Below are 113,793 nucleotides of genomic sequence, written 5' to 3'. Positions count from 1 at the left end.
GCCGGTGACCTGCTCGACCGGGTCGGGCTCGCCGACCGGGCGCACCACTACCCGGCGCAGCTCTCCGGCGGACAGCAGCAGCGGGTGGCCATCGCGCGGTCCCTGGCGATGTCTCCGAAGCTGATGCTCTTCGACGAGCCGACCTCGGCGCTCGATCCCGAACTGGTCGGCGAGGTGCTCGAGGTGATGAAGGACCTCGCGGCCAGCGGCATGACGATGATCGTGGTGACCCACGAGATGGGGTTCGCCCGCGAGGTCGGCGACCACCTGGTCTTCATGGACGACGGCCTGATCATCGAGGAGGGCCCGCCCCGGGAGGTTCTCGCCGCGCCGGCGCACGAACGGACCCGCGCGTTCCTGTCCAAGGTGCTGTGATGGAGCTGGACCTGCTGGTCACCGGCGGGGAGATCATCGACGGCAGCGGCTCGCCCGCCCGCAGCGCCGACGTGGGCGTGCGGGACGGCCGGTTGCTGCTGCTGCCACCGGGCAGCCGCAGCGCCGCCGCCACGGTCGTCGACGCGGGCGGCCTGGTCGTCACCCCCGGCTTCATCGACGTGCACACCCACTCCGACCTGCTCGCCGGCGACGACGAGCAGCGAGAGGCGCTGCGCCTCGCGCCGCTGCGCCAGGGCGTCACCACCGAGATCTGCGGCAACTGCGGGATCAGTCCCTTCCCGGTCCCGACGGGACGCGCGGAGGCGGTGCGGGACCTGGTCGCCGCGACGTTCGGCCCGCCCGCGGCGACGTACGCGTCCTTCGCGGAGTTCGCCACCGCGCAGGGCGCGGCCCGGCGCAACCACCTCGCCGCCCTGGTGGGCCACGGCACGCTCCGCGCCGCGGTCCTCGGCTTCGCCCAGCGGCGGGCCACCGCCGACGAGCTCCGGCGCATGTGCCGGCTGCTCGACGACTCGCTCACCGCCGGCGCGGCCGGCCTCTCCACCGGGCTGATCTACTCGCCCGGGGTCAACGCGGGCACCGACGAGGTCATCGCGCTCGCCCGGGTCGCCGCCGCGCACGGCAAGCCGTACGTGACGCACCTGCGCGACGAGATGTCGCAGGTCGAGTCGGCGCTGGAGGAGGCGATCGAGATCGCCACCGCAGCCGGGGCGGCACTGCAGGTCTCGCACCACAAGACGGCCGGGCGACGCTCCTGGGGCGCCACGGTCCGCACCCTGGCCCGACTCGAACGCGCGCGGGCCGAAGGGCTGGACGTCCTCTGCGACGTCTACCCGTACACCGCGGGCAGCACCGCCCTGCACGCCCTGCTCCCGCCCTGGGTCATCGCCGACGGCGTGCCGGCGATGCTCACCGCCGTCCGGGAGGCGGCGGTCCGGGACCGCATCCGCGCCGACCTGGCCTCCGGGCTGCCCGGCTGGGAGAACACCGTCGGCAACGGCGGCTGGGACCTGATCAGGGTTGCGTCCGCCCCGACCAGCCCGGACGTCGAGGGGCGCACCATCGCGGACCTCGCCGCCGCCCGCGGCGTCGACCCCGTCGACCGCGTCAGCGATCTGCTCGCGGCCGAGGCCGGCAACGTGACCATCCTCAGCCACTCGATGCGGGAGGACGACGTGCGGCGCGTACTCGCCAGCCCGCTGGCGATGGTCTGCTCCGACGGCGTGCCCAAGCCCGGGCGTCCCCACCCGCGCTGGGCGGGCAGCTTCGCCCGGGTGCTCGGCCACTACGTCCGTGACGTGGGCCTGCTGAGCCTGACCGAGGCCGTGCACAAGATGACCGGGATGCCCGCCCGCCGCTTCGGCCTGGCCGGGCGGGGTCTGCTCGCCGACGGGCACGCGGCGGACCTGGTCGTCCTCGACCCCGCACAGGCAGCCGACGGCGCGACCTACGACAACCCGCTCACGCCACCACGGGGCGTCCACCACGTCGTGGTCGACGGCCGGGTCGTCGTGGACGGCGACCGGGCCACCGACGCCCGACCGGGTCGGGTGCTGGCCGTACCGGATCGCGCGCTCGCCACGCCGGGGCGGACGTGACCGCCGACGACCCGGCCGCCCCCACGCGCGTCGGTGGGATGGTGCGACGGCTGGACGACCGGCGGACGCTCTCGCGCGACCCGGACCGGGTCCTGCCGCTCGCCAGCGTCGGCAAGCTGCTGCTGCTCGGCGAGGTGGCCCGCCGCCTCGCCGACGGCACCCTCGCCCCCGACCAGCCGGTCGACCTGCTCGACGACGACCGGGCGCTCGGCGGAACCGGCCTGCTCGGCCTGCTCTCCCCGCAACGGTGGACCGTCGCCGACCTCACCACCGCGGTCGCCGCGGTGAGCGACAACGCGGCCACGAACGCCCTGCTGCGGCTGGTGACGCTCGACGCCGTTCAGGAGCTGGCCCGCCGTAGCGGACTTCGGGACACCACGGTGCACGACCGGATCCGGGCCGCCCGCGGCCCCGACGTACCACCGACGTTCGCGACCGGCACCGCCCACGACCTCTGCGCCTTCCTCGCGGACGTGGCGACCGGGACCTGGCAGGGCCGGCGGGCGTCCGGACTGCTGCGCGGGTGGCTCGCCCGGAACACCGACCGCACGCTCGTCGCCGACACCATCCGCCACGACCCCTGGTCGGTCGCCGGCGTCCAGGTGATGAACAAGACCGGAACCGACACCGGCGTACGCGCCGACGCCGGCATCGTCGTCGGCCGGCACACCGTCGTCTACGCCGTGGTCGCGGCGTTCCCGTCCGGCGCGGAGCGAGCCGCGGTGGGGGAGCTGCGGCGGTGGGGCACGGCCGTCGACCGGCTCGCCGGCACCCCGGGCCACCGCTCCACCAGCTCCTGACTGAGCCCCGCCGCGGCGTCGGTCAGCCGGTCCACGAAGCTGCCGACCACCGGGTTCGGGTTGCCGGGGCGCAGCGCCACCCCGATCTCCCGGTGCAGGTTGGCGTGGGCGAGCGGCTGGACCGCCACCTCGCTGGGGTCGCGCAGACCCAGCGACGGCACCAACGCGACGCCGACACCGGCCCGGACCAGGCCCAGCACCACCTCGTAGTGGTCGCTGCGGCAGCGGATCCGGGGCTGGAATCCCTCGGCGCGCGCCGCCAACTCCAGCACGGAGACCTCGCCCTGCACACCGAGCGTGGTGATCCACGGCTCCTCGGCCAGGTCGGTGAGCCGCAGCCGCCGTCCGGCCAGGGGGTGGCCGGCCGGGAGCACCACCAGTTGTGGATCAACCATCAGCCAGGAGACCGTCGCGGAGGAAATCTCCGGGGTGGGACTCAGCGGATGGTCGAACACCACCACGAGGTCAAGCTCGCCCTGGTTGAGGCGGGGGAGCAGGTCGGACGGTTGCCCCAGGATCAACGCCAACTCGACCTGAGGGTGGTTGGCGGTGAAGCTGGACAGGGCGCGCGGCAGCAGCTCCGTGCCGGCGGTGGCGAAGAAGCCGATCCGCAGCAGACCCCGCCGGCCCTCCCCGTGGGCGGACAGCTCGTCGCGTGCGGCCGACATCAGATCCATGATCTGCTGCGCGTAGTCGGCCAGGCGCTGGCCCGCCACGGTGAGCCGCAGGCTGCGCGGCCCCCGGTCCACCAGCGCCACGCCAGCCTCCTGCTCCAGCGTGGCGAGCTGGTGGGAGACGGCGGACGGGCTGAGCCGGAGCTGCTCGGCGGCGGCGACGATGGTCCCGTGCCGGGCGATCTCCAGCACCACCTGCAGGCGCGCCGTGTTGAACATCCGTGGACCGCCTTCCCCTGCTCCCAGGGGCGCGCACGGCCCCGCCGCTGCCGGGCCACCCCGTCGCACCTGCCGGATCGGAGGCGGCCTGGTCGTCGTCCCGGCGGCCTGTTGAGAATACGCACGATCACCGGAGCCGGGACGGCTGCCATCCGCCGCACCCGTACGGGAGAGGTGGAGCCCACGCCACGCAGCACGCGCCGACGACTGCGCTGCTGCACGTGGTGGATCGGCCGCTGGACGGCACGTACCCGTGACCCGGTGGTGTTGAATGTGGACACCGAACGTGAAGGGGTGACGATGCCGGAACTGGTGTTGGTGGTCGAACCGGAGCAACCGATCGGCGGCGAGCGACTCGACGCCCTCACGCAGGGGCTCGGTGACGACCTGCGGACGATGGCCCGGCTACAGGTCACGTCCGTCGCCGCCGCGGACCCGGGGCACGGGAGCAAGTCCGTGCAGGCGTGGGAGCTCGGCATGCTGGCGGTGGGCGGCCTCTTCTCGGCCACCACGATGCGGGCCATCGCCCAGATCGCCATCGCGTACGCCGAGCGGACCAGGACGCGGTCGATCCGCATCCGCCGCGGCGACACCGAGCTGGTCATCACCGGCAGCACCCGGATCGACGATCCCACGCTCGTCGCCGGGTTGGCGCGCCTGATCGAGACGTCCGTCCCGTCCGGGTCGGCCCTCCCGTCGTCCTCCGGGGAGCAGGCTGCCCCGCCTCCGGCTCCCCGGCCCCGCTCGGGCGGCACGGGAGCGTGAGCCGTGGGACAGCGACTGGCCCTGCTCATCGCCAACGACCGCTACATCGACCAGTCGCTGGCTGACCTCTATGCCCCGCGCGAGGAGGCCCGGGATCTGCAGAGCCTGCTCGCCGACGCGGACATCGGGGCGTTCGACCGGACGATCCTGCTGGAGAACGAGTCGAAGAGCTCGGTCGAGCGCAACATCGAGATGATGCTGCGCGGCGCCGGCCCGGAAGACCTCATCCTGCTCTACTTCTCCGGCCACGGGATCCGCCGCGGCCCCAAGGGCCGGTTCTACCTGGCGGTCGCCAACACCGAGGCCAAGTACCTGTCGTCGACGGCGATCTCGGCGTCGTTCGTCCACGAGCTGCTCGACGAGTCACCGGCGGCCAGCTCGATCATCCTGCTCGACTGCTGCTACAGCGGCGCGTTCGAGCAGTCCAAGTCGCCGGCCGAGCTCAACCTGGACGGGGAGCTGAAGGCAGGCGACGGCCGGTACGTCATCACCGCAACGAACTCGGTGGAGCGGGCCGGCGACGGCCAGCCGGCCACCGCGGCCACGCCGCGGCAGCGGTCCGCGTTCACGGAGACGGTCATCCAGGGCCTGAGCACCGGGGCGGCCGACCTGACCGGCCGGGGCCGGATCACCCCGGAGGACCTGTGGCGGTACGTGCAGCTGGAGTTGCCGAAGCGCACCACCGAGCAGTCGCCCTGCCAGTTCGGCCGGGCGAGCAGTGAGGTGCACGTCGCGTTGTCCCGGGACGGGCACCACCGGCCGCGTGGGCAGCGGGACCAGCGGGATCCGCGGCTCGGTGACCTGCTCGGCCCACTGAAGGCCGTCGACGACCTGAAGCTGTGCGCGGTCGAGTGGCGGCAGCGGGGACTGCTCAAGGTGCCGGTCGGCCGCAGCGAGCGTGTCGATCAGCGCTCCGGTGAGCCGGTGTCGCTGGACCTGGCGTCCTCGGAGGGGCATCTGCTCATCGTGGGACGGGCCGGGATGGGCAAGACGACCTTGTTGCGCACGATAATCGGGGGTCTTGCGCTCACCCACTCCGCCGACGAGGTGGTGTTCCACTGCCTGGAGTCGGGTGGCAACTGGTTGGGACCGATGCGGCGACTGCCGCACGTACAGACGGTGTTGGGCGACGACGAGGTCGAAGAGCTGGGCAAGCTGCTGACCCGGCTCGAGGACGACGTGCTGCGGCGCAAGCGGCTCTTTCGGGACCACGAGCTGGAGTCACCCGCGAGCCTGCGCGCGCGGCGACACCAGCTGCAGGGCGGGCCGTACCCGGACGTGTTCCTGGTGGTGGACCGCTGGCAGGACTTCGCCATGCTGCTGGACGGCTTCACCAGCCGGGTCGTCGAGTTGGCGAACCGGGGCCTGGGGTACGGGTTCCACCTCGCCGTGCTCGACCGGAGCTGGCGGACGATCCCCGAGGAGCTGACCGAGCTGCCGCAGCTGCGGATCGAGACCCGGCTGTCGCAGCCCGCGGACTCCATGGTCGATCCGGACCATGCCGCTCGGCTGCCACTGTCCATGCCCGGCTGGGCCATCCAGGGCCGGCGGACGTTCCGGATCGCTCTGCCGGAGCTGACGGTGACCGACGTCGACCCGGATCTCGAGTCGGAGTTCGACGAGGTGGTGCCCGACGGGGCGACCGCGATGATCTCGATGATCGCGGAGGCGTGGGGCCTGCCGGCACCCCCGAGGGCCGGTGCGGGGGACCTGGCCGGCGCGACCAGGGACGAGGCGTTGGAGGTGCTCGGCTTCGCCGACCACCAGGCGCTCATGACCTTCGACGGGGCCGTGACGCCGCTGGGCGCCACGCACCTGCGGGTGCCCATCGGCTTCGAGTTGGGCGGTCAACCCGTCCTGCTCGACCTCAAGGAGTCGGCCCAGGGTGGCATGGGCCCGCACGGCCTCGTCATCGGCGCCACCGGGTCGGGCAAGAGCGAGCTGCTGCGTACCGTGGTCGCCGCGCTGGCGGCACGGCACTCGTCGGAGGAGTTGAACTTCGTCCTGGTGGACTTCAAGGGCGGGGCGACGTTCGCGTCGTTGGACGCGTTGCCACACACCAGTGCGGTGATCACGAATCTGGCGGACGAGTTGCCGCTGGTGGACCGGATGCGCGACGCGCTGGCCGGTGAGCTGAACCGGCGGCAGGAAATGCTGCGGGCGGCGGGGAACTACGTGTCGCGCTACGACTACGAGAAGGCGCGGGCGGCGGGTCAGCCGCTGGAGCCGATGCCGAGCCTCATGATCATCTGTGATGAGTTCTCGGAGTTGTTGGCGGCGAAGCCCGACTTCATCGACCTGTTCGTGATGATCGGCCGGGTGGGCCGGTCGCTGGGGGTGCACCTGTTGCTGGCCTCGCAGCGGCTGGAGGAGGGCAGGCTGCGTGGGCTGGACACGCACCTGTCGTACCGGGTCGGTCTGCGGACCTTTTCGGCCGTGGAGAGCCGGATCGTGCTCGGCGTGCCGTACGCGTACGAGCTGCCCAACGCGCCAGGGCACGGTTACCTGAAGGTCGGCAACTCGACGATGACCCGGTTCCGGGCCGCTCACGTGTCCCGCCTGCCCGTTCAGGACGACGCCGGGTCCGACACCCCCCAGGGAGACGCCTGGGTCGGCGGTACGGTCCTGGACGTCCTGGTGGACCGGCTACGTGGCCGCGGCCGGCCGGCGCACCAGGTGTGGCTACCGCCGCTGGCCGACCCGCCACCCCTGGACGATTTGCTGGGGCCGTTGGCGGTGCATCCGGAGTTCGGTTTGTGCAGTGCGAGCGGACCGGACCGGGGTCGGTTGACGGTGCCGGTGGGTGTGGTGGACCGGCCGTACGAGCAGCGCCGTGACCCGATGATGGTCGAGCTGGGCGGTGCGGGCGGCAACGTGGTGATCGTGGGTACGGCGCTGAGCGGCAAGAGCACCATGCTGCGGTCGTTGATCGCGTCGCTGGCCCTGACCCACACCCCGCGGGAGGTGCAGTTCTTCTGCCTGGACTTCGGTGGTGGCTCGCTGCGCAGCCTGGAGGGGCTGCCGCACGTGTCGGGCGTGGCGGGGCGGCGCGACGCCGAGGCGGTGCGCCGGACAGTGGCCGAGGTGGTGGCGGTTCTGGACGACCGGGAGGCCCGCTTCGCCCAGCACGGCATCGACTCGGTGGTCGGCTACCGCCGTCGCCGGGCCGCTGGTGAGTTCGCCGACGACCCGTTCGGTGACGTCTTCCTCGTGGTGGACGGCTGGACCACCGTGCGCCAGGAGTACGAGGAGCTGGAGCAGACAATCACCATGTTGGCCAACCGGGGCCTCGGCTTCGGCGTGCACGTGGTGCTCACCGCGGTCCGCTGGGCGGAGGTGCGGATGACCATGCGGGATGTGCTCGGCACCAAGCTGGAGCTGCGCCTCGGCGACCCGGGCGAATCGGAGATTGACCGCCGCTCGGCCGTGAACGTGCCGGAGAAGTCACCCGGTCGCGGCCTGACCCGCGACAAGCTGCACTTCCTGACCGCCATCTCGCGGATCGACGGCCGCCGGGACATCGATGACCTGAATGAGGCGTCGGTCGCGCTGGCCGGGCAGGTAGCGGAGAACTGGCCCGGCCCTCCGGCGCCGAAGGTGCGGCTGCTGCCGCGCCAGCTCTCCGTCGCGGAACTCGACCGGGTGGCGGACCGTGACGCGCCAGGTCTGCCGATCGGGGTCAACGAGACGGCACTGGCTCCGGTCTACCTGGATCTGGCCGCGGATCCGCATCTGACGGTGTTCGGAGACGCGGAGTGCGGCAAGACCAACGTGCTGCGGATGATCGCCCGCCAGATCGTGGCCAGGCACACCCCGGCGCAGGCCCGGCTGGTCATCGCGGACTACCGGCGGAGCCTGCTGGGCGCGGTGGAGGGGGAGCACCTGCTCGACTACGCCTCGTCGAACGGGGCGTTCAGCCAGGGGCTGATGTCGATCCGGACCGCCATGCAGAATCGGCTGCCCGGGCCGGAGGTCACTGCCGCTCAGCTGCGGGATCGCAGCTGGTGGAAGGGCCCCGAGCTGTATATCTTGGTCGACGACTACGACCTGGTCGCCTCCGGTGGCAACAACCCGCTCAGCGCGCTGCACGAGCTGCTGCCGCAGGCCCGTGACATCGGCCTGCACCTGATCGTCACCCGCCGCGTCGGCGGCATCGCCCGTGCCCTGTACGAGCCGATCCTGCAACGGCTACGCGAACTCGAGACGCCCGTCCTGCTGATGTCCGGCAACCGGGAGGAGGGCGCCATCGCCGGAAATCTGCGGCCGAGCCCACAGCCGCCCGGTCGGGGAGTGCTGGTGCGCCGCCGCGACGGCCAACAGGTCATCCAGACCGCCTGGGTCGAGCCCGAGTGACCCGCCCGGATCGACTCTCACCACAGGTTGGGTGGCGGTAGGGCGGCCACCTCCGCGGCCGCTCTCCGCTGCGCCGCCGCCGCGCGCGCCAACGCCTCCGCCACGCGGGCCGTCAGCCGGTGCGCGACGGCCCGCACCGCCATCGGCGCCGAGCCGGACGGCGACACGACCTCGCCCTCCGGCGTGACCACGAGCCCCACGAGGCGCGCCTCGTGGGTCACCTGGAGGACCAGCTCACGTGCGTGGGCAAGCTCATGGCCGCGGTCGGCCAGTGTTGCGGCGATCGCCGCGTAGGCGTCCTGCGCCTCATCGAGCCGGCGGGTCAGCCGACGCAGCAGCTCCCCGACCTGTTCCCGGTCGCGTCCGGCGCGCCAGTGCCCGTCGAGAAGCCGGTGCAGCCGGCCCAACTCGGCAACGCTGTCCCGGGCCGTGCTGGCCGCCTGCGCCCACCGCTCGCCGTCGTCCGGCCCGGACCCGGGCGCGTCGGCCACCAGCCGGGCGTACGACACCGGTCTCTCCGTCATGCGTCACCGTGCTGGGCGAGCCGCGTCGCCAGCTCGTCGTCGGTCGCCGTGACCGAGCGGGTGACCTCCCGGAGGAGTTCCTCGATCTGGCGAAGCTCCGCGCCGATACGAGGCAACTCGTCGGCCCAGGACACCAGGCTCTCCTCTCCGCTGCCGACAAGGGGCTCAACCGAGAGCAGCAGGTCCACGAGGTCGCCGATGCCGCGCGCGACCTGGAGGAGGCCATCCGGGTCCAGGTCCAGCGAGCCATCGTCCACGGACTGATCCACCCTCCGGCAACGCCGGCCGCGCCACCCGGCCGCCGTAGCGCATTCTCGCAGCCGTGGCGCGACGCCAGCTACCCACCGCTCCGGGTGGAGCGCGCCGATCCCCGCCGCCTGCCGCCGGCCCAATGGCAGGGTGGTATCCATGGACAGGAAGCACGTCGACGATTGGCTCGCCGCCTACGAGCAGGCTTGGCGGACGCCGGGCACCGCCGGGCTGGTCACGCTCTTCACCGAGGATGCGAGCTACCAGCAGGGGCCGTACTGGACGCCCGTCGTCGGCCTGCCGGCCATCGCCCGGATGTGGGAGGCGCAGCGCAGAGGCCCCGACGAGGTGTTTCAGATGACCAGGGAGATCGTCGCGGTCGACGGCGACACCGCGGTGTCGCGCCAGGAGGTCCGCTACGGCGACCCGGTCGACCAGGAGTACCGCGACCTGTGGGTGATGCGGTTCGCCGACGACGGACGTTGCCGGTCGTTCGAGGAGTGGCCGTTCTGGCCGGAACAGCAGCCGGCCAACCCGGACGTGGACGGAGATGCGTCTCCTAGCTGATCGGGGTGTGGCCCAGCGGCCAGCCCGCGCCCGTTCTCATGTCAACGGGAGGGCGCCCGGGGGCCGTTGCCCGTAACGTCCACCAGCTCCGCGAGATGGGCGCGGTAGTTCGGGCAGGTCGCGATGTCCTCATGCGAGCAGTCCAGCCCGGCCTCCAGCAGATCGAGCGCCGACCGCAGCGCGGCCATCCTGTCCTGCAACGCGCGGTGGTTGCGGCGCAGCACGTCCTTGCGGGCGGCCGGGTCGCGCGCGGCGAGGAACGCCCGGATGTCCGGCAGTGGCAGGCCGGCCTGCTTCGCGCGCACGATCGACGCCACTCGGAACAGGTCGTCGCGGGTGTAGCGGCGGCGGTCGCCCTGGACTCGGGCGGGGGAGAGCAGGCCCACCGACTCCCAGTGCCGCAGCACGTGTGCCGGCAGGCCGAAATGGTCGGCCACCTCGCCGATCGTCATCGGTCTTGACTTCATGTCGACATTAAGTCCGACCATGGCGGGCATGTCCAGTCTTCTTGCTGTCCTCGACGCCGTGGAGAGAGAGTCCGCGGCCGTCGAGCTGCGCGCACGTTCCTACGAGTTGCTCGGCGACCTCACCGGCCAAACCGTGGTCGACGCCGGCTGCGGCAGTGGCCGCGCGGTCGCCGAGCTGGCGGAGCGCGGGGCCCACGCGGTCGGTGTCGACCACGACCCCGAGGTGATCGCCGTGGCCCGGGAGCGCTGGCCGGCCGGCGAGTTTCATGTCGGCGACGCCTGCGAGCTGCCCCTCGAGACCGGCTCGGTCACCTACTACCGGGCGGACAAGGTGTTGCACATGCTCGACGACCCGGCGCGAGCCGTGGCCGAGGCCCGCCGGGTGCTCGCGCCGGGCGGCCGGGCCGTGCTGCTCGGCCAGGACTGGGACATGATCGCCATCGACTCGGACGAGCCGGAAGCCACCCGCCGGCTGGTCCACGCCAAGGCGGATTCGCTCCCGTCGCCGCGCGTTGCCCGTAGGTATCGCAACCTGCTGCTCGACGCCGGGTTCACCGACCCGGTCGTCGAGGTACACACCGCGGTGTTCACCGACGACACCGCGCTCGCCCTGCTGCGACGGATCACCGACGAGGAGAGCTGGCTCGCCGAGCAGGCCGAGCGCGCCCGCGCGAACCGGATCTTCGTCGTCGTGCCGATGTTCCTCGTCGCCGCTCAGGGATAGCGCCGAACTCGAGGCGTGTGGTGGGGCGGCTTCTGTTCAGCGTCGCGAGCCCGTCCTTCTGGTGCCGAACGACGCTGACGACGGGATCTGGCAGCAGTGGCAGGATCGGGCACCTTCACCACGCGATCGGGGAGATCCGACACGGTCGGCGCCGTAGTCCTTCGATGCGTCGGTGCGGGCACCCAATGGGTTGGCACCACACCGCCTGACCGCATTACCGTGCCAGCCGTGCGCATCCACGATGACGAGGTCCGCGCCACCGCCGGGCAGGTGCGCCGCCTGGTGGCGGCCCAGTGCCCGCAGTGGGCCGACCTTCCCGTGACGCCCCTACCTGACGAGTGGGAGGGCACCGACCACGTACTCTTTCGGATCGGCAACGAACTCGTCGCCCGTATGCCCAAGATCGCCTCGGCGGTCGACCAGGCCGATTCTGATGCGCGGTGGCTGCCCCTGCTGGCGCCCCACCTGCCTGTGCGGATTCCCGTTCCGCTTCACCTGGGTGGGCCGGGCGCGGGGTACCCGTGGCGGTGGACCGTGGTGCCGTGGGTCGTGGGAAACACGCCTCCCCGGCTTGGCTGCGACGACGTACTCCTGGCCCGCGATGTGGCAGCCTTCGTTCGCGCTCTGCACAGGGTGGATCCGGCCAGCGGTCCGCTCAAGCCACCGGGTTCCCGCGGATCCGCCCTGCTCCACGCCGATGAGAGCGTCCGCCGTGTGCTGCCCCGGCTCGCGGAGCATGACGACGGCTTCGATGTGACCGCGGCCGAGGCGGCCTGGGACGGCTGCCTGGCTGCTCCTGAATGGGACCGGGACCCCGTATGGATCCACGGTGATCTGCAGCCGGGCAACCTGATCACCGACAGCGGCCGACTGGCCGCGGTCATCGATTTCGGCGCGCTCGGTGTCGGCGATCCGGCGCCGGACGTGGCTCCGGCGCTGTGGACCTTCACCGGCGCGGCCCGGAAGGCCTACCGGGAGGCGATCGAGTACGACGACGCCACCTGGCGCCGCGCCTGCGGCTGGGCCCTCGCACCGTCGCTGACCGGCATCGACTACTACCGGCACACCTTTCCGCGCATGGCCGAGCACGGCCGCCGAATGGTCCGGGCAGTGATCGCCGAACTGGCGTGAGTGCCACTGCCAGCCAAGTGGCTACGCGCGCACGGCGGACCCGCGCACGCGCTGGGAGACCCGGGAGGTTGGGCACCCGACTGAACGTCCTGCGCCAGCCGTGATGTGCTCCCCGGCCTCGTACAGCGCAACGTGGGGAACTTCGGTCGTTGCCCATGGGCGACGGTCTGGAATGCTTCGCCCATGCCTTCCTACCCGCCTACCTTCGCCGACCAGGTGGTCGCGCAGCCAGCCCATGCCCAGTTCGAGGCGTTCCTCGACGAGCATCGCAGCGCGCTCAATGGCTGCTTGGACGGGCTGACAGAGGAACAGGTGCGCCGATCGTTGGTGGCCTCCCGGACCACGCTGCTGGGTCTGGTGAAGCACGCGACTTTCGTCGAGAAGGTCTGGTTCGACGAAGCCGTCACGTGCCGGTCGCGAGCTGAGATCGGCATTCCTGCGTCGTCAGAAGAGTCGTTCATCCTCGATGACGACGACACGATCGCCACCGTCCAGCAGGCACACCGTGAAGCCTGCGAAGCATCACGCCGTGCGACGTCCTCCCTGGGTCTGGACGACATCCTTCACGGGCACCGGCGGGGCCCGCTTCCACTGCGGTGGGTGTATCTCCACGTGCTGCGCGAGCTCGCCCAGCACTGTGGGCACGCGGACATTCTTCGAGAGCAGCTCATCAACGAGTAGTGCGCGGACGTCCACTCAGGCCACCGACCGCGCTACGGGGCGTGGCCGAGTACCCGGTGTCACAGCCGGGCCATCGATGGGCTGTATCCCTGGCCCACCGCTGATGTCTGACGGGGCTACCCGCCGGTGCCGGCCGCCGGGCGGGAGAGGTTCCCTCTGCACCCGCGCAGGATGGCAGAGACCGTCGAAAGGTCGCGGCCGGCACTGAGGACGGCGCCGTCCGGGCGGACGACTGCCGCGTGGGCGCGCCCGTTTCTCAGCCATCGGTGCAGTGCGCTTCCGGGTCGCGCAGTGATGAACACTGCTCCGCACCGTTCGATGTCTGCCCTTGGGGCGGGGGGCGGCTCGGTGGACGTCACGACCGCGAAACGCCCCGCGGATACGTCGTCGAGGCGGCGCTCGCCGTCGAGGATGGCGTTCGGGCACAGTCGACCGGCGAGGGCGCGGCGCAGACGTGGCCGCAGCACCAGAGGAGATCGGCGCAGCGCGGGTGTCTCACTGTCCGTGGCCAGGGCCGTGAGGCCAGGCACAAGATGCAGGCGTGGCGCCACCACGCGGCGGATGATGTCGCCCACTCTGCCGCCGGCCGTCATCGCGGTGCCGATCACCGTCGCCAGCCTGATCATGGCGCGGGTGTGGTGCTTGCGTTCGATCTGGTAGGTGCCGAGCACGGTCTCGGGCAGGGACCCGTCGAGCACGCCGGCGAGTTTCCAGGCGACGTTCATCGCGTCGCGCAGCCCGGCACCCAATCCCTGACCGATGAACGGCGGGGTGAGGTGGGCGGCGTCGCCGAGCAGGAACACCCGGCGGTCGCGCCACCGGTCGGCGACCTGCGCGCGAAAGGTGTATTCGGCCGCACGGACCACCTTCAGCTCCCCGGCGGGGACGGTCCCCGTCCATGGCGAGATCAACGGATGCAGCTGGGTCATGTCGCGGAAGTCGTCGGCGGTCTCACCGGGCGCCAGCCGGAACTCCCAGCGGTAGCGGGTCTTCCCGATCCGCATGTACGTGCCGGCGCGCACCGGGTCGGAGAGCTGGTGCACACCCTCCCACTGGCCGAGTTCGGCCGTGGTGACCACATCGACCACGAGCCAGCGTTGCGTGAACCCCAGGTCCTGCATGCTGGCGCCGATCGCGGCCCTCGTCAGGCTGTTGGCGCCGTCGCAACCCAGCACGTACGCCGCGCGGACGACCTGGTGCTCGCCGGTGGCCGTGTCGGTGACGTCGAGCCGTACGCCGTCGGCGTCCTGCGTCAGCGTGGTTACCTCGGTGCTGCCGCGCAGGGTGGCGTTGCGGTACTTCGTGAGATTCCGACGGAGGATCTCCTCCAGCTCCGGCTGGTCGAACATGCTCCCCTGGGGGTAGCCGTGCCGGCCCGGCGCCACGTCGCGCTGAAACTCGGCCAGCACCCGCATCCTGCGGTCGACGAGTCGAAGGCCCCGGTGTGGCCTGGCGATGGCGGCGAACTCGTCCCGGAGCCCGAGGCGCGCCAGGATGCGGTGGACCTCGTCGTCGAGGGCGACGGCGCGGGGCAGGGGATAGGCCGACTCCCACCGGTCGAGGATCAGGCACTCCACGCCGTGCTGGGCGAGCAGCGTCGCGGCGGTGAGCCCGGTGGGGCCCGCGCCGACGATCACTACCGGAACGACGCTCATTGTGTGGCCACGACCCGAAGAACGAGGTAGGTGGCGACCAGTATCCCGCAGATGACTGGCGAGCGCTGGGGCCGCCGGTCGACGTCCTACCGCGGCGCCCCGCCGCGTGGCTCCCTCTGCCAGGATGGCGGCCATGTTCGACGGGGAGTTGGTGATCCACGGATACGAGCCGCCGGACGGCGGGCGGCTTGTCGACGGCAATGTGCTGCTTGAGCGGCCTGGTTTCTGGCCGGTGTACCTCGCCTACATGGGCGGAGCGGTGTACGACACGTCGGCGGCGTTCGAGGTGCCCGAGTCCGCACGTCTCGACATGGAGCGAACGCTGCTGGACGGCGCGCAGTGGCCGGTGTTGTCGGTGCGGCTGACACCGGCGCGTGGGAAGTGGTGGCGGTGGCTACGCATCGTCAATCGCAACATGGCCGACGATGGCGGGCTCGACGTGCTGGTCACTTCGGATCTCGGCGGGTCGGCTGTCCGGATCGCCGGGTTGGGCGAGTTCTACGGGCCAGGGCTGTGCTGGGAAGAACTGCGGGCGCTGGCGGACATGCCCGATCCCGCGCTGAGCCGCGAGCAGCGCCTGTTGCTGGCGTTGCCGTTCATGGGCGACGGAGTGGTGCCAGCCGATGCCCGCACGGTGGTTGCGGCGGCATTGCGGACGGTGGGTGCGACGGGCGACGTCGACACGCTCGTCAGTGATCTCGTGGATCCGGCGGAGGGTTGGGGCGATGGGATGTGGGTGATCCGGCACGGCGTACGGATGTGTCTGGCCCGGCACGCGTTGCGGCACATGCAGGACACGTCGCTGAACGAGCTGCGGGAGGTCGACCTGGCGTTCGGTGCCCGGGTCGCTCGAAGTCCATCGGGTAGCCGGGAGTATCGACCGCGCGCAGCGGGCCGAACGGTGCCGCGATGGCGGTTCGAGGTGGTCGAGGCCCGGGTGGACGGTGTGGGTCTGCGGCTACTGGGCCGCCTCGATGGTGAGATCCGTGACGGGGAACCGGCGCGGCTGGTGGACGCTGCCGCCGAGGTGCCGATCGCTGCGGTTCGGGTGGGGGAGGACCCGGCGACCCGGAGCCTTTTTCTGACGATCGACGCGGACGTGCCCCCGCCGGCGCCAGGGGCGCAGCTGGTTCCCGCGGATGGATAACGCGCCGGGTCCATAGGGCCGCCGCGACCCTGAGGTCGCCGGGGCGCACGACGATACGGGAACGACTCGTGACGTTCTTCCCCGACGGCGTACGCCTCGCCTCCCGGACGTCACCCCACGCGTGTCGGTGGTGGGGCCATGAGCACGCGGATCACGAGTGCTGCCCTCCTTCTTCGTCCACGACCTGAATGATCGTCTTGCCGGCCGTCCGGGGGCGACGGGCGAACGCGGAGGCCGTTTCGGCAAGCGGTCGCACGGCGCCGACGATGGGGTTGAGCCGTCCGGTCCGGAGGCGCTGGGCGAGGTCGGTCAGCCGCGCGCGATCAGGTTCGACGACGAAAAAGATGGCTCGCCCGTCCTTGGGCCGCACGGTAGGTGGCATCGCGATGGTGACGAGGGTGCCGCCCGGGCGTACCAGTTCGGCCGATCGCTCGAGGACGTCGCCGCCGATGACGTCGAACACCACGTCCACCTCGCCGGCCTGCTGCAGATCGTCGGCGTCCAGGTCGAGGAAGGTCTGCGCGCCGAGGCTGAGCGCGACGTCACGGTCGTCGGCTCGGCCGGTGCCGATAACGCGGGCGCCCACCTCACACGCGAGTTGAACGGCGATCGAGCCGACACCGCCCGCGGCGCCGTGAACGAGGACGGTCTGGCCGGTCGTGAGGTGAGCGTGGTCGAACAGTCCCTGCCATGCGGTCAGTCCGGAAATGGGCAGCGCGGCGGCCACGGCGTGCTCGATGTCGACCGCGAGGGGGGCGAGGTTGCGAGCCTCCACCGCGGTGTATTCGGCCAGGGATCCGTTGCGGGCCCAGTCGGTCAGGCCGAACACCCGCTGGCCCACGGTGAGGCCGGTGGTCCCGTACCCCAGCTCGACGACAACTCCGGACAGCTCGTGCCCGGGGATGCTGGGTGCCCGGTCGCGACCGGCGCGATCGGACCACGTTGCCGGCCAGTCGAGCTCTCCGGGGGTGAAGCCTGCGGCGTGCACGCGCACGATGACGTCGTTTTCCGCGGCGTGGGGGTACGGCATGTCGGTCAGGGTGAGTCCGCTGACACCCGCGTCACGGTCTCGCACGGTGATCGCTCGCATGCTCAGATCCTTTCCAGGAACGTCCGTCGGCGTGGCTCGGGAACTGTCCGATCAGCTCGGCCAGGGCGAGCCGACGATGCGCTGGACGGTCGTCACGCGCTGGAAGCCGGGGATGAAGTGTTCGAGTATGTCGGAGTTCACGGTGCCGTTCGTGGTGTCGGGGCGGTTCCTGAGTCCCTCGACGGAGGCTCGAAGGAACTCGTTTTTGAAGTCGCCTCGGGGGTGGGCGGCGAGGATTTCGTCGAGCTGGTCGTGTTCCAGTCCGTCGAGGCCCAGGCCGAGTACGTCGGTCAGGACGCCGAGGTAGGTGGTCGCGATTTCGGGGGCCATTCGGTCGGGGATGCCGGGTGTGGTGTGCAGCGCGATCGCCGTCCAGACGGTCTGGGCGGCGGCCGTCGGGAAACCCCGGTCGAGGAGGAACGTGCGGGCGTGGTCGGCGCCGTCGACTTCGAAGCGCTGCTCGACGTCGGAAAAGGGGGTCAGGAGGCCGCTGTCGTGGAACATGGCCGCGATGTAGAGCAGCTCCGGGTCGGGTTTCACGCCGAGCTTCTGGGCGTGGATGAGGCTGAAGAAGAAGACCCTTCGGGAGTGGTGGTAGATGGGAGGGCTGGTTGTCTCCTGGATGCGCCTGGTCGCTTCGGCGACCGCCGCCGTCTCAGGAATCTCCAACCCCGCAATGACCTCTGGCACGATCTCCGACCTTCCGGGAAGTGTGTGCGGACCGTTTATCTGACCTCCATGTTGCCCACCAATCGTCGTACCCCGCCGCCTTCGTCCGGCCAGGAACCACTGATATCGGGACAGGCCGAAATCACGGTCACGTGCTCCACCACCTCCCGCAGCCGTTTACTGGCAGCCACAACGGGGCTGTGGATCACTTGGCATCCTGTCGTACTAGTCTTCCCCGCATGGCCTTGCGACCGGACGAGTTCTATGACCGCGTAGTCGCCGTCTCGGACAGCGAGCGAAGACTCCCGTTGGCTCGCATGACGGGATGGGAGATCAGTCCCTTCGAGCCGGACGGACTGCGCGTAGCGCCGTTGCGCCCGCCGGTGCTCCCGGAGCCCGCGCGGCACGGCGAGGATCCGTCGGACTGCAACGCCTGCCGCGACCGGGACGAAGGGATCTGGTTCAACGATCACTGGCGGCTGACCCGGATTCAGGGAGTGGGCGTCCCGCTGGTGCTCATGCTGCACCCGCGCGACCACTACGACATGGCGGACCTACCTGACGAACTCGCCGCCGAGCTTGGGCTGTTGAGCACTCGCATCGTTCGCCACGTGCAGGCGCTGCCGCACATCTCGCGGGCGCACGTCTACCGCATCGGAGATGGCGGCGCCCACCTGCACGTCTGGTTCTTCGCTCGGCCCGAGGGGCAGGCCCAACTGTTCGGATCGTGGCTGGTCGTCTGGGACGACCTGCTGCCGGAGTACCCAGCGGACGTCGCAGAAGCTGACGCGGACATCGTGGCGGACGCGTTGGTCGCGTCCCACGGAGGCCGCCGGTCGCCCACCAGGGAACCGGCCGCCTGACCGGCTGCGCCGTTGGTAGTCGCCATGCACTCCGGTCAGGCCCTTGTGCATGGCGACCTCCCCGACGGACCCGGCTCAGCGTTGCGTGGCCGGAGCTACTGAAGGCCCTCTCCGCGCCTGGTCGGTCACGGCAGGATCTCGACGTATCCGTCGGCGCCGTGCACGCGGATCCGCTGCCCGTCCCGGATCAGCCTGGTCGCGTGCTCCACACCGACGACGGCGGGCAAGCCGTACTCCCGGGCGATCACCGCCCCGTGGGTCATGAGGCCGCCCACCTCCGTCACCAGCCCCTCAATCGCGACGAACAGGGGTGACCAGCTCGGGTCGGTGAAGGCGGTGACCAGGATGTCGCCTGGTTCGAGATCGGCCTCGGCCATGTCCAGGATGACGCGAGCCCGCCCCTCGACGGTCCCAACGGAAACCGGGAGGCCGACCAGCGCGCCGGTCGGCACGTCGTCACGTCGGTACGCCCCGGCGATGCCCTCACCTTCCGACGTGAGCACCCTGGGCGGGCTGAGCATCTGGTACGACCTGAACGCCTCCCTCCGCCGGTGGATGAGCTGATCATCCGCATGGTTCGTGCGCGCGACGTCGTGCAGCTCCTGGAACGTGAGGTAGAAGATGTCGTCCGTCTCACGAAGCACGGCGGCCTGCACGAGGCGCTCGGCCTCCTTCAGCAGGGCCTGCTTGTAGACGAAGTAGCGGCCGACGATGGCGTACTTCGGGTACTCCCGGTAGCCGATGAAGGTCCGGACCCGGTCGATCATCCGCTTGGTCTCGTCGGCTTTCTGCTGCCCGTCCGGCAGGGCCCGCAGGCGTTCCAGCAGGTCTTCTTGCTTCTTCTGCGCCTGCTGTCGCCCCTGCTCGAAGCGCCGCTCGGCGGCGCCCGGCTCGAAGAGCTTGATGTTGTCGAGGATCAGGGGCACGAGTGTGCTGGGGCGTTCGCTCCAGCGCGGCCTCGTGATGTCGATCTCGCCGACGCAGCGCAGGCCGTATCGGTCGAGGTAGGCCTCGATGGCGTCGCGCGCGTCGGTCCCACCCGCGAGCTTCGGCAGCTCGTCAAGGAAGCCGTCGTCCTCGACGCCCTGCAGGAATGCCACCACCTCGGGGTGCGGGCGGATCACGTCGGCGACGTCGAGCAGCGCCAGTCCCATCTCCGACGTGACGTTGCCGGGGGCGGACAGCGTGAGGGTGTCGGCCGCGTTCTTCTCGCCCAGCCATTCCTGCAGCTGGTCGTTGAGCCACCAGGTGGCCTCCATCCCCGCCATGATCGCCTGCATGCTCAAGGGATCACCGAGGAGTCGCTTGTGCTCCTGGAAGGCCTCCAGCAGGAAGTCGAACAGCGCAGGCCCGGTCAACGTCGCGATGTCGCGCCGCAGGGCGGCGATGGAGGCCTGGCTCCGCTCGACCAGCTCGGTGACGATGGCCGGATCGGTCTCGATCGGGGCGGACGCGCCGCTGGCCGGCGGCCCGGCGGGACCAGCCTCCGGGAGCGACGGGACGAAGTCGCCGCGGTCGAGGACGCTCTCCAGCGCGTCCCTGATCAACGGATCGCCCCTTCCCACCACCTCCAGGAGGCCGGCGCGGCTCGCGGGCGAGGCCAGGCGCCGGGTGACGTCGACGAACAGCCTCCCGCCGGCCTCGTGCATCGGCGCCATGGCCGTCAGCTGCCACATGGAGACGCCCAGTGGCTTCATGGCGTCGGTCATCATCTGCTGGTGACCGACGGAGACGTAGACGTGGTTGTCTCCGTCGCCGGTCTCGGGGATGGGGAACAGCGTGGTGATTGGCCGGCTCTGGACGATCTGGAAGTCATCGTCGACGAGGCACCATTCGATGTCCTGCGGGTGGCCGAAGTGGGCTTCGATCCGCCGTCCCAGCTGCACCAGCCGTATGACCTGTGGATCCGTCAGCGCCGGCTGCTCCTGCCGCCGCGGGTCGATCGTCTGTTCCCGCGTCCCGCCGGCCGGCAGGGCGTGGATGGCACGCTGTTTGGCGGCGATCGCTCTATCGATGATCTGATCGCCCCGCACCCGGTAGGCGTCCGGATTCACCAGTCCGGAGACCAGAGCCTCGCCGAGGCCGAAACTGGCGTCCACGGTGGCGACCGTCCGGTTGCCCGTGACGGGATCGGCGGTGAACAGGATGCCGGCCGCGTCCGGGAAGACCATCTGCTGCACGACCACGGCCATGTGGACCGTACGGTGGTCGATGCCGTTGCGCTGACGGTAGGTCACGGCCCGCTCGGTGAAGAGCGAGGCCCAGCACCGGCTGACGTGCTGGAGGATCGCCGTCGGCCCCACGACGTTCAGGTACGTGTCCTGCTGGCCGGCGAAGGACGCCGTCGGCAGGTCCTCCGCCGTCGCGCTGGATCGGACGGCGTAGGCAGCTCGTTCACCGAGCGGGATGAGAGCCCGGGTGATCGCCGCCGCCACGTCGTCGGGGAGGACGGTCCCTTCGATGGTCCGGCGGATCTCCGCACTGAGCGTGCGGACCGCCTCCCGGTCGTCCGGGTTCAGGCGCGACAGCTGATCGAGCCGATCCTCGATCGACGGCGCCTCGGCCATGATCCGCCGGAAGGCGTCCGTCGTCACGCAGAAGCCAGCCGGCACGCGAATGCCGTCGATTCGCGACAACGCCCCCAGGTGCGCGCCCTTGCCGCCGACGATCGCGACCTGCACATCGTCGACCTCTTGGAGACTCAACACGTACTGCTCGATCATCGCGACACCTCCGAGACGGCCGTCCTCCGCTGCACTGCACCAGCCCGGTGGATCACCGGCGTCTCCAGCTCGGTCGAACCTCCTGGGGGCGTCCCCATCCGTCCGTGCCTTTCCCTCCGACTGGCGGCCGGCCGCTCCGCCCGGATGGGCGGCGTGAACGCCCGCATCTCCGCGCCGGTGGGCCACAATCGCACCCCCGACGTCACCAGCGGCTCGACGTCGGCGGGCCTCTGACAGGTCGACAACAACATCTGCACGTAGTGTCCCAATTCTTCGTCCGTTCCTGGCTCCGGCCGACGATTCTGCGGCAACTCCCGGGTCTTGCGGCAAGCCCCCCGGTGCGATATACGTTAAAGTGGGAAGGTTTCCCGTTGCTGTTTTCCCGCTGCGGATTGAGGTTCTTCTCTTCGATCAGGCACGGTCAGCCAGCGTCGTGGCTGGCACGTCGCTCGCGTGTGGGAAAGTGGTTCATGCCTCTGAGCGCTCATCACCTCAGGACTTCGATCGCGGTGTCCGACATACGAACGGCGGTCGAGTTCTACGAGGGCAAACTGGGCCTACAGGTGCTGCGGTCCGGCCCCAGCGCCACCATCGCCGACGGCAGCCGCGTCTATGGTTCTGGTGGCGGACCGGCGCTGAACGTGTACCAGTCGGTCACCGCCGGGAAGACCCCGGCGACACTGGCGACGTGGTACGTCGATGACATCGACCAGATCGTTGACGAGCTCGTCTCGGCTGGCGTCGAGATGGTCCGCTACGACCAGATCGAACACGACGCGAAGGGGATCACTGCGCGGGCCGGCGGTGGACGTATCGCATGGTTCCACGACCCGGACGGCAATACCTTCGCCCTCGAAGCCGACGTCTGAATTACTTTCGAGAACGGGTCGGCTGGTGGTTTCGACCATTGAGAATGGGCCGGCCAGGCCGGTGGATCGAGGGCCGGGGGGGCCTGGGTAGTTTTCCTGTCATGAGTGACGACACTTTCCGCTCGGTGGAGATCGAGCGCACCAGCGTGGGGAACTATCGCGCACGGAATGTCCGCGGCGGATCGCTGTCGATGGGCACGGGCGAGGACACCAGCTTCACTCCGGTGGAGCTGCTTCTGGCTGCCATCGGCGGCTGCACGGCGGTAGACGTTGACCACATCACCAGCCGCCGCGCCGAGCCGACCCAGTTCTCCGTCAACGTCACTGGCGACAAGATCCGGGACGAGGCCGAAGGGAACCGGATGCAGAACCTCAGGGTCGAGTTCACCGTGACGTTCCCGGTGGGCGCGGACGGCGACAGGGCGCGCGAGGCGCTGCCCCGGTCGCTGCGGCAGTCGCACGAACGACTCTGCACCGTCTCCCGTACCGTCGAACTCGGCACTGCCGTCTCAATTGTCGAAGCCGCAGAGGCCACCGAGGCCTGAGACCCCGGGGCGTCCTGAGACCTGTCACGGCTCGTGATCAGGATCGAGTGGGGTTGGCGGGGCGGGCTCGGTGCGGCCGAGCCCGCCCCGGGGTCGCGCGGAGGGCGTACGGTGCCAAGACTCGTTCAGCAGGGGATCGTCACAGCAGGTGACTCCCACCGGCGGTCGGGCGCTGTCAGCCCAGGTACTTCTCCCACGGGCCGGTGATGGCCAGGGTGAGGCCGGGATCCTGCATGTTGACGAAGAGCACCGTGCCGTCGGCGGTGAAGGTCGGCCCGCAGAACTCCGAGTCGTTGAGCTGGTTGCGGGCGATCGCGTACGTTGGGCCGCCCGGGATCGCGCTGAGTACGTGGGAAGCGCCCGCGCCGTCCTCGGCGAGCACCAGGCTTCCCCACGGGGTGACGGTCACGTTGTCGGGGCCGTCGAAGGTGAGGTCGTTGTACTTGACCGGCGTCCCCTCCTCGGAGGCGGTCTGGTGCGGGAAGTACGTCACCAGCTGGATGGTCTGGGTCTTGTAGTTGTAGAACCAGACCATGCCATCGTGCGGAGCCGCGTCCGCCGGCAGGTCACCGTCGTCCCAGGCGTAGGAGTTGACCACGTACACACCCTCGTCCGTGCCCCACACGCCCTCGAACTTGCGTCCGCGGGTGACCTGGCCATCGGCGAACTGCTCGCGCACGGGCTTGTTGCGCGCGTCGCGGTCAGGCACCTCGATCCACCGTACGGGGAAGGGGCGGCCCAGCTGTGCGGAGGTCAGGTAGGCGACGTCCGGCAGCACCGAGCCGTCGTCCATGATGATCTGCATCGCGGCGAGGACGCCGGCGTTCGGCGCGAGGCCGGTGAGCACGCCGGGACCCAGCTTGACGCCGCGTGGCGCCGTCCAGCGGTAGAAGAGGCCGTTGGGCCCGTCGGCGTCCTCGGAGAGGTAGATCCTGGTGCGGTCCTTGTCGACCGCCAGGGCCTCGTGCGAGTAGCGGCCCAGGCACTTGATCGGCCTCGGGTCGGCGCTGCCGTCAGCCCAGGCCTCGAAGACGTAGCCGTGATCCTTCTGGAAGACGCCGGTCCGGCCGTCCTCTTCCCACGCGTCGCCGGCCCGGTCCTCGGTCTCCTCGCAGGTGAGCCAGGTCCCCCAGGGGGTCGGCCCGCCGGCGCAGTTGGCGACGGTGCCGGAGAGGGCGACGAACTCACCCAGGTTCCGGCCCGCACGGTCAGTCTTGATCACGGTGCAACCGCCGGCGTCGACGGCGCCCGAGTCGTAGACCGTTCCCTTGATGTGCGGTACGCCGAACTCGGCGCCCGGGTCGATCTCGTGGTTCTGGATCAGGTGGTACCGGCCGTGGCCGGCGTCGTAGACGGCCATGCCGTCGTGGTCGGCCGGGGTCACGCCCTGGCCGCGGTCGAGCCGGGTGACGCCGGTCCGGGTGACCACGGTGTAGCGGAAGCCCTCGGGCAGGGCCAGGATGCCGTCGGGGTCATCCACGAGCGGCGGGAAGGGCACGTTGCCGGCCTTGACCGGCGGGTGAGGCCGGCCGGGGCTGGCCTGAGCCAGGGACGGCAAGCCGCCGGCGACGGCGAGGCCTACGCCGGCGGCGGCGCCGCCCGCGAGGAAGGTGCGACGAGAGGAAGGCACGTGGAATCAGCTCCTGGTCAGGACAAGTGCGACGACTGACAGCCAACTCCCGCGGACGGACACCGACACGTCACCCATGGGGTCGCGGGGTGACATCGGAGTGAAGAATCAGGGCCATTCACGCATCGCCTGGTCGGCGGCGTGCCACCTGCGGAACCGCGGAGCTCAGCCCACCTGCCCGCCGATCGATCAACACCCACCGGGCGTCGGTCAGGTGAACAGGTCCTCAGGACGCTTCGCGGACGCGCAGGTCGGCCAGCCACACCTCGGCCAGGTCGCTGAGTGCGACGCCGAGGACCTCGCTGAGGCAGACCACGGTGCCGAACGCGGGTGCCGGGAGCCGGCCCACCTCGATCTTGCGCAGCGTCTCCGGCGAGATGCCGGCCGCCAGGGCCACCTCGACGATGCTGCGACCGCCTCGCGCGACCCGAAGCGCCGCCCCGAGACGTTGCCCCGCGGCGATCTGTTCAGGTGTGAGCGGTGGGCGAACCATGTCAGCAGGATAGTCCGCCTTCTCGGACCGGCAGCGCAACCCGGCCGGCGCGCCGATCAGCGTGGTATAAATATACCGCACCGGAGAGGGAAGGTTGATCGTGATCGAACTGAAGTCCGCCGAGGAGATTGACCGGATGGCCGTGGCCGGCCAGTTCGTCGGCGAGCTGCTGACGGAGCTGCGTGAGGTCGCCGCCGTCGGGGTCAACCTGATGGACCTCGAGCACCACGCGCGTCGCCGGATCAAGGAGCGTGGCGCCGAGTCCTGCTACTGGGACTACACGCCGTCGTTCGGCCGCGGCCCGTTCCGCAACGTCCTGTGCCTCTCGGTCAACGACGCGGTGCTGCACGGCCTGCCGCACCACTACGCCCTGCGCGACGGTGACCTGCTGAGCATCGACATGGCGGTCGGGATCGACGGCTGGGTCGCCGACTCGGCGCTGTCCGTCATCATCGGCACCCCCACCCCGGATGACCTGAAGCTGATCGAGGCCACCGAGGTCGCGCTGGAGGCCGGGATCGACGCGGCGCGGCCGGGCAATCAGCTCGGCGACATCTCCGCCGCCATCGGCGGGGTCGCCCGCCGCTACGGCTACCGGGTCAACGGCGAATTCGGCGGGCACGGCATCGGCCGCACCATGCATGAGGCCCCCCACGTGCCCAACGACGGCCGCGCCGGCCGGGGCATGAAGCTCAAGCCCGGCCTGACGGTCGCGATCGAGCCGTGGTTCTGCCGCAGCACCGACAAGATCAAATTTGATGACGACGGATGGACGATCCGGTCCGCGGACGGCTCGCGCACGGCCCACTCCGAGCACACCGTCGCGATCACCGACGCCGGCCCCCGGGTGCTGACCTCCCGCCCCGGGCACGGCACCAGGCCGGGCAACCGCAGCGGACAGGCGGCCGCGAGGTCCTGAACGGGCGCCGCCTCGCGACGTGCGCATGGTCGGACGGAGCAACCGTTTGGTCCCGATCATGGGAGGTTGAACCGCCCCGAGTCCGGGGGAGTCCCCAGACGGTGATGTCACGCCGTCTACACCAGACCGGCTCGCTCTCGCCGTGACGGTCGCTGCCGCGAATCGTGTCGTGTGCCTGCCCTGTGGCGGCCGGTGGAGGAGCCGGCCGTCGGTAAGACCGCTGCTGCTCCGGGCCGCCCTGGCCGCCGCCGGCTGCCGAGACGTCTGCCGGGCTGAGGTGTTGACCGACCGGGCCGCGGGCAGCCGAGGTGCGTCCGCACAGAAAATCTTTGTGCGAAGCGCTAGATATCCTCGCCGCCGTCGGCTAACGTTCCTGGGGTCGAGAACGAAGTTAGCAAGAACGCTGACGTCACCGCCCCGCACGAGGGCGACGGGGTGGAGCCAGGAAGCTGCTGGCCCTGCTCGGTTCGGCGGCAGAGGTTTGCCGCAGCCAGGTAGTACGCACGAATAGTTGTCAGTGGTAACCGGACGTGATGCGCGACCGGGTGTGACAGCGGGTGGGGCCGATGCTGGTTCAGGGCTGCACCCGAGGTAAGGAGGGTTCGTCGTACGCGTCAGGGCCATGAAGTCGCGTGGGGCTCGGACGCCGACGGACAGCACGGACACGACAGAGGAAGTCAGAGGCAAGGGAGGGCATTACACCGTTGGATCGCCCGCTGCCGGCCGCATTCGTGCGCTGGGCGCGGACACCGCAGTTTCCATCGAACGAGAGGTGGTCTCCGGTCACGCTTATGCGATCCTCGCACCCGAAGCCTTCACTGAGGGCTGGTGCGGATACGACAAGCCGACGTTCTGTCGGTAGATGGTGTTCCTGACCCACAACCCTGGGCCCCGGTGCTTTCGAGCACCGGGGCCCTCGTGATGGAGGTTTCATGGCTCAACCCAGCGACATGCTCGACGACGAGGACTACCCCGCCTACACGATGGGCCGCGCCGCCGAGATCGTCGGCTGCTCGCAGGAGTTCCTGCGCCGGCTCGGCGAGGCGAAACTGATCGACCCGCAGCGCTCGAGTGGAGGGCACCGCCGCTACTCCCGCTACCAACTTCGCCTGGCCGCACGAGCCCGGGAGATGTGCGATCAGGGCACCGACTTGGCGTCGGCCTGCCGGATCATCATTCTTGAGGACCAACTCGAAGAGGCCCTTCGACACAATGGGCGCCGCCAGCAGGGCTGAGCGCAACTCGGGGCGGTATCCCCCCGAGGTCGACGCGAGCGCCACGGTCCCTCCCGTCAGGGCAGGGCCGTTTGTCGTTCGTGGGGCGCACGGTGCCGGCACGGCGTGTGCGCGCGATGGAAGATGCGCGATGCGTGGTACGAAGCGTCGGACGGGGTAGTGCCGCCGGCGAGACCCGCCTGGCTGAGCCGGACACCCGCGAGAGCGCCGTTACGGCAGAGGGCCGGTCAGGGCCGGCTGGGTGGGGCGCCGATGGCCATGACAGCGGTGTCGTCGGTGAGCCCGGCGCCGAAGGTGCCGAGCAGATCGGTGATGGCGGCGACGGCGTCGGCGGCGTTGGTAGGTGCCAGATGGGTGGCGAATCGGGCGAGGGCCGCCGTCCCGAAACGGCCATCGGCGGTCTCGCTGCTGGCAGGACGAGCCTCGGTGAGTCCGTCGCTGTAGAGGAGCAACGTGTCGCCGGGGTCCGCTATGACGGTCGTGTTGGTGTATTGGGAGGTCGGGAAGGCCCCCACGATGCGGCCCTTCGTGGACAGGTAGTGGACGGAACCATCGGCCCGCAGCAGCAGTGGCTCGGGGTGCCCGCCGCTGGCGATGACCGCGGTGAACCCGCCGCCAGCCGGTGTGGGTGTGAGGATGCCGAACACGACAGTGCAGTAGCGCGCGTCCTCGCGGTATTCCTGCCAGAGGACGGTGTTGAGGTTGTGCAGCGCGGCGGCAGGGTCCGGGTTGTAGACGGCTGCGGCGCGCAGCGTGTAGCGGGCCAGGGCCGTGACGGCTGCCGCTTCGACGCCCTTGCCGCTGACATCGCCGAGAAAGAATCCCCAGCGGCCGTCGTCGAGGGGGAACAGGTCGTAGAAGTCGCCGCCGACCTCGTCCGTGGAGGCCATCCGGTAGTACGCGGCGCTTTCCAGTCCGGGCGGGGTTTGCAGCACGGCGGGAAGCAGACTGCGTTGCAGTTTGCTGACGAGTTGCCGTAGTCGCTCGTCCTCGCGTTCCGCGGCTCTGCGGGCGTTGAGGAGCTCCCGTTCGTAGGCGCGGCGCATTCTGGCGTCGAAGATGGCCGTACGGATGAGTTGGGGTTGACCTTCGCTGCCTGCCTTGACGACAGAGGTGACGAGGACCGGCATACGGGAGCCGTCCTTGGTGCGAAGCTCGAGGGAGACACCGCCGACCTCGCCCAGCATGGCCAGTATCGGTGCGAAGTGAGTCTCGTGGTAAATCCGGCCCCCGCCGGTCAGAAGGTCGCTGAAGCGGCGCCGGCCGACGAGCTCCTCGCGGCGGTAGCCGAGCCATGCCAGCAGGGTGCCGTTGATCTTCGCGATGGTGCCGTCCAGGAGGGTGGACAGGTGCCCGCAGGGCACGTTCTCGTACAGGTCTTCGAGGTTGTCTTCCAGCAAGGCAGGGAACCCCACTTCGCCCGGCCGGGCGCTCCCGTCATCGCTCGGACCCGGAGCGTATGAATCACGCCCGGCAGTGGCGGTCATCGGTGGACGGCCGTGATGAACGACGTGATCGCCGCGGCCGTGGCCTCCGGCGCGCTCAACTGCGGGCAGTGCCCGGTCGCGTCCAGGGTGACCAGCCGACTTCCGGCGATCTGCGCGTGCACGAACGCGCCGACTTCAGGCGGCGCGATGGCGTCCCGGGCACATTGCAGGATCAGGGTTGGCACGCTCACCGCGGCGAGGTCGGCACGGTTGTCGGACAGGAACGTGGCGCGGGCGAACACCTGCGCCATCGCGGGATCCGTTCGGCAGAAGCTTGCTGTCAGCTCCTCACCCAGCTCCGGCCGCTCCGGATTGCCCATGATCACGGGTGCCATGCTCGACGACCAGCCGAGGTAGTTGCTGTCGAGTGACTCGAGCAACTCGTCGATGTCATCGCGAGTGAAACCGCCTCGGTAGCTACCGTCATCGATGTAGCACGGTGACGGGGTGACCAGGACAAGCGCGGAGAAGCGATCCGGCTCGCGGTTCGCCGCCAGCACTCCGATGCTCGAACTGACCGAGTGCCCGACGAAGATCGGCTGCTGGAGGTCCAGGTCCGCGCAGATGCTCAGCACATCGTCGGCGTACCCGTCCAGGGAGGCGTACCGGTCGGCGTCCCAGGCCGTCGGATCAGCCTTGCCTGATCCGACGTGGTCGAACAACACCACTTGGGCCCATTGTCCGATTTCTGCAGCGACGTGGCGCCACATGTGCTGATCGCAGCCGAACCCGTGTGCGAGCACAACGGTGGGACCGCCCTCACGACCGGCCACCACCACGTTGTTACGAGCCCGCACACGCATTCACCTATCCTCCACCACCCGCACCTCCGGACCAACTGCCCGCTCACCTGGGCGCACCTGCACCCTGCCGAACTTCGGCGTTGACGCAACCTGACGGTCCTCCGGACCCGTCGAGCTTGCGGAGAAGGGAGTCCCCATTGGTGGATGCCGAGCGTGAGTTCGTGGAGTACGTCTCCGCGAGACTGCCGAGCCTGCATCGGACCGCGTTCCTGATGTGCGGCGACGCCCACCTGGCCGACGACGTGGTGCAGCAGACGATCACGGCGCTGTACGTGAACTGGCGCCGGGTCAGTCGGGCCGACAACGTCGACGCGTACGTGCACCGGATGCTGGTGCACAAGCTCGTCGACGAGAAGCGGTTGAGCTGGGCGAAGGTCCGGCTGCTGGGGGCGATGCCGGAGCCGGAGCGCTCGCCCGTCACGCCGCACGACGGGCTGGCCGAGCGGGACAGCCTGCTCGCCGCGCTCGCCCACCTTCCCCGCGGCCAGCGCACCGTACTGGTCCTGCGGTTCCTGTGCGATCTGTCGCTGGCCGACACGGCCGCCGCGATGGGCTGCTCCGAAGGCAACGTGAAGTCGCAGACGGCTCGGGCACTGGTGGCGGTCCGCCAGGTGCTCGACATTACCGAGACGTCCGGGAGGAATCCGAGATGACCACGTTGGATGACCAGCGAATCGCCGCACTGCTGCAATCGGCGCCGGTTCCCGAGCCGCGGGTCGACGTGGGCCGCGCGATCCGCGACGGTCGGCGTCGCCGCCAGCGCCGCCGCGTTGGGGGCATCGCTGCGGTGACGGCGCTGGCCGGGATCGGCGTCGTGGGCGCCGTCCAGCTCGGTGGGGCCGCCGGCCGGCCGGCTCCGCCCACGCCGGCCCTCGCGACGTCACCGGCCGGGACCGTGTCGACCGCGCCGGGCCCGCCGGTCACCTGCGAAGCGTCGTGGTTGCCGCAGCCGGTCGACGGTCCGGTCGCGGTGGCGAACAGCGTCGACCCCACCGGGCGGTACATCGTCGGCGACGTCGGCACCGGGCAGGAGGACGGGCGGGTCGTGCTGTGGACCAACGGCCGGGCAGGCCTCCTGCCGGCCAGCGCGCGGCACGCGGCCGCGGTCAACGCTGGCGGCGACGTGGTCGGCACCAACGGCGACGGCACCGGCTGGGTCTACCGGGATGGGAGACTGCGTTTCCTGGCCACCCCGCCCGGCTACGACGCGGTCATCGTGCACGCGGTCAACGGCCGGGGCGACATCGCCGGCACCGCCACCGGAGCGGGCGACTCGCACCATGCCGTGCTGTGGTCGGCGGACCGCCCGCAGGAGTACCGGCTGGTCGGCCAGCCGGGATCCGCCGCGACCGGGATCACCGAGGACGGCACGGTCGTCGGCGCGATGGGCCAACTGCCCTACCGGTGGACGCCGCAGGGCAGCGGGGCGGCGCTGGCGGTGCCCGACGGCTACCCGCGCGCCTCGGTCGACTCGGCGCACGGCGAATGGGCGATCGGCATGGTCCCCGGCGCCCAGCAGGGCGGTGCCGTGCAGATGCTGCCGGTACGGTGGAATCTCACGACCGGGGCGGTGAGCGTGCTGCCGTTCCCGGGGGCGACCGGGATCGCCAGCAACGGCGACCTGCTGGTCGGCGACGGTGCCCCGCTGGTCGTCGCCCCGGACGGCACGTCCCGCCGGTTGCCGGGCCGGCCCGAGGTCCGCGCGACCGAGGCGGGCACATACACGGCCAACGGGATCAGCGACGACGGTCTGACCGTTGTCGGCGCCGTCTACGAGAACGAGGTGTACCGGCCGCTGGTGTGGCGCTGCCGCCGCTGAGGGTCGCGCGCCCGGTCCCTGTCGCTGGCGCCGGGCACCTGTCCGCTGGCGGCGGCCGGGAATCGAGCACGTCTGGTACCGCCTGTGGCAGCATCGGGACGTGTGACACGGCCAGACCCTTCCGTCCAACAAGGGGAGATGTATGGCACTGGGGCGAGTGCTGGTGATCGGTCTCGATCCCGTCCGGATCCCTGGCTGGGACCCTGAGCCGGTCGTAGCGGCGATCGCACGCGGTCAGGCTCGTTTCGGTGATCATGGCATCGAGGCGGACATGTGCCTGGTGGTACCCGACGAGAACGCCGAGGGGACGATTGTCGAGGCGTTGACCGGGAGGGACTACGCCTGCGTGGTGGTGGGGGGTGGTATCCGCAAGCATGAGCCGCTGCTCGAGTTCTTCGAGAAGGTGGTCAACCTTGTTCGGCAGCATGCTCCCCGGGCCGCCATCGCCTTCAACAGCAGCCCTGAGGACACTGCCGAAGCCGCACTGCGCTGGCTGCGGTAGGCCAGCCAGGTCACAGCGCCACGCGGCCATCTCCCGCGCCGTCGCCGCATTCCGGGCTGGTTGCGATTGCCGCGATGGCGGCCAGCGGCCGATGAGTGCCGTCGCTGGGCCGTTGCAGGCGCTCGACCTCGGTGAAGCCCGCGCGCGTCAGTCGCTCGGAGATCTCGTCGACGGGCCAGCGATAGGCGGTCGTGACCTTGTGGTCGAAGGCCGCGACCTCGTCGCCGTCGAAGAAGCCCAGCACCAACGTTCCGGACGGGGCCATGGCCAGCCGGAACTCGGTGAGCACCCCGTCGAGGTTCTGCGGCGGTAGGTGGATCAGCGAGTACCAGGCCAGAATGCCGGCGACGGAGTGGTTGGCGACAACGAGGCTTTCCATCGACCCGAGGTGGAACTCAACGTCTGGGTGGGCCGCCTGCGCATGGGCGATGAACTCGGGGACCATGTCGATCCCCGCTGCGTCGACGCCCAACGAGCGAAGGTGACCGGTGATGTGGCCGGGCCCGCAGCCCAGATCGAGGACCCTGCCGGATCGGCCCGCCAGATGCCGCCCGATGAACGCGAGGTCGTCGGCATGTACCTGCTGGCTCGTGCCGAACAGCTTGATGTAGAGATCCGCGACGGACGTGTACGCCTGCCGGACCTGGTCCAGGTTCACCGCGTGACTATATGCGCGACCTCTGCCGCCGACGAGGCGCGGCGACTCCTGTCACTTGCCGCCCGTGGGGAGCGAGGATGTGACGACGCCGCCAAGGCGTCGCTCGGGCTCTCGTCCCGGACGTACGCGACCTTGACGCGCTCGCGTCGGCGCCGACCCGCGGACGTCCGTTGCACGACCTCGGGCCCGGGGCGCAGCGCGACGACCGGCGCGGGTCTACGGGCGCCGGTCAGGTCCACATGGGTCGGTGACGATCAGCCTTGAAAAGCGGGCCCGGGCCGGCTCCGGCGCTCCGTCGTGGTGCGACGGCAGGGGACAAAGCCGACCCGGTGCTCACCGGCGCTACACCCTCCGCTGCGGCCGCGGATCAGTGCCGAACATGCGAGCGGCGATCTCGCCAGCGGCGAACCCGCCGATGCCGGCGCTCGCGACGGCCTCCGTGAGAGTGGCGCCCTGCAGGTAGATCACCGCGCCGAACGCGGTGACGGCGAATGCCACGACGATCGTGGGCAGCGGACCGGCGTCGGCGACGATGCGCCGCGCGACCTGGCCGCCGATGAGGGCGAGACCGCCCGCACCGATCAGCGATTCCTGCAGGGTGTGACCGGTCAGCAGGAGCCCGGCAGCACCGCCGAGCACCAGAACGACAGTGGCAACCGCGGCCCAGGTGCCGCTGCTGCGCTGGACCGGCGTGTTCCGACCCGACACCGAGTCGCGAGGCGACAGGTCTTCTGTGCCGGCAGGTGGTTCCGCCATACTGGCCATGTGGGTCCCCCTCGGGGTTCCAGGAGGGGCGTCTACCTCGATCGTGAGCGCGAAGCGGTAGACGCCCCTGAACCTTGCCGACGTGATTGCGTCAGCGTAAAAATGGCACCATGTCGAGTGGATCTCCAGTAGACGTGCAAGTTCGTGGATGCGGACTTCCCGGCGCCCGGAGCCCAGGTCGGAAGTTCCCCGCAGTGGGATGATCGAGAATTTCGCCTCGGTCTCGTCGTTGACCTGTCAGAACCTCGTTGTCGGCGATCCCACCCACCTGATCATGACGGCCGTATTCCCCGTGCCCGGAATTCTGAGAAGGACTCACTTCTCTCTGTCGGGAAGTGCTGCTTGTCGTCCAGCTGGTCAGCGCCTCGTCGGCGTCAACTTCCCCAGAGGATGGATGTTGTCCCTTATGCGCTGATCGATGCGCACACACACTTCCTTGTAGCCGGAAGTTGACTGCCTTCATCCGGATCGCCCCTGTAGACATACGGTCGTGAACACCCTGAGGCGGTCCGCCAATCCCTTGAGCAAGGCGCTCCGCGAGCTCATGGAGAGTCGCCATGGCAAGGGGTACGGCTCGATGCGGCGCCTGGCGGACAAGGTTCAGGAAGCTACCAAGAGATCAGATCCGTACAAGACGATCAGTCGCCAGCTCGACGGCACGCCCAAATGGCAGCTCGTTGAATGGGTTCTCGATCACTGCGCGCCGGATGACGCCGAGGAGGGCTGGCGCGACCACCAGGTCGAACGCCTTGCCGGCATCTACTACTCGGTGCACGAGGAACGACCGCCTCGCTATACCGGAAAGCTGATCGTCGATGGGGCGACGGTGGAGGACGCGATCTCCTCACCGGAAGAGGCTCGTGACCCCACCACTCAGGTCATGCTGCTGCAGCAGGAGATCGCCCGGCTTCAGGAGAGCTTCGAACGCGGTGAGGCGCTCTCCGCCCGGCTTCGTGATCAAGTTGCCGTCCTCCAGGGCCAACTCGATTCGATCCAGAGGGACTACACCACCCTTCAGTCGGCTCACGACCTCATCCGTCAGACGAAGCAGGAACTCGACGGGCTGGTCTCCACGCTTCAGGAGCGCGTCCGCATCGCCGAGGAGACTGCTGAGTCGCTTGAGCGACGCGTACGCAACGCCCACGAAGAGGCGAACTTCAGCCAAGCGGCTCTTGAGCAGAAGAAGCGCGAGCACGAGGAGCTCGAGCAGCGCGAGTTGCAGACACGTGTGGATCTCGCCGAAGCGCGCGACGTCGCTGACAGGCGCTACCACGAACTCGATCGCTACCGGCAGGAGTCCGACGAGGCTCAGCGACGACTCCGCAACCAGATCATCGGCCTGCAGCGGGACATGATCGAAATCCGTGAGCGGTTTCAGGGGCTCGACTCCCGAGCGTCGAACCCACCGTCGCCCTCGTCCCGACCTCCGGTAGCCGATACTCCGGCCTCGTCCCGGCCCCCGGTAGCCGATTCCCAGGAACCTCGGCAGCCGGGTCACGGTGGCAAACGGGGACCTGAGTACAACTGGATGCTCGACGACGACCAGAACCTCTTCAGCTGACGACCGGACGGCGCCGGGCGCCGGCATTCGTCGCGGACGCGGCTGGTGAACGACTCGACGTAGCCGTCGCGCCAGGGCTTGCCGAGTGGGATGACGTGCGCCCACGTTCGTCTGGCCAGGGCGTCGCGGCCCGGCAGCGGCTCTTGCCGAGATCCATTCACGAGCGTAGGAAGAACAGCACCGCCCACCCACCACCGGCGGCCCCTGCGTCGATTCACCGTCCAGCGTCGAAGGAGATGCGTGTGACCACCTCCAGACGGCTCCGTCTCGCCGTGTCCGTGCTGGTGACCGCGGGCGCCGTCCTGCTCGGCCCGGCGGCCGCCGCGGCACCGCCCGCGGCTTCCGCACCGGCCGGGCACCGGGCCTGCGACCCGATCGACCCGACGGCCTGCCTGCTGCCGTTCCCGAACGACTACTTCACCGTGCCGGACCGGACCAGCCCGACCGGCAAGCGGGTGCGCTTCGCGGCCTCCGCGATGCCCGCCAACGTGCAGGGGACCCCGATCGACCCGACGGAATGGAACCGGCAGGACGGGTTCAGTCCCGGTTCGCCGATCCTGGTGCGCGTGCCCGGCCTCGACGCCAAGGCGACCGGGATCGCGCCGGTCACCGACATCGGCCGCTCCCTGGCGCCGGACGCGCCGGTCGTGCTGCTCAACGCCCGGACCGGCAAGCGCACGCCGTACTGGGCCGAGTTGGACGCGCACGCCGCCGACCAGCCCGACCGGCAGCTGTTGATCATCCGGCCCGCGGTGGCGCTGACCGAAGGAACACGGTACGTCGTCGGCCTGCGCGGCCTGCGCGACCGCAACGGGAAGCTGATCCCGGCGCCGAAGGCGTTCACGGCGTACGTGACCGGTGCCGGCCTCGGCCATCGGGACAGTCGCGTGCCGCAAATGAAGCGGATCATCGCCGACCTGACCAGGGCCGGCGTCAAGCGACACAGCCTCTACCTGGCCTGGGACTTCACCGTGGCCAGCCGACAGGGTCTGACCGGGCGGATGCTGGCCATCCGCGACGGCGCGTTCGCCGCCCTCCGGCGGGCCGCACCGTCGTTCACCGTCACCCAGGTGACCGACTACCCACCGGAGCAGGAGCCGCTGATCGCCCGGCAGGTCACCGGCACCATCGGCGTGCCGTCCTATCTGACCGGCGACGGCGGGCCCGGCTCCCGGCTGCACTACGGGCCGCCCGGCGGCGGCACCCCACCGACGCCGAACGCCCTGCCCACGCCGTCCGGCGCGACGGTGGCGGCGGACTTCGTCTGCAACATCCCGCGCAGTGCCTCCGCCGCGAAACCGGCGCACCTCTCGCTCTACGGCCACGGCCTGCTCGGCAGGCCGACCGAGATCAACGCTGGCAACGTCAAGACGATGTCGAACACGTACGACTTCACCTTCTGCGCGACCAGCTGGATCGGCATGGCCGCCGCCGACGTCCCCTACGTGGCCGGCTCCTTCACCGACCTCAGTTCCTTCCCCGCCGTGGTGGACCGGTTGCAGCAGAGCTACCTGAACTTCCTGTTCCTCGGCCGCGCGATGATCCACCCGGGCGGCTTCGCCGCCCACCCGGCGTTCCGGGACGCCACCGCACGGCCCCTGATCAACGTGGCCGGCGGGCTGCACTACGACGGCAACAGCCAGGGCGGCATCAACGGCGGCGCGCTCACCGCCATCGCCCAGGACTGGACCCGGTCGGTGCTCGGCGTGCCCGCGATGAACTACTCCACGCTGCTGCAACGCAGCGTGGACTTCGCCCCGTTCCAGACGATCATGGACGGCTACTACCCCGACAAGGCCGACCAGCAGCTCATCCTCGCGCTGCTGCAGATGTTGTGGGACCGGTCCGAGGCCAACGGGTACGCCCAGCACATGACCGACCGGCCGTTGCCGGGCACCCCGGCACACCAGGTGCTGATGCACGTGGCCTTCGGCGACCAGCAGGTCTCGCCCGCCGCGGCGGAGGTCCAGGCGCGCACCATCGGCGCACGCCTGCACACCCCCGCGCTCGCCGACGGCTGGTCCCTGGACGTGCGGCCGTACTGGGGCATCGCGCCGATCCGCAGCTACCCGTACACCGGCTCGGCGATCGTGATCTGGAACAGCGGCGCCGCGTACGCGCCACCGCCGACCAACCTCGCCCCCGCCGGGCCGGAGTACGGCGACGATCCGCACGAGTTCCCGCGCGCCCAGGCCGGGGCCCAGAAACAGAAGGCGGTGTTCCTGCTCACCGGCAAGGTCATCGACGTCTGCGCGCGGACGCCCTGCCCGTGACGCGGTAACCGGTCGCGCCGGAGGGGCCCGCCGGGATCACCATCCCGGCGGGCCCGCGCGCTCTGGCGCGGTACGGACCGTCCCCGACGTTGACGCTCACCGTCAGCCGGTCGCGGGGGATCGGACACCGGGTGCCGGATGGTCGCGTATCTCCAGACGCGGCCAGTCGGCGAGGTCCCGCAGCAGTTGCCGGTCGTGCGTGGCGACGACGACGGCCGCGCTCGTGTCGCGGATCGCGTCGGTCAGCTCGTCGACCAGCGCCGGCGACAGGTGATTGGTCGGCTCGTCGAGCAGGATCAGCCCGGGCAGCCCGGCCAGCGCCAACGCCAGGTCGAGGCGCCGCTGCTGCCCCTGCGACATGCGCCCGACCGGCATGCGCATCGCGTCGGGGTCCAGGAGCCCGAGCGCCCCGAGCGGAACGGCGTCGGCGTCATGCAGCGCCCCGCGGGCAACGAGTCGTCCCACGTGGCGGGCGTGCGCCTCCCGGGCGGTTAGCCCCGGGTCCTGCTCGGCGGTCTCCTGGGTGATCCAGGCGACCCGCGTCCCCTTCGCCCTCCACAGGTGCCCGTGCGTGGGCTCGAGCGCCCCGGCCAGCACCGCGAGCAGCGTGGACTTCCCGGCACCGTTCGGTCCGGTGACGAGCAGCCGGTCGCCCCCGTCGAGAGTGAGGTCGACGGGACCGGCCAGCCGCCCGCCGACGGTGAGGCCGTGCGCCCGCAACTGCGGCGTACCCGGCCGGACACCCAGGTCCGGCCACCGCAGGGCCGGCGGCGGCTCCGGCACGTCGATCCGGTGCGCGTCCAGGGCCTCTTGCTGCCGTCGGAAAGCCTGTACGACGCCCGGCGCGCGGGACTGGCGCTGGTGCCTGCCAGTTCCCTTGTCCGGCCGCCAGCCGGTGGAGAGCCGGTCGCGGGCCTTCGACACCGCGTCCTGCAGCCGCCGGTGCTCGGCCTGCTGCTTCTCGTAGTCCTGCTCCCAGCGCTCACGCTCGCGACGCCGGGCGTCCTGCCACGCGTCGTACCCGCCGGCGTACGGCCGTGGCTTCCCGTCACGGGTCGGGTCGAGGTCGAGGAACCGGTCCGCGACGTCGTGCAGCAGTGCGCGGTCGTGGCTGACGACGGCCAGGCCGCCGTTGTGCTCGCCCAGGCTGCGGGTGAGAAAGTCCAGCCCACCGGCGTCGAGGTGGTTGGTCGGCTCGTCGAGCAGCAGAATGTCATGTCGCGCGCCCAGCAGACACGCCAGCCGTACCCGGTACCGCTGCCCGACGGACAGCATCGACAGTGAGCGGCTCCGGTCCGTACAAGCGCCAAGGGCTTCGAGCGCGACGTCGACCCGGCGTTCGGCGTCCCAGGCGTCGAGGCGGGTGGCGGCGTCGAGCGCGGCGGCGTAGCGATCACTGGCAGTGGGGTCGCCCTCGGTCACGGCGAGGGTCGCCTCCTCCAGCGCGGCGAGGACCGCGACCGACTCAGCCAACGCCGCGGATGTCAGGGTGCCGACGGTCTCACCATCCCGGGCGGACAACTCCTGTCGGGCCAGGCCGATCGTGCCCGCCCGGTGCACGGTGCTCTCGTCGGGCGCAATCAGCCCGGCGAGGACGTGTAGCAGCGTCGTCTTGCCCCGGCCGTTCTCGCCGACGACGGCGATCCGTGACCGGGCGGAGACGGTGACCGAGACGTCGTTCAGGACACGCCGGGACCCGCGGGTGACGGTGACGCTCTCGACGCGGACATGTGCGCTACCGCCCGCCTCGACGGGCAGGGACATGGTTTCGAGGATCGGGTTGAGGTTCAACGGTGCTCCGCAGCTCGCAGTGGAGCCGGGCAGCAGCAGGCGGCCGCCCGGCGGGAACCGGGACGGCGAGCGCGAACTCAGCAGAAGGAAGGCGCCGCCGTCAGCGGGCGGAGCGGACCTTCTGCGACCAGATACCTCGTGCCATGACGGCCACGGTAGCAGCGCCGACGGCCGTGCTCATCCGCATTTGATCCCGCTCCGGACGGCGACGAGTTGTGGGGCTTCCTACCTGTCGTGCTGTCGGCGCACCATCTCGCTGATCCAGATGGGCGCGAACGGAGACGTGCAGCCCGGGGAGGTCGGGTAGTCCCTGAGCACTCCCAAGCGCTGGCCGATGTCGATCGCGCGGGCGCGGTGCTCGGCGTGCTCGATCCCGATCTGAGCGAGGCAGTGGTTCATCGCCCACTGCAGCCGGTCCGGGGCGTCCTTCATCTCCGCCTCGATGACGTCGAGCAGCCCGGGCAGGTCGAGGCCCTCGGGCTTCTTCGCCACGCGTTCGGTGGTCAGCGCCCAGCCGGCACTCGCGACCACCGGGTCCGGGTCGGCGAACCAGGTCAGGCGCAGCCCTTCGGAGTGCGGGTTCTTCTTCACCACGTAGTTCACGAGCCAGTCGTGCACCTTGGGTGTGTGCGCCTCGCGCACCATGACGTCCAACTCGTCACGCTCGAACGCCTTCGGGCGGCAGATCAGAATCGCCAGGAGTCTCGCCGCGGTGTCATCCGTCTGCCAGAGCTGGCAGGCGAGCTCCTGCTGCGTCTTCAACCGCTTCGCGAGCGCGCGCAGCTTGCCGAGGTGCACACCGTGATCGTCACCGTGTTTCTCGTTCACCTCGCGTGTCTTCGGGTCCTCCAGGTCGGCCAGCTCGGCCATCACCTGGGCCACCGATGTCTCGCTCAGCGTCGTCTCGGCCATTTCAGCCTCCCGTCCATCACGTTCGAGACGCAGCCTACGACGGAAGGTGGCCACGACCGAGTTCCCGTACATCGACGCGACGCCGGCCGTCTAGTACGTTACCGGCGAGTAGGACTAGCGATCGTGACGGCGGGGAGGCCGCGTGGCCGGGAAACACCGTTCGTGGTGGGGCTGGGGGCACGTCGAGGACGCGGTGACCGGCGCGGAGGCCACGGCGTTGACGGACCGGGTGCGTACTCTGCTTCCCGGCAGCGACCTGACCGAGCACGTCGCGCCGCCGGTGGCCGAGCTCGGCTTGCGCCCACCCCGGGTCGATCCGCCAACGTCGCTCGCCCGGCTGTGCTCGACGGACCTGGCGGACCGGGCGGCGCACACCCACGGCAAGGCGTTCCGGGACGTCGTCCGCAATCTGCACGGGGATGTCCACGACCCGCCGGACCTGGTGGTCCGGCCGGTGACCGAGCGGGACGTCGTCGACGTGCTGGACTGGTGCGCGGAACGGGACATCGCGGTCATCCCCTATGGCGGCGGCTCGTCGGTGGTCGGCGGCGTGGAGCCGCGCCTGGGTGACGCGTACCCCGCGGCGGTCAGTCTCGACCTCGGGCGCCTCGACCTGGTGCTGGAGGTGGACCGGACCAGCCGGGCGGCCCGCATCCAGGCCGGCGTGTTCGGCCCGGCGCTGGAGGACCAGCTCCGGAGGTACGACCTCACACTGCGGCACTTCCCGCAGTCGTTCGAGTTCTCCACCCTGGGCGGCTGGTTGGCCACCCGCGCCGGCGGTCACTACGCCACCCTCCTCACCCACATCGACGACCTGGTGGAGTCGATGCGGGTCGTCACCCCGGCGGGCACCAGCCAGTCGCGCCGGCTGCCCGGCTCCGGCGCCGGGCCGTCCCCGGACCGCCTGTTCCTCGGCTCGGAGGGCGTGCTCGGCGTCATCACCGAGGCGTGGATGAGGCTGCAGGACCGGCCCCGCTGGCGGGCGGGCGCCACGGTGCACTTCACCGACTACGACGAGGCGGTCACCGCCACCCGGGCCATCGCCCAGTCCGGTCTGCACCCGAGCAACTGCCGGCTGCTCGACCCGGCGGAGGCGCTCCTCAACGCCGGCGCCGCCACCACCGGCGGCGTGCTCGTCCTGGGATTCGAGTCCGCCGACCATCCGGTCACACCGTGGCTGGACCGCGCCGTCGAGCTGTGCCGCGACCACGGGGGCACCCTGCCGGAGCCATCCCGCAGCGACGACTCCGCCGGCCCACGGCAGCGGACCGCCGCCGCCGACGCCTGGCGGTCAGCGTTTATGCGGATGCCGTACCAGCGTGACGCGCTCGCCGCCCGGTCGATGATCGTGGAGACGTTCGAGACCGCCTGCACGTGGGACCGATTCCCCGCCATGCGTACCGCCGTGCTCGACGCGGCCGGCGACGCGCTCCGGGCCGTCGCCGCGACCGGCGTGGTGACCTGCCGCTTCACGCATGTCTACCCGGACGGCCCGGCCCCCTACTTCGGCGTGTACGCCACCGGCCGCTGGGGCGCCACTCTCGCCCAGTGGGACCAGATCAAGCATGCCGTCTCCGACGCTCTGCTCGCCGCCGGCGGTACCATCACCCACCACCACGCCGTCGGCCGCGACCACCGACCGTGGTACGACCGGCAGCGTCCGGACCCGGTCGCCCTCGCGCTGCGGGCCGCCAAGAACGCGCTCGACCCGTCCTGGATCCTCAACCCCGGCGTCCTCGTCGACCCCGCCGGCTGACGTTTGGGTCGGTAGAACGTTCTGGTCAAGCGTCATGGCTTGCGGCTGACGTTTCGCGGCGGCCGGGTGACGATGTCCAGCCCTGCTGTTGCAGTCGTTCGATGCCGTTCAGAAGCAGGTCCATCGCGAACTCGAACTCGAACTGGTCGTCACAGCCCTGTCCCAGGACGGACGTGTCGTCGTGGGACGCCGCCATGGCGATCTCCGCCACGTGCGGGAACCTGGCCGCGATCTCCGGCGGCAGGGCCGTCGGTGGGTCCGGGTTGGTCGTGCCGGACCGGCCGGCGCGCCGGGAGGCGTCGAACAGTTCCTGGCTGAAGCCCAGGATCCGGCTGCCCATCGCGTGCATCACGTGGTGCGCGAGGTCGACGGAGAATCCGCCGGCGCGAAACGTCCCGATCATCGAGTCGAGGTAGGACAGGATCGCCGGCGTCGCCATGTTCCGCGACTCGATCGCCAGCGGTGCCCAGGGGTGGCGCTGGAGCACCTGCCGCGCCGAGAGGATGCGTTGGCGGACCCCGTGCTTCCAGTCGGTGTCCGGCGTGGGCGGATCGATCTCACCGACGACCAAGTCGATCATGCCTTCGAGCAGTTCGTCCTTGTTCGCCACGTGCTTGTAGAGGGCCATCGGCACGACGCCGAGATCCTGAGCGAGGTTGCGCATGCTGAGGGACTCGATCCCGGCCCCGTCGGCGAGCGCCACGGCGGCGCGCAGGATCCGGTCCCTGCTCAGCGGCGTCCGGCGCAGCGTCTCAGCCTGCTCAGCCATCTCACTCCTCGTCCTCCGGCGGTGGGTGAACCATAATCCTCTTGACAGGTGTACGGCGTACACCTATATTCCCTCATGAGGTGTACGGCGTACACCAATGAGGGGAGAGCAGATGAAGGCGATCGTCCAAGACCGATACGGCCCCCCGGACACCCTCAAGATCGCAGACGTCGAGGTGCCGGTGCCCGCCGCCGACGAGGTGCTCGTGCGGGTCGAGGCCGCCGCGCTCAACGCGTACGACTGGCATGTCATGCGTGGCGACCCCCGGATGGCGCGGTTGACCATGGGCCGGTCGAGGCCCCGGGCGCGCATTCGCGGCCGCGACTTCGCCGGCCGGGTCGAGGCCGTCGGCACCCACGTTCGACAGGTGCGCCCGGGCGACGCCGTCTTCGGCGACCTCGGCGACGCCAACGGCGCGTTCGCCGAGTACGTGTGCGTGCCCGACGCTCTGGTCGCGCCGATGCCGGCGAACCTGACGCCGCAGCAGGCGGCGGCCCTACCCCTGGCCGGTATCACCGCGCTCATGGGACTGTGCGACGTCGGGCGGGTCGAGTCGGGCCACCACGTCCTCGTCAACGGCGCCTCCGGCGGCGTCGGAACTCTGGCCGTCCAGCTGGCCAAGGTGATCGGCGCGACCGTGACCGGGGTGTGCAGCACCCGCAACGTCGACCTGGTCCGCTCCCTCGGCGCCGACCACGTCGTGGACTACACCCGCGACGACTTCGCCCACGACACCCGCCGCTTCGACGTCGTGTTCGACCTGGTCGGCAACCGCTCACTCACCGCGCTCCGGCGGGTGCTGACCCCGAGCGGAACGCTGGTGCTCTCCGGCGGCGGCGTCTACCGCGGCGGCAGCCTCATCGGACCGGTCGGGCTCATCGCGCGCGGTCGGTTGCTGGCACCCTTCGTCCGACACCGCATCGTCATCCTCACGACGGCACCCGGCCGGCAGCACCTCGACACGCTCCGTGCCCACGCCGAAGCCGGCCGCCTCACCCCGGTCATCGACCGGACCTACCCGCTCCACGAGGTGCCCCGAGCCATGCGGTACCTCGAAGGTGAGCACGCGCGGGCGAAGGTCGTCATCACCGTCTGAGCTGGTCGCACCCGGCGTCACGGGTCGACGGGTGCGTCCCGGATGGCGAGTGCGGCCTGGACGAGCGCCGCGTGGGTGAGCGTCTGGGGGTAGTTGCCGAACTGGGCGCCGGTCGCGGGGTCGAGCTCTTCCGCGTAGAGGCCGAGTGGGCTGGCGTGGCTGAGCATGGTCTGGAACATCTCGATCGCCTCGACGCGGCGCCCGGTGCGGGCGAGGGCCTGAACCAGCCAGAACGAGCAGGGCAGAAACGCGCCTTCGGTGCCGGGGAGACCGTCACGTCCCGGCGGATAGCGATAGAGCAGCGGACCGCCGGCGGACAGCCCGTCCCGGACGGCGTCGATGGTGCCGTGCACCCGGGGCGACTCGGCGCTGTCCATCTCCAGCAGCGGCAGGATGAGCAGGGCCGCGTCCAGGTCCGCCGAGCCGTAGGCGCGGACGTAGCTGCCCGTTGCCGGGTTGAAGCCCGATGCCCGGACCTCGGCGGCGATGGCATCTCGTGCTTCCCGCCAGAGTCGGCGTTGGCGGTTCGGCAGGGGATGAGTGTCGGCGATGCGCAGGGCCCGGTCCAGAGCGAGCCAGCCCATGAGCTTCGAATGGACGTGTTGGGCAGTTTGGCGGACCTCCCAGATGCCGGCGTCGGGCTCCTGCCAGCAACGGGCGACCACATCGGCGAAGCCGCGCACCGCCCGCCACGCTTCGGTGTAGAGGCGCTGCCCAGCCTGCACGAACGTCCAGGCGGCGTCGATCAGCCAGCCGTAGCCGTCGAGCTGGTGCTGGGCGGCGGCATCGTTGCCGATCCGTACCGGCACGCTGCCGAGATACCCGGGCCAGCCGGGAAGTTCCCGCTCTGCGGGTACGTCACGGCCGTGGAGGGTGAGCAGCGCCGGCAGGCGTGGCCGCTGGAGCCGGGTGGCGTGCAGCAGCCACGCGAGGAAACCGCGGGCCTCGTCGAGTTTGCCGACGCTGAGGAACGCGCTGACGCCGATGCTGGCGTCACGAGGCCAGACGTAGCGGTAGTCCCAGTTCCGTGCCCCGCCCGGATCTTCGGGCAGCGACGTCGTGGGTGCGGCCACCGGCGCTCGCGACGGCGAGTAGGTCAGCAGCCGCAGGGTCAGCAGGCTTCGTACGACGTGGTCCCGGAAAGGCAGCGAGCCGTCGATCTCGGCGCTCCAGGCCCGCCAGCGGTCCTCGTCCTCGGTGAGCAGTTCCCAGGCCCATGCCGGCTCGACGTGGATCAGCGGTTCGCGGTAGGCCACGGCCAGCACCAGGGTGACGGGCCGGCCCGGCGTGACCGTGATTAGGGCGGGCCGACCTGGTTCGATGGTGAGGTTGGGCGCGCAGCCCAGAGAGACCGCGAGCGACCCCCACTGACACATCACGGCGGGGTGCCGGTGGTGGACCCGGGGCCGGCGGTGCCGCACGCCGAGGCGGGGATCGAACTCGACGACGGCGTCGACCGCCGATTCCTCGGTCGACAGCCGCCGCACGATCAGTGTCGTGGGCAGCAGGCGTCCGCTGACCTCGGCCACCATGGCCTCGGTGAGGGTGAGCCGGCTGCCGCCTACCGCCCATGTCGTCTCCAGGGTGGCGGTGTGCTGCCGGTAGCGCCGCTCGACGACCGTGGCCGGTCCGGCCGGGCCCACCCGGAACGTTCCCGCGTCCGGGCCCCCGATCAGCCGGCCGAACAGGGGCTCGCCGTCGAAGCGGGGCACGCAGAACCAGTCGATCCCGCCGTCTCCGGCGACCAGGGCGGCGGTACGTGTGTCACTCAACAGCCCGTAGTCGCTGATCGGCGCTGACGGCCGGGGACACCTCGTGTCGGATCCGCTGGTCATGGAGATCGCTTCCTGACGAGTCGTCGGACGAGGGTCAAGCTGCCTGAAGCAGCAGCCCGAGGACCACCCCGTAGATGACGTGGACAACAGCCGCGACCACGGGAGTCTGGATGCCGTAGTTGACGCCGAACAGGCCGGGCGGCTCCAGCACGGCCGTGCTGGCCGGGCCCGCCCGCTGGGAGGCCATGCGCGGGTGGACACCCGGCAGCAGCGGCAGGAGCACCGTCAGCGCGATCCCGACGTGGACGGTCCCGAGCAGTGCCCCGATCCACCAGGTGGCACGGTTGAGCAGGGCGAACGTGGCCGCGTAGCCGAGGGCGAAACCCTGACCGGCGCAGAGGTGGATGAAGAACCCGAAGACGCGGGCCCGGTCGGGATCCTCGGTGACGAGGGTCCCGAGCACCAGGGGAAAGTCGAGGCGGGTGAGGCCGGCCAGTTGAGCAGTGATCTGCGCCGCGGTGAGCGCCGCGGTGGCGACCAACCCGAACAACGCCCATCCGGCCCAGTCCATCAGTGGTGGACGCGGCGCGCGCCGACCACCGGAAAGGCGCCTGTTCCGGCGTCAGCTGTCGTACGGCGGTGTCGGGCCACCGGTACGTGGCGCCGCGATGTTCCCTCGGTCATCGGTCCGTCCTTCGCCTCGACAACGTGAAGGTCGACGGCCCTGATCGGGGACGCCCGCGTCGCACCTCGGACGACGGTGGCCGCGCCGGTTTTTCACCATAAGTCACCGGACTGTGCGGTGCGGCGTGCTCGCCGAGATACCACCGCCGGTAGGACGGTGCCCACGAGGCGGATGATCGCCGACCGGATGGGGGAGGGAGCCCGACGATGGGCAGCTTCTGTCCCGACGCCCGGAGGACCCGGGTCAGCGGGGTGCGCCGGCGTACCAGTTGCTCACGGGCGGCGGGTGCCGCCGTGGCGTCCCACGTCGGCGCGAAGTGCCTCGCGGAGATTCTCGGCGGCGTCGGCCGGTTGGAGGTAGCCGGCGGCGACATTGCGGACGTCGGCGGTCACCACGCGGGCCACGTAGCCGGCGTGGGTCCGGTAGAGCTGGTCCAGGGTGGCCTCGTCGAACGGCTGATAGGTGCCGAACAGCACGCAGAACGACTCGCCGGCGTTGTCGCCGGTGTTCAGCGCGGTCGGCACGGCGACCTGCGACAGCCGGATCCCGCCGCGGGCCAGGCCGTGGGCGTCACGGGCCTTCGTGCCATCCGGGTTGAACACCAGCGGCGGCGCGGTCGGCGGCGGAGTACCCCGCTCCACCCAGCGCACCAGGTGGGCGTACGCGGCGGCGGTCACGTGCTGCATCGGCACGCGGCTGAACGGCGGCCGGGCGCAGGTGTAGACCGGGGCGGCGCCCAGGTCGCGCTCCTGGATCGGCGCCCGGTAGACCTGGCCGTTCTGGCCGCTGTGTGCCGCGCCGGCCACCTCCCACCGGCGGAACCGGTCGGTGTCGGCCGGGCGGACCGGCGTGCGCACGTCGGTCTCCGACAGCACCTGGAACACCGGCTCGTCGCCGACCCGGGTGGGCGCGGAGCCCACGATGAAGCCGTACCCGTCGAACACCGGCTGCACCTGGGGCAGGACCCGGTCGTAGTAGACCGTCATCCGGCCGGCCGACTGCGAGGCGCCGATGGCCAGCACGGTGCGGGCGCGCAGCCGGCCCAGCGGCGAGACCCCCCGCGGGTCGGCGACGGCCCTGCCGGCCTGGGCGAAGATGTCGTACGAGAGCTGGTCGCCGACGTACCGTCCCCCGCCGGTGACGTCGAGCCCGCCGTACCGGGTCGGGCTCCAGCCCCGGAGCTGGTCGACACCGACCCGCTGGGCGGAGACACCGATCCAGGCGTCGCCGGCGCGGATCGTCGACTCGGCGTTCCAGAGCGCGTCCAGGTCGTACCCCGCCGTGACGTTCTGCCACTCCACCAGGGCGACGCCGTTGAACCGGCGCGGGTCGGCAGGCCGGCGCACGACCAGCCGGGTCTGGTACGCCACGTCGGTGGCGACCTGGTTGCCGGCGGTGTCCCAGCCGTCGGCGACACCGGAGAGATAGAACTCCTCCTCGACGTAGCCCTTGGCGGCCAGATCGGACGGCGTCGAGAAGAAGGGGTAGGTGTCGGCCAGCCGCTCAGCGAGCGGGTCGCCCGGCACCGTGCCCGGGATCGGACCGCGAACCGCGGCGCGGGCGATCGGCTCCCGCTCACCGGGTGCGGCAGCGCCCGCCGGTGTCGAGGCGAGCAGCGTGGCGACCAGGGTGGTGACCAGAGCGGCGGCGAGGGCGGCGGTACGCGGTGGACGTGTCATGGCGAGAACTCCTTCACGACGACTTCCTGGCCGTACCATAAACGGTCTTCAATGGCGTCGGAACCGGGCGGCGGAGAGCTGAGACGGCTGTCGCAGCCGCCGCTCAGCACGCTTCGAGCACCGCCCGGGCGGCACGTTCCGCGGTGGCGGGATCGGCCCGCCGCCCATGGATCAGCTCCGCGTACAGCATGGACTCGACGATTCGCACGTACAGGAACGCGGCGCCGTCGAGATCGGCCGGCGACCAGGTGGGGTCGCCGGCCGCGGCGACCAGAATGCCCTTCTGCGCATCGACGACCCGGGCGTGCACGCCGCCGGCCGGCGTGAACAGCACCCGCGCGGCCGTCGCCGGCTCGGCGCGCAGGAAGGCCCGGAACGGCCGAGCCTGGCGGACCCCGACGGCGAACCGACGGGTCGTCTCGAGCACCCCCTCGACGCCGGTGGCGGCGGTCTCGGCACAGGCTCGGGTGAGGAGCCGCTCCGCGAGGCGCCAGAGCACGTCACCGAGCAGCCGGTCGCGGCTGTGCACCACCCGGTAGAGCGTGGCTCGGCTGACCGAAAGGCTGTCGGCGAGCGCGTTCATGTCGAGAGTGGCGTTACGGAGGAAGAACACACACCCGCCCTGGACGACACGCTCCGCGCTGACCACCCGTCGCGACGGCACCGGCATTCCCCGACGATAGCGCCGCCCGATACACCTGGTGGAAGCCGTTGTGACGAGGGCCGGCGTACTAGAGGGGTGATTCGCCCAACCGGGACAGGGCCTGGGTGACCACCGTCAGATCCTCGGAGCCGAGCCCTTGATCCACCACCCACTGCCACTCCGCGGCCAGAGCTTCGGCGGCGGGGAGCTGACCGGCTCCGACTTCGCGCAGTGCCAGGTTGACGTCCTTGAGAGCCAGCGCGAGGGGATACTGCGCGGTGTAGTCGTCGCGGCCGATCCGCTCCAGCTTCTCGGCGGCCCAGGGCGAGACGAGCGGGCTTCCCTTCAGGGCTGCCAGGGTCGCCGCGCGATCCAGGCCCAGGGTTTCGCCGAGCGCGACGGCGTCGGCGAGCCCTTCGGCGACGAAGGCGAGCAGCAGGTTGTTGACCAGCTTCAGCCGGGAACCGGCGCCGGCCGGCCCGACCCAGACGGTACGGTGTCCGACCGCGTCGAAGACCGGTGCGACCTGGTCCCGGACCTGCTCCGGTCCGGAGGCGAGGACGACGAGCTGGCCCTGCTCGGCCGGGCCACGGCTGCCCGCGACCGGGGCGTCCACCATGACCACGTCGGGACGTTTCGAGGCGACCAGCCGGGCGAGGCGCTCGGTCTCGGTGACGCCGATGGTGCTCATCTGGGCCCACACCGCGCCCTGCGCCATCGCGGCCAGCATGCCCTGGTCCGTGGCGATGGACCGGACCGCGTCCGCGTCGGTCACCATCGTCACCACCACGTCGGCTCGGCGCACCGCGTCGGCCGGGCTTCCGGCCACGTCCGCGCCCTGCTCACCGAGTCGGCGGGCGGGCTCCGGGCGCCGGTTCCAGACGACCGTCGGCAGACCTGCCCGAAGGATGTTCGCGGCCATCGGCGCGCCCATGCCGCCGAGCCCGAGTACCGCCACCTGCCGTACCTGATTCATCACGTCCCCGCTCCTCGTACCCGGGGCAGCGTAGGCCGCGGTGGCACCCCGGTGGACCGATCCCGCCGAAGCCGCCGCCGCGCATGTGCCGAGTGGCAGGATCGACGAACGACGAGTGCGCCGGGCGCCGGGTCCGGGCCACCCCTGGTGCCGGCGTGCTTGAGATCGGCGAGTACGGGGTACCGGAAGTTTCATGCCGAGTGTGGGGCAACTCGTCGGAGACCGTTACCGTCTGGCCGAAAGCATCGCCAGTGGCGGTATGGGCGATGTGTGGCGGGCGGTCGACGAAACGCTGGACCGCTGCGTGGCCGTCAAGATGCTGCACCCCCGACTGGTCACCGACGCGGGCTTCGGCGAACGGTTCCGCCGCGAGGCACGCGCGATGGCGGCACTGCGCCACCCGGGTGTCGCCCAGGTCTACGACTACGGCGAGATGTCCCGGCACGGAGCGCCGGTCCTCGCCTACATCGTGATGGAATGCGTGCAGGGCCAGCCCCTGTCGGAGCGGATCGCCGAGGTCGGCCAACTGGACGTCGCCGAGACGCTGTCGATCGCCGCGCAGACCGCCCGCGCCCTGCAGGCCGCGCACGACGCCGGCGTGGTGCACCGTGACGTCAAGCCCAACAATCTGATCATCGAGCCCGACGGGCACGTCGTACTCGTTGACTTCGGTGTTGCCGTCACCCAGGAGGCGGCGAGCCTGACCGGAACGAACCAGGTCGTCGGCACGGCCCTGTACATGGCACCCGAGCAGGTGTCCAGGAACGAGACCACCTCGGCGATCGACATCTACGCGCTGGGTGCCGTCATCTACCACTGCCTCGCCGGTCGACCCCCGTACCAGGGTGACAACGCCGTCGCCGTGGCGCTGCAGCACCTCGAAGAGAACCCGCCGCCGCTGCCCGAAGGCGTCCCGGCGGAGGTGCGGCAGTTGGTGGCCACCGCGATGGCCAAGGAGCCCGCTGACCGGTTCCCGACGGCGGCGGCCATGGCCGCCGCGGCGCAGGCCCTCGCGGACTCGTCCGACGGGCAGGTGAAGGCCGCTACCGGGGCGACCTCCGCCGGGGCGCGAACCGCGCTCCTGGCGACCCGGCGGTCGACCGTCGGCGGTGCGCGGAGCCGGGCCGTCAGTCGTCACCGTACGACGCTCGCGGTGCTTCTCGGATCGTTGGCCGCCGCCGGTGCCGTCCTGGTGCTCGCTGATCCCACCGGGATGATGCCCGGCCCGACCGGGCGACCGTCGGTGCCCCCCGCGGTCCCCCCTGCCGTGTCGCCATCTCAGGACGGACCTGGACCTGGCCCTGGACCTGGACCCGGCCCTGGCGGCGGTGGCGGCGAGCCGGAAACCCGCGGTTCTGCCAGTGTGCCGGTGCGGGCGCCCGGATCTCCTGCCCCGACGGCCACCCGGTCGGCAGGGGAGAGGACGACAGCCCGGCCCACGCCGTCCGGCGGGAGCAGTGTGGGCGCACCCGGTCCCACCACGTCGGAGAGCGCCTCCCCGGAACCGACGGTAGCGCCGACGGACGATACGACGGTGGCACCGACCGTGGAGCCGACCGAGGAGCCGACGGAGGAGCCGACGGAGGGCCCGACGGCGGAGCCAACGGTCGAGGAATCGGCAGCCGGAGGGACCGCAACGCCCCGGGGCTAGTCGACGCTGGCGCAGGCCACGTCGCGGACAGCGGCGCCTGCCTCGGCGCGTGCCCCGGGCGGATCCGGCCTGAGGATCGCCGGCCCGCCGGCCGGGGATGGTGCCGGGCTTGTGCGGACCCGGTGTGGCGCGGCGGCCGAGGCCGCCGCGCCACAGGTGCGGTGTCAGGAATTGGTCGGGGTCAGCCGGTCCGGCAGGTGACCGTCGGCCAGGTCCAGTTGCCGTTGGCCATGATCGTCAGCCCGAAGTTGTTGCCGCTGCCGTTGGGTCTGGCGGTGACGGTTCCGCTCGTGCCGCTGACGGAGGCGCTCCAGCTGTTCTGCACGCTCTGGCCGCCGCCCAGGCCGAGTGTGACGACCCAGTTGCTGGCGCCGCTGACCGCGACGTTGAGGTTGAACCGGTCGCTCCACTGCTGGCCGGCGGACAGCGTCGCGGTGCAGTTGCCGGTTCCTGGCGGGTTGCCGGTGGTGGGCCCGGGACCGGGGTTGCCGCCACCACCCTCCCGGACGGTGATGTCGGAGCTCCCGCTGCTCTGGTAGCCCTCGGTGGCGATGATCTGGTAGCTGTGGTTGGTGCCGAGGTTCAAGCCGGCGCGGGCCCAGGCGTCGAAGTGGTTGGCGGTGGTGATGGTGCCACCCGTGCGCTTCTGCTGGCGGACGCTCCAGTACTGGTAGAACGTGGCGATGCCGTCGATGGACGGCTGGTTGACCCGCTGGGTGCGGTAGAGGTCGTAGGTGCCACCGTCGCTGGTGACGGAGCCCACCCGGGTGGCGCCGGTGCTCGGGTTGTAGGTGCCGAAGTTCTCCACGACGTAGTACTCGATGAGCGGGTTCCGCGTCCATCCGTACAGGGCCAGGTAGCTGTTGCCGTTCGGGCTGTAGGTGCCCGAGTAGCTGATCGTCCTTCGGCTGCCGGTGGCCCAACCCTTGCCGCCGACCCAGTTGTTGGTGCCGCTGCCCCACTGGCTGGAGTACCGGCCGTCCGCGCGCAACGTCATGCTGGCGTTGCCGCTGTCCTTCCAGAACGAGAAGAAAAACCCGTTGTGCGTGCCGGTGGTGTTCGAGCTGACGGTCCGGTCGGCTTCGGCGTACGCGTTGGTGGCCACCATCGTGCTGCCGATGGCCATCACCGCGGCACAGGCGGCGCCGAGGAGCAGCCGTGTCCGGCCGCGTCTTCTCGCTCTGGTGGGGGTGTGGTTGTTGTCGCTCATGTGCTCGCTTCCTCCTCGGGACGGCTGGCGGGAGGCCAGCAGCGCGGTACGACCCGGGGGGCTGTCGGTGGCCAGGTGACGGCCGCCGGCAGTCGGCGTCGTAGCACGCGGTGGTGGTTGGCCGGTCGTCCTGCACGAACGACCGGAGGAGTGGGTCGCTGTGGATGGCAGTGACGGCGATTGAGCTCCGTCGATGGCGACCGTATTGAGCCGCCCGTCGCCTTGTCAACAATTTTCGGAAACGTTCTGGCAACCTCGCCTGGACGGCCGGTTCGCGGCAGGAAGGCGTTCATCCTGGCCAGAAGACTTAACCTGGTCGATCGGGATCGGGGGTGATCAGATCGGACCGTCCATCGACGGATCAGGATCCGGGTGGGTGTCGCCGAAATTTCCGGAGCATTTCCGGACCACGGTCAGGCGACCAGGCGGCCGGCGTGCCCACCGCCGGCCCCGATCTGGCGGACGTACTCGTTGCGCCTGGTCCCGCCGCGGTGCCTTCAGGCCAGGAGACGCTCGCGCATCGTCGCGCCCAGGTTGATCCCACCCACCGCCTGAGGGCCGGTCGGCGCGTGCACGGCGAGGGTGTTGTTGCGACGCATCAGCTCACGGACGGCAGGGGGCAGCCGGGGCGGGTCGTCCATGGCCGCGAGGACCTGAGCGGCGCTCGAGATCAGTCGATCGACCAGGGCGGCGCCGTCGGTGTCCACCCGCACCCGGCCGTACTCCCAGCCGGCGACGGTGAGGTCCAGCACCTCGAAAACGCGGGTCAGGAGCGGGTTCGGGTCGGTCACCCGGTCAAGCCGGGACGCCTGGTTCCCGACCACCGCGACGGCGGCGGCCACCTGCGCGTACGGGTGGAAGCCGCACGGCAGCGCGAACAGTGGCCACCGCAGGGCCGGGCCGGCCTCCTTCCACAGCGGCCGGTAGTTCCGGCGGTGCACCAGGAGCCGCCGGCCCGTCCGTTGGTGTATCGCGTGGGCCTGGGCCTGCAGGTCCGCGTGGGCCTCGTCGGCGACCTGGCTCACGATCCGGGCCGCCACCACCAGACCGTCGTCGCCGTTGAGGACCCCGGTGACCGCCTCGACCTGCTCCGAGAAGGGGATCGACGCTCGGGGGCCGTACCGGTACTGGACGTCCTGTAGCAGCGCCTGCTGCCGCCCCTCATCGAGCTGGACACGTCCGCCGCCCAGCAACCGCCGGAGCCACCGCATTTCGCCTCGTTTCAGCAGAGCCGTCCCGGACCGCGGCAATGCTAGTGCGCGGACCTCCCTCGTACGGCGATGGGGTGGCTGACCGATCTCCGACCTCGATGGCGGTGCACCGGACGGCGCGGCGACGCGCCCACGACCGAGATTCTCGAACTGGCCGACAGAATTCCCACGGCGATGTCGAGAACCGGTGACCGGCTCCGTCCCCGAGGTGAAACGTGACCAGAATGGGTCGCACCAGCACCGAGGAGAACACCGATGGCGAAGTACCTGCTGCTCAAGCACTACCGCGGCGCTCCGACCGCGGTCAACGACGTCCCCATGGACCAGTGGACGCCGGAGGAGATCTCGGCGCACATGCAGTACATGCGCGACTTCGCGGCCCGGCTGGAGGAGACCGGCGAGTTCGTCGACAGCCAGGCGCTCGCCCCCGAGGGGACGTTCGTCCAGTACGACGGCGAGGGGCGCCCACCGGTCACCGACGGCCCGTTCGCCGAGACCAAGGATCTCATCGCCGGCTGGATGGTGATCGACGTCGACAGCTACCAGCGCGCCGTCGAGCTGGCCGGCGAACTGTCGGCCGCCCCCGGAGCGGGCGGGAAGCCGATCCACGAGTGGCTCGAGCTGCGCCCCTTCCTGACCGAGCCGCCCACCATCACGGAGTGACCTCTCCGGTGAACGAAGCCCTGCTCCGGAGCCTCACGCCGAGCGTGCTCGGGATCCTCGTCCGCCGCGGAGCCGACTTCGCGGCGGCCGAGGACGCCGTGCAGGACGCGCTGGTCGAGGCGGTCCGCGTCTGGCCGGCCGACCAGCCGCGGGACGCGAAGGGCTGGCTGGTCACCGTGGCCTGGCGCCGGTTCCTCGACGCGACCCGGGCCGACGCCGCCCGGCGCCGGCGTGAGGACCTCGTCGACGAGGAGCCGGCGCCCGGGCCCACGCCCGCGGTGGACGACACGCTCCAGCTCTACTTCCTGTGCGCCCACCCGTCGCTGACGCCGTCGTCCGCGGTCGCGCTCACGCTGCGCGCCGTCGGCGGGCTGACTACCCGCCAGATAGCCCAGGCCTACCTCGTGCCCGAGGCGACCATGGCGCAGCGCATCAGCCGGGCCAAGCGCACCGTCTCCGGCGTGCGGTTCAACCAGCCCGGCGACGTCGCGACCGTCCTGCGCGTCCTCTACCTGGTCTTCAACGAGGGCTAATCCGGCGATGTCGACCTCGCGGCCGAGGCCATCCGGCTCACCCGGCAGCTCGCGGCCGCGATCGACCACCCCGAGGTGGCGGGACTGCTCGCCCTCATGCTGCTCCACCACGCCCGGCGCGCCACCCGGACCGCGCCCGACGGAAGCCTGGTGCCGCTCGCCCAGCAGGACCGCGGTCGATGGGACACCACGTCGATCGCCGAGGGCGTCGAGATCCTGCAGGCGGCCCTCGCCCGCGACCGCCTGGGCGAGTTTCAGGCCCAGGCCGCCATCGCGGCACTCCACGCCGACGCGCCCACCGCCGAGGAGACCGACTGGGTGCAGATCGTCGAGTGGTACGACGAGCTGGCGCGCCTCACCGACAGCCCGGTCGTCCGGCTCAACCGCGCGGTGGCCGTCGGCGAGGCCGACGGACCGCGTGCGGGCCTGGCGGCGCTCGCGGCGCTGGACGGCGCACTGCCCCGCCACACGGCGGTGGCCGCGTACCTCCATGAGCGCGACGGCGACCTGGCGACGGCGGCACGGCTGTACGCCGAGGCGGCCCGGAAGGCGCCCAACCTCGCCGAACGCGACCACCTGACGCGCCAGGCCGCCCGTCTCAACACCCGCCGGAGTCGCTGACCGGTGGCCCGGGAGTCTTCGCGGGTGCACGAGAGTGTGCGTGTGATCCGGCGCCCCGCAGCGGGACAGTGGCGCGCTGGTGCCGACGGTCGATGAGGCTGACTGCGGCGGTAACGAGGATCATGGCCGCGCCGATGACCAGCAGAACTCGCGGGCCCGGTCCCAGCAGGGCTCCCGCCGCAGCCGTGCCGGCCGAAGCCGCCCCCACTTTGATCGCGGCCATGGACACGAACACCTGGGCCCGCGCCTCCGGCGGCGAGTACTGCGCCCGGGACGCCAGCGTGGCCGTGAAGAACGGCGCGTTCAGGGCCCCGACCAGCGCGAAGGCAGCCAGCGCCAGACTGAAGCTGGGCGCCAGCGCGCACAGCGCCAGCGCGATCCCCACCAGTCCGGCCGTGCCGGTGACCAGCTTCTCCGGCTCGCCGAGCAGTGGTCGAGCGGTCACCGCCAGCGAGCCGACCAGGTTGCCGAGACCGAACCCGGCGACGAGTAGCCCGGCCGTACCCGCGTCGACGTGCAGTTCGTGGCCGAGCGCGACGGCGAGGACGGCGACAGCCCCACCGGGGATGGCAACGACGACCGTCGTGTACATGACCCTGCGCAACGGTCCGGTAGCCACGATCAACCGCAATGCCTCGCGTACGGAGAGCACCCGCTCCGGCGCCACGGAGTCCCCGCTGGCCGGCAGCGTACGGACGAGCATCCCGGCGACGATCGCCGCGGCCGCGAGAACCAGCATCGACGTACGCGCGCCCGTCAACGCGGCCAGCAACGCCACCGCGGCCGGGCCGGCGGTGCCGCCGACGCCGTAGCTGAGCGAGTCCAACCCTTGCGCGCGACGCTGGGCGCGTTCGTCCGAGCGCACCAGGCCCGCGAGCCGGCTGCTCAATCCGCCGGTCAGCAGGGGCCCGCACACACCGGCAGCAGCCGCCAGCACGGCAACCGCCACAACCGGCAGCCGTCCTAAGCCGAGCGCCGCCGCTGCGACCAACAGGCCGTACGAAACACAGATCGCGGCGATCAGTCGCCGGCCGTCCCGGGACCGGTCGAGGCGCCGGGCCAGGACGGGCCCGAGCAGGTGGGGCGCGGTCAGGCAGGTGACCAGTAGCGCCCCGACCAGCGACGGACGCGGCACATCCGGTGTGACGGCGGCCAGCAGGACGAACCCGACCGCGGCTCCCGCATCCGCCCCGCGTGCCAGGATCGCGGCAGCCACATAGCGCACCACGGTCATCTGCACGATCCCGTGGTACCCGCCCACTGTGTCGAAACACGTGCGACTGGTCCACTCGCTCTTGCGCCGCCCCGGACGCAGAGTGGACGCACGTGCGGGTGGGCGTACACCACGCTCAGTGCCGCCACCTGCGTTCGGGTCCTATTTCGATTCACCGCAACGACCTCGAAACGCCCGATCCTCCATCGCGACGGACCTGTGGCTGGCCGATGAGTTTGGGATGATGCGCCGGTCTACCTGTCGACAGCACCTGACTCGAAGGGATCACCCTGATGGCAAAGGTCATCTCCACGTTGTTCATCTCGGCCGACGGTGTGGCCGAGATCGATCCGGACTGGCACTTCCCGTACTTCGACGAGAACATGGGTCGAGCCGTCACCGAGGACTATGACACCGCTGACGTGCTGCTCATTGGCCGTGAGACCTACGACAGCTTCGCCGGCGCATGGCCCGAGCGTGAGGCGGCGGGTGGGGAGGACGCGCCGTTCGCCAAGCAACTCGGCGACATTCGCAAGGTGGTCGTCTCGCGCCAGCCGCTGGAGTTCTCCTGGCGCAACTCCGAGCTGATCGAGGGCGATCTCCTCGATGCCGTCACCGCTCTCAAGGCCGATGCCGGCGTCAGAGGCGTCCTCATCCCCGGGTCGATCTCCGTGGTGCAGCAGTTGCTCGCCGCGGGGCTGGTCGACGAGCTGCGCCTGCTGGTGCATCCGGTCGCGGCGCGTAAGGGCCGCAGGTTGTTCGACGAGGGCGACGCGCCGTACCACCTGAAGATGACGGCGACGGAGGCGTACCCGACGGGCGTGATCCGCGTGATCTACTCGCCGACCGCGGCACCTGCCACGGTCGGCTACGACGAGGTCAAGGAGTACGTGCCCGAAGGTCAGTAGGGGCCGCGCTGGCCGATCCCGTTCCGGCGCGGCGGCCGGAGCCGACCCGGCCGGCAGCCACGCGGGGCCGCTCGCGAAACCGGTTCAGTGTGCTCGGAGGTGGTCGTGCAGGGCGCGGGCGACCTCGCCCATCGCCGCCTCGGCTGCCGGCTGGACCGCGGCCGGCACGACGGACTCGGTCAGCGCGGCGACGGCGAACACTCCGCCGTCGTCGTGCTCGACCACACCGACCTCGTGTCGCAGATTGAGCAGGGTGCCCGTCTTCGCGGACCATCTCGACGCGTCCGAGCTGAAGTCGGGCGTGAGGCGGTGCCGTACGACGTTGTCGCCCATGAGCGACCGCATCCGGGCGGCGACACCGGCAGCGATCCGCGACGGGACCCACAGCGCTTCGAGGAGATCGACGAAGGCCCGGGCGGTGCCGACGTTGGCGCGGCTCACGTCCAGCTGCGGCACGGCGTGTCCACGCCCGGAGGTCCCCGAGCCGATCGCCAGGGAGTGCGCGAGGTGTACGTCGCGGGGCTCGAAACGTTCGGCGGGTGTCTCGATGAGGTCGCGCAGCAGGTGCCGGACGGCGATGCCGGAGATCCCCGCGTCACGCACGGCGCGGTTGACCTCGGCGGGCGGGACCAGGGCGAACAGCGCGTCGGCGGCAACGTTGTCGCTGATCGCGGTGCTGAGGTACAGCAGGTCGTCCACGGCGATCCGGGCAGGATGACGGAACTTGGTCAGCCCCGTCGGACCGGCTGTCTCGACCCGACCCGGTTCGACGTCTATCATCCTGGCGCCGTCGATGTGTCCGTCCTCGACGCGGGCGAGCACGGCGGTGGCGAGTGGCACCTTGACCAGCGAGGCGATCGGGTAGACGAGATCGGGCGCGATGCCGATCTCGGCCCCGCTGGCCAGGTCCCGCACGAGGAACGAGCCGGACAGGCCGGCGCCGGTCAGCCGTCGGCGCAGGGCCTGGACGAGCCGTTCAGCGGTGGTCATCGCGGCTCACCGGAGCCTGCGGAAGCGGCCAGGCAGCGTCCGACCTGGGCGCCGAGCCCGCCGCGGAGCTGATCGGCGTCGCCACCGGCCACGGCGGAGACCCCGTAGCCGCGCGCGACGGGGTCGCCGGCCACCGGACGCCAGTACAGCTCCAGCTCGTCTGCCTGGGCGGCCGGGCACAGCAGCAGGTTGTTCGTCCGGACCACGTCGGACACCGCGGCGGTGAGCGTCGCGGCGACCGCTATCTGCGCGGGGGCCAGCGCGGCGCGATGGCCGATCTGGACCAGCCGGTCCCGGACGTGCGCGACGTCGTCCTCGGGCTGGATCCAGATCCGCCGGGACGAGCGTTGCGCCCGGCCCGGCCTCAGCGTCTCGATGTGCAGGGGTTCCGCGCCGTCGTCGCGGGCCGAGGCCAGGCCGAGCGGCGCCACCCAGGTCGCCTCGTCCGGCGGGAGCGCGACGAGCGCCACCCGCACCTCGCCGGACCTGAGCAGGTCGGCGCGAGCCGACGGGCCGGCGTGTCGGAAGTCAAGGATCGTGCCCACCTCGCGTGCGGCCGCATCCAGCAACGCCAACTGCCGGACCGGGCAGGTCTCGGGCACGGCGACGGCGAGTGGTCGGAGCTTCGCCTTCTCGACGTCGTCCTCCAATGCGTCCGCGAGTTGCACCAGCCGTTTCGCCGGCGCCACCATGTCGCGCCCGAACGCGGTCAGGACCGCACGCCGGGCGGCCCGGTCGAACAGCCTCTCACCGAACCGCTTCTCGAGGGCGGCGATACGCCGGCTCGCCACGGGCTGCGGCACCCGGGCGGCCGCGGCGCCGAGCGTGAAGCTTCCTCGTTCGCCGACGTGCACGAACACCCGGCAGGCTTCGATCAAGTCCACGACCTCATGTTATGCCGGAACAGCATGGAAACCCCTGTTGGCGTCTTTGACCGCATGAGTCCAGGCCCGCAAGCTCGAAGCCATGATTCCTGCTATCCGGCGTCCTGCCGTCCTGGCCCTCCCACTCGTCCTCGCCGCCGCGTTGCTGAGCGGGTGCGGCGCGGACGTCGCCAACCCTCCGCCGGCCCCGTCAGGTCCCGCGTCCCCGTCGGCCGTTGCGGTGTCGGCCTCCGCGGACCGCCAGTTCGGCGAGCTCGAACGCCGGTTCGGCGCCCGCCTGGGCGTCTACGCGATCGACACGGGAACCGGTCGCACGGTCACCCACCGCGCGGACGAGCGCTTCGCGCACGCGTCGACGTTCAAGGCCCTGCTGGCTGCGGTGCTGCTCCGCCGCCTGTCCGACGAAGACCTGCGGCGCGTCGTGACGTACACCGAAGCCGACCTGCTGGAACACGCGCCGATCACGTCCCAGCACGTGGCCACGGGAATGCCGGTCGAGGACCTCATCGCCGCCGCGGTGCGGTACAGCGACAACACTGCCGCCAACCTCCTGCTGAACGAGATCGGTGGTCCGAAGGGACTGCAAGGTGAACTACGGAAGATCGAGGACCGGACCACGAACATCAACCGGAACGAACCAACGCTCAACGAAGCCGTCCCGGGCGACGACCGGGACACCAGCACCCCGCGGGCGCTCGGCACCGATCTGCGCACGTTCGCCCTCGGTGATGTCCTGCCGAAGGCCAGGCGGCTGAAGCTGACCGACCTGCTGATCGGCAACACGACCGGCGGCCCGTACATCCGGGCCGGTGTCCCCTCCGACTGGAAGGTCGGCGACAAGACCGGCAGCGGCGGATACGGCACCCGCAACGACATCGCCGTCGTCTGGCCCCCCACCGGCAGCCCCCTCATCATCGCCATCCAGTCGGATCGCGGCGTACCGGACGCGTCCTCCGCCGATCCGCTGATCGCCGAGGCGACCAAGGTCGTCGTCGCGACGGTGCGCTGACCGGGTCGGCGTTCCTCCCCGGTCAGCGCCGCTGGCGGGTCAGCTGTCCGTCGGGGGCGGCGACAGCTCGGCGTGCCGCACGACGTAGTCGCCGTCGGTGACCGGGGCGAAGGGCGCCGGCGCCATGCAGGTGCCGACTGTGCCCTCGCGCCACTGGCCATCGGGTCCCTGGTCGGCGTTGACCACCGCCCACGAGAAGCCGACCCGGTCGCCGCCCGGTCCGTCGTACACGCTGAAGCCGAGCCGGCGACCGACCAGGCCCGCCGCCGGCGCGTCGGCCTCGGTGACCACGGCGGTGAGCGTCGCGGTCCGCGCGGCCGTGACCAGGCAGTCGACGCGGGCCGCGAAGCGGACGGTGACGCCGTCCGCCGCGACCCGGTGGGCGACCCGGACCGTGCCGGTCGCGTCGGTGGGCAGGCCGTGGGGCGCGCCGGGCATCGGTCGGGTGTACGGGGTGGCGCGCGCGTCGAAGGTGAAGCTGCGCACGTCGCGGTCGGGCGCGAACGTCAACCGGACCTCACCGGCCCCTCCGACGCTGGCCGTTTTCGGCGCGTGCGGGGTGGCGCTGGCGCCCGGCACGGCGACCAGCGTCGCCGTGACCACGACCGCCGCCGTACCCAGTCCCCGGAATGTCTTCCTCATCGGTCCTCCCTCGTGGCGACCGGTGTCGCCGTCGGGTTCCACGCTGCCGGTACGCGACACCGGTCACCTCCCTCGGTGGCGGGAGCCGACTCCGTTCCGGGAGGGAGCTGACGCAGCCGTGGTCGCGCCGGCGCCGGGGGACGGGCGTCGCTGGCGTACGCCGACGGGCGGCGTACGCCGACGGGGTGTCGGTGTACGCCGCCCTCGGCCGGGCGGTGGCGGTGGGCCCCGCCGGCCATGCCCCTCAGCGACCCGTACGGTCGAGGGCGGCGACCTCGCGTACCGCCTCGGCGACGGCCGCGAAGTCCTTCTTCAGGATCGCACCGTGGTTGCTGGCGACCTTCGCGCTGATCCTGATGTTCGGGTTGCGGGCGGTCACCGCGTCGAGGCCGGCGCGGATCCGCTCCTGCTCATCACCCTTGCTTCCAAAGGACGTCCCCGAAGCGACCACATACCGCGCCGGGACGGTGATTCTGTCCAGCACGGGGCCCAGCTCGCGCTCCCGGGAGATCCTGCCGACCTCGATGTTGCTGTCCGCCTGCTGTTGGGCGGTCATCCGCGGGGTCAGGCCCGTCGGGCGCAGCAGCGGCATGAACCAGCCCATCCGCCGGAACATCTTCCGGATCCGCTGCTCCATGGCCTCGTCGAGCCAGTCGTACGGGAACGCGCCGTCGACCAGGACCGCGCCCAGGGTGCGGTCGGGATTCCGGCTGGCCCAGTGCGCCCCGACGAACGCCCCGTAGGACCAGCCCACCAGCAGCGCCCGGTCCACGCCCCTGGCCGCGAGGACGGCATCGACATCACGGACAGCGGCCTCGAAGGAATAGTCCGCCGAGGGCTTCGACTTCCTGCCGCGGGCCCGCTCGTCGTAGGTGATGTGCCGCCACCCCGTCCCCAGTTCGGCGATGACCCGCCGCCAGTATCCCTGGGTGGCGAACTGGCCATTGAGGTAGAGCACAGGGATACCGGAACCGCCGGTGTCGGTCACCGCCAGGGCCGTGTCGTCAACCGACACCATGCCGGTCCAGGCGGATTGTTCGATGCTCATGGTTTCCCTTTCCCGGGGGCTGAGGTGGATCAGGAGCGGTGGACGGTGATGTCGCCGTAGGACTCGTGCAACCGCGATGGTCGGGTTCGTCGCGACGGGTGCTCGTTCAGAGGCTGCGGGCGTCGATGTCGCCGTGGGCGGTGGTCGCGTGGATGGTCAGGTCGGCGGCGCCGTCGGCGTTCTTGAGTGCGTTGTGGATCCGGCCGAGGGTGGTGCCGGCGTCCAGGGAGGCGGACACTCCGGCGGCGGCGCCGACCGACACGTCGCCCATCTGGGTGCGCAGCACGAGCGTCCCGCGCACGGCCTCGGCGATGCGGATGTCGCCCTTCGCGGTGCTGATCTCCGCGGGGCCGTTGAGGCGGCCGATCGAGACGTCACCGGCGGCGGTGGTGAGGCGGACGCTCGCGGCCTCGTCGATCTTGATCGCGCCGTGCGCGCCGTCGAAGGCGACGTCGCCGAACCGTCCGACGGCCCGGAACTCGGCGCTGGCCGCCTTCACCGTCACCCGGGAACCGACGGGCATCTGGACCGTCACCTCGACAGATCCGGAGCTTCCGAGGATCTGGTTCTTCGCCGAGGTCCGGATCCGCAGGACGCCGTCGCCGTACTCGACCGTGGTGCGCTCCGCCACCTTCACGTCGCGGCCCTTGGAGGCGTCCGCGGGCAGGACCTCGACCATGGTGTCGGCCCGGTCGGCGGCGATGAACTGGACGCGCCCCGCGGGGATGTCCAGGACGGCGGAGATCGGGGTGGGGGTGTCGAACTTCTGCATCGTGCTCTCCTCGCTGCGCTTGTTTCTGATAGCCGAAACGCTACGTTGCGTTCCACAATCCGGCAACGAGTCTGTTGCTTGAAACAGGTGTAACTGCAGGTAACCCGCCCATAATCGTTGCAACGGCTCCGTTTCTAACGCAACGTCAACAGCACGGTCGTTGCATTGGATGGCGAGTGAACGCTATGCTGGAGGTGCCAGGGAAGCGTGAAGGGAGATCGCGGTGCCGGGAGGCAGACTCACCCAGCAGGAACGCCAGCAGATCGCGCTGGGGGTGGCCGACGGGCTCGCCTACGCCGAGATCGCCCGGCGTCTGGACCGCCCCACCTCGACCATCACCCGTGAGGTGATGCGCAACGGCGGCCCCACCGCGTACCGCGCCGACCTGGCCCATCGCGCCACCGAACGCCGCGCCCACCGGCGCAGGCAGACCGCCCCCCGCACGTCGCAGGCGTCGTCGCAGGCCCACGGACGCGACGCCGAGGCCGTGCGCGAGTACGAGGAGACGTTCACGACGCTCCTGATGCAACAGGGCCTGCCCACGATGATGTCCCGGGTGCTGACCTGCCTCTTCACCGTCGACGCCGGCAGCCTCACCGCATCCGAACTCGTTCAGCGCCTCCAGGTCAGCCCGGCGTCGATTTCCAAAGCGGTCGCGTTCCTCGAAAGTCAGGGCCTCGTCCGCCGGGAACGCGACGAACGGCGCCGCGAGCGCTACCTCGTCGACGACGACGTCTGGTACCAGTCGATGATCGCCGCCGCCCGAGCCAACGCCCAGCTCGCCCAGACCGCCCGGCAGGGTGTCGGGATCCTCGGCCCCGACACCCCGGCCGCCGCCCGCCTGGAGAACATCGCCCGCTTCGTCGACTTCGTCGGCGAAAGCATCACCCGCGCCGCGGAGCAGGCCCGCGAGATCCTCCACACGAAACCCGACACGACCTCGGGCGGCACGGCCACGCCACGCTCGGATCACGGATAGACGGCTGCAGCCGGTGGCGCCCTCGCCGGGGTCCGTCAACCCGATCCGGATGCCGATCGAATCGAGTCGCTCCACGGCGGACAGGCGGACCGGTCGGGCGGGTAGCGCGGATTCTCCGGCTTCTATACCGTGGCACGGTCGCGGGCGGCTGCTTCCCCGACAGGGCGGTCCGTGACCACATTTCGTGTACGCAGTCGGAACGGGGGGTCGTCGTGACCATGGACTCGCAGGCCGGCCGGCCTGAGGCTGGCGAGGTCGACGTGCAGCAGAAGATCGACACGTCGGTGCCGCATTCGGCGCGGATCTGGAACTACTGGCTCGGCGGCAAGGACAACTTCGCGGTCGACCGCGAGGCCGGCGACCAGTACCGGCAGGTCTTCCCCGGCGTCGTCGACGTCGCCCGTGCTTCCCGGCAGTTCCTGGTCCGCTCGATCACGTTCCTCGCCGGCGAGGCGGGCGTCCGCCAGTTCCTCGACGTCGGCACGGGGCTGCCGACGGCCAACAACACCCATGAGGTGGCGCAGCGGATCGTGCCGGACGCGCGGATCGTCTACGTCGACAGCGACCCGCTGGTGCTGGTCCACGCCCGTGCGCTGCTGGTCAGCACGGCCGAGGGTCAGACCGCCTACATCGACGCGGATTTGCGCGACCCGGCCGCGGTCATCGCCGAGGCCGGCAGGACGCTGGACTTCCAGCAGCCGATCGGGCTCATCCTCAGCGGCGTCATGGGCCACGTGCCCGACTACGAGACGGCCCGGTCGCTCACGCGGCAGCTGCTGGCGCCGCTGCCCACGGGCAGTTACCTCTCGCTCAACGACGGCACCAGCCTGATCAGCCCCGAGATGCAACAGGCGCAGGACGACTACAACGACACCGGGGCGGCGCCGTACACGCTGCGCTCGCCCGAGCAGATCGCCGGATTCTTCGAGGGCCTGGAAGTGGTGGAGCCGGGCGTCGTACCGTGCCCGCAATGGCGGCCCGACGACGCGGTCGACACCCCCGCCGACATCGACGCCTTCGGCGGGGTGGGCCGCAAGCACTGACACTAGACGACGCCGGACAGATACTCTCCGCGTCGCTGCGGTTCGAACTTCTCGATCGCGTACCGCAGCATGACCCGCGGCATGACCCGGTAATGCCGGGCCAGGAACTCCTCCTCCGCCGCTCTGTCACGGTTGCCCACCTCGCGCAGCATCCAGCCCACCGCCTTGTGGACCAGGTCGTGCGGGTCGCGCAGGAGCTGTTCGCTGAGGCGGAAGGTCCAGTGGAAGTCACCTGCCCTGATGAAGGCGAACGTCGCCATGATGGCGATGCGCCGCTCCCACACCACGCCCGACGCGGCCAACCGGTCCAGGACGCCGCGGTCCCTGTCCATCAGCCAGGGCCCGACGATGTACGGCGCGGAGGAGTCCACCAGGTCCCAGTTGTTGATGCGGTCGGTGTTGGCCAGGATGATGCGGAAGATCCGGCCCCGTTCCTCCTCGTCCGCCCCGGTGAACTTCCGCACCAGGATGAACAGCGAGGTCAGCCTCTCCTCGTGCACGCTGCTGGTCAGCAGCTTCGTCGTCTCGGCCAGGGACAGGTCCCGCCAGTGCCGGGCGGCCACCCTGCGCTGGTCCGGCACGGAGACACCGATGGTTCGGTCGCCCTCGCCGTACCCGCCGGGAACCATCTGCAGAAACCGGCTCGATCCCTCGGCCCGCCGCGGATCGGCGAGGCTGGCGAGGTCGTGACGGACGTCGGCGGTCGTGGCCATGACTGTGCAACCTACCGCGACTGTCGGTGTCGACGGTGCTGCGGCGGAGCTGCTGGCTGATTCAGCACCCGTGCCGTCCCGCCCGCATGCGACGGAGCACACCGGGTACGCCGTCGGCGGCCTTCCCGCCAGCGGAGTGGCCGGGTTCGACCGCTTCCAGCGCAGTGGAGGAGCACCGACATGCACATCGCGGGGCGGCCACGACTCGCACCGGGGCCATCCCTGGTGCTGCTCGCGTCGATTCTCGTGTCGTTCCTGGCCGCGTCGGCGGCCCCGACCCCGCTCTACGGGATCTACCAGGAGCGCTGGCACTTCTCGCCGGTCACGACCACCGTGGTGTTCGCCGTCTACGCCCTCGCGGTGCTGGCGTCGCTGCTCACGTTCGGCAAATTGTCCGATCATGTCGGTCGGCGTCCGGTCCTGGCCGTCGCGATCGCGGTGCAGATGGTCTCGCTGATCGTCTTCGTCTTCGCCAACGGCGTACCCACGCTGCTGGCCGCCCGCCTCGTGCAGGGGCTCGCGGCCGGTGCCGCCACCGGCGCCGTCGGTGCCGCCATGCTCGACATCGACCGCGCCCGCGGCACGCTCGCGAACTCGATCGCCCCGGGCATCGGGACCGGCAGCGGCGCCCTGCTCTCGGCGCTGCTCATCCAGTTCCTGCCCGCGCCGACACGGCTGGTGTACGTCGTCCTTCTCGTGATCCTGCTGATCCAGGCCGTCGGGGTCGCGCTGATGCCGGAGACGGTCACACCGATGGCGGGCGCGCGGCGCAGCCTGCGTCCGGACATCAAGCTGCCCCGCTCCGTGCGCGAGCCGGTACTGGTCGTCGTCCCGGTGCTGTTCGCGGTCTGGGCGTTGGCCGGCTTCTTCGGGGCGCTCGGCCCGGCGCTCGTGCGCAGCCTCATGAACACGTCGATCGTGGTCGGCGGTCTCGTCCTCTTCGTGTTCGCCCTCTTCGGGTCCATCGCCGTCCTGCTGATGCGCAACACCGCCGCGAAGACCGTGATCCTGACCGGGATCGTCGCTCTCATCCTGGGCATGCTCGTCACGCTGGTGTCGGTCATGGCCCAGTCCGTCCCCGGGTTCTTCGTCGGCCTCGCGCTCGGCGGCGTCGGCTTCGGCGGCGGTTTCCAGGGCAGCCTCAAGACGATCATGCCGCTTGTCGAGGCGCACGAACGCGCCAGCGTGCTCTCCCTGCTCTATCTCGTCTGCTACGTCGGCTTCGGCCTCCCCACGGTGATCGCCGGCTTCCTCGTGGTCTACGCCGGCGGCCTGCCCCGGACCGCCGACGAGTACTCCGTCGCCGTCATCCTCCTCGCGCTCGTGGCCCTGCTCGGGTTGCGCAGGGCCACGAGGATGGCCCCCGGCTGATGCGGGGAACGAGGAACCCAACCGGGACCCAACCAGTAGCGTGGTGATCGGACGGCGCTCGGGGGAGCGGTGGCGTGCGGGCCGCTCCGGTGGGTTCGGCCGCGTCGCGGCCCGCCGCCGAGGAATTCCACGAGTACGCCGGCAAGCGCGTCAGCCGTACTCAATCCAGGGAGGCCGCGATGAGCCCGAAGGACGCCCAGGGCGACGCGAGTCGGATGTCGAGTCCCGAGAGCCTCGACGTGAAGCTCGAGGTGATCGTCGTTCCGGTGTCGGATGTCGACCGGGCCAAGGAGTTCTACGCACGCCTCGGGTGGCGGCTCGACCGGACACCGCCTGGCGTGGTCCAGTTCACGCCGCACGGCTCCGGCTGTTCCGTGCAGTTCGGCCCGGAACTGACGTCGGCGGCGCCCGGTTCGGCCATGGCGTACCTGATCGTGTCCGACGTCGAGGAGGCCCGCGACACCCTGGTCTCCGCCGGCGTCGAGGTGGGCGACATCTTCCACGCCGGCCCGGACGGGCCGGTCGACGGGCTGGACCCCGAGCGGCGCAGCTACTTCTCGCGCGCGGTGTTCCGCGACCCGGACGGCAACACCTGGCTGATGCAGGAGATCACGACCCGGCTTCCCGGGCGCATCGAGGGCGGCCTGACGTCCTTCGGCTCCGCGAGCGACCTCGCGAGCGCGCTGCGACGCGCGGCCGACGCCCACGGCGAGCACGAGAAGCGCACCGGCGCGAGCGACCCGAACTGGCCCGACTGGTACGCGACGTACATGGTGAGCGAGCAGTCGGGGGCTAAGCCGCCCGAGTGAGCCTGCCGGCCCGAGGCGCTCGACCTTGTCGGGGAGGTGCCAGACCTCCGGCACGGTAGTCCACCAGTCACCGCCGTCATGGTCGTCGCCGACGTGCTCGTCGTGGCCGAACAGCAGGTCCTCCGCTGGCCGCCGGGACGTTACCGACCCCGGAGGGCTCGCGTTTGCCTCCCCATCGCGGGGGTAGGGAGACCAGTGCTTCGGACGGTGCCGGGGCGATTGTCCGGAGCGCGCTGGTGCAGGAGGCAGGAATGCGAGCAATGGTCTACCGCGGCCCGTACCGGGTGCGCGTGGAGGAGAAGGACCGTCCCGCCATCGAGCATCCCAACGACGCGATCGTGCGGGTGACGCGCGCCGCGATCTGCGGGTCGGACCTGCACCTCTACCACGGGATGATGCCCGACACCCGGGTCGGGATGACCTTCGGTCACGAGTTCATCGGCGTGGTCGACGAGGTGGGCCCGTCGGTGCGGAACGTCAAGCCGGGCGACCGGGTGATGGTTCCCTTCAACGTGTACTGCGGGTCGTGCTTCTTCTGCGCCCGGGGGCTGTTCAGCAACTGCCACAACGTCAACCCCAACGCCACGGCCGTGGGCGGGATCTACGGCTACTCGCACACCTGCGGCGGCTACGACGGCGGCCAGGCCGAGTTCGTCCGGGTGCCGTTCGCCGACGTCGGCCCGAGCCCGATTCCCGAGTGGATGGACGACGACGACGCCGTCATGCTCACCGACGCGCTCGCCACCGGCTACTTCGGCGCGCAGCTCGGCGACATCGTCGAAGGTGACGTGGTCGTGGTCTTCGGGGCCGGACCGGTCGGTCTGTACGCCGCGAAGTCGGCCTGGCTGATGGGTGCCGGCCGGGTCATCGTCATCGACCACCTCGACTACCGGCTGGAGAAGGCGGCGTCGTTCGCCCACGCCGAGACCTACAACTTCGCGGAGTACGACGACATCGTCGTCCACATGAAGAAGATCACCGACCACCTGGGCGCCGACGTGGCCATCGACGCCGTCGGGGCGGAGGCGGACGGCAACTTCCTCCAGCACGTCACCGCCGCGAAGCTGAAGCTGCAGGGCGGCTCTCCGGTCGCGCTCAACTGGGCGATCGACTCGGTACGCAAGGGCGGCACGATCTCGGTGATGGGCGCGTACGGGCCGATGTTCAGCGCCGTCAAGTTCGGCGACGCGCTGAACAAGGGGCTGACCCTGCGGATGAACCAGTGCCCGGTGAAGCGGCAGTGGCCGCGCCTGTTCGAGCACATTCGCAACGGCTACCTCAAGCCCAGTGACATCGTGACCCACCGGATCCCGCTGGAGCACATCGCCGAGGCCTACCACATCTTCTCCGCCAAGCTCGACGGCTGCATCAAGCCGATCATCGTCCCGAACGCCGCCTGACCGACCGGGAGCCCGACCATGCCCTACACACCGGACAAGCCGAAACTGGCCGAATCCAGCGACGAGCTGCGTGCCCGGATCCCCGGGTGGGGCGTCGACCTCGACCCCGAGGACCGCCCCTCGGTGCCGAAGGAGCGGTTCGACCCGAACCTCAACGGCGCGCACTGGGAGTTCCCGGAGCGGCAGCCCGAGAAGTGGCCGCGGGAGATGTCGATCGAGCACAAGTTCCTCACCCCGGTCTTCGGCACCTCGTGCCCGCCCAAGGGACTCTCCGGGGTGATCCGCCGGTACTCCTACCGCACGTACAGCGAGGGCCGGGCGGCCCACTGGCTGCTCCTGCTCGCGGCGGACCGGGTGGACGCGGTGGAGAGCACTCTCCGCTCGTTCGCGTCCCGCCACCCCGACAACCCGATCACCGAGACCGGCGTTCTGAGCGAGTTCACCCACCACGGCCTCTCCTCGCGCCTGCGCGGCAAGCGGGCGGACCGTGTGCACCACCCGCTCGACCCGATCATCGTGGCCGCGCCCTGGGTGCTGGCCGGAGGGGTCGCCTACCTGGCTCTCAAGCGGGTCGTCTCGAGGAACCGCTAGCCGTGGACGACTCCCGTGGCGCGGCCTCGCTGCGGCCCCGACACGGATGCGCCGCTGAGCGGACCGGCCGGTAACGCCCTATCCTGTTCGAGGATCGCCCAGGTCAGATGTCCGCACCGGGCGGAGGCGCCGTCCGGTGGGTGTTCGCCGGCCGGTTGCGCCGCAAGCCCGTGGTGTCCGCTGGAGGAGGGCCATGGCAGCCAGCCTGTCGTCGCTTCGTGGTCGGGACCCGGGCTCCTCGTCGGAGGCGGGGCCACGGTCGGTGGTCCGGGTGGCGGTCGTCGGGGCGCCGGGCCTGCTGCGCGGTGTCCTGGTGTCGGTGCTGGACGCGGCTGCCGACTTCGCGGTGGTGGGAGAGGTCGACCCGTCCGGGGACGTGTCGGGCCTGGCCGGTGACCGGGCGGCCGACCTGGTGCTGGCCGATCTCGACGTGCTCGACGACCTGCCGGCGTTGATGGCACGTCTGCGCGTCGACGCGCCGGGCTGTGTCGTCGTCCTGCTGACCGGCCGGCGTACCCCGCGGATGCTGCGCCGGGCGCTCCGTGATCGGGTGCGTGGCGTCATCGCGAAGGACGTGCCACCGTCCGACCTGCTCTGTCAGTTGCGGGCGGTCGCCCGGGGGCAACGCCGGATCGACCCGCTCGCGGCGCTGGCCGCCATCGAGGCGTCGGTCAACCCGCTGACCGATCGCGAACGCGAGGTCGCCGCGGCGGCGGCGCGGGGACTGCGGTCGAAGGAGATCGCCGAGGCGCTCTTCCTGGCCCCTGGCACCGTTCGCAACCACATGTCGACCCTCCTGCGCAAGACCGGTGCCCGCAATCGTTGGGAGGCGGTCCGCCGGGCGCAGGACGCCGGCTGGATCTGAGGTCGCCAGACTGTGACCGGCCTGTTGCAAAGCGACGCACTGTCCTAGGATCCCTAACTGCGTGTGCTTCCACGCGTACACATTGTCAGCGGACGGGGGTCCACGATGGGGGGATCGGGATGGTCCGAACAGTGCTCGCCCTACAGGGCGAGCTGGTCCGGGGTGCCCTCGCCCACTACCTCCGCACCGAGGCCGGCATCGACGTCGTGGGGGAGACGGACACGCCGGACGGCTTCTGGGCGGCCGTGCGGGCCGAGCGTCCGGACGTCGCCGTGCTCGACGTGCGGATCCTGCCGACCGACGAGCTGTGCCGGCTGACCCCCGACCTCGCGTCCCTGCGGGACGACGGCGCTCGCCTGCTGATGCTGGTCGAGCCGCGCCGGGCGGCCCGGCTGAGCCCGCTGATCGCCGAGCACGGCCGCCACGTCGGTCTCCTCGGCCGGGATGTCGCGCCGGGCCGGATCGCCGACGGCGTCCGTGACCTCGCCGCCGGGGAGGTCGTCCTCGATCCCGACCTGGTGGTGGCCGCGCTCGACGGGCACGACAACCCGTTGACCCCGCGCGAGCGGGAGGTGCTGGACATCGTGGCCGAGGGCCATCCGGTGCGGGAGATCGCACGGAAGCTGGCCCTGTCGGCGGGGACGGTGCGCAACCACCTGTCGCGCATCATGGCCAAGACGGGTGCGCGGACCCGTCTGGACGCCGTCCGGATCGCACGGGAGTCGGGCTGGATCTGACCCGCTCCGGGCCGTCTGTCCAATACCCGACAAGCTCACGGTAGGTGGCGGAGCGTTCCAGCAGCCCCTCGTGGTCGTCCAGCAGCGCGCTGGCGCCGTCCAGCAGCAGCACCCGGCGGGCGCGCAGCGCCGAGCTGACCCGGTGCGCGATCACCACCAGGGTCCCCGGCCGCTCGGCGAAGGCCCGCTCCAGGCGCGCCTCGGTCGGCGGGTCCAGGTGACAGGTCGCCTCGTCGAGGATCACCAGCCGGGCCGGCGACAGCCAGGCCCGCAGCAGGGCGACCTGCTGCCGCTCACCGGCGGAGAGATCCGCCGGGCGCAGGGTCGCGTCGTAGCCGCCGAGCCGCCGCACCAGCCCGCCCAGGCCCAGCCGGGCCACCGCCCGCTCCAGCACCTCCTGCGGTACGTCGGGGCGCAGGTACGCCAGGTTGTCCCGCACGGGCGCGGTGAAGACGTACGCCTCCTGCGGGATGAGCACCCGCCGCCGGGCCAGCTCGGCCGGGCTCGCGCCGGCAACCGGCAGGCCACCGAGGTGGACCCGCCCGGCCTGCGGGTGCAGGATGCCGGCGACCAGGTTGGCCAGTGTGGACTTGCCGATCCCGCTGGCGCCGACGATCGCGAGGTGGTCGCCGTCGGGTACGTCGAGGTCGAAGCCGTCGAGCACCGGTGCCGCGCACGGCCCGTACCGGAAGGTGACACCCCGCAGCGACAGGGCCGGCGTGGCGGTGCTCGCGCGCGGCGCGGTCACCGTGGCGACCGGGCGTTCGTGAACGGCGTCGAGGTGGGCGCTGGTGCGCAGCAGCCGGTCGAGGGTGACGGCGAAGCGCAGCCCACCGGCGGCCACCCCCTGCACCAGCGTGTGCAGCGCCGGCTGCACCCCGCGCACCACGTAGATCAGCGCGCCCAGCACCGCCCCCGGGCCGAGGCCCTGCTCGACCAGCCAGCGGGCGGAGAGCAGCACCGCCAGCACCGGCAGCCACCCGCCGACGGCCAGGCTCAGGGCCCGGGTGGCGGCCATGGTGGCCAGCCGGCGCTCCACCCGCGCCTGGGCGTCCACCTGCTCGCCGACCCAGTCGGCCGTCCGGTCCCGGGCGCCGCTGGCGACGACGTCGCGGTGCCCGGACACGGCGGTCACCGCGACCCGACCCAGCCGTTCGTCGGCCAGCACGTACTGCCGCTGCCGCGCGACCATCGCCGGTAGCGCCACGACGAACAGGCCCAGCCCGGCGAGCACCGGCACGGCCACCACCAACGCGACCGGCGCGGCCAGCGAGACCAGACCGATCAGGGCGGCGCCCGCGGCGAACAGGAACCCGCGGATCACCATCAGCAGGCCCGCCCAGGTGTCCCGGACCAGCTCCACCTGATGGGTCAGCCGGGCCACCACGGCGTCGTCGGCGCGGCCGCCGGCGGCCGTCGCCTGCCCGACCGCGGCGGCGACCACCCGGTGCAGCAGCTCGTCGCGGAACGGCTCGACGACGTCCCCGAGCAGCGCGTAGGCACGGGCGGTGCCGTACGCGCCGACCAGCACGGCCCCGCCCAGCAGGGCCAGCCAGAGCAGCCCGGCCAGGGGCCGGCCCGCCAGGAAGCCGTCGTCCACCGCCCGTGCGGTCAGCAGGCCCGCGGCCGCCGCCGGCAGCGACTCGGCCACCGACCACCCGGCCAGCCGCCACAGCGCCGCCCGCCGGCCCCGCAGCGCCGCCCGCACCACCGCGCCGACCGTGGTCACGACCGGAACACCGCCCGGTACGCCGGGTCGGCCCACAGCAGCAGGTGCGGACCGACCGCGCGCACCCGCCCGCCGTCCAGCCACACGACCAGGTCCGCCGCGGCGGCGGTCGGCACGCGGTAGCCGACCACCACCCGGGTACGCCGGTCCGCCGCGGCGGTCAACGCCTGGCCGACCCGGTAGGCGGTGACGGTGTCCAGGCTGGACAGGGCGTCGTCGAGGATGAGCAGGCGGTCGGCGCGCATCGCGCGGGCCAGACCGAGGCGCTGCCGCTCCCCACCCGACATCGCGACGTCGGCCAACTCGGTGTCGTAGCGGACGGGCAACCGCTCGACGAAGTCGTGGATGGCCGCCGCCCGTGCCGTCGGCACCGGGTCCCGGCCGTGCCCGACGGCCTCGCGGACCGTCGCACCGACCAGCACCGGCCGTTCGAACCCGTAGCCCACCGCGGTGTGCAGAGCCGTGTGCGTCAGCTCGGGCAGTGGCACCCCGTCCAGGCGTACCTCGCCCTCGTCGGGGTCGCGCAGCCGGCCCGCCACGGCCGCCAGCAGGGACTTGCCGGACCCGGACGGGCCGACCACGGCGAGCAGTGCCCCACCGGGGACGTGCAGGTCGACCCGGTCGAGCAGGGGCCGTCCGTCGTCGGACCGCACGGTGACCCCGCACAGCCGCAGCTCGCCCGGCCCCGCCGGCAGCGCCCGGGTGCCGTAGCGGCGGACCGGCTCGCCGAGCACGTCGGTCGCCCGGCGACAGCCGGCCCGTGCCCGGACCAGCTTGTTCAGCGTGCTGACCACGGTGCCCAGCCCCGCACCGAGGGCCGCGTACTGCACGGCGGCCAGCAGTTCACCCGGGGTGAGCCGGCCGGCGGCGAGTGCGAGCCCGCCCACCGCCACCACGGCGAGCTGGAGCAGGGGGCTGACCACGGCGCCGCGGGCGGCCGCGCGGGCCAGCACCGACCAGGTTCGCGCGCCGTGTTCGCGCAGCGCGTCGACCGGCGCCAGGATCCGGTCCACCTCCCGGTCGGCGGTGCCGGCGGCGGCGATGGTCCGCGCCCCGGCCAGGGCCTCGACCAGCCGTCCGGCGAGCAGCCCCTGCGCCTGCTGGTAGCCGGCGACCGCGGCCGAGGCGTCGGCGACGAAGGTCCGCAGCAGCACCCCCAGGATCACCAGCCCGGCGACGAAGGTGAGGCCGAGCCACGGGTCGATGAGGGTGAGCGCCACCAGGCTGCCCAGCGGCGGCACCGTGGCGGTGACGGCCAGCACGGCCGTCGGGGCCGCCTGCCCCGCGTCGGCCACCTGTCCCACCAGCCGGCCCACCAGCTCGCCGACCGGGTGTCGGGCCGCGCGCCGGGGGTCCAGGGCGAAGACGTGCCGCACGAGCAGGTGGCGCAGGCTGGCGGTGGACCGGGCGGCGGCGACGCCGGTGCCGTAGTCGCGCAGCGCGCCGGTGACCACGATGACCGCGACGAGCCCGGCGACCACGGGGAGCCAGCCGTACGGCCCGGACGTCGGGGCGGAGCCGACCGCGGCGTCGACGGCGCGGCCGAGGACGGCCGGCAGCGCAAGCTCGGCGGCGACCCCGGCCAGCGTGACGACCAGCAGCGCCGGCGTCCACCAGCCGGCGGCGCGGACGGCCCGCAGCAGGAGCCGGTCGGCTGGCGTCATCCACCCCTCCCATGAGCGCGGCCCCGGGCCGGTGGGAACCGGCCCGGGACCAGACGAACTCGGCGTCAGTTGCAGGTGGTGATGCTCAGCGAGCTGTCGCCGCAGAGCAGCAGGCTGGCCTGGCTGCCGCCACCGGTGCGCTCGGCGGTGGGCAGTTCCATCCCCTGAAGGTCGAGAAGAGCCATGTCCTTACCTCTTTCCGGTCGTCGGTTGGGTTCTGGTTCGGTGGGCCGCGGTCACCGCTGCGGTGACCGTCGGCGTCAGTTGCAGGTGGTGATGCTCAGCGAGCTGTCGCCGCAGAGCAGCAGGCTGGCCTGGCTGCCGCCACCGGTCCGCTCGGCGGCCGGCAGCTCCATTCCCTGGAGGTCCAGCAGAGCCATTCGTGTTCACCTCCCTCGTCGTCTCGCGGTGTTCGGTTTCACCCGGAGTGACCCCCGGGGAGCTGGTGTGTGCCGGTCAGTCGCCGGCCGCCCCGTCGGTGCGCGGCGTGAGGAACGGCAGTCGTACGGTGCGCTCCGGGCGGGTCGCCGCCAGCGCGGTCAGTACCCCCGCGGTCCCGGTGGCGAGGTCCATGGACAGGCGCAGCAACTGCTCGCCCGGGAAGGCGGGCAGTCCCCGGTACGGCAGGGCGTGCCAGCTCAGCAGCCGGCCCTGGTCACGGGCCTGGTCCAGCTCGCCGCGCTCGGCGAGGTAGGCGACGATCCCGGCGCGCCCGGCGAACAGGCCCGACTGGGCGTAGAACGGGAAGTCCGCGCAGCGCCGGATGGCCCGCGCCGCGTCGCCCAGCTCCTCGTCGGCCCGGTGCGCCAGGTATTGGTCGAGCACCAGCCCGACGCCCACGCTGCCGTGCGCGAGGTACGGCATCGTCCGCCACCCCTCGTTGACCTCAAGGTGACCGGCCTCCCGCAGCACGCACCGGCGCAGGTCCTGCCGCAACGCGGTGCCCGCGTGGTCCAGCAGCGCCGGATCGCCGTCGCGCTCGTACATCCGCAGCAGCATCAGGGCGATCCCGGCGCCGCCGCGGGTCAGCCCCGCCCACGGGTTGCGGCCACCGCTGATCTCCGGAACCGAGTCCACCGGGCCGAGCCGTTCGGTGACCAGGCTGGCCGCCTGCCGGGCGGCGTCGAGGTAGCGACGGTCCCCGGTGGTGTCCGCGAAGTGGGCGAGGTTCAGTGCGACGCCGGACAGGCCGCTGGCCAGGTCGGCGCCGAGGGCGTGCCACGGCTCGGCGAGGCAGGCGTCGAGCAGGCGCAGCGCCTCCTCGTGCCGGCCCAGGCGGTCCAGCACGTACGCGATGCCGTGCAGCCCGTCGTAGAAGCCGAGCCGGGTGCCGGAGGCCGGTTCGCGGACCCGGTCGACGAGCCACCGCTCGTGCTCGGGATCGACGCCCGCGCCGGTCGCGTGCAGCGCCCAGAGCACCCCGGCCGCGCCGTGTGCGACGTTCAGCCCGCCGTCGGCGCCCGTGAACTGCTGGATGTCGCCGGGGAAGAGCCGGTCGTCACGGTGTGGGGTGGCGCTGGCGACGATCGCGGCGGCGAGCCGGTCACGCAGCCCCGGCCAGTCGTCCGGGTCGATCTCCAGGGTGCCCGGTTCGAGCCGGGGGGCGGTGCGCGCCGCAGCGTCGGGCGTCCCGTCGAGTACGGCGACCGCCTCGTCCAGCAGGGCCCGTGGCACCGGGAAGTGCTCCGCGATCACGTCGGCCAGGTGCGCGCCCTTGCCCGGGGCCAGCCGCAGCATGGCGGTCAGCGGCAGGAACAGGGCCAGCCGCAGGCAGGCCAGCGCGTACCGGTCCACGTCGAACCCGGTGCGGTCGCGCGGGGCGGCGAACGCCTGGTTGCGCAGCGCGGGCCGGGTCGCCTCCTCCAGCGGTGCCGCCACCTCGAAGTCGACCAGCGTGACGGTGCCGTCCTCGGCCACCAGGATGTTGAACATGTGCAGGTCGCCGTAGACGACGCCGTGGGCGTGGATCGCCGCCAGCGCCTCGGACACCTGCCGGTCCACGTCGAGCGCCCAGCGGGTGTAGGCGGCCCGGTCGGCGTCCAGGTGCACGAGCGGGTGCCGCTCCACGATCAGCCGGTTGAGTGGGCGGGCGTCGACGTACGCCAGAGCCAGGAACTCGTGCTCGCCGAGGGTGAACTGGTCGTGCACGCGCACCAGGTGCGGCACGTCCGCCAGCCGGGTCAGCATCTCGGCCTCGCGGTGCAGCCGGGTCACCGCGTCGGTGCCGGTGGAGTCCAGCCCGGCGTGCGGGCGGGCCTCCTTCAACACCACCCGCTCATCGGTGCGGGTGTCCCGGGCCTCGTACAGCCCGCCGCCGTTGGAGAAGTGGATGACCTTCTCGATCCGGTACGGCAGGTCGCCGGTGGTGGTGGCGTTGCGGGCGGCCAGGTGCGGGGCGAGGAAGTCCGGCAGGGTGACCCACTCGGGCACGTGGAACACCGGATCGCGCCGGTCCGGGACGAGCCGGCCGTGCTGGTCCTCGATCGCCGGGACGACCTGGCCGTCGGGGGAGAGGCAGTACCGGGCGGCGAAACCGCCGTAGCGCAGGTGCACGGGGCCGGCGCCGTAGCGCAGGTCGCTGAGCACGTACGGCCCCGGCTCGCCGTCGAGCAGGTCGGCCAGCTCCTTCGCGGTCAGCTCCAGCTCGGCGTCGTCGCGCGGGTAGACGGTGATGAACTTGCCGCTGCTGCCGCGCCGGGCGTACTTGCTGTTGCGCATCAGGAGCAGCCGCGGACCGCGCAGGTGCTTGACCGGGATGTCCCGGGCCTGGCAGTAGTCGAGAACCCGGGTGAGCACCCGTTCGGCGTTGTCGAGCCGAGCGGAGATGTGGATCTTCCAGCCCTGCTGGGGGAGGGTGCCGCCGACCGGCCCGTACACCAGCCAGTCGTCCTTGGTCTCGCGCTCCCAGCCGGCGGGCAGCGGGCGGTCGGCCGCGTATCGGGGCGCCGTCGACGCCGCCGTCGACAGCGAGTCGTAGAAGAGCGGGTCGACCGCACAGTACGAGTCGTACCGATCATCCATCCTGCTCGCCTCCGCCACCTGGTTGGTGACGTCAATCCTGCGAGTGGCCGATCCGTGTTCATAGTGTGATGAGTCATGACGGCACGGTGATAATCACACCGGCAAATGGTGACATTGGCGGAGTTTGAGGCGATGAACAATGCCTGACCTGCGGCTCTGGTCAGGCGAGTGGAATGCCCGGCCGGCGAACATGAGGCCTGCGCCGGTTTCGGGGCGGATTCAGGCCGGTTCGGCGGGCCGCCGTCGTGCGGCCCTTCGGAGGCGCCGGCAGGCTCATTGGCGCAGCCCCGCCGCCGGTCCCGTCGCCGCGTCGCGGGCAGGCTGGTGCCGTGGGTACCACCCGGGCTTCCCGGAACGCCATTCGGACCCTGCGGAACAGTGCTTGAATCCGGGAAGGCAGTCACACGGGGCGCGGAGGGCCGAGAGATGCAGTTGACCGCTACGGACAACCACGCGGTGGCGCAGGCGGTACACGACGTCGGGTCGGCGCTCTGGTTCGGCGGCACGGTGATGGGCGTCGCGGGAGTCAACAAGTCCGGCAGCGACCTGCAGCAGGGCATCGACCGGATCCGCGTCGCGGAGTCGGCCTGGGGTCGCTTCAGCCCCGCGCAGTGGCTCGGTATCGGCGCGACCCTGCTCGGCGGGCTCCAGCTCGCCCGGGTCGGTGGTCGGCGGATGGCCCTGCAGAAGGGCTTCGGAACGGTCGGCGCGGTGAAGGCCGGCATCGCCGTGGCCGGCGCGGCCGCCAGCGCCTACTCGGCGTACTGCGGCAAGCGGATCGGCCAGGTGGCCGAGGAGGCGCACCGGCGCGGTGATCAGGTGGAGGTGCGGGACGCCACCCTGTCCACCGAGCGGACCCCTGCCGATCTCGCGATGTGGCAGCGGAGGCAGCGGATCGCCCAGTACGCGGTGCCCCTGCTCGCCGGCGCGAACATCGTCTGCGGTTCGTACCTCGTGCAGTCCTACCGGGTCGGCGCCACCAGCAAGGGCGTGCTGCGACGTCTGCTGCCGGACTGACCCGTCCCGGTGAACAGCAGTCTCTGAAGCGGCCTGACAGCTCGCGGCCCGCCGTCGGTCGGTCGGGTCGGCCTCACGCCGACCAGCCTGGAGATCCTCCGGTACGGCGGCGTGACCGCCACCTACGCCACCGGTGCGGCCGAGCCGCGCATCCCGACCTGACCGCCGCGCTGGGCGCCGGTGGCCTGCGCTGTCCAATCGCCGCCCGGCTGCCGTTGGGGGAGATCGCATCAGGCACACGACCTGACCGAACACAGCGCGGCCCGGGGCCGGTTCGTCCTGGACATCGACGGGCCATCCTGATCGTCGGCGCGAACGGGGTGTCTCCGGCGCGCCGCCGCGTGCCCCGACGGCGCCATTGAGATCATCAGGCTCGATCGCGCCCGTTGGGTGCCATCCGGCACGTGCGGGTCGGGGATCCAGGAAAACTTGATCCATTCCAAAAGAGTGGGCTATGTTCAGCACATGACGTCCGGCCTTGAGGCGCAGCTGCGAGCCGTCTCGTTGCGCGTGACCCGGCCCCGGTTGGCGGTGCTCGCCGCGCTGCGGGACCACCCGCACGTCGACACCGACACGGTGATCCGGCTGGTACGGACCGACCTCCCCACGGTCTCCCACCAGGCGGTCTACGACGTCCTGCGTGCGCTCACCGACGCGGGTCTGGTGCGGCGCATCCAGCCGGCCGGTGCCACCGCCCGCTACGAAGCGCGCGTGGCGGACAACCACCACCACGTCGTGTGCCGCTCCTGCGGCGTCATCGCCGACATCGACTGCGCCGTCGGCGACGCCCCCTGTCTCACCGCCTCGGACGATCACGGCTTCGTGATCGACGAGGCGGAGGTCGTGTACTGGGGCACCTGCCCCGACTGCGCGACCGAACGCACCGCCCAGCGATCCGCCAGCTCGGAAGGAAGTACATGAGCGACACCCAGGACCAGGCCCCGGCCAGTGCACAGGGCGTGGACAAGAAGGCAGCGGCCGGTTGCCCGGTCGCGCACGACTCGGTGACCTCGCACGGCAGCGAGAGCGAGAACCCGGCGATCGACTCGCCGACCCCGAAGACCGGCGGTCGCCCGCGCACCAACCGGGACTGGTGGCCCAACCAGCTCGACCTGTCGGTGCTGCACGCCCACTCCGCCAAGGGCAACCCGCTGGGGGAGAACTTCAGCTACGCCAAGGAGTTCGCCAAGCTCGACGTCGAGGCGCTCAAGCAGGACATCGTGCAGGTGCTCACCACCTCGCAGGACTGGTGGCCGGCCGACTTCGGCCACTACGGCGGTCTGATGATCCGGATGAGCTGGCACTCCGCCGGCACCTACCGCATCCACGACGGTCGTGGCGGCGCCGGCGACGGCGGGCAGCGTTTCGCGCCGCTCAACAGCTGGCCGGACAACGCCAACCTCGACAAGGCGCGACGCCTGCTGTGGCCGGTGAAGCAGAAGTACGGCCAGAAGATCTCGTGGGCCGACCTGCTCGTGCTCGCCGGCAACGTCTCCCTGGAGTCGATGGGCTTCAAGACGTTCGGCTTCGGCTTCGGCCGGGAGGACGTCTGGGAGCCCGAGGAGATCTTCTGGGGTCCCGAGGACACCTGGCTGGGTGACGAGCGTTACGTCAGCGAGGCCGAGATGGCGCCCGAGGTCGGCGCGACCGAGATGGGCCTCATCTACGTCAACCCGGAGGGCCCGAACGGCAACGCGGACCCGCGGGCGGCGGCGTACTTCATCCGGGAGACCTTCGGCCGGATGGCGATGAACGACGAGGAGACCGTCGCCCTCATCGCCGGCGGCCACACCTTCGGCAAGGCCCACGGCGCGGCCCCCGCCGACAACACCGTGGGCCCGGAGCCCGAGGGCGCCCCGCTGGAGGCGCAGGGCCTGGGCTGGCTGAGCAGCCACGGCACCGGCAAGGGCCGGGACACGATCACCAGCGGCCTCGAGGTGACGTGGACCGACGTGCCGACGCAGTGGAGCAACCGCTTCTTCGAGATCCTCTTCGGTTTCGAGTGGGAGCTCACCACGAGCCCCGCCGGCGCGAAGCAGTGGGTCGCCAAGGACGCTCCGGAGATCATCCCGGACCCGTTCGACGCGTCCAAGAAGTACAAGCCGACGATGCTGACGACCGACCTGGCGCTGCGTTTCGATCCGGCGTACGAGAAGATCTCGCGCCGCTTCCTGGAGAACCCGGACCAGTTCGCGCTGGCCTTCGCCAAGGCCTGGTACAAGCTGCTGCACCGCGACATGGGTCCGATCAGCCGCTTCCTCGGGCCGTGGGTGGCCGAGCCCCAGCTGTGGCAGGACCCGGTGCCGGCCGTCGACCACGAGCTCGTGGGTGACGCGGACGTCGCCGCCCTCAAGGCGAAGGTCCTGGAGTCCGGGCTCACGACCGCCCAGCTGGTCTCCACCGCCTGGGCCTCCGCCGCGAGCTTCCGGTCGACGGACAAGCGCGGCGGCGCCAACGGCGCACGCATCCGTCTCGAGCCGCAGCGTAGCTGGGAGGTCAACCAGCCCGAGCAGCTCGCGACGGTCCTGGAGGCACTGGAGGGCATCCAGCGGGAGTTCAACGAGGCTGGCGGCGCGAAAGTCTCGCTCGCGGACCTGATCGTGCTGGCCGGTGCGGCCGCGGTGGAGAAGGCGGCGCGCGACGCCGGCGTCGAGGTGACCGTGCCATTCCGCCCGGGCCGCACCGACGCCTCTCAGGAGCAGACCGACGTCGAGTCCTTCCGGGTCCTCGAGCCGCGCGCCGACGGGTTCCGCAACTACCTGCGGCCGGGCGAGAAGACTCAGCCGGAGGTGCTGCTCCTCGACCGTGCGTACATGCTGAGCCTGTCCGCGCCCGAGATGACCGTCCTCATCGGCGGCCTGCGCGCCCTCGGAGGCAACGTTGGCGGCTCGCCGCACGGCGTCCTCACCGACCGGCCCGGCGTGCTCAGCAACGACTTCTTCGCCAACCTGCTCTCCCCGGGCACCCGGTGGAAGGCGTCGGAGTCCGACGAGCACGTGTACGAGATCCGGGACCTGGCCACCGACGAGGTGAAGTGGACCGCCACCGCGGTCGACCTCATCTTCGGCTCCAACTCCCAGCTGCGTGCCCTCGCCGAGGTCTACGCCAGCGACGACGCCCGCGAGAAGTTCGTCGCCGACTTCGTCGCGGCCTGGACCAAGGTCATGGAACTCGACCGGTTCGACGTCGCCTGATTCGGCGCCAACCCGCGAGCCCCGGTCGATCCACCTGCGATCGACCGGGGCTCGCCCCGTTGTGTGGTCGGGCGGACGGCGCCCGGGTTCGCCGCCCTCGTGCCGGGCCGCGACGCTGTCAGCCCGCCGACCGGGTGATGATCACGATCCGGACGCGGGCCCGGGCCTGCGGAAGGTGCGACGGTAGGCGTCCGGAGACACACCGACCGTGCGGTGGAAGTGTCGACGCAGCGTCGTGGCGGTGCCCATGCCCGCCGCCTGCGCGATCACGTCGATGCTGGTGTCGGTGTTCTCCAGCAGCTCCTGCGCCCGGCGGATCCGCTGCGTCGACAGCCACTGCAACGGGGTGGTGCCCGCCACCGCCCTGAAGTGGCGGGCCAGGTTGCGGGAGCTCATGTTCGCCTGCCGGGCCAGGTCCTCCACGGTCAGCGGGCAGTCCAGCCGTTCCATCGCCCAGGGAAACAGGTGGGCGAGGGGATGGTCGTCGCGGGCCGGCACCGGGGTGGTGACGAACTGGGCCTGACCGCCGGCGCGATGCGGGGGCACGACCAGGCGGCGGGCGACGGCGTTGGCGACCGTCGAGCCGTGGTCGCGGCGGATCAGGTGCAGGCACAGGTCGATCGCGGCGGCCTTGCCGGCGGAGGCGAGCACGGTGCCGTTGTCGACGTAGAGCACGTCCGGGTCGACCGTCACCCGGGGATAGCGGGCGGCCAGCGCCTCGGTGTGGGCCCAGTGCGTGGTCGCGCGCAGCCCGTCCAGCACCCCGGCGGCGGCCAGCACGAACGCACCGGTGCACAGCGAGACCATCCGAGCGCCCGCCTGGTGGGCCGCGCGGACGGCGTCGAGCAGGTCGGGTGGCACGTCGGCGTCGATGTCGTCAACGGCCGGGATGATCACGGTGTCGGCGTGGGCGAGTCGGTCCAGCCCGTCGTCCGGCTCCACGCGGAACGCGCCGACCCGGACCGGCCCCGGACCGCAGACCACGAGGTCATACCACGGGTCCGCCAGGCCGGAGGGGTCGCGGACGAAGACCTCGCAGGCCATGGCGAGCTCGAAGTGCAGCATTCCGTCGGTGGCGGCGAGCGCGATGGTGGCCATGTCCGAAACTGTACGGGGGATGGCGTTCCAGACACTGGTTCAGGCCGGCCACCGCGGAGAGGATCGTCTCAGTCGATCTTTCGAGGAGTACGGAGGAACTGCGGATGGGTTCGAACCAGGCGGTGGCGGTGTTCGGGGCGTACGGACACACCGGGCGGTTCGTGGTCACGGAGTTGCGCGACCGCGGGTTCGTCCCGCTGCTCCTCGGCCGCGACGGGGGCAAGCTCCAGGCGCTGGCGGCGTCGCACGAGGGGCTCGAACACCGGGTGGTGTCGGTCGACGATCCGGCCTCGCTCGACCAGGCGTTGAAGGGCGCCGCCGCCGTCATCAACTGCGCCGGCCCGTTCGTCTCGACGGCGGCCCCCGTGATCGAGGCCGCCCTGCGCGCCGGAGTCCCCTACGTGGATGTGGCGGCCGAGATCGAGGCCAACGTCGACACGTTCACGCAGTTCAGCGACCGCGCCCGGAGCGCGGGCGTCGCGGTGGTCCCGGCGATGGCCTTCTTCGGCGGCCTCGGCGATCTGCTGGTCACGACCGCGATGGGCGACTGGGCGGCGGCCGACGAGGCACACGTCGCGTACGGACTGAGCAGTTGGCACCCCACGGCGGGGACCCTCGCCTCCGGCGCCGTCTCCCGGCAACGGCGCGACGGCCAACGGGTCCGCTACACCGGTGGCCGGCTGGAGTACCACGCCGACGAGCGTGACCTGCCAACCGTGCAGTGGGACTTCCCCGCCCCGACGGGCCCCCGGGCCGTTCTCGGCGACTTCGCGATGGCCGACGTCGTCACCGTCCCCAGCCACCTGTCCATCCCCGAGGTGCGGACGTACATGGCCACCGACGCGGCGAGGGAACTGGCCGCGCCAGGCACGCCCGCACCGACGGCGGTCGACGAGCGCGGCCGGTCCGCGCAGACGTTCACGGTCGACGTCATCGTGCGCTCCGGCGACACGCAGCGACGCGTCGTCGCCAGAGGCCAGGACATCTACGCCAGCAGCGCACCGCTGGCGGTCGAAGCGGTCCAACGCATCCTCGACGGTCGGACGAGGACGAGCGGGGTCGCCTCCGCCGGCGCGATCTTCGACGCGCCCGACTTCCTCCGCGCGCTGTCCGCGTGCATCTCGCTCGGACCGTGCCACGAGTCGCGCGCGCCACGGTCCGCCTGACCCTCGGCCGCGATGCTGGGCGGCCCAGGTGCGGTGCCCCCTCGCCTCGCCGGTTGTTCGGCAGAATGTGGCGGCGACACAGGCGACCCGTAGGAGACCGACGTGCGGAAGTTGATCGCGGACGAATGGATGACCCTCGACGGGGTCGTACAGGCCCCGGGCTACGACGGGGAGGACAGCGACGGTGGCTTCCGCCACGGCGGCTGGCACATGCCCCACATGGACGACATGACGACGAACTGGGTCACCAGGACCACGGTCGAGACCGGCGCCTTCCTGTTCGGCCGGCGTACGTACGAGATCTTCGCGTCGTTCTGGCCGACCGCTCCCGACGAGCTCGCGACGCTCGCCGAGGTGCTCAACAACCGGCCGAAGTACGTCGTGTCGACGACGCTCACCGAGCCGCTCGCCTGGCACAACTCGACGGTCCTCGACGGCGACGTCGCCAAGGCCGTGGAGTCGCTGAAGCAGGAGGACGGCGGAGACCTCCACGTCGTCGGCAGTTCCCGGCTGACCCAGACCCTCATCGAGAACGACCTCGTCGACGAGCTCCGACTCTTCATCGAGCCGGTCCTCGTCGGCGGCGGCAAGCGGATCTTCCCTGACGACGGCGCCCAGCGGCGGCTGCGGCTCAGCGGAAGCCAGGTGACGACCACCGGCGTCATCATCGCGACCTACACCAGAGCCGAGTCCTGAAGCACACCGGGGAAGCGGGCGGGCACCGAGAGTCCGTGCCCGCCCGCGCGACACCCCAACGACGACGGCCATCGACGATGCCGCACGGCGGTTCCTTCATCGGATAGCTTCGACAGCGGTTGCAGCGCTCCGACTGAAGGGGACACCTCTCATGACGGCCAGTGTCGACAATCCCCGCTCCCGCACCGACACCTCGCACACACTCGGCACGGTGCTCGACGACGTGATCCGTCCCCAGGCGGCGACCGTCGACCGGAACGGGGCCTTTCCCCGGCAGGGCATCGACGCTCTCGGCGCGGCTGGCCTGCTCGGCCTGGCCTCCTCGACGGAGGTCGGCGGCGCCGGCCAGGGCATGCGCGAGGTCGCCCAGGTCATCGAGCGGTTGGCCGCCGAGTGCGGGTCGACGGCGATGGTCGTTCTCATGCACTACGCGGCGACCGCCGTCATCGAGGCGCACGGCCCGCGCGAGGTCCGCGAGGCCATCGCCGCCGGTGACCACCTGACCACGCTGGCCTTCTCCGAGTACGGCTCGCGCAGCCATTTCTGGTCGCCGACCGGCACCGCGGCGGCGGCCGACGACGGCACGGTCCGGCTCGACGCCAGGAAGAGCTGGGTCACCTCGGCCGGCGAGGCGAACAGCTACGTATGGTCGAGTCTCCCCCTCTCCCCGGGGGCCGGCCCGATGACCCTGTGGCTCGTCCGGCCGACAGCGTCGGCCTCAGCGTCACCGGCGACTTCGACGGGCTCGGCCTGCGCGGCAACGGCTCCCGACCGATGACGGCCGACGGGCTCCGGGTCTCCACCGGCGCCATGCTGGCCGCCGACGGCGCTGGCCTCGACACCGCGCTCGGCGCGGTCCTGCCCTGGTTCCTGGTGTTGAACGCCGCGTTCTGCCTCGGCCTCGCGGACAGCGCGGTCGCCGAGGCTGGCCGCCACCTCACGAGGACCACACTGACGCACACCGGCGCGGCCCTCCGCGACGCGCCGGTCACCCGGCGTGGCTTCGCCCAGCTGAAGATCCGCGCCGACGCCCTGCGCGCCTTCCTCGGCGACACCCTCACCGCGCTGGAGACCGGCCGGGACGACGCGATGCTGCGGGTGTTGCAGGTCAAGGCGCTCGCTGGCGAGACCGCCGCCGAGGTGACCGACGGCGCGATGCAGCTCTGCGGCGGCAGCGCGTTCCGCAAGGAGTTGGGGCTCGAACGCCGGTTCCGCGACTCCCGGGCGGCCCGGGTGATGGCACCGACCACCGACGCCCTGCACGACTTCGTCGGCCGCGTCGCCACCGGGCTGCCGCTGTTCGACGAGGCCAACCGCTGATGCCGGCGCCAACGGTCCTGATGGGCGCCGTCGCGTACGACCCCAAGGTCGTGACCATCTGGGAGGGCTTCCGCGCCTGGCTGCGGGGCAACGGCCTGGACTTCGACTTCGTCCTCTACTCCCACTACGAGCGGCAGGTCGAGGACCTGGTCGCCGGCCGGATCGACGCGGCGTGGAACTCACCCCTCGCCTGGTTGCGGGCCGAACGGCTGGCGGCGGCCAGCGGCAGCGCCGTGCACGCGCTCACCATGCGCGACACCGACCGGGACCTCACCTCCGTCGTGGTGGTGCGCGCCGACTCGCCGGTGCGGCAGGTCGAGGACCTCGCCGGGCTGGTGGTCGCCGTCGGTGCCGTGGACAGCCCACAGGCGACGCTGATCCCGCTCGGCCACCTCGCGGCGGCCGGCGTGCCGGTCGACGTCCGCCGGTTCGACGTGGGCGTCGGTCTGCACGGCGACCACATCGGCGGTGAGCGCGACGCGGCCCGGGCCCTCATCGCCAAGGAGGTGGACGCCGCCTGCATGATCGACGCCAATCACCTGGCGTTCGTCCAGGAGGGCACGCTGCCGCCGGAGGGCACCCGGATCGTCGCGCAGACCGCGCGATACGACCACTGCAACATGACGGTCCGCGACCCCGCGTCGGCCGGGGTCCGGCTCTTCGGCACGCTTCTGCGCGGCATGTCGTACGCCGATTCGCAGGTGCGGCCACTGCTCGACCTGGAGGGACTGACGGCCTGGGAGGACAGCCGGACCTCGGGGTACGACGCGCTCGCCCGCGCGGTCGACGCGAGCGGGTTCTACGCCGCCGACGGGCGGGTGACGGCCGCCGGCTACCGGCCGTGAACGCCGTACCCGCCGCCGAGATCCACCTCGGCGGCCTGGGCTTCGGCCGGGGAGCGCACCTGCTGGTGCAGCGCGCCCTCGCCGGGCTGCCGCCCGGTGGCCGGCTGGCGGTCTCCGGCCGCGACCCGGCCCTGCCCGTGCACCTGCCCGCGTGGTGCCGGAGCCGGGGGCACCGGGTCGAATGGCCGGATCCCGCCGATCGGAGCGAGCTGGTGGCGGTGGTCGTCCGGGGCACGGCCGATGACGACCGCTGGTTCGGCGCGGAACGGGCCGGCCCGGCCCTGCCCACGGCGCTCAGCAGCCGCCCGCCGCCACGGTGGGGGCTCGGCGCCCGCGGCGCGCTGCTGGAGGCCGGCGGCCCCGAGGCCCGGTTCGACCTGGACGAGCGCGATCTGGTGTGGGCCGACGTGGCGCCCAAGCTGTACGCCCAGGCCGCCGCCCGACAGTGGGACCCGGAGAGCGAGGTCCCGTGGGACGACGCGTTCACGCTGCCGGCCGACGTGGAGGCGGCGGTGGTGCAGGTGATGACCTACCTCGTCGAGAACGAGCAGGCCGCGCTCGTCGTGCCGGCGCGCTTCGTCGGGCGCATCCACCCGCACTTCCGCGAGGTGACGCAGCTTCTCGCGGTGCAGATGGCCGACGAGGCCCGGCACATGGAGGTGTTCAGCCGGCGTGCGCTGCTGCGGGGCGCGGAGCTGGGCACGTCGTCGGCCGGCGGCCGACAGTCGCTCTTCACGCTCGTCGCGGAGTCCGACTTCGCCCTGGCCTCGTTCCTGCTGTCCGTGCTCGGCGAGGGCAGCTTCGTGGACCTGCTCTCGTTCCTGGAGCGGAACGCCCCGGACCCGGTGACCCGCCGGATCTGCTGGCTGGCGATGCAGGACGAGCGCCGGCACGTGGTGTTCGGCATGGCGCACCTGGAGCACCAGGCGACGGTGGACCCGCGGCTGCGGGACCGGCTGCGCGCGGCCATCCACCGGCGACACGACGCGCTCATCGACACCGCCGGCCTCAACGCGGACGTCTTCGACGCGCTCGTCGTGCTCGCGGCGGGAAGCTGGCGTCCCGATGACGTGTCCGCCGGCTTCCAGCGGGTGCAGGAGCTCCAGCACGCGATGGACCAGGGTCGGCAGCGCCGGCTGGTACGACTGGGCTTCCGCCCCGACGAGGCCGCCGAGCTCTCCGCCCTGCACACCCGCAACTTCATGTAGGCCGCCGGCCTGCTCGCCGTGGCCGAGTGGAGTCAGAGGGTGGTTTCGTTGGGTAGGCCGAAGAAGTCGTGCCATTTCGCGCCGCCGCCGAAGGCGGTGCCGGTCGAGAGGCCGACGTAGACGTCGTTGAGGCTGCCCTTGGTGAAGGCGATGATGTCGTCCCTGCCGTCGCCGTCGTAGTCACCCAGATAGGGGAACTCGCCGGCGAGGCAGAAGAAGTCGTTCCACTTCACGGTGGTGCCGACGAAGGAGGTGCCGGTGGAGACGGCCGCGTAGACGTCGGCGTCGGCGTTGCAGGTGAACGTGACGATGTCGTCCTTGCCGTCTCCGTTGATGTCCCCGACGCGGGGCTGTTCCGTGCCCACGGCGAACAGGTCGTGCCACGTCTGGGCGGCGCCGAACGACGACCCCGTGGACAGGGCGACGATGACGTCCGACGCCGTGACCGGACCCTGCGTGAACGTGATGATGTCGTCCCGGCCGTCGCCGTTGACGTCACCGAGGGCCGGGTACTCGCCTCCGATCGAGAAGTACTCGTGCCACTTCAGCGCCGTACCGGCGAACGACGACCCGGTGGACAGGGCGACGTGAACGTCCCCGGCGTCGTTGTGGGTGAAGGCGACGATGTCGTCGAGGCTGTCGCCGTTGACGTCGCCGACCGCGGCCACCTCGGCGCCCGGCGCGAACCAGTCGTGCCATCGGGTGGCGCCCGCGAACGACGACCCGGTCGACAACGCCACGTGGACGTCGGCGAGCGAGCCGTGCGTGAAGGCCACGATGTCGTCGCGGCCGTCACCGTTGAAGTCCCCGGACAGCAGCGTCTCGTCGTTCAGGCCGAAGAAGTCGTTCCACTTCGCCGACGTTCCGGCGAACGAGGTCCCGGTGGACGACGACACGTACACGTCGTTGAGCGATCCCCGGGTGAACGCGACGATGTCGTCGCGGCCGTCGCCGGTGAAGTCGGTGGGCGAGCCGGCCAGGTACCGGCCGCCGGCCGACGACCCGCCGCAGTTGTCACTGACCAGGTACTTCTGGTGGTACTGCGCCGGGTACGGCGCCAGTGAGACGCCGTTGATGACGATCGTCTGGCCGACGCCGTTGTAGAGCTGCTCGTAGTGGACGTGCGGTCCGGAGGAGTTGCCCGTGCTGCCGGTGATGCCGATCTGCTGGCCCTGCTGCACGTACGCGCCGTTGGCGACCGAGTAGGCGCTGAGATGGAAGTAGTAGGTCGTCCAGCCGCCACCGTGGTCGATGACGATGTAGTTGCCGGCGCCGCTGGGCTGGGAGTAGTGCCGGGCCACACCCGCGGCGGAGGCGACCTGCGGGGTGCCTCCGGTCGTCCCGCCGTCGGCGCGGACGAAGTCCAGCGCCTGCCGTACCTCCGCGCTGTGGTGGTCGTAGGTCCACCGTTGCCCGCACGGGAACGGCGCCTTGAAGTTCGGTGCGGCGAACGCGGGCGAGGGTGTCGCCACCACGGCTGTCAGAACCGCCGCAGCCAGGGTGAGCAGCGCGACCAGGGAGCGGCGCAGAGGGGTACGCGAGTGCCGGAACATGGCGTGGCTCCTGTCGGGATGGTGCCCGGGGGGGACGGCCGGCACGGGTCGGCCGCCCACCACCGCGACGCCTCGGGACGTGCTCAGAGGGTGGTTTCGCCGTCGAGGCCGAAGAAGTCGTGCCATTTGGTGGCGCCGAGGAAGCCGGTGCCGGTGGAGAGGCCGACGTGGATGTCGTTGGTGGCGCCCTTGGTGAAGACGATGATGTCGTCGCGGCCGTCGCCGTTGGCGTCGCCGAGGTAGGGGAATTCGCCGGCGAGGCAGAAGAAGTCGTTCCACTTGACGGTTGTTCCGGTGAAGCCGGTGCCGGTGGAGACGGCGGCGTAGACGTCGGCGTCGGTGTTGCAGGTGAACGTGACGATGTCGTCTTTGCCGTCGCCGTTGATGTCGCCGACGCGGGGTTGTTCGGCGCCGACGGCGAACAGGTCGTGCCATTTCTGTGGGGCGCCGAACGCGCTGCCGGTCGACAGGGCGACGATGACGTCGGCGGCGGTGGCGGGGCCCTGGGTGAAGGTGATGATGTCGTCGCGTCCGTCGCCGTCGACGTCACCGAGGGCCGGGAACTCGCCGGGGATCGAGAAGTAGTCGTGCCACTTGAGGCCGGGGCCGAACCCGGCGCCGGTGGACAAGGCCACGTACACGTCGGCGTTCGTGTCGTGGGTGAACGTGACGATGTCGTCGCGGCCGTCGCCGTTGACGTCGCCGACCGCGCCGACCTCGGCGCCCGGTGCGAACCAGTCGTGCCACTTCTGGCCGCCGCCGAAGCTGGCGCCGGTGGAGAGGGCCACGTAGACGTCGGCGAGGGTGCCGTGGGTGAAGGCGATGACGTCGTCGCGGCCGTCGCCGTTGACGTCGCCGCTGAGCAGGGTCTCACCGGTGAGGCCGAAGAAGTCGTTCCACTTGACGGAGGTGCCGGCGAAGGCGCTGCCGGTGGAGGCGGCCACGTAGACGTCGTTGAGGCTGCCCTGGGTGAAGGCGACCACGTCGTCCCGGCCGTCGCCGGTGAAGTCCGTCGGTGACCCCGCCAGGTAGCGACCGCCGGAGCTGCCGGCGTTGACCAGCGAGATGTAGTAGTTCCAGTTCCAGTTGGGACCGGGGTCCGTGTGATCGTTGCCGGGCAGCTCGTTGTGCCCCTTGATCGCCGTGCGGTTCTTCGGCAGCCCGTACTTGTCGCACAGGTAGCGGGTCAGCGCTGCCGAGGACCGGTACATGGCGTCGGTGAACCAGGCCGGATTGTCCACGAACCCCTCGTGCTCGATGCCCACCGAGTACGGGTTGGCCGAGCGCGCGTGGTAGGCCGTGTCTCCCTCGCGCACCATCTGGGTGATCTCACCGTTGCTCGACTTCACGACGTAGTGCGCGCTCACTCCCGCGGACGGGTTCTGGAACCAGCTCACCGTGCCGGCGTACGAGCCCTGGGTCACGTGCACCACCACCGTGGTGATTCGTGACGACCGGCCGACCTGGTAGTTGCCGCCGTAGGCCGACACCCACCGCGCCGGCCCGTACTCCGGCACCGCGGCCGCGGCGGCGTTCGGACCGGCGGCGGCGCCCGCGGGGGCGACCCGCGCGTAGCGGCCGAGTTCGGGTCGGAGCGGCTGCGGCGCGACCCGCACCGAACGGGCCGCGATTCCGGTACGCAGGAGGTCGTAGACGTGGTCGGCGTAGAGCCGGGCCGTCGGGTCGTCGACGGCGGCGCTGTAGCGCGCCACGACCGGATACCAGGCGGAGAGCCGGTCCCGCGCACCGCTCGTCAGTCCCTCCCTGTCGGCCAGGTCGCGCAGCACCGCCGCACCACCCCGGACATTGGCCGAGGTGACCGAGCGCAGGCGGGCGACCGGCTCGCCGGTGAGCGTGGCCGCACGTTCGAGGCTGTGCTGGGTGGGGTTGCTGACCAGGTGCATGACCCCGTAACCGTTGGCCTGGCTGGGCAGACCGTCGTGCCCGTCCAGCCGCGACTCACCGTAGGCGACGGCGACCAGCAGGTCCCGAGGTACGTCGAACTCGGCGGCGGCGCGCACGAAGGCCGTGCCGAGCGAACCGGGTGCCGCGGGCCGGGCCGCGACGGCCGGCGTGGCCGTGGCCTGGGCGACGAGCGCCGCCGTCAGGAGGAGGGCGCAGGCGCGCCACGAGGGCCGGGTCAGTCGCATCGGGGCCTCCAGTTCGCCGTTCACAGGGTGGTTTCGCCGTTGAGGCCGAAGAAGTCGTGCCATTTGGTGGCGCCGAGGAAGCCGGTGCCGGTGGAGAGGCCGACGTGGATGTCGTTGGTGGCGCCCTTGGTGAAGACGATGATGTCGTCGCGGCCGTCGCCGTTGGCGTCGCCGAGGTAGGGGAATTCGCCGGCGAGGCAGAAGAAGTCGTTCCACTTCACGGTCGTTCCGGTGAAGCCGGTGCCGGTGGAGACGGCGGCGTAGACGTCGGCGTCGGTGTTGCAGGTGAACGTGACGATGTCGTCTTTGCCGTCGCCGTTGATGTCGCCGACGCGGGGTTGTTCGGCGCCGACGGCGAACAGGTCGTGCCATTTCTGTGGGGCGCCGAACGCGCTGCCGGTCGACAGGGCGACGATGACGTCGGCGGCGGTGGCGGGGCCCTGGGTGAAGGTGATGATGTCGTCGCGTCCGTCGCCGTCGACGTCACCGAGCGCCGGGAACTCGCCGAACGGGCTGAAGTACTCGTGCCACTTGAGGCCGGGGCCGAACCCGGCGCCGGTGGAGAGCGCCACGTACACGTCGCCGGCGGGGTTGTGGGTGAAGGCGACGATGTCGTCGCGGCCGTCGCCGTTGACGTCGCCGACCGCGCCGATCTCCGCGCCCGGCGCGAACCAGTCGTGCCACTTCCCGCCGCCGCCGAACGAGGTGCCGTTGGAGAGCGCGACGTACACGTCGCCGGTGTTGCTGTGCGCGAAGGTGACGATGTCGTCCCTGCCGTCGCCGTTGACGTCGCCGGTCGAGGCGGTCTCCCCGCCGATGGAGAAGAAGTCGTTCCACTTGACCGAGGTGCCGGTGAAGGAACCACCGGTGGAGGCGCCCACGTAGACGTCGGCGAGGGCGTTCTGCGTGAAGGCCACGACGTCGTCGCGGCCGTCGCCGGTGACGTCGGTGGCGGACCCGCCGGCGATGGCGTGGGTACGGGCCGCCTCGTTGAGCTGGGCCCGGGCGGTGGCGGCCACCTGGTCGTACCGGTCCGGGAAGCCCGACCGTTGCACGCACTGGGCGACCTGTCCCGCGCTGTAGGCGGGGTTGTTGCGGTCGCAGACGATCGCCCGGGTGACGTACTGGGTGCTGGCGTAGACCGGGTCCATGATCTGTTCCGGAGTGCCCCAGCCGTAGTCCCAGCGCTGCTGGAACACCCCGAGCGACGACTTGTCGCCACACGGCAGGTTGTTCATGTGTGACTCGACCCAGCCCGCCTCGAATGCGGAGAGCATCACCTTGTCGTTGGCGTTGTGGGCGCGGGCGACCCGGTAGACCACCAGGGTCACCGCGGGGTCGCGGTTGGCGGGGATGGAGGGGCAGGCCAGGATGCCGACCGGGTCGGCATGAGCCGGTGCTGCCGTGACGGCCGCCGCCGCGGTGCCGAGGGCGACCAACAGGGCCAGGAGAGTACGTCTCACGATGCTCCTCGCGAGGTCGGTGGGTCATCCCGGCGGCGTCGTGCTGCTGCCTCTGACGCCGGTTCGATTGCTGAGAGTGTCATCAGGGCGATGACGGCTGTCAATGTAACCTGAAGATTTCCTTCACAGTGCTCGCTGATGCGGGCAGGTATTGACATGGACGGTGCCTGCGGGTTTACTCTCGGCAATCGATGTCTCGGAGAGGACAGCCATGGGCCTGCCTCGTCGCTCGCTCCTCGGTCGCGCCGCCGCGATAGGCGCCGCCAGCGCCGCCGGTGTCATCGGGGGTGTCCTGACAACGGCCGGTCCGGCCCAGGCGGCGGTCTGGAAGAAGCGGTTGACCGGAGCGGACCTCGACACCAACAGCCGATGGCGGGTGGCCGGCACCGATCTGGGCATTCCCTACGTGCTGGAGAACGCGTCGATCGGCTACCTCTTCGGTGACACCTTCAACACCCCGTGGCCCGAGGGCCCGCCCCTGCCGAACGACTGGCGGTCACCGGTCATGTTGCGGTCCGCCATCCACCCGGGCGCGCCGGGCGGAGTGGTCTTCGACAGCGCGGCGCGGGTCGCCGGCAACGGACGCGCGCCCGAACTGATGCACAACGGCCACCACGGCATCGGCATCGACGGGCTCCCGGAGGTGACCGTCATCCCCAACGACGGCATCAGCTTCCCCGAGACCGGTCGCCAGCTCATCTCCTACATGAGCATCGAGAACTGGAACTCGGCCGGCCCGGCGGGACCGCAGTGGAAGTCCCGCTACGCGGGCCTGGCCTACTCCGACAACGGCAACGACTTCATCCGTACGCCGCTGAAGTGGTGGAACAGCCCGGACAACAAGGACCCGTTCCAAATGTGGACGATGCAGCGCGACGGCGACCACGTCTACGTCTTCTCGGTGCGCTCCGGCCGGCAGGACGGGCCGATGATGCTGCGTCGCGTCCGGTGGGACCGGCTGTTCTACCCCGAGTCCTACGAGGGGTGGGGCTGGAACGGCGCGAACTGGGGCTGGGGGAGACCCTGCACACCCATCCTCACCGGCCGCTTCGGCGAGCCGTCCGTACGCCGCCTGGGCGACGGGACCTGGGTCATGTCGTACCTGAACTGCCAGAACGGTTGTGTGGTCACCCGGACGGCGCCGGGACCGGACCGCGCGTGGACGGCGGAGAAGGTCCAGGTCACGAGCTGGCAGGAGCCGGGACTCTACGGTGGGTTCATCCATCCCTGGTCGAGCCGCGACGCCAACGATCTGCATCTCATGGTCTCGAAGTGGACCCGTACGCCGGACGGCCGCAGCACCGCCTACCACGTCAGCCAGTTCGTCGGGTCGGTGTGACGGGGCCTCCGCGCCCACCCTGGCCGCCAGGTCCAGCCCGCGGAGGTCGAGCCGGCGGACACCCGTAACGATGCGCCAACCCGGAGCAGTACCGGGTTGAGCCGGCCCCGCCGCGACGGGGCCGGCTCGACCGTGCGCTGCCTGGTCAGCTGTTGAGCGTGGCCAGCAGAGCGGTGGCCATGCCCTGCTCGCCCCGTGCGTTCGGGTGGAACGGGGCGGCCGAGTTCTGCGGCACCAGTCCCTCGACCCACCGGGTGCCGCTGCTCTTGCACGTGTCGCGGCCGATCGACGGGGTGTAGACGTCGGCGTAGGTGGCGCCGTTCGCCGCGGCGGTGCGGGCCAGGGTGGCGTTGAGCGACTTCGCGACGCCCCGCAGGTACGGCACGTCCTGGTAGGCGATCGGGACCACCGGCCAGCAGCCGTAACCGGTGTCCGGCAGGATCGCCGGGTACCCGAGCACCACGACCCGGGCGCCCGGCGCGGCCCGGCGGACCGCCTGGAGCACGGCGGTCACCTTCGGGGCGGCGGCGGCGATCCTGGCCTGCAACTGGTCGGTGCCGCCGGCGGTGAACCGGTCCTTGCACGGCGAACCGAGCGGGCTGCTGAGGCTCGCCTCCGCGCAGTCGCTGATGATGCCGGAGAAGCCGATGTCGTTGCCGCCGATCTGCACCGTCACCAGCGCCGTGGTCGACGTGACCGCGTTGAGCTGTGGTGGCACCGCGATGCCCAGCTGTCCGCTCCCGCCGTAGAGGATGTCGTCGGTGGTGGCCCCGGAGCAGCTCACGTCGACGAACGGCGACGAGCCGGCGGACGCGGCGACCAGGGACGGGTAGTTGCGGTTGGAGCGGAGGCAGTTCAGGTCGACCTGGGTGGGGATCAGCGGACCGGCGGTGTACGAGTCGCCCAGTGCGACGTAGCGTCCGGTCGGCACGGCGGCGTTCGCCGGCGTGGTGACGGCGAGCAGCACGGCGGCGGTCGCCGCGGCGAGTGCGGCCAACCGGGTGGCTGCCCGCAGGAGCGGCAGGCGGGGACGGGTCATGGCGCCTCCCAGAGGGGGTGCTGGTGGTGGTGCCGAGAGTCTGTCGACGGCCACGACGAGCGTCAATATAGATAGGGCTCACTATCTACTGGTCCGAGCTGTGGGCCGGGGCTACCTGGCTGGGGCCACGTCGGTCCGGGCGGTCGCGGAGCGGGAGTGTGGCCCCGGCGGGCCGGGCGTTGGCACGGTGGGGCCAGCGGAGCGGGAAGACGCGGGGCGCGCCGCCTCGTGACGGCGTCCCGTACGTCTGATCGGAGGACCCGTGTTCCGCCACGACCGACACCTTCAGTTCAAGGCCAGGCCGGAGAAGCCCGACGCGCTGTTCGCGATGAAGTTGCAAGAGATCCTCGGCGGCCAGTTCGGCGAGATGACCGTGATGATGCAGTACCTCTGGCAGGGGTGGACCTGCCGCGTGCCCGGCAAGTACAAAGACATGATCATGGACATCGGCACCGAGGAGATCGGCCACGTCGAGATGCTCACCACGATGCTGGCCCGGCTCCTGGAGGGGGCCCCGGCCGAGACGACGGAGAAGGCGGTCGCGGCCAACCCCGTCCTCGCCGCGGTGCTCGGCGGCATGAACCCGCAGCACGCCATCGTCGGCGGCGGCGGCCCGCTGCCCCGCGACAGCCAGGGTGTCCCGTGGAACGCCGGCTACATCGTCGCGAGTGGCAACCTCCTCGCGGACTTCCGTTCCAACGTCGCCGCGGAGGCGCAGAGCCGCCTACAGACCAGCCGGGTGTTGAACATGACCGACGACCCCGGTGTCAAGGAGATGCTCGGCTTCAACCTGGCCCGGGACACCTACCACCAGCAGCAGTGGCTGCTCGGCATCGAGCAGCTCATCGCCGACGGCTACGTCGAGCACGGCATCGAGCGCTCCAACAGCGACATCGAGAACGCGGATCACAACCACACGTTCTGGAGTTTCGGTACGGACAGCCGCGCCGGAGAGGGTCGTTGGGCACAGGGACCGAGCCTCATCGGCGGGGAGGATCTGACCTACCGGCCCGAGCCGGTCGCGCTGACCGACGACACGGCCCTGCCCCCGCCGCCCGACCCGAAGCTGTACGCCACCTACGACGGCTCCCGCGGCCCCGGCAAGCCCGGCGACGCGGCCGGAGCCCACGCGCAGGGCGTCACCAACGTGGTCCGCAAGGTCAAGGACGCCCTCGACTGACACGACAGCGGAGCCGCGTCAGGGGTCCGGGTGACCCGCCCCGCCACAGAGGACGACGGGCCACCCGGACTCGAACCACACCACACGCCTCGCTCACTCCCGGACGACGGTCTGCGCGTCGGAATCGGTCTCCTGGGAGGCCGCCCAGGAGGCGAGCAGGCGTAGCGCGTCCTCGGACGGGGAGGCGGGCTCGGCGGTGTAGATCGTGAGCGTGAGGCCCGGTTCCGCGGCCATCTCCAGCCCTTCGTAGGCGAGGGTCAGGTCGCCGACGACGTGGTGGCGGTACTTCTTGACGCCGGTGCCGTGGTGCCGCACGTTGTGGGCGCCCCAGCGTGTCCGGAACTCGTCGCTGCGGGTGGAGAGTTCACCCACGAGGTCGTGGAGATCCTTGTCGTGGGGGTCGCGGCCCGCCTCCGTGCGCAGGATGGCGACGCAGATGTCGGCGGCGAGGTCCCACTCGGGATAGAAGCGGTGCGCCTTCTCGTCGAGGAAGGTGAAGCGGGCGATGTTGGCGGGGCGCTGCGGGTCGGCGTACACCTCGGCGTAGAACGCTCGGGCGAGCCGGTTGGCCGCGAGCAGGTCCATCCGGCCGTTGCGCACGAACGCGGGGCCCTGGGTCACCGCGTCGAGGGCCCATTGCAGGCTGGGGCGGACCGACCACTGCCGCGCGGTGCGACGGCGGGGCCGCATGAGGGCGCCGCTGCCGTCGGCGGCCCGGGCGAGGTCAAACAGGTGCGCCCGCTCCGCGTCGTCGAGTTGGAGCGCCCGGGCGACGGCGTTGAGCACGCTCGGCGACACGCCAGCGACCGTGCCGCGTTCGAGCTTCGAGTAGTACTCGATACTCACACCGGCCAGCGACGCGACCTCGCTGCGGCGCAGCCCCGGCACCCGTCGCCTGGTGCCGGCGGGCAGGCCGGCCTGCTCCGGCCGGAGCTTGGCGCGCCGCGAGACGAGGAACTCGCGGACCTCAGTGCGGTTGTCCACGTCTGGACCGTACGTCGCACGGCTGGTCGTTGGGGTGCTCTGTCAGTACACCTCCGGAGAGGAACTCCCTGCGGGGGCGCTGCCGGGGTTAGCTGGAGACCGATGAGCGTGGTGCGAGTGACGGTCGTTGTCCGGGATGTGCCCGGATGGCGGCATCATCACGACCCGCTCGGGTAGGCGGAAGAGAACACGGGCCGGATCGTGGCCGGTCCTTCGGAAAGGAAGAGCCTGTGCGTGGTGTTGTGATGCATGCTCCCGGCGACGTCCGGGTGGAGACGCGGGAGGATCCCGAGATCCTGCTCCCGACCGACGCGATCATCCGTCTCTCCGCCACCTGCGTCTGCGGCTCGGACCTGTGGCCGTACCGGGGCGTCGAAGCGGTCAAGGGGCCGTCCCCGATGGGCCACGAGTACGTCGGCATCGTCGAGGAGGTCGGCGGCGAGGTCAGGAACATCAAGCCGGGCCAGTTCGTGATCGGCTCGTTCTTCGCCTCCGACAACACCTGCGCGATCTGCCGTGCCGGCTACCAGTCGTCGTGCGTCCACCGGGAGCCGGTCGGCGGGCTCGGTGCCCAGGCCGAGTACCTGCGCGTACCGCTGGCGGACGGCACCCTGGTCGCCACGCCGGACGTCCCCTCGGACGACCTGATCCCGAGCTACCTCGCCGCCTCCGACGTGCTCGGCACCGGCTGGTTCGGCGCCGTGGCGGCCGAGGTCGGCCCGGGCAAGACCGTCGCGGTGGTCGGCGACGGCGCCGTCGGTCTGCTGGCCGTGCTGGCCGCCAAGCGGCTCGGCGCGGAACGCGTCATCGCGATGAGCCGGCACGAGCCGCGCCAGAAGCTGGCCGCGCACTACGGCGCGACCCACATCGTCACCGAGCGCGGCGACGACGGCGTCGCACGGATCAAGGACCTCACCGACGGCCTCGGGGCACACTCGGTCATCGAGGCGGTCGGCACCCAGGAGTCGATGATGCAGGCCATCCGGGCCACCCGTGCCGGCGGCCACGTCGGGTACGTCGGAGTCGCCCACGACGTCGAGCTGCCCGGCGAGGAGCTGTTCTTCTCCCACGTGCACCTGCACGGCGGCCCCGCCCCGGTACGCCGTTTCCTGCCCGAGCTGATCGACCTCATCGCGACCCGGCAGATCGACCCCGGCAGGGTCTTCGACCTCACCCTTCCCCTCGACGAGGCCGCCGAGGGGTACCGGGCGATGGACGAGCGCCGCGCCATCAAGGTCCTTCTCAATCCCTGACGAGACAACGAGCCAGGCGTACCGCACGGAGGACACGTGGAGATCATGACCAAGCTGCCGTCGGTCAAGGGACCGGCCGACTGGTTCACCGGAGACGTCTGGTTCGACCAGATCGTTCCGATGAACGGAACGACCATCGGCCGGTGCAACGCCGTGCACTTCGCCCCCGCCGCCCGCACCGCCTGGCACCGGCACGTCAACGGCCAACTGCTGCACGTCACCGAGGGCGTCGGGCTGACCCAGTCGCGCGGTGGCGACGTCGTCGTCATCCGCCCGGGCGACGCCGTCTGGTGTCCGCCCGGTGAGTGGCACTGGCACGGGGCCGCCCCCGACCACTTCATGACCCATCTGGCGATCTGGGACGGCCTCACGGCGGGGCAGGACGGGCCGGAGACCGAGTGGGGCGAGCACGTGACCGACGACGAGTACGGCCGCCGGCCCGCGTGACCACCTACCCGACGGTCTCCGGCAGGTCCTGAGTTCGCGCGATCAGTGCCCCGCCAGTCGCGGGTGGACCGCACTGACGGGGCACTGATCACTGGGAGGGGCGCTACTTCTTGACGATCGTGATCGTCGCCGTGCGGTAGTTGTTGCGCTTGTCGCTCTTCGTCGGGTCGTAGTTCTTCTCGATGTTGCCGGCGCTGTCGACCGAGAACCAGCGGAACGTCGTCGTCTCGGTCACGTGGAACACCTGCCCCGGCTCACGGAACTCGGTCGCCGCATAGCGTGGCGACTGGAGCGTGGGACGGCTGCCGTCCGTCGTGTAGTAGATGGTGGCCGGCTCGCTCGTCTCGAAGCGCACGTCGACGGGCCCGCGGTATTTCCCGCTGCCGGGGATGAGCCGGGACGTCGGGTCCTTCCGGTCCCTGCCCCAGTCCGCCGCGACCCGGAACATCTCCATGATCCCGTTGGCGTACTCCATCGTCTCGGCGTGACCGCTGACGAGCTCGGGATTCCCCGCCCATTCTGGCTGGAACGAACCGCCCTGCCAGTCGCCGGTGGCCGGGTTGTAGACGGAACCGCCGACCTCCCAGCCGAACGCGTAGATCCCGTAGGTGTAGTACAGGTCCTCGCGCACGTTGCCCGACGAGGAGTAGAGGACGTCGGACGAGCCGCCGACGTTCTCCGGCGTGACGACGGTCTCCCGGTGCGCCTTGACCTGCGACAGGATCCGGGCGGCCGACTGCCAGTAGAACGCCTCGTCACCCAACGGCGGGCGCGGCGTGGTGATCCGGCCGTCCGCGATGTAGGCGCCGGGCTGCCAGAAGAGCTGGCCGCCGTTGGAGTGCACCGACATCATGAACTTGATGTTCGAGTACTTCTCGACCAGCCAGATGATGTTCTTCGACTCCGGCTCGGACAGCTCCTCCGGCCCCTGGTAGGTGCCACTGACGCAGCTGGTCGACCCTCCGGCGTAGCCGTCGTGGCCCGACCCGACCCGGTAGTTCCGGTTCAGGTCGACGCCCCAGGAGTTCCGCTGCGCCGGATCGGCGTTCGCGTCCGGGCAGTGGTTCGTCATGTTCTTCCGCTGCGAGGCGAAGTTGTAGAAGCTGTAGTTCGCCCCGTCCGGGTTGTTGGAGAGGATGAAGAAGACGTCGGTGTTCTCGACGATCTTCTTCGTCTCCCGGTCGGACCGGTAGTTGTGCACCAGACGCTCGGCCGACTCCAGGCTGGTCGTCGCCGGCACCCACTCGCGGGCGTGGTCCTGCGCCTGGATCAGGACACCGGGCTTACTGCCGTCACGGTGCTTGCCGACCCGCAGGACGGGGATCGTGGCCGGGCCTCGCGGCACCTCGCCCGCCGGTGCGCCGGCGCGCTTCTGGTCGAGGAAGTCGGTCAGCGCGACCGGGCCGGCCGTCGGCGCGACGATGCCGGTGCCCTCGTTGGCGCGGTACGGGTGCGCCCGGTCGATGAGGCCCTGCGACCCGGTCCGCAGTGCCTCCGCCACCTCGGTGGCCGTACTCGCCGGCCCGCCGGAGGCGTCCTTGGCGAGGAGCACGCGGACCGCCTTGCCCGCGACCTCCACCGCGAGCGGGAGGTCCGCACCCGGCCGGTCCACGAACTCGACCGTGATGTCGTTGCCGCCCTCGTGGCCCCACGCCGCCGAGGTGACGACGACCGCCGCCTGCCCCGTACCGCCGATCTGGGCCTGCGCCTTGCGCTGGTACCCGTTCGTCTCGTTCGGCAGGTAGACGATCTCGGCGATGTCCGGGTACTGGCGGGCGATCTCCTTGGCGCGGCTGTAGAGCTGCTGCGGGTGCTTGTAGCCGTCCACGAAGTCGGACTTGTAGGACGGGTTCGCCGTCAACGGCGGCGGCGCGTCCTCGAGCCAGTTGGAGACGACGCCGGTGGCGACGCCACCGGTGGAGCTCGTCACCTGGATCTTGCTGGGGCGCGCGTCGAGCTTGAACAGGTTGCGGTGGAACATGTACTGCCCGGAGTCGACGAACCGGCTCATCGTCCGGGCGAAGCCGAACGGCGTGCCCTTGCCCGAGTCGTTCTCGAGCTGCATCCCGACGATCGGGTCCGCCTGCTGCCCCTCGGTGGTCCGCGCCTCGACGTAGAGGAAGCCCTGGCCCTTGGTGGTGAACCAGTCGGCGCGGGCGATGCGTACCGTCGCCTCGTGGTTCAACGGCTGGACGGCCCGCGCGCCGGCGGCGATGCCGATGCCGCCGTCGGCCTCGTCGCTCCAGGCGAAGCCCGCGTCGTCGCCGAGCACGTCGACGCCCATCGCCTCGAGCTCGGCGACCTGCCCGGCGGTCACCACCGCCTCGCCTTCGATGCCGGTCGGCACGCGCCGGAGGCCGTGCTCGAGGTCGAAGCCGGCGGCGGCCACCTTGTCCAGCATGTCGGCGCCGGTCAGCCTGATGTGTACGAGGCGTACCGCCTCCCGATCCTCAAGCTGGGATCGGCTGGCGGTGGCTGACGACCCCGTGGGATCCGCGCCCGCGGGCCCGGTCGCCACGAGGATGCTACCCACCAGGGCGGGCAGCGCGAGAAGCGCGATGCGCCGTTGTGTGCGCCGCATTCCCCCTCCTTCTACTAACGACGTGTGGTTGAGGTGGTGGCAGGTCCCCGTGCGCGTCGCCCCCATGTAGGACAGCCATGCCGAACGCGCGGTGAGCCTGCGAGAAGGAACGGGGAGGGCGTGAGCGGGGCTGGGTCCGGTGAGCGTATGTGCGTTTGCGGCGTCAGCGGTTCACGTCGATCGAATTTGAGCATTCCTTGAGGCGACCGCGGCACCGTTCACCGGGGTGCTGGTGAGGATGACGAGTTGCTGGGTGGCTCGGGTCATCGCGACGTAGCGGTCGACCGCGCCCTCGATGCCGTCGCCGAACGCCTCGGGGTCGACGAGGACCACCAGGTCGAACTCGAGTCCCTTCGACAGCACCGGGGTGAGCGACCGGACGCGGGTCATCTCCTGGAAGGCCGGATCACCGATGACGCAGGCGACGCCTTCGGCGTGCTCGTCGAGCCAGGAGTCGAGGATGGAGCGCAGGTCCGAGGTGGACCCGTGCACGACGGGGATGGCGCTGCTGCGGATGGAGGTCGGCACGTTGGCGTCCGGGAGCGCTGCCCGGATGACCGGCTCGGCTTCCGTCATGACCTCTTCCGGCGTGCGGTAGTTGATGCTCAGGGAGGCCAGGTTGATGTGGTCGAGCCCGACCCGCTCGAGCCGTTCCTGCCACGACTCCGTGAAGCCGTGCCGTGCCTGGGCGCGGTCACCCACGATGGTGAAGCTCCGGGACGGGCATCGGAGCAGCAACATCTGCCACTCCGCGTCGGTCAGCTCCTGGGCCTCGTCCACCACGATGTGCGCGAACGGGCCCGCGAGCAGGTCCGGTTCGATGCTGGGCAGCGCGGCCTCGTCGACCAGGGCGTCCTGGAGGTCCGGTTGGCGCAGGCTCGACAGCACACCTTCACCGTCGTCATAGGTGTCGGCCGCGATCAGATCGTCGACGACCCGGGACATGCGCGTGCGCTCGGCGGCGACAGTTGCGTCGTGCCGGCGCTTGCGCCCGGACGCCTCCGCGTCGCCGAGCCGCTGTCGTGCGGCGTCCAGGAGCGGCAGGTCGGACACCGTCCAGGCCTGGGGGTCGTCGCGCTGCAGCTTCCGGACCTCGTCCGGGCTGAGCCAGGGAGCGCACCGGCGCAGGTAGGCGGGAACCGACCACAGGTCTCCGACCAGGTCGGCCGCGTCGAGCAGTGGCCAGGCCCGGGTGAAGGCCGCCCGCAGCTCGCTGTTTCGCAGCAGCGACGCGCGGACCAGATCCGCCGGGGCGTCGCCGTCGTACTTCTCCACAAGGATCGTGAGCAGTTCCTCCCAGACCTCGTCGCGCGCCTCGTTGTGCGGGGTGCCGGGCCCCGGCGCCTCGAACGCCTGAGCCCAGTCGTCGGCGCTCAGCCGGATGTCGGAGTCGTCCGTGGCGACCGTCATCGATCTCGTCGGCGGCTCCTCGTAGAACCGGACGGCCGCCTCGACCGCCGTCACCAGGCCCGCGGACGACTTCAGCAGGGCCACGTCCGGGTCGCTCTCGATCGTGGCCGTGGCTCCCTCGGCGACGAGGTCCCGCAGGGTGCAGATCTGCACGTCCTCCTCGCCGAGGCTGGGCAGGACGTCGGCGACGTACGTCAGGTAGGGCTGGTGCGGGCCGACGAACAGCACGCCGCCCCGGCGGTGACCGAGACGGGGGTCCGAGTAGAGGAGGTAGGCGGTGCGGTGCAGGGCGACGACGGTCTTCCCCGTGCCCGGCCCGCCGTCGACGACGAGAGCGCCGCGGGATCCGGCGCGGATGATGGCGTCCTGGTCGGCCTGGATGGTGCTGAGGACGTCCCGCATCCGGGTCGACCTGCTGCTGCCCAGGCTGGCGATGAAGGCGGACTGGTCGTCGAGCGCGGCGCGCCCTTCCAGCCCGTCCGCGGTGAACACCTCGTCCCAGTAGTCGCTGATCCGGCCGCGGGTCCAGCGATACCTGCGACGGCTCGCCAGGCCCATCGGGTTGGCGTGGGTCGCTCCGAAGAACGGCTCGGCTGCGGGGGAGCGCCAGTCGAGCAGCAGCTGACGACCCGAGCTGTCGATGAGGCCACGTCGTCCGACGTACACGGTCTCGGAGGTGTCGGCGTCGACCATGTGGCCGAGGCACAGGTCGAGACCGAAGCGGCGCAGGGTGCGAAGGCGCCCCGCCAGTCGGCGGATCTCCTGGTCCCGGTCCACCGCCTGCCGGCCCTTGCCACCGGGCGCCCGGCGCGCGGCGTCGAGGCGTGCGGACAGGTCGGCGAACACCTGCTCAAGGTTCTCCGCGATGGCCGCGAAGTGCTGCTCGTCGCGGGCGATCAACGTCGGGTCGGCCTTGTGGGAGAGGCGGTCGGGAAGGTCGAACACACCGGTCGTCAGCGGGTTCACGTCAACAGCTCCGATCTGGGTTTCGGTGCGGGGAGACGGGTGCGCGGTGGCCCGCGCGCGAACCGTCTCCACCGGGTCCGCCGCCGGCGACGGGTCGTCGGTGCGGCGCGGCTCCATCGGGTACGCCCTCGCGGGGCCCGACCCGACGGGCCGGGCCCCGCACGACTCAGTGCGGCGCCGCCGCCTCCCGCGCGCGACGCTCGTCGCCGGTGAGGGTGGACAGCGGCTTCTCCCTGATGAAGAGCACCGCGAGCACGGCGAGGACCGCGATCGGCGTCGCCACCAGGAACAGGTCCGAGGTCGCGGTGCCGTAGATGTCGCGGATCACGGCGAGGACCGGCGCGGGCAGCGTCGCGAGGTCGGGCACCTTGGCGCTGCCGCCGCCGGTCGCCTCCGCGCCGAAGTGGTCGGCGACGAGCGAGGTCACCCGACTGCTGAGCACCGCGCCCAGAGCGCTCACCCCGATCGCGCCGCCCATGCTGCGGAAGAAGGTGAGCGTCGAGGTGGCCGCACCCAACTGGGCGGCGGGCACGTCGTTCTGTGCGGCGAGGACGAGGTTCTGCATGAGCATGCCGACCCCGATCCCGAGCACCACCATGTATGTCGCCAGTGGCACCACGCCGGTCGTCGCGTCGATCGTGCTGAGCAACAGGAAGCCGCCGGTCATCACGAGCGAGCCGACCACGAGGTACGCCTTCCAGCGCCCGTACCGCGTGATGAGCTGTCCGGCCACCGTCGAGGACACCAGCAGGCCGAGGATCATCGGCAGGCTCATCAGGCCGGCCACCGTCGGTGACTTACCGAGCGCCACCTGGAAGTACTGCGACAGGAACACCGTGCTGCCGAACAGCGCCACGCCCACCAGCGTGCTGGCCACCACGGTCAGCGCGACCGTGCGGTTGCGGAAGATGCCGAGCGGGATGATCGGCTCCGCGGCCCGCGACTCGGTCCGCACCGCGAGGGCCAGCAGGAGCACGCCGCCCACGACGAACGCCGCGGTCTGCCACGAGCCCCAGGGGAAGTGGTGACCGGCCAGGCTGGACCAGACCAGCAGCGTGGAGACGCCCGCCATGATCAGCAGTGCGCCCAGCCAGTCGACCGTCACGGGCCGGCGGACGACCGGCAGGTGCAGCGTCCTCTGCAGCAGGGCGATCGCGGCCAGCGAGAACGGGATGCCGATGAAGAAGCACCAGCGCCAGCCCAGCCACGAGGTGTCCACCAGCACGCCGCCGATCAGCGGGCCAGCGATCGTGCCGACGCCGAACACCGCGCCGAAGACGCCGGAGTAGCGGCCCAGCTCGCGCGGCGGGATCATCGCGGCCATCACGATCATCGCGAGGGCACCCATGCCGCCGGCGCCCACGCCCTGCGCGATGCGGCTGACCAGCAGCAGCGTGACGTTCGGCGCGAAGCCGGCGATGAGGGAGCCGACCACGAACAGGCTCAGCGAGAGCTGGATCAGCAGCTTCCTGCTGTAGAGGTCGGCCATCTTGCCCCAGAGCGGCACCGTCGCGGTCATCGCCAGCAACTCGGTGGTGACCACCCAGGTGTAGACCGACTGGGTGCCGCCGAGGTCGGCGATGATGCGCGGCAGCGCGTTGGAGACGATCGTCGACGCCAGGATCGTGACGAACATGCCGAGCATGAGGCCGGACAGCGCCTGGATCACCTCGCCGTGCGACATCCGCCCCGCCTGCTCGGCCGGCACCTCGTCGGGGGCCGCCGCCCGGGCGGCCACGGGCACGCCGGCCACGGCCAGGTCGTCCGACGCGAGCGCGGCAGGGGTCCCGGCCGCGGCCGGCTCGGGTTGAACGGTCATGAAATCTCCTCGGTGTCGGAACTGAAGATGGCCGGGGTGGTTGACGAGCGCCTCGGCCACCGGTGGGCGATTGGGCCGCGCCGTGACGCGGCGGGATGCGGCAGCCGGCATGGCAGCGATGACCTGCGTGTCGGCTCGGGCGTCCCAGCCGTCAGCGGTGGGTGGTACGGCGACGGCAGCAGGATCCACGACCCCATCCGCCGTCCAACCGGTCCAGGCGCCCCCAGCAGGGCGGACGGACGACGTTCTACCTCGCCACCCCGGATCGGGCCCGGGTAGGTGGGCCCTGAAGAAGCGGCACGGACGGCTCGCTCACGGCGAGTCCCGCGCCCCGCGAGGCGATCTTGTTCGGGGCGTCAGACCCGATACCCGCCGGGGCCCGACCGTCGACAACAGCACACGCATCTCACGACTCATTTCCGCAGGTACTGGGCTTCGGCCGGCAATTCTGCGGCATGACCCGGGTCTTGCGGCAAGCCCCCAGGTGCGGTATATGTTGAGAGTGGCAGGGAATGGGTGTTTGCCTTCCCCATGATCATCCGGCCGACGAATCACCTTCACACGCAGCGGCACCCTGCTGCCTGGGGCGCTGTCGCGGCGTCTCCGGCGACGTCGCCGCCGGTTGCTCAGCGGGTGTCACGCCGTCGAGGCCCCGCCAGGTCAGCCACCCCCTGTGCCGCCGCGGCCAGTGCCGCCGGCGTGTATCCCGGCGTCGTACCCGGTTCGACCTCGGCCGACGTGTCGCGCCGCAGGACATCCACCGCGTGCCCGTAACAACCGTGGAGCACGGTGTCGCCGTCGCGTACGTGGATCAGGTCGAGGGGCCCCTCGCACCGCCGGTCGTCGTCGGCCGTCGGGGCGCACTGGCATCGCTGCCGCTGCCAGGCCGCGATGTCCTCGGCGGTGGGGGCAGCGGCATCCTGCGCTTCCCGGCTGCCGGCGAGATCCACCAGAAACTCGGGGCCCTCGGCTCCCACAGCGAGGTCCCGTCCACCCACCCGCTGAGACAACAGCCAGGTCACGTCGTCCGTTCCGTGGAAGGCCGGGTCCAGCCTCCGCTGCTCGGCCCGGCCCGGCACCAGCGGGTGCGTGGCAAACCAGACGCGCGGTCGTACGACGACCTGCCGGCGATCCTCCCCTGCGGCGGGCAGGGTTGGCGTCACGCTGATGGTGCCGCCGAAGGTGTAGTCGACGTCGGCCCACTCGGAGGCCCGCTCCAGCGTCCCTCGGGCACCGCCGGCACCGAGGGCGCGCAGGTCGTCCAGAAGGTCTGTCAGGTCTCGGTGGAACTGGGACGCGACGCTGCCTGCGTAGATCCACATCCTGTACCTCCCGGACTTTGTCGCACCGCCGGCACACCACCAGTATCCAACTCCGCGCCACCCGGCGTACCACGCCGAACACGGACAGTCGATGGTGTGGAGTGAACGAGGTCATCGGTACCGGGCGCGGATCGGCCCGTCATGGGCACAATGGACAGGTGGTGAGTGACAGCGGAGACCGGTGACCTGGCGCTCGCCCTGGCCCGCAGTGTGGCGCCGTGGACGACGACCGCCGTCCGCAGGCCCTGCTTCGCGCGCCGGCGGTTGGATCTCCAGCACGAGAAGCGTCACGGCGATGGCGAGGGCAGCGTCGCTGAGAGCCGCCAACCGGCCCGGCTGACGCGCGAGCCCCCGCCATCAGGACCGCGCCTGGCATAGGTGCCGCGCGGACGGGTAGCGCGGTCAGGACCATGCCCACCAGCGAGGGGACGACCATGACGATCACCATGTCGATGCTGGAGACCTACCCGAAGTCGATCAACCTCGACCGGGCGAAGCTGGCCGCGACGATTGACGCGCTCAACGCCTGCGCGCAGGCGTGCACGGCGTGCGCGGACGCCTGCCTGAGCGAGGACAGCGTGGCTGAGTTGACCAAGTGTGTGCGTACCGACCTGGACTGCGCCGACATCTGCACCACCACCGCCCGGGTGCTGTCCCGGCACACCGGCTACGACGCCAACGTCAGCCGTACGCTGCTGGAGGCCTGCGCCACCGCCTGCAAGGCCTGTGGTGACGAGTGCGCCCGGCACGCGCAGATGCACGAACACTGCCGGGTCTGCGCTGACGCCTGCCGGGCCTGCGAGCAGGCGTGCCGCGACCTGCTGGCCACCATCAGCTGAGCCGACCGCCGGCACGTCCGACCGCGCGATGCCGTCGCGCCCGGTCGTCAGCCGGGCAGGGTGATGCCGCCGATCGGGGCGAGCACCTCGCCGGTGTAGTACGACGACAGCTGATCGCTGGCGAAGAACACGTACGAGGGTGCGATCTCGTCCGGTTGGGCGGCGCGTCCCATCGGCACCTGCTGGCCGAACTCCTGGACCTTGTCGGCGGGGAACGTGGCGGGGATCAGGGGCGTCCAGACCGGGCCGGGAGCGACGCAGTTGACCCGGATGCGTTTCTGGATCAGGGACTGGGCGAGGGAGTAGGTGAGGGCGATGATCGCGCCCTTGGTGGCCGAGTAGTCGATCAGGTGGCTGTTGCCCTTGAGCCCGTTGATCGAGGCAGTGTTGATGATCGCCGAGTTCTCCGGCAGATGCTCCAGCGCCGCCCTGGTGACCCGGTAGTAGCTGTGGATGTTGACGGCGAAGGTGTGCTGCCACTGTTCCTCGGTGATCTCGGTCAACGAGTTGGCGTTCTGTTGGTAGGCGATGTTGTTGACCAGCAGGTCCAGGCCCCCGAGCTCTCGCGCCGCCTGGGCGACCACGTCGGCGCAGTGTCGGGCATCGGCCAGGTCGCCGGGGAGCAGTATGCAGCGTCGTCCCGTCGCCTGGACCAGCTCCGCGGTGTGTCGGGCGTCGTCGTCCTCGTTGAGGTAGGCCACCGCGACGTCCGCGCCCTCCTTCGCGAAGGCCACCGTGACGGCCCGCCCGATGCCCGAGTCGCCACCGGTCACCAGGGCCCGTCTGCCTCGGAGCAGGTCGCGGCCGGTGTAGTCGGCCATCTCGTCGCGGGGCCGAGGGTTCATGCCGGCGGTCTCGCCGGGGTAGGGCTGCTCCTGTGGACGAGGATCGGGCATACGATCAAAATCAGACATACCGGGCCGTTACCCCTTGGTTGTCGGATGATTCCCACGGACCCTGACCCGAACGGTTGCGGATCAGGCGAGGGCGGCGAGCAGCGCCTGGCGAGTCCCGACGCTCGCCAACTCGCTGTCGAGGGCACGGTCCAGCAGTTCGGCGAGGCGGGGCACGAGAGCGCGCGCCACCGCGACGGTGCTCGGGTGGGCGGTGGTGGTGCTGAGGCCGGGCGGCATTCGGCACCAGTTCCACCACACCTGATCACCGGCGGGGTTGGCCGGGTCGGCCCAGGCGGTGACGGTCCGGTGGAGGGCGGCGTACTCACCGGGCCGCAGCTGGACGACTGCCGGCCGGTCGTCGGCCTGCCCGAACAGGCGCATGAGGTCGAGTTCGGTGACCGGCCCGCCGTGCAGCACCGCGACCGCGCCGTCCACCGCGCCCTGGTTGGTGTGCTCGCTGGCGAGGACGAGCCCGGCGTCCGCCCCGCTGCTGTCGCGGGCGACCCGAGCGATGAGACCGGGAAGGTAGTGCCGGGCGCCGGTGCGGCTCAACCAGGTGTGTCGGCTCTGCCCGAGGACGTTCGCGGCCGCGGCGTCGAGGGCGCGGACGGCCGGATCGCGGTGCTGCGGTCGCCGGACGGGCGCCGGGTGGACGCCACGGACGTCGGCCCGGCCGCCATTGGACGGCAGGTCCACCACCAGGACGGACGCCGCGAAGATGTGCGGGTGCCCGAAGGGGACGCCGCCGAGCGTGCCGATCCAGGAGGCGGGAGTGTGCCCGCCGAGGACGAGGTCGACGCTGGTGATCCACGGCTCGGTGAGCGTGGTCAGCCGTTCGGTACGGGCGCCCACGACGGCGGCGTCCGGCTGCTGCGGCCACCAGTCCACGCCGTCGTGCAGCAGGACGACCACCCACCGGGCGCCGTCCGCACGTAGGTCGGCGCTCAGTTCGGCGACCCGGTGTGGCCAACCGTCCAACGGCGGCGGGGCGGCAGCGAACCGGTGGCTGAAGGGGTGGGTCAACCCGATCACACCGACGGGACCACCGGCGGTCTCGATGATGGTGGACGCCGGTAGGCCGACGTCGACGTTCGCGCACAGAACCGGATAGGGCAGCAGTCCGGCGGCCGCCCGCAGCGCCGGTACTCCCTCGTCGAACTCGTGGTTGCCGGCCGCGGCCGCGTCGATGGGCAGGTGCGCCAACTCCTGCCACGGGCGGCGGCCGAGCAGCGGCTGGACCGGCCCGACGGCGAGGTCTCCCGCGTCCAGCCAGATGGTCGCTTGCGCCTCTCGCTCCCGCTCCAGCAGGTCCGCGAGGCCGGCGCAGGTGCCGGCGGTGCCGAAACTCGTCCGCAGCGGCACGAATGCCGCGCCCAGGTCGGTGGTGGCCAGGATCCGCACGGCGGTCCCCGGACGGGCGGTCGGCAGAGCATTCATCACTCCCAACATAGGACAGGTGGCGGGCAGGCGTAACCCTGTTTGCCCGGGTTCGTCGCTCCGCAGGGCCGTGGTCGGCGGGGGATCCAGCCGCCGAATCTCCACACGGGACCGACGCCGCAAAGAAGTCGATGATCTACAGGTTGGGCCGGATGCGCGGGGGTAGAGGTCTCCACATGCGCGTTCTTGGCATCAATGCGATCTTCCACGATCCCGCGGCCGCCCTGGTGGTCGACGGCCGGGTGGTGGCCGCCGCCGAGGAGGAGCGGTTCAGCCGCCGCAAGCACGGCAAGCGTCCCGTGCCCTTCTCCGCCTGGGAGCTGCCCGAGTTGTCCGCGGCGTGGTGCCTGGCCTCGGCGGGCATCGACGTCCACAGCCTCGACGCGGTGGCGTACTCCTTCGATCCCGGCCTGTGCGGCGACCTCACCGGGCTGGGACTCGACGACCCGTGGGACTGGTTGCGCGTCGACTACGCGAAGCGGGCGCCGCAGTTCCTCGCCGCCGCCCTGCCCGGGCTCGACCCGGAGAAGGTGCGGTTCGTGCCGCACCACGTGGCGCACGCCGCCTCCGCCGGGTTGGCCGCTCCGACGGCCGGCGACGACACCGCGGTGCTGGTTCTCGACGGACGCGGCGAGGTGGCTAGCCACCTGGCCGGCGTCTACCGCGACGGACGGTTGTCGCCCCTGCACTCGCAGCAGCTCCCGCACTCGCTCGGCCTGCTCTACGAGGACCTGACCCGTCACCTCGGCTTCCTGCACTCCAGCGACGAGTACAAGGTGATGGCGTTGGCGTCGTACGGCCAGCCACGACACCTGGGGACGCTCCGTGAGCTGGTCCGGGTCACCGACGACGGCGGCTTCCACGTCGAACGGATCGACTGGGCCAGCCTGGCCAAGGCGCGCACCGGCGAGGGCGAGCTCAGCGACGACCACGCCGACCTGGCCGCCAGCGTGCAGGCCCGGTTGGAGGAGGTCATTCTCGATCTGTCCCGCTGGCTGTACGACGCCTCCGGCGGCGCCACCACCCTCGCGATGGCCGGCGGAGTCGCCCTGAACTGCGTGGCCAACGCCCGGCTCGCTGCCGAGGGGCCGTACCGGGACGTGTGGGTGCAGCCGGCGGCCGGCGACGCGGGCACCGCGCTGGGAGCGGCCCTGCACGTGGCGGGCGACCTGGGCGACCGTTCCACGCCCCTGAACGGGGTGGATCTGGGCCGGGGCTGGTCCGACGAGGAGTTGGAGGCGGAGCTGCGGAGGGCGGCGCTGCCGTACACCCGGCCGGAGTCGATCGCCGCAGAGGCGGCCCGGGTGCTCGCCGACAACGGGATCGTCGCCTGGTATCAGGGGCGCAGCGAGTACGGCCCCCGGGCACTGGGCCACCGGTCGCTGCTCGCTCACCCCGGTGACCCGGCGACCACCGCGCGGATGAACGACGTCAAGGGGCGCGAGCAGTTCCGGCCGATCGCGCCGATGGTCCGCGCGGAACGCTTCGCGGAGATCTTCGAGGGGGTGTTTCCCAGCCCCTACATGCTCTTCGTGCACCGGGTGAAGCCGGAGTGGCGCGACCGGATCCCGGCCGTCACGCACGTCGACGGCACGGCCCGCGTGCAGACCGTCCAGGCGGACACCGAGCCGGTGCTCGCCGAGATGCTGGCCGGGTTCGAGCGTCTCACCGGTCTGCCGGTCGTGGTGAACACCTCGCTGAACACCGCCGGTCGCCCCATGGTGGACACACCGCGCGAGGCGATGGAGCTGTTCGGCTCCGCACCGGTCGACCTGCTCGCCCTCGGCCCGTTCGCGGTGCACCGGCGCGCGCTGGCCGGCAGCCGATGATTAGCATCGTCGTTCCCACGCTCGGCCGGCCCAGCCTCGCCACCCTGCTCGACGCGCTCTCCGGCCAGCTCGCCGAGCTGCCCGAGGTCGAGCTGCTGCTCGTCGACGATCGTCCCGACGACACCGGCGAGCTGGCGGTGCCGGGCACGCTGGCGGCGTACACGAAGGTGCTGACCGGGCGGGGCGCGGGCCCGGCGGCGGCCCGCAACCTGGGCTGGCGGGAGGCCCGTGGCCGGTGGGTGGCCTTCCTCGACGACGACGTGGTGCCGGCCCCGGACTGGGCCCGGCGGCTGCGCGACGACCTCGGTGTGGCCGACCGGGTGGGGGGCGTGCAGGGCGCGGTGGTGGTCCCGCTGCCGGCGGGCCGCCGCCCGACCGACTGGGAACGCGCCACCGCGGGCCTGGCCGAGGGGCGATGGATCACCGCGGACATGGCCTACCGGCGGGCGGCGCTGGCCGCCGTGGGCGGCTTCGACGAGCGCTTCCCCCGTGCCTACCGGGAGGACGCCGAGCTGGCCCACCGGGTCCGTCTCGCCGGCTGGGACCTGGTCCGGGGTCGGCGCCAGGTGACCCATCCGGTACGCCCGGAAAGCCGCTGGGTCAGCCTGCGCACCCAGCGTGGCAACGCCGACGACGCGCTGCTGCGCCGGCTGTACGGGCGTACCTGGCGCACACAGCTCGACCTGCCCCCCGGCCGGCGGACGCGGCACGTCGCGGTCACCGCGGCCGGAGTGATCGCGCTGGCCGGCCTGGCGCTGCGCGCGGTGGACCGTTCCCGCCGTCGTCGGCGCGTCCTCGGTGTGGTGGCCGGCGCGGCCGCGCTGGGCTGGGCGGCCGGCACCGCGGAGTTCACCCGCGTCCGCGTCGCGCCCGGCCCCCGCAGCCCGGACGAGGTGTCCACCATGCTGGCCACCAGCGCGCTCATCCCGCCGCTCGCGGTCGTCCACTGGGTGGGCGGCTGGTGGCGAACCCGCACGGTGCCCACTGGCGCGCCGGTCACGGCGGATGGGCTGGCGACGACGGGTGGAGGGTCACCCCGCTCGCCGCGGACCCCGGAGCCGGCATGACCGCGCCCGGTTCCGCCCTCTACGACGCGGTGCTGCTCGACCGGGACGGCACGCTCGTGGAGGACGTGCCCTACAACGGCGACCCGGAGAAGGTCCGCCCGGTGCCGGGCGCCCGACCGGCCCTCGACCGGCTGCGCGCCGAGGGGCTCCGCCTCGCCGTGGTCACCAACCAGTCCGGCCTGGCCCGTGACCTGTTCACCGAGCGGCAGATGCACGCGGTCAACGCCCGGATCGAGGAACTGCTCGGCCCGTTCGACGACTGGGCGATCTGCCCACACGACGAGACCGACGGCTGCGCCTGCCGGAAGCCGGCCCCGGGCCTGGTGCACGCCGCCGCCCGGTCGCTCGGCACCACTCCCCACCGCTGCGTCATGGTCGGCGACATCGGCCGCGACATGACCGCCGCGCTCGCCGCCGGCGCCACCGGCATCCTGGTACCCACCCCGGTCACCCGCCCCGAGG

Annotated in this window: 99 protein-coding genes and 2 pseudogenes (1 of these 101 only partly in view); 52 read left to right on the top strand and 49 right to left on the bottom strand. The window is 71.3% G+C overall.

The features are described from left to right. From DKT68_RS08135 to DKT68_RS31840, 3 genes and pseudogenes are all read left to right on the top strand, one after another. Window positions 1-375 carry the final stretch of an amino acid ABC transporter ATP-binding protein gene (locus DKT68_RS08135; protein ID WP_109816794.1) on the top strand. It extends 390 nt beyond the left edge of the window, so 375 of the gene's 765 nt are visible here — the last part of the coding sequence; its start codon lies off the left edge, out of view; it ends in the stop codon at window positions 373-375. After that, window positions 375-1,994 carry an N-acyl-D-amino-acid deacylase family protein gene (locus DKT68_RS08130; RefSeq protein ID WP_109816793.1) on the top strand — a complete coding sequence of 540 codons (1,620 nt, stop codon included), beginning with the start codon at window positions 375-377 and terminating at the stop codon, window positions 1,992-1,994. Before DKT68_RS08135 ends, DKT68_RS08130 begins: the two co-directional genes overlap by 1 nt. 38 nt (window positions 1,995-2,032) lie before the next feature. Beyond that, window positions 2,033-2,620, top strand: a pseudogene (locus DKT68_RS31840) (serine hydrolase); the annotation flags it as partial. Between the two features lie 50 nt (window positions 2,621-2,670). Here DKT68_RS31840 and DKT68_RS08120 read toward each other — a convergent pair. Continuing rightward, window positions 2,671-3,687, bottom strand: a complete 1,017-nt coding sequence (locus tag DKT68_RS08120; RefSeq protein WP_109816791.1) for a LysR family transcriptional regulator — start codon at window positions 3,685-3,687, stop codon at window positions 2,671-2,673. A gap of 300 nt (window positions 3,688-3,987) precedes the next feature. Between DKT68_RS08120 and DKT68_RS08115 the strand changes: the two genes are divergently transcribed. Beyond that, complete coding sequence (locus tag DKT68_RS08115; protein ID WP_146218315.1) at window positions 3,988-4,452, top strand: hypothetical protein; 465 nt, start codon at window positions 3,988-3,990, stop codon at window positions 4,450-4,452. 3 nt (window positions 4,453-4,455) lie between these two features. Then, window positions 4,456-8,805, top strand: coding sequence for a type VII secretion protein EccCb (eccCb, locus tag DKT68_RS08110; protein ID WP_109816789.1), 4,350 nt, complete (start codon window positions 4,456-4,458; stop codon window positions 8,803-8,805). Window positions 8,806-8,822: 17 nt separating this feature from the next. Here the strand turns inward: eccCb and DKT68_RS08105 are convergent, their stop codons facing one another. Together DKT68_RS08105 and DKT68_RS08100 are read right to left on the bottom strand one after the other, a co-directional pair. Further along, on the bottom strand, window positions 8,823-9,329 hold the full coding sequence (locus DKT68_RS08105; protein ID WP_146218314.1) for a hypothetical protein: 507 nt from the start codon (window positions 9,327-9,329) through the stop codon (window positions 8,823-8,825). Beyond that, window positions 9,326-9,586 (bottom strand): hypothetical protein, encoded by a 261-nt coding sequence (locus DKT68_RS08100; protein ID WP_109816787.1) that lies wholly within the window; start codon window positions 9,584-9,586, stop codon window positions 9,326-9,328. The genes DKT68_RS08105 and DKT68_RS08100 overlap by 4 nt, the downstream gene beginning before the upstream one ends. Before the next feature lie 151 nt (window positions 9,587-9,737). Between DKT68_RS08100 and DKT68_RS08095 the strand changes: the two genes are divergently transcribed. Further along, window positions 9,738-10,145: a YybH family protein gene (locus tag DKT68_RS08095; protein ID WP_109816819.1), complete on the top strand. Its 408-nt coding sequence runs from the start codon at window positions 9,738-9,740 to the stop codon at window positions 10,143-10,145. A gap of 41 nt (window positions 10,146-10,186) precedes the next feature. Here DKT68_RS08095 and DKT68_RS08090 read toward each other — a convergent pair whose 3' ends face one another. Continuing rightward, window positions 10,187-10,642, bottom strand: a complete 456-nt coding sequence (locus tag DKT68_RS08090) for a MerR family transcriptional regulator (protein ID WP_236646783.1) — start codon at window positions 10,640-10,642, stop codon at window positions 10,187-10,189. Between DKT68_RS08090 and DKT68_RS08085 the strand changes: the two genes are divergently transcribed. The 3 genes from DKT68_RS08085 to DKT68_RS08075 all read left to right on the top strand — a co-directional run bounded on the left by DKT68_RS08085 (window position 10,641) and on the right by DKT68_RS08075 (window position 13,148). Next, window positions 10,641-11,336, top strand: a complete 696-nt coding sequence (locus DKT68_RS08085; RefSeq protein WP_109816818.1) for a methyltransferase domain-containing protein — start codon at window positions 10,641-10,643, stop codon at window positions 11,334-11,336. The genes DKT68_RS08090 and DKT68_RS08085 overlap by 2 nt on opposite strands. Before the next feature lie 96 nt (window positions 11,337-11,432). After that, complete coding sequence (locus DKT68_RS08080) at window positions 11,433-12,467, top strand: aminoglycoside phosphotransferase family protein (protein WP_201748947.1); 1,035 nt, start codon at window positions 11,433-11,435, stop codon at window positions 12,465-12,467. Between the two features lie 183 nt (window positions 12,468-12,650). Beyond that, window positions 12,651-13,148 (top strand): DinB family protein, encoded by a 498-nt coding sequence (locus DKT68_RS08075; RefSeq protein ID WP_109816784.1) that lies wholly within the window; start codon window positions 12,651-12,653, stop codon window positions 13,146-13,148. A gap of 116 nt (window positions 13,149-13,264) precedes the next feature. On the opposite strand, the gene mhpA is transcribed toward DKT68_RS08075, so the two are convergent. Further along, window positions 13,265-14,803, bottom strand: coding sequence for a bifunctional 3-(3-hydroxy-phenyl)propionate/3-hydroxycinnamic acid hydroxylase MhpA (gene mhpA, locus DKT68_RS08070; protein ID WP_109816783.1), 1,539 nt, complete (start codon window positions 14,801-14,803; stop codon window positions 13,265-13,267). 133 nt (window positions 14,804-14,936) lie between these two features. Between mhpA and DKT68_RS08065 the strand changes: the two genes are divergently transcribed. Continuing rightward, on the top strand, window positions 14,937-15,950 hold the full coding sequence (locus DKT68_RS08065; RefSeq protein WP_109816782.1) for a hypothetical protein: 1,014 nt from the start codon (window positions 14,937-14,939) through the stop codon (window positions 15,948-15,950). Between the two features lie 151 nt (window positions 15,951-16,101). On the opposite strand, the gene DKT68_RS08060 is transcribed toward DKT68_RS08065, so the two are convergent. Together DKT68_RS08060 and DKT68_RS08055 are read right to left on the bottom strand one after the other, a co-directional pair. Then, window positions 16,102-17,040, bottom strand: coding sequence for an NADP-dependent oxidoreductase (locus DKT68_RS08060; protein WP_109816781.1), 939 nt, complete (start codon window positions 17,038-17,040; stop codon window positions 16,102-16,104). A 51-nt stretch (window positions 17,041-17,091) separates the two neighbouring features. Then, a complete protein-coding gene (locus DKT68_RS08055; protein WP_109816780.1) occupies window positions 17,092-17,730 on the bottom strand; it encodes an HD domain-containing protein in 639 nt (212 codons plus the stop codon). A gap of 218 nt (window positions 17,731-17,948) precedes the next feature. Here DKT68_RS08055 and DKT68_RS08050 point away from each other — a divergent pair, with 218 nt between their 5' ends. Then, entirely contained in the window at window positions 17,949-18,572 is a 624-nt protein-coding gene (locus DKT68_RS08050) for a hypothetical protein (RefSeq protein WP_109816779.1), read from the top strand. A gap of 125 nt (window positions 18,573-18,697) precedes the next feature. On the opposite strand, the gene rph is transcribed toward DKT68_RS08050, so the two are convergent. Next, window positions 18,698-21,295: a rifamycin-inactivating phosphotransferase gene (rph, locus tag DKT68_RS08045; protein WP_109816778.1), complete on the bottom strand. Its 2,598-nt coding sequence runs from the start codon at window positions 21,293-21,295 to the stop codon at window positions 18,698-18,700. A 470-nt stretch (window positions 21,296-21,765) separates the two neighbouring features. On the opposite strand from rph, the gene DKT68_RS08035 reads away from it, so the two are divergent. Then, the gene (locus DKT68_RS08035) at window positions 21,766-22,164 is read left to right on the top strand and encodes a VOC family protein (RefSeq protein WP_109816817.1); all 399 of its coding nucleotides are present in this window, start codon (window positions 21,766-21,768) and stop codon (window positions 22,162-22,164) included. Window positions 22,165-22,265: 101 nt separating this feature from the next. Next, window positions 22,266-22,709, top strand: coding sequence for an OsmC family protein (locus DKT68_RS08030; protein ID WP_109816776.1), 444 nt, complete (start codon window positions 22,266-22,268; stop codon window positions 22,707-22,709). Between the two features lie 175 nt (window positions 22,710-22,884). Here the strand turns inward: DKT68_RS08030 and DKT68_RS08025 are convergent, their stop codons facing one another. Together DKT68_RS08025 and DKT68_RS08020 are read right to left on the bottom strand one after the other, a co-directional pair. Then, the gene (locus tag DKT68_RS08025; RefSeq protein WP_109816775.1) at window positions 22,885-24,339 is read right to left on the bottom strand and encodes an alkaline phosphatase PhoX; all 1,455 of its coding nucleotides are present in this window, start codon (window positions 24,337-24,339) and stop codon (window positions 22,885-22,887) included. Between the two features lie 226 nt (window positions 24,340-24,565). Further along, complete coding sequence (locus DKT68_RS08020; RefSeq protein ID WP_109816774.1) at window positions 24,566-24,832, bottom strand: helix-turn-helix domain-containing protein; 267 nt, start codon at window positions 24,830-24,832, stop codon at window positions 24,566-24,568. Between the two features lie 100 nt (window positions 24,833-24,932). Between DKT68_RS08020 and map the strand changes: the two genes are divergently transcribed. After that, window positions 24,933-25,751 carry a type I methionyl aminopeptidase gene (gene map, locus DKT68_RS08015; RefSeq protein ID WP_109816773.1) on the top strand — a complete coding sequence of 273 codons (819 nt, stop codon included), beginning with the start codon at window positions 24,933-24,935 and terminating at the stop codon, window positions 25,749-25,751. Window positions 25,752-26,683: 932 nt separating this feature from the next. Next, entirely contained in the window at window positions 26,684-26,986 is a 303-nt protein-coding gene (locus DKT68_RS08010; protein ID WP_109816772.1) for a MerR family transcriptional regulator, read from the top strand. A gap of 227 nt (window positions 26,987-27,213) precedes the next feature. Here DKT68_RS08010 and DKT68_RS08005 read toward each other — a convergent pair whose 3' ends face one another. Both DKT68_RS08005 and DKT68_RS08000 read right to left on the bottom strand, forming a co-directional pair. Beyond that, entirely contained in the window at window positions 27,214-28,386 is a 1,173-nt protein-coding gene (locus DKT68_RS08005; RefSeq protein WP_236646782.1) for a SpoIIE family protein phosphatase, read from the bottom strand. Between the two features lie 83 nt (window positions 28,387-28,469). Continuing rightward, on the bottom strand, window positions 28,470-29,276 hold the full coding sequence (locus DKT68_RS08000; RefSeq protein ID WP_109816770.1) for an alpha/beta fold hydrolase: 807 nt from the start codon (window positions 29,274-29,276) through the stop codon (window positions 28,470-28,472). Window positions 29,277-29,416: 140 nt separating this feature from the next. Here DKT68_RS08000 and DKT68_RS07995 point away from each other — a divergent pair, with 140 nt between their 5' ends. From DKT68_RS07995 to DKT68_RS07985, 3 genes are all read left to right on the top strand, one after another. Further along, window positions 29,417-29,929, top strand: a complete 513-nt coding sequence (locus DKT68_RS07995; protein WP_330848931.1) for a SigE family RNA polymerase sigma factor — start codon at window positions 29,417-29,419, stop codon at window positions 29,927-29,929. Continuing rightward, window positions 29,926-31,095, top strand: coding sequence for a hypothetical protein (locus DKT68_RS07990; protein ID WP_109816768.1), 1,170 nt, complete (start codon window positions 29,926-29,928; stop codon window positions 31,093-31,095). Before DKT68_RS07995 ends, DKT68_RS07990 begins: the two co-directional genes overlap by 4 nt. Window positions 31,096-31,237: 142 nt before the next feature. Beyond that, complete coding sequence (locus tag DKT68_RS07985) at window positions 31,238-31,597, top strand: hypothetical protein (protein WP_109816767.1); 360 nt, start codon at window positions 31,238-31,240, stop codon at window positions 31,595-31,597. 10 nt (window positions 31,598-31,607) lie between these two features. Here the strand turns inward: DKT68_RS07985 and DKT68_RS07980 are convergent, their stop codons facing one another. Continuing rightward, window positions 31,608-32,255, bottom strand: a complete 648-nt coding sequence (locus tag DKT68_RS07980) for a class I SAM-dependent DNA methyltransferase (protein ID WP_109816766.1) — start codon at window positions 32,253-32,255, stop codon at window positions 31,608-31,610. A gap of 342 nt (window positions 32,256-32,597) precedes the next feature. Next, window positions 32,598-33,020 (bottom strand): hypothetical protein, encoded by a 423-nt coding sequence (locus tag DKT68_RS07975; protein ID WP_146218313.1) that lies wholly within the window; start codon window positions 33,018-33,020, stop codon window positions 32,598-32,600. A 490-nt stretch (window positions 33,021-33,510) separates the two neighbouring features. Here DKT68_RS07975 and DKT68_RS07970 point away from each other — a divergent pair, with 490 nt between their 5' ends. Both DKT68_RS07970 and DKT68_RS07965 read left to right on the top strand, forming a co-directional pair. Then, window positions 33,511-34,581 carry a hypothetical protein gene (locus DKT68_RS07970; RefSeq protein ID WP_109816764.1) on the top strand — a complete coding sequence of 357 codons (1,071 nt, stop codon included), beginning with the start codon at window positions 33,511-33,513 and terminating at the stop codon, window positions 34,579-34,581. Window positions 34,582-34,823: 242 nt separating this feature from the next. Next, a complete protein-coding gene (locus DKT68_RS07965; protein WP_109816763.1) occupies window positions 34,824-36,854 on the top strand; it encodes a hypothetical protein in 2,031 nt (676 codons plus the stop codon). Window positions 36,855-36,956: 102 nt separating this feature from the next. Here DKT68_RS07965 and DKT68_RS07960 read toward each other — a convergent pair whose 3' ends face one another. Both DKT68_RS07960 and DKT68_RS07955 read right to left on the bottom strand, forming a co-directional pair. Further along, on the bottom strand, window positions 36,957-38,618 hold the full coding sequence (locus DKT68_RS07960; protein WP_201748946.1) for an ABC-F family ATP-binding cassette domain-containing protein: 1,662 nt from the start codon (window positions 38,616-38,618) through the stop codon (window positions 36,957-36,959). A 252-nt stretch (window positions 38,619-38,870) separates the two neighbouring features. Beyond that, on the bottom strand, window positions 38,871-39,557 hold the full coding sequence (locus DKT68_RS07955; protein ID WP_109816761.1) for a DNA alkylation repair protein: 687 nt from the start codon (window positions 39,555-39,557) through the stop codon (window positions 38,871-38,873). A 142-nt stretch (window positions 39,558-39,699) separates the two neighbouring features. Between DKT68_RS07955 and DKT68_RS07950 the strand changes: the two genes are divergently transcribed. Further along, the gene (locus tag DKT68_RS07950) at window positions 39,700-41,313 is read left to right on the top strand and encodes an FAD-binding oxidoreductase (RefSeq protein WP_109816760.1); all 1,614 of its coding nucleotides are present in this window, start codon (window positions 39,700-39,702) and stop codon (window positions 41,311-41,313) included. A gap of 25 nt (window positions 41,314-41,338) precedes the next feature. On the opposite strand, the gene DKT68_RS07945 is transcribed toward DKT68_RS07950, so the two are convergent. After that, window positions 41,339-42,082, bottom strand: a complete 744-nt coding sequence (locus DKT68_RS07945; protein WP_109816759.1) for a TetR/AcrR family transcriptional regulator — start codon at window positions 42,080-42,082, stop codon at window positions 41,339-41,341. A 112-nt stretch (window positions 42,083-42,194) separates the two neighbouring features. Between DKT68_RS07945 and DKT68_RS07940 the strand changes: the two genes are divergently transcribed. Beyond that, window positions 42,195-43,178 carry an NAD(P)-dependent alcohol dehydrogenase gene (locus DKT68_RS07940; RefSeq protein WP_109816758.1) on the top strand — a complete coding sequence of 328 codons (984 nt, stop codon included), beginning with the start codon at window positions 42,195-42,197 and terminating at the stop codon, window positions 43,176-43,178. 17 nt (window positions 43,179-43,195) lie between these two features. On the opposite strand, the gene DKT68_RS07935 is transcribed toward DKT68_RS07940, so the two are convergent. The 5 genes from DKT68_RS07935 to DKT68_RS07915 form a co-directional block, all read right to left on the bottom strand. Further along, window positions 43,196-45,013 carry a glycoside hydrolase family 15 protein gene (locus tag DKT68_RS07935; protein WP_109816757.1) on the bottom strand — a complete coding sequence of 606 codons (1,818 nt, stop codon included), beginning with the start codon at window positions 45,011-45,013 and terminating at the stop codon, window positions 43,196-43,198. A 34-nt stretch (window positions 45,014-45,047) separates the two neighbouring features. Continuing rightward, window positions 45,048-45,524 (bottom strand): hypothetical protein, encoded by a 477-nt coding sequence (locus DKT68_RS07930; protein ID WP_109816756.1) that lies wholly within the window; start codon window positions 45,522-45,524, stop codon window positions 45,048-45,050. Window positions 45,525-45,910: 386 nt separating this feature from the next. Next, window positions 45,911-47,317, bottom strand: coding sequence for an alpha/beta hydrolase domain-containing protein (locus DKT68_RS07925; protein ID WP_201748944.1), 1,407 nt, complete (start codon window positions 47,315-47,317; stop codon window positions 45,911-45,913). A 103-nt stretch (window positions 47,318-47,420) separates the two neighbouring features. Then, complete coding sequence (locus DKT68_RS07920; protein ID WP_109816755.1) at window positions 47,421-47,987, bottom strand: QsdR family transcriptional regulator; 567 nt, start codon at window positions 47,985-47,987, stop codon at window positions 47,421-47,423. A gap of 61 nt (window positions 47,988-48,048) precedes the next feature. Continuing rightward, window positions 48,049-48,936 carry an NAD(P)-dependent oxidoreductase gene (locus DKT68_RS07915; protein ID WP_236646790.1) on the bottom strand — a complete coding sequence of 296 codons (888 nt, stop codon included), beginning with the start codon at window positions 48,934-48,936 and terminating at the stop codon, window positions 48,049-48,051. Window positions 48,937-49,195: 259 nt separating this feature from the next. Between DKT68_RS07915 and DKT68_RS07910 the strand changes: the two genes are divergently transcribed. After that, a complete protein-coding gene (locus tag DKT68_RS07910; protein ID WP_236646780.1) occupies window positions 49,196-50,587 on the top strand; it encodes a serine/threonine-protein kinase in 1,392 nt (463 codons plus the stop codon). Window positions 50,588-50,768: 181 nt separating this feature from the next. Here DKT68_RS07910 and DKT68_RS07905 read toward each other — a convergent pair whose 3' ends face one another. Next, the gene (locus tag DKT68_RS07905) at window positions 50,769-51,797 is read right to left on the bottom strand and encodes a glycoside hydrolase family 11 protein (RefSeq protein ID WP_109816752.1); all 1,029 of its coding nucleotides are present in this window, start codon (window positions 51,795-51,797) and stop codon (window positions 50,769-50,771) included. Window positions 51,798-52,294: 497 nt separating this feature from the next. Continuing rightward, entirely contained in the window at window positions 52,295-53,008 is a 714-nt protein-coding gene (locus DKT68_RS07900) for a hypothetical protein (RefSeq protein WP_109816751.1), read from the bottom strand. Between the two features lie 255 nt (window positions 53,009-53,263). Here DKT68_RS07900 and DKT68_RS07895 point away from each other — a divergent pair, with 255 nt between their 5' ends. Both DKT68_RS07895 and DKT68_RS07890 read left to right on the top strand, forming a co-directional pair. Beyond that, the gene (locus DKT68_RS07895) at window positions 53,264-53,671 is read left to right on the top strand and encodes a YciI family protein (protein ID WP_109816750.1); all 408 of its coding nucleotides are present in this window, start codon (window positions 53,264-53,266) and stop codon (window positions 53,669-53,671) included. 8 nt (window positions 53,672-53,679) lie between these two features. Then, window positions 53,680-54,825, top strand: a pseudogene (locus DKT68_RS07890) (RNA polymerase sigma factor). On the opposite strand, the gene DKT68_RS07885 reads toward DKT68_RS07890, so the two are convergent. Continuing rightward, window positions 54,803-56,059 (bottom strand): MFS transporter, encoded by a 1,257-nt coding sequence (locus tag DKT68_RS07885; protein WP_236646789.1) that lies wholly within the window; start codon window positions 56,057-56,059, stop codon window positions 54,803-54,805. The pseudogene DKT68_RS07890 and the gene DKT68_RS07885 sit on opposite strands and share 23 nt — an antisense overlap. Window positions 56,060-56,331: 272 nt before the next feature. On the opposite strand from DKT68_RS07885, the gene DKT68_RS07880 reads away from it, so the two are divergent. After that, window positions 56,332-56,946: a dihydrofolate reductase family protein gene (locus tag DKT68_RS07880; protein ID WP_109816748.1), complete on the top strand. Its 615-nt coding sequence runs from the start codon at window positions 56,332-56,334 to the stop codon at window positions 56,944-56,946. 84 nt (window positions 56,947-57,030) lie between these two features. Here DKT68_RS07880 and DKT68_RS07875 read toward each other — a convergent pair whose 3' ends face one another. Continuing rightward, entirely contained in the window at window positions 57,031-57,936 is a 906-nt protein-coding gene (locus tag DKT68_RS07875; protein WP_109816747.1) for a serine hydrolase, read from the bottom strand. Beyond that, window positions 57,933-58,820, bottom strand: a complete 888-nt coding sequence (locus tag DKT68_RS07870) for a LysR family transcriptional regulator (protein ID WP_109816746.1) — start codon at window positions 58,818-58,820, stop codon at window positions 57,933-57,935. The genes DKT68_RS07875 and DKT68_RS07870 overlap by 4 nt, the downstream gene beginning before the upstream one ends. An 82-nt stretch (window positions 58,821-58,902) precedes the next feature. Here DKT68_RS07870 and bla point away from each other — a divergent pair, with 82 nt between their 5' ends. Continuing rightward, window positions 58,903-59,829 carry a class A beta-lactamase gene (gene bla / locus DKT68_RS07865; protein WP_201748943.1) on the top strand — a complete coding sequence of 309 codons (927 nt, stop codon included), beginning with the start codon at window positions 58,903-58,905 and terminating at the stop codon, window positions 59,827-59,829. Between the two features lie 39 nt (window positions 59,830-59,868). On the opposite strand, the gene DKT68_RS07860 is transcribed toward bla, so the two are convergent. From DKT68_RS07860 to DKT68_RS07850, 3 genes are all read right to left on the bottom strand, one after another. Beyond that, entirely contained in the window at window positions 59,869-60,471 is a 603-nt protein-coding gene (locus DKT68_RS07860; protein ID WP_109816745.1) for a hypothetical protein, read from the bottom strand. Between the two features lie 244 nt (window positions 60,472-60,715). After that, the gene (locus DKT68_RS07855; protein ID WP_109816744.1) at window positions 60,716-61,519 is read right to left on the bottom strand and encodes an alpha/beta fold hydrolase; all 804 of its coding nucleotides are present in this window, start codon (window positions 61,517-61,519) and stop codon (window positions 60,716-60,718) included. 106 nt (window positions 61,520-61,625) lie between these two features. Then, window positions 61,626-62,291, bottom strand: coding sequence for a DUF4097 family beta strand repeat-containing protein (locus DKT68_RS07850; protein WP_109816743.1), 666 nt, complete (start codon window positions 62,289-62,291; stop codon window positions 61,626-61,628). 223 nt (window positions 62,292-62,514) lie between these two features. Here DKT68_RS07850 and DKT68_RS07845 point away from each other — a divergent pair, with 223 nt between their 5' ends. Further along, on the top strand, window positions 62,515-63,270 hold the full coding sequence (locus DKT68_RS07845) for a helix-turn-helix domain-containing protein (RefSeq protein ID WP_109816742.1): 756 nt from the start codon (window positions 62,515-62,517) through the stop codon (window positions 63,268-63,270). Between the two features lie 218 nt (window positions 63,271-63,488). Further along, entirely contained in the window at window positions 63,489-64,313 is an 825-nt protein-coding gene (locus DKT68_RS07840) for an SAM-dependent methyltransferase (protein WP_109816814.1), read from the top strand. 2 nt (window positions 64,314-64,315) lie between these two features. Here DKT68_RS07840 and DKT68_RS07835 read toward each other — a convergent pair whose 3' ends face one another. Next, window positions 64,316-65,026: a DNA alkylation repair protein gene (locus DKT68_RS07835; protein ID WP_109816741.1), complete on the bottom strand. Its 711-nt coding sequence runs from the start codon at window positions 65,024-65,026 to the stop codon at window positions 64,316-64,318. A 180-nt stretch (window positions 65,027-65,206) separates the two neighbouring features. Here DKT68_RS07835 and DKT68_RS07830 point away from each other — a divergent pair, with 180 nt between their 5' ends. The 6 genes from DKT68_RS07830 (at window position 65,207) to DKT68_RS07805 (ending at window position 70,799) form a co-directional block, all read left to right on the top strand. Continuing rightward, entirely contained in the window at window positions 65,207-66,397 is a 1,191-nt protein-coding gene (locus DKT68_RS07830) for an MFS transporter (protein ID WP_109816740.1), read from the top strand. A 179-nt stretch (window positions 66,398-66,576) separates the two neighbouring features. Next, window positions 66,577-67,206: a VOC family protein gene (locus DKT68_RS07825; RefSeq protein WP_109816813.1), complete on the top strand. Its 630-nt coding sequence runs from the start codon at window positions 66,577-66,579 to the stop codon at window positions 67,204-67,206. Window positions 67,207-67,457: 251 nt separating this feature from the next. Continuing rightward, window positions 67,458-68,606: a zinc-dependent alcohol dehydrogenase gene (locus DKT68_RS07820; RefSeq protein ID WP_109816739.1), complete on the top strand. Its 1,149-nt coding sequence runs from the start codon at window positions 67,458-67,460 to the stop codon at window positions 68,604-68,606. Window positions 68,607-68,624: 18 nt separating this feature from the next. Continuing rightward, complete coding sequence (locus DKT68_RS07815) at window positions 68,625-69,197, top strand: hypothetical protein (protein WP_109816738.1); 573 nt, start codon at window positions 68,625-68,627, stop codon at window positions 69,195-69,197. Window positions 69,198-69,390: 193 nt separating this feature from the next. Further along, on the top strand, window positions 69,391-70,062 hold the full coding sequence (locus DKT68_RS07810; protein ID WP_109816737.1) for a response regulator transcription factor: 672 nt from the start codon (window positions 69,391-69,393) through the stop codon (window positions 70,060-70,062). Window positions 70,063-70,181: 119 nt separating this feature from the next. Next, window positions 70,182-70,799, top strand: coding sequence for a response regulator transcription factor (locus tag DKT68_RS07805; protein ID WP_109816736.1), 618 nt, complete (start codon window positions 70,182-70,184; stop codon window positions 70,797-70,799). Here the strand turns inward: DKT68_RS07805 and DKT68_RS32365 are convergent. The 5 genes from DKT68_RS32365 to lanKC form a co-directional block, all read right to left on the bottom strand. Further along, window positions 70,729-72,528 (bottom strand): ATP-binding cassette domain-containing protein, encoded by a 1,800-nt coding sequence (locus DKT68_RS32365; RefSeq protein WP_109816812.1) that lies wholly within the window; start codon window positions 72,526-72,528, stop codon window positions 70,729-70,731. The genes DKT68_RS07805 and DKT68_RS32365 overlap by 71 nt on opposite strands. Continuing rightward, window positions 72,525-74,192 carry an ABC transporter ATP-binding protein gene (locus DKT68_RS07795; protein ID WP_109816735.1) on the bottom strand — a complete coding sequence of 556 codons (1,668 nt, stop codon included), beginning with the start codon at window positions 74,190-74,192 and terminating at the stop codon, window positions 72,525-72,527. Before DKT68_RS07795 ends, DKT68_RS32365 begins: the two co-directional genes overlap by 4 nt. A gap of 65 nt (window positions 74,193-74,257) precedes the next feature. Continuing rightward, window positions 74,258-74,377 carry a SapB/AmfS family lanthipeptide gene (locus DKT68_RS07790; protein ID WP_109816734.1) on the bottom strand — a complete coding sequence of 40 codons (120 nt, stop codon included), beginning with the start codon at window positions 74,375-74,377 and terminating at the stop codon, window positions 74,258-74,260. A gap of 75 nt (window positions 74,378-74,452) precedes the next feature. Beyond that, a complete protein-coding gene (locus DKT68_RS07785; protein ID WP_109816733.1) occupies window positions 74,453-74,572 on the bottom strand; it encodes a SapB/AmfS family lanthipeptide in 120 nt (39 codons plus the stop codon). Window positions 74,573-74,648: 76 nt separating this feature from the next. Then, the gene (gene lanKC / locus DKT68_RS07780; protein WP_109816732.1) at window positions 74,649-77,213 is read right to left on the bottom strand and encodes a class III lanthionine synthetase LanKC; all 2,565 of its coding nucleotides are present in this window, start codon (window positions 77,211-77,213) and stop codon (window positions 74,649-74,651) included. Window positions 77,214-77,639: 426 nt separating this feature from the next. On the opposite strand from lanKC, the gene DKT68_RS07775 reads away from it, so the two are divergent. The 3 genes from DKT68_RS07775 to katG all read left to right on the top strand — a co-directional run bounded on the left by DKT68_RS07775 (window position 77,640) and on the right by katG (window position 81,424). Continuing rightward, window positions 77,640-78,230: a hypothetical protein gene (locus DKT68_RS07775; protein WP_109816731.1), complete on the top strand. Its 591-nt coding sequence runs from the start codon at window positions 77,640-77,642 to the stop codon at window positions 78,228-78,230. A gap of 465 nt (window positions 78,231-78,695) precedes the next feature. Continuing rightward, window positions 78,696-79,151, top strand: coding sequence for a Fur family transcriptional regulator (locus DKT68_RS07770; RefSeq protein ID WP_109816730.1), 456 nt, complete (start codon window positions 78,696-78,698; stop codon window positions 79,149-79,151). Continuing rightward, window positions 79,148-81,424 (top strand): catalase/peroxidase HPI, encoded by a 2,277-nt coding sequence (katG, locus tag DKT68_RS07765; protein WP_109816729.1) that lies wholly within the window; start codon window positions 79,148-79,150, stop codon window positions 81,422-81,424. The genes DKT68_RS07770 and katG overlap by 4 nt, the downstream gene beginning before the upstream one ends. A gap of 141 nt (window positions 81,425-81,565) precedes the next feature. Here katG and DKT68_RS07760 read toward each other — a convergent pair whose 3' ends face one another. Beyond that, on the bottom strand, window positions 81,566-82,522 hold the full coding sequence (locus DKT68_RS07760) for a helix-turn-helix domain-containing protein (RefSeq protein WP_109816728.1): 957 nt from the start codon (window positions 82,520-82,522) through the stop codon (window positions 81,566-81,568). A gap of 104 nt (window positions 82,523-82,626) precedes the next feature. Between DKT68_RS07760 and DKT68_RS07755 the strand changes: the two genes are divergently transcribed. From DKT68_RS07755 to DKT68_RS07735, 6 genes are all read left to right on the top strand, one after another. After that, window positions 82,627-83,688, top strand: a complete 1,062-nt coding sequence (locus tag DKT68_RS07755; RefSeq protein ID WP_109816727.1) for a saccharopine dehydrogenase family protein — start codon at window positions 82,627-82,629, stop codon at window positions 83,686-83,688. A 102-nt stretch (window positions 83,689-83,790) separates the two neighbouring features. After that, on the top strand, window positions 83,791-84,384 hold the full coding sequence (locus DKT68_RS07750; protein WP_109816726.1) for a dihydrofolate reductase family protein: 594 nt from the start codon (window positions 83,791-83,793) through the stop codon (window positions 84,382-84,384). 151 nt (window positions 84,385-84,535) lie between these two features. Next, on the top strand, window positions 84,536-85,162 hold the full coding sequence (locus DKT68_RS31830) for an acyl-CoA dehydrogenase family protein (RefSeq protein WP_236646779.1): 627 nt from the start codon (window positions 84,536-84,538) through the stop codon (window positions 85,160-85,162). Next, window positions 85,075-85,704 carry an acyl-CoA dehydrogenase family protein gene (locus DKT68_RS31825; RefSeq protein WP_236646778.1) on the top strand — a complete coding sequence of 210 codons (630 nt, stop codon included), beginning with the start codon at window positions 85,075-85,077 and terminating at the stop codon, window positions 85,702-85,704. The genes DKT68_RS31830 and DKT68_RS31825 overlap by 88 nt, the downstream gene beginning before the upstream one ends. Continuing rightward, window positions 85,704-86,549: a phosphate/phosphite/phosphonate ABC transporter substrate-binding protein gene (locus DKT68_RS07740; protein ID WP_109816725.1), complete on the top strand. Its 846-nt coding sequence runs from the start codon at window positions 85,704-85,706 to the stop codon at window positions 86,547-86,549. Before DKT68_RS31825 ends, DKT68_RS07740 begins: the two co-directional genes overlap by 1 nt. After that, window positions 86,546-87,757 (top strand): hypothetical protein, encoded by a 1,212-nt coding sequence (locus DKT68_RS07735; RefSeq protein WP_109816724.1) that lies wholly within the window; start codon window positions 86,546-86,548, stop codon window positions 87,755-87,757. The genes DKT68_RS07740 and DKT68_RS07735 overlap by 4 nt, the downstream gene beginning before the upstream one ends. Window positions 87,758-87,789: 32 nt before the next feature. Here the strand turns inward: DKT68_RS07735 and DKT68_RS32525 are convergent, their stop codons facing one another. From DKT68_RS32525 to DKT68_RS07720, 3 genes are all read right to left on the bottom strand, one after another. Next, window positions 87,790-89,310, bottom strand: a complete 1,521-nt coding sequence (locus DKT68_RS32525) for a VCBS repeat domain-containing M23 family metallopeptidase (RefSeq protein ID WP_109816723.1) — start codon at window positions 89,308-89,310, stop codon at window positions 87,790-87,792. 83 nt (window positions 89,311-89,393) lie between these two features. After that, entirely contained in the window at window positions 89,394-91,460 is a 2,067-nt protein-coding gene (locus DKT68_RS07725) for an N-acetylmuramoyl-L-alanine amidase (protein WP_109816811.1), read from the bottom strand. 20 nt (window positions 91,461-91,480) lie between these two features. Continuing rightward, on the bottom strand, window positions 91,481-92,923 hold the full coding sequence (locus tag DKT68_RS07720) for an FG-GAP repeat domain-containing protein (protein ID WP_109816722.1): 1,443 nt from the start codon (window positions 92,921-92,923) through the stop codon (window positions 91,481-91,483). A 211-nt stretch (window positions 92,924-93,134) separates the two neighbouring features. Here DKT68_RS07720 and DKT68_RS07715 point away from each other — a divergent pair, with 211 nt between their 5' ends. After that, complete coding sequence (locus tag DKT68_RS07715) at window positions 93,135-94,262, top strand: DUF4185 domain-containing protein (RefSeq protein WP_109816721.1); 1,128 nt, start codon at window positions 93,135-93,137, stop codon at window positions 94,260-94,262. 145 nt (window positions 94,263-94,407) lie between these two features. Here DKT68_RS07715 and DKT68_RS07710 read toward each other — a convergent pair whose 3' ends face one another. Further along, on the bottom strand, window positions 94,408-95,301 hold the full coding sequence (locus tag DKT68_RS07710; RefSeq protein ID WP_109816720.1) for an SGNH/GDSL hydrolase family protein: 894 nt from the start codon (window positions 95,299-95,301) through the stop codon (window positions 94,408-94,410). 262 nt (window positions 95,302-95,563) lie between these two features. Between DKT68_RS07710 and DKT68_RS07705 the strand changes: the two genes are divergently transcribed. Next, entirely contained in the window at window positions 95,564-96,481 is a 918-nt protein-coding gene (locus DKT68_RS07705; protein ID WP_109816719.1) for a manganese catalase family protein, read from the top strand. Window positions 96,482-96,574: 93 nt separating this feature from the next. Here the strand turns inward: DKT68_RS07705 and DKT68_RS07700 are convergent, their stop codons facing one another. Further along, window positions 96,575-97,465, bottom strand: a complete 891-nt coding sequence (locus DKT68_RS07700; protein ID WP_109816718.1) for a helix-turn-helix transcriptional regulator — start codon at window positions 97,463-97,465, stop codon at window positions 96,575-96,577. A gap of 245 nt (window positions 97,466-97,710) precedes the next feature. Here DKT68_RS07700 and DKT68_RS07695 point away from each other — a divergent pair, with 245 nt between their 5' ends. Next, window positions 97,711-98,718: a zinc-dependent alcohol dehydrogenase family protein gene (locus DKT68_RS07695; protein ID WP_236646777.1), complete on the top strand. Its 1,008-nt coding sequence runs from the start codon at window positions 97,711-97,713 to the stop codon at window positions 98,716-98,718. 45 nt (window positions 98,719-98,763) lie between these two features. Then, on the top strand, window positions 98,764-99,165 hold the full coding sequence (locus DKT68_RS07690; RefSeq protein WP_201748951.1) for a (R)-mandelonitrile lyase: 402 nt from the start codon (window positions 98,764-98,766) through the stop codon (window positions 99,163-99,165). 103 nt (window positions 99,166-99,268) lie between these two features. On the opposite strand, the gene DKT68_RS07685 is transcribed toward DKT68_RS07690, so the two are convergent. From DKT68_RS07685 to DKT68_RS07665, 5 genes are all read right to left on the bottom strand, one after another. Beyond that, entirely contained in the window at window positions 99,269-101,746 is a 2,478-nt protein-coding gene (locus DKT68_RS07685; RefSeq protein ID WP_109816715.1) for a M14 family metallopeptidase, read from the bottom strand. A 171-nt stretch (window positions 101,747-101,917) separates the two neighbouring features. Beyond that, window positions 101,918-104,239, bottom strand: a complete 2,322-nt coding sequence (gene helR / locus DKT68_RS07680) for an RNA polymerase recycling motor ATPase HelR (protein WP_236646776.1) — start codon at window positions 104,237-104,239, stop codon at window positions 101,918-101,920. A 49-nt stretch (window positions 104,240-104,288) separates the two neighbouring features. Then, complete coding sequence (locus tag DKT68_RS07675; protein ID WP_109816809.1) at window positions 104,289-105,806, bottom strand: MDR family MFS transporter; 1,518 nt, start codon at window positions 105,804-105,806, stop codon at window positions 104,289-104,291. A gap of 761 nt (window positions 105,807-106,567) precedes the next feature. Continuing rightward, window positions 106,568-107,263 carry a hypothetical protein gene (locus DKT68_RS07670; protein WP_109816714.1) on the bottom strand — a complete coding sequence of 232 codons (696 nt, stop codon included), beginning with the start codon at window positions 107,261-107,263 and terminating at the stop codon, window positions 106,568-106,570. A 111-nt stretch (window positions 107,264-107,374) separates the two neighbouring features. After that, complete coding sequence (locus tag DKT68_RS07665) at window positions 107,375-107,590, bottom strand: TMEM175 family protein (protein ID WP_109816713.1); 216 nt, start codon at window positions 107,588-107,590, stop codon at window positions 107,375-107,377. A 107-nt stretch (window positions 107,591-107,697) separates the two neighbouring features. Here DKT68_RS07665 and DKT68_RS07660 point away from each other — a divergent pair, with 107 nt between their 5' ends. Continuing rightward, on the top strand, window positions 107,698-108,102 hold the full coding sequence (locus DKT68_RS07660; protein ID WP_109816712.1) for a four-helix bundle copper-binding protein: 405 nt from the start codon (window positions 107,698-107,700) through the stop codon (window positions 108,100-108,102). A gap of 47 nt (window positions 108,103-108,149) precedes the next feature. Here DKT68_RS07660 and DKT68_RS07655 read toward each other — a convergent pair whose 3' ends face one another. Beyond that, window positions 108,150-108,998, bottom strand: coding sequence for an SDR family oxidoreductase (locus DKT68_RS07655; RefSeq protein ID WP_236646775.1), 849 nt, complete (start codon window positions 108,996-108,998; stop codon window positions 108,150-108,152). An 81-nt stretch (window positions 108,999-109,079) separates the two neighbouring features. Beyond that, complete coding sequence (locus DKT68_RS07650; protein ID WP_161556630.1) at window positions 109,080-110,435, bottom strand: metallophosphoesterase; 1,356 nt, start codon at window positions 110,433-110,435, stop codon at window positions 109,080-109,082. Between the two features lie 176 nt (window positions 110,436-110,611). Between DKT68_RS07650 and DKT68_RS07645 the strand changes: the two genes are divergently transcribed. The 3 genes from DKT68_RS07645 to DKT68_RS07635 all read left to right on the top strand — a co-directional run. After that, on the top strand, window positions 110,612-112,264 hold the full coding sequence (locus DKT68_RS07645) for a carbamoyltransferase family protein (protein ID WP_109816709.1): 1,653 nt from the start codon (window positions 110,612-110,614) through the stop codon (window positions 112,262-112,264). After that, on the top strand, window positions 112,261-113,331 hold the full coding sequence (locus tag DKT68_RS07640; RefSeq protein WP_109816708.1) for a glycosyltransferase family 2 protein: 1,071 nt from the start codon (window positions 112,261-112,263) through the stop codon (window positions 113,329-113,331). The genes DKT68_RS07645 and DKT68_RS07640 overlap by 4 nt, the downstream gene beginning before the upstream one ends. Next, a partial coding sequence (locus DKT68_RS07635; RefSeq protein ID WP_146218311.1) for a D-glycero-alpha-D-manno-heptose-1,7-bisphosphate 7-phosphatase occupies window positions 113,328-113,793 on the top strand: 466 nt, incomplete at its 3' end. The genes DKT68_RS07640 and DKT68_RS07635, both read left to right, overlap by 4 nt.

The organism is Micromonospora acroterricola (assembly GCF_003172955.1).
Lineage (GTDB): Bacteria > Actinomycetota > Actinomycetes > Mycobacteriales > Micromonosporaceae > Micromonospora > Micromonospora acroterricola.
This window is presented reverse-complemented; position numbering and strand designations above follow the sequence as displayed.

Bases quoted from the DNA above. Each gene is read 5' to 3' on its own strand.
- DKT68_RS07755 (WP_109816727.1), top strand. From the start codon at position 82,627: ATGGGTTCGAACCAGGCGGTGGCGGTGTTCGGGGCGTACGGACACACC.
- DKT68_RS07960 (WP_201748946.1), bottom strand. From the start codon at position 38,618: ATGTCCCTGCCCGTCGAGGCGGGCGGTAGCGCACATGTCCGCGTCGAG.
- DKT68_RS07825 (WP_109816813.1), top strand. From the start codon at position 66,577: ATGAGCCCGAAGGACGCCCAGGGCGACGCGAGTCGGATGTCGAGTCCC.
- DKT68_RS07695 (WP_236646777.1), top strand. From the start codon at position 97,711: ATGCATGCTCCCGGCGACGTCCGGGTGGAGACGCGGGAGGATCCCGAG.
- DKT68_RS07840 (WP_109816814.1), top strand. From the start codon at position 63,489: ATGGACTCGCAGGCCGGCCGGCCTGAGGCTGGCGAGGTCGACGTGCAG.
- DKT68_RS08085 (WP_109816818.1), top strand. From the start codon at position 10,641: ATGTCCAGTCTTCTTGCTGTCCTCGACGCCGTGGAGAGAGAGTCCGCG.
- DKT68_RS08060 (WP_109816781.1), bottom strand. From the start codon at position 17,040: ATGCGAGCGATCACCGTGCGAGACCGTGACGCGGGTGTCAGCGGACTC.
- DKT68_RS07650 (WP_161556630.1), bottom strand. From the start codon at position 110,435: ATGAATGCTCTGCCGACCGCCCGTCCGGGGACCGCCGTGCGGATCCTG.
- DKT68_RS07655 (WP_236646775.1), bottom strand. From the start codon at position 108,998: ATGCCCGATCCTCGTCCACAGGAGCAGCCCTACCCCGGCGAGACCGCC.
- DKT68_RS07910 (WP_236646780.1), top strand. From the start codon at position 49,196: ATGGGCGATGTGTGGCGGGCGGTCGACGAAACGCTGGACCGCTGCGTG.
- DKT68_RS07830 (WP_109816740.1), top strand. From the start codon at position 65,207: ATGCACATCGCGGGGCGGCCACGACTCGCACCGGGGCCATCCCTGGTG.
- DKT68_RS08130 (WP_109816793.1), top strand. From the start codon at position 375: ATGGAGCTGGACCTGCTGGTCACCGGCGGGGAGATCATCGACGGCAGC.
- DKT68_RS07985 (WP_109816767.1), top strand. From the start codon at position 31,238: ATGGCACTGGGGCGAGTGCTGGTGATCGGTCTCGATCCCGTCCGGATC.
- DKT68_RS07935 (WP_109816757.1), bottom strand. From the start codon at position 45,013: ATGACCAGCGGATCCGACACGAGGTGTCCCCGGCCGTCAGCGCCGATC.
- DKT68_RS07775 (WP_109816731.1), top strand. From the start codon at position 77,640: ATGCAGTTGACCGCTACGGACAACCACGCGGTGGCGCAGGCGGTACAC.
- DKT68_RS07850 (WP_109816743.1), bottom strand. From the start codon at position 62,291: ATGCAGAAGTTCGACACCCCCACCCCGATCTCCGCCGTCCTGGACATC.
- DKT68_RS07940 (WP_109816758.1), top strand. From the start codon at position 42,195: ATGAAGGCGATCGTCCAAGACCGATACGGCCCCCCGGACACCCTCAAG.
- lanKC (WP_109816732.1), bottom strand. From the start codon at position 77,213: ATGGATGATCGGTACGACTCGTACTGTGCGGTCGACCCGCTCTTCTAC.
- DKT68_RS08020 (WP_109816774.1), bottom strand. From the start codon at position 24,832: ATGGTTCGCCCACCGCTCACACCTGAACAGATCGCCGCGGGGCAACGT.
- DKT68_RS07885 (WP_236646789.1), bottom strand. From the start codon at position 56,059: ATGACCGTGGTGCGCTATGTGGCTGCCGCGATCCTGGCACGCGGGGCG.
- DKT68_RS07855 (WP_109816744.1), bottom strand. From the start codon at position 61,519: ATGAGCATCGAACAATCCGCCTGGACCGGCATGGTGTCGGTTGACGAC.
- DKT68_RS07900 (WP_109816751.1), bottom strand. From the start codon at position 53,008: ATGCGGTGGCTCCGGCGGTTGCTGGGCGGCGGACGTGTCCAGCTCGAT.
- DKT68_RS07715 (WP_109816721.1), top strand. From the start codon at position 93,135: ATGGGCCTGCCTCGTCGCTCGCTCCTCGGTCGCGCCGCCGCGATAGGC.
- DKT68_RS07660 (WP_109816712.1), top strand. From the start codon at position 107,698: ATGACGATCACCATGTCGATGCTGGAGACCTACCCGAAGTCGATCAAC.
- DKT68_RS07740 (WP_109816725.1), top strand. From the start codon at position 85,704: ATGCCGGCGCCAACGGTCCTGATGGGCGCCGTCGCGTACGACCCCAAG.
- DKT68_RS07955 (WP_109816761.1), bottom strand. From the start codon at position 39,557: ATGGCCGAGACGACGCTGAGCGAGACATCGGTGGCCCAGGTGATGGCC.
- DKT68_RS07760 (WP_109816728.1), bottom strand. From the start codon at position 82,522: ATGGCCACCATCGCGCTCGCCGCCACCGACGGAATGCTGCACTTCGAG.
- DKT68_RS07725 (WP_109816811.1), bottom strand. From the start codon at position 91,460: ATGCGACTGACCCGGCCCTCGTGGCGCGCCTGCGCCCTCCTCCTGACG.
- mhpA (WP_109816783.1), bottom strand. From the start codon at position 14,803: ATGAGCGTCGTTCCGGTAGTGATCGTCGGCGCGGGCCCCACCGGGCTC.
- DKT68_RS07930 (WP_109816756.1), bottom strand. From the start codon at position 45,524: ATGGACTGGGCCGGATGGGCGTTGTTCGGGTTGGTCGCCACCGCGGCG.
- DKT68_RS08010 (WP_109816772.1), top strand. From the start codon at position 26,684: ATGGCTCAACCCAGCGACATGCTCGACGACGAGGACTACCCCGCCTAC.
- DKT68_RS31830 (WP_236646779.1), top strand. From the start codon at position 84,536: ATGACGGCCAGTGTCGACAATCCCCGCTCCCGCACCGACACCTCGCAC.
- DKT68_RS07795 (WP_109816735.1), bottom strand. From the start codon at position 74,192: ATGACGCCAGCCGACCGGCTCCTGCTGCGGGCCGTCCGCGCCGCCGGC.
- DKT68_RS07685 (WP_109816715.1), bottom strand. From the start codon at position 101,746: ATGCGGCGCACACAACGGCGCATCGCGCTTCTCGCGCTGCCCGCCCTG.
- DKT68_RS08065 (WP_109816782.1), top strand. From the start codon at position 14,937: ATGTTCGACGGGGAGTTGGTGATCCACGGATACGAGCCGCCGGACGGC.
- DKT68_RS07860 (WP_109816745.1), bottom strand. From the start codon at position 60,471: ATGAGGAAGACATTCCGGGGACTGGGTACGGCGGCGGTCGTGGTCACG.
- helR (WP_236646776.1), bottom strand. From the start codon at position 104,239: ATGGAGCCGCGCCGCACCGACGACCCGTCGCCGGCGGCGGACCCGGTG.
- rph (WP_109816778.1), bottom strand. From the start codon at position 21,295: ATGATCGAGCAGTACGTGTTGAGTCTCCAAGAGGTCGACGATGTGCAG.
- DKT68_RS07905 (WP_109816752.1), bottom strand. From the start codon at position 51,797: ATGAGCGACAACAACCACACCCCCACCAGAGCGAGAAGACGCGGCCGG.
- DKT68_RS08105 (WP_146218314.1), bottom strand. From the start codon at position 9,329: ATGACGGAGAGACCGGTGTCGTACGCCCGGCTGGTGGCCGACGCGCCC.
- DKT68_RS07875 (WP_109816747.1), bottom strand. From the start codon at position 57,936: ATGACCACCGCTGAACGGCTCGTCCAGGCCCTGCGCCGACGGCTGACC.
- DKT68_RS08035 (WP_109816817.1), top strand. From the start codon at position 21,766: ATGCCTCTGAGCGCTCATCACCTCAGGACTTCGATCGCGGTGTCCGAC.
- DKT68_RS07820 (WP_109816739.1), top strand. From the start codon at position 67,458: ATGCGAGCAATGGTCTACCGCGGCCCGTACCGGGTGCGCGTGGAGGAG.
- DKT68_RS07710 (WP_109816720.1), bottom strand. From the start codon at position 95,301: ATGACCCGTCCCCGCCTGCCGCTCCTGCGGGCAGCCACCCGGTTGGCC.
- DKT68_RS07805 (WP_109816736.1), top strand. From the start codon at position 70,182: ATGGTCCGAACAGTGCTCGCCCTACAGGGCGAGCTGGTCCGGGGTGCC.
- DKT68_RS08120 (WP_109816791.1), bottom strand. From the start codon at position 3,687: ATGTTCAACACGGCGCGCCTGCAGGTGGTGCTGGAGATCGCCCGGCAC.
- DKT68_RS07670 (WP_109816714.1), bottom strand. From the start codon at position 107,263: ATGTGGATCTACGCAGGCAGCGTCGCGTCCCAGTTCCACCGAGACCTG.
- DKT68_RS08050 (WP_109816779.1), top strand. From the start codon at position 17,949: ATGGCCTTGCGACCGGACGAGTTCTATGACCGCGTAGTCGCCGTCTCG.
- DKT68_RS07925 (WP_201748944.1), bottom strand. From the start codon at position 47,317: ATGACACGTCCACCGCGTACCGCCGCCCTCGCCGCCGCTCTGGTCACC.
- DKT68_RS08030 (WP_109816776.1), top strand. From the start codon at position 22,266: ATGAGTGACGACACTTTCCGCTCGGTGGAGATCGAGCGCACCAGCGTG.
- DKT68_RS08000 (WP_109816770.1), bottom strand. From the start codon at position 29,276: ATGCGTGTGCGGGCTCGTAACAACGTGGTGGTGGCCGGTCGTGAGGGC.
- DKT68_RS07990 (WP_109816768.1), top strand. From the start codon at position 29,926: ATGACCACGTTGGATGACCAGCGAATCGCCGCACTGCTGCAATCGGCG.
- DKT68_RS07815 (WP_109816738.1), top strand. From the start codon at position 68,625: ATGCCCTACACACCGGACAAGCCGAAACTGGCCGAATCCAGCGACGAG.
- DKT68_RS32525 (WP_109816723.1), bottom strand. From the start codon at position 89,310: ATGTTCCGGCACTCGCGTACCCCTCTGCGCCGCTCCCTGGTCGCGCTG.
- bla (WP_201748943.1), top strand. From the start codon at position 58,903: ATGATTCCTGCTATCCGGCGTCCTGCCGTCCTGGCCCTCCCACTCGTC.
- DKT68_RS07640 (WP_109816708.1), top strand. From the start codon at position 112,261: ATGATTAGCATCGTCGTTCCCACGCTCGGCCGGCCCAGCCTCGCCACC.
- katG (WP_109816729.1), top strand. From the start codon at position 79,148: ATGAGCGACACCCAGGACCAGGCCCCGGCCAGTGCACAGGGCGTGGAC.
- DKT68_RS07915 (WP_236646790.1), bottom strand. From the start codon at position 48,936: ATGAATCAGGTACGGCAGGTGGCGGTACTCGGGCTCGGCGGCATGGGC.
- DKT68_RS08090 (WP_236646783.1), bottom strand. From the start codon at position 10,642: ATGCCCGCCATGGTCGGACTTAATGTCGACATGAAGTCAAGACCGATG.
- DKT68_RS07895 (WP_109816750.1), top strand. From the start codon at position 53,264: ATGGCGAAGTACCTGCTGCTCAAGCACTACCGCGGCGCTCCGACCGCG.
- DKT68_RS08075 (WP_109816784.1), top strand. From the start codon at position 12,651: ATGCCTTCCTACCCGCCTACCTTCGCCGACCAGGTGGTCGCGCAGCCA.
- DKT68_RS07785 (WP_109816733.1), bottom strand. From the start codon at position 74,572: ATGGCTCTGCTGGACCTCCAGGGAATGGAGCTGCCGGCCGCCGAGCGG.
- DKT68_RS07690 (WP_201748951.1), top strand. From the start codon at position 98,764: ATGACCAAGCTGCCGTCGGTCAAGGGACCGGCCGACTGGTTCACCGGA.
- DKT68_RS08115 (WP_146218315.1), top strand. From the start codon at position 3,988: ATGCCGGAACTGGTGTTGGTGGTCGAACCGGAGCAACCGATCGGCGGC.
- DKT68_RS07645 (WP_109816709.1), top strand. From the start codon at position 110,612: ATGCGCGTTCTTGGCATCAATGCGATCTTCCACGATCCCGCGGCCGCC.
- DKT68_RS07770 (WP_109816730.1), top strand. From the start codon at position 78,696: ATGACGTCCGGCCTTGAGGCGCAGCTGCGAGCCGTCTCGTTGCGCGTG.
- DKT68_RS07975 (WP_146218313.1), bottom strand. From the start codon at position 33,020: ATGGCCAGTATGGCGGAACCACCTGCCGGCACAGAAGACCTGTCGCCT.
- DKT68_RS07835 (WP_109816741.1), bottom strand. From the start codon at position 65,026: ATGGCCACGACCGCCGACGTCCGTCACGACCTCGCCAGCCTCGCCGAT.
- DKT68_RS07810 (WP_109816737.1), top strand. From the start codon at position 69,391: ATGGCAGCCAGCCTGTCGTCGCTTCGTGGTCGGGACCCGGGCTCCTCG.
- DKT68_RS07675 (WP_109816809.1), bottom strand. From the start codon at position 105,806: ATGTCGCACGGCGAGGTGATCCAGGCGCTGTCCGGCCTCATGCTCGGC.
- DKT68_RS08095 (WP_109816819.1), top strand. From the start codon at position 9,738: ATGGACAGGAAGCACGTCGACGATTGGCTCGCCGCCTACGAGCAGGCT.
- DKT68_RS07790 (WP_109816734.1), bottom strand. From the start codon at position 74,377: ATGGCTCTTCTCGACCTTCAGGGGATGGAACTGCCCACCGCCGAGCGC.
- DKT68_RS07880 (WP_109816748.1), top strand. From the start codon at position 56,332: ATGGCAAAGGTCATCTCCACGTTGTTCATCTCGGCCGACGGTGTGGCC.
- DKT68_RS07945 (WP_109816759.1), bottom strand. From the start codon at position 42,082: ATGGCTGAGCAGGCTGAGACGCTGCGCCGGACGCCGCTGAGCAGGGAC.
- DKT68_RS07920 (WP_109816755.1), bottom strand. From the start codon at position 47,987: ATGCCGGTGCCGTCGCGACGGGTGGTCAGCGCGGAGCGTGTCGTCCAG.